The organism is Rhizobium sp. BK591 (genome assembly GCF_014195045.1).
Lineage (GTDB): Bacteria > Pseudomonadota > Alphaproteobacteria > Rhizobiales > Rhizobiaceae > Rhizobium > Rhizobium anhuiense.
In genome coordinates, this window is sequence record NZ_JACIAZ010000007.1 from 1 (window position 1) to 114,637 (window position 114,637).

Genomic DNA, 114,637 nt, shown 5'->3' on the forward strand with positions numbered 1-114,637 from the left:
CCTGAAGGCCGCAGGTTCAAATCCTGCCCCCGCAACCAAATCCCACACAGACCGCCATACACACTGATACAAAAAGCCCGCCTCGTGCGGGCTTTGGCGTTTCCAGACGTGCGAGTTAATGCCTCAGCAGGTGTCCGCAATAGGGACAGGCGATGATGAATAGCCGATCTGCCTACATGCCCGTTCGAGTGTCTGAACCACGCCTTCGCCCCGGTAGGTCAAGCGTGCATAGTCCTCGGATCAACCCATTTATCGGTTCTTAAGCAAAGAATGACAGCTTAGCTCTAATCGGTGGTGAGGGTGCATTCGTGGTAAATGGTTTGATGTCGCGGGTTCGCATTCAGACGAAGGTGCTCGTACTTTTGGCGCCATTCGTCATTAGTCTATGCGCAGTGGGACTGACGGGGTACTACGCGTCCAGCCTTCTCGAGGGACGCATGGAGATCTCCAACCATGTTTTGCAGTCCCTGAACGGGTTCAAACATGTTTCTTCCAGCATGACCGGCTTTCTGATGAAGCCGTCGCAGGAAGCTCGTGATACCGCGCTTGCCGACGCCCGAGAGCAACTGACAAACCTGCAGCAGACGATCGAGAGGCTAAGGCCGACGACCGATGTGGGGCTTCTTGACCGGGCGCTTGGTCAGTCGCAAATCATACCGCAAAAGATCGAAGCGATCTGGCAAATCGAAACGGGACAGCAGAAAATTCTCAGCGATGTGGACGCTGCTTCCGCGGCACTTCTTGACCTGCAAGGGCAGGTTGGCAAGCGCTCGTTCATGCTGATGGCCAGTGCGAAAAAGATGGAAAATGCCAACAAGAGCGGCCTGAGCAATTCCGTCTCCATCAGCGCCGCCGCCAGTATCGCGACAAAACTTCGCAATGACTATGCGAGCATGACGACGCCGGCTGACAAAGTTGGCCTGTTAGCCAAATATGCCCCCGATTTGCAAAAGGCAAAGGAACAGCTTTCGCCTGCTGTAGGGACCGACAAACAAGCCATCGCCGCCCAGTATGCCGCTGCTGTGGATGCTGTCGCCAACGCTTCGAAGGTGTCGCCTGACACTTTGGATGTTCCAGCAACGGATACCGCCGTCGCCGATCTTGCTGCAACTGGCGACAGTCTCAAGACGATTGGCGACGATCTGATGCGGACCTCCGTGTTGGCGCTTGCCGCGTCGGACAAAGATATCTCTCAGGCGACCAATGTCGGCAACGAACTGCGCGCCATCGTTAACAGCAATAACGAGATCCGCGTCGGCTTCGCCGAACTCGCCGGCAATCCAGACGATGCGCGAGTGAAGAAAGTCCAGCAGTCGATCTACATGTATCAGACCGAGCTCGGCCGTCTCGCCGGCGTGGTGAACGACGATCCGGTCTTTGCCGAAATTCCGAAGAAGGCTCAACCCGTCCTCGATCTGCTTGCGGCGAACGCGGCAGCGCTTTCCGAAGGTGCGGTGCGCAAACTGGCTGAGTTCGACAGCGCTGCGGGGCAGATCGACAACACCTGGAACCTGCTTGCTCAATTCGCCGAGACGCAGAGGCAAAATGCTGGGCAGGATCGTCAACAGGCCAATAGGATATCCGGAGGCGCGATTGTCATCGGCATCCTGATTGCTATGACCGCGGGTGCCGCACTGGTCGTCACCCTGAAGGGACCGATCACCCAGATTACCGCAGCGATGCGCAAGATCGCAGAGGGACGGCTCGATACCACAATCACCGGCGAGGCACGGGGCGACGAAATCGGGGAAATGGCTCGTGCGCTTTCCGTCTTCAAACAAAATGCGCTGTCGAATGTCGAAATGGAACAACAGGCCGAGATCGCACGCAGTGATGCGGAATCTGAGCGCGCCCGCAACGAACTCCAGCGACGTAGCGCCAAGGTCCAGGTTGACGCCGCAATCGAGGCGCTTGCAGAGGGGCTCACGCGGCTGTCGCGCGGGGAGTTGAATTTTTCGATCGATACGCCCTTTGCCGCCGAACTCGACCGGATCCGCACCGATTTCAACATGTCGGTGGCGGGTCTCAGAGAGACGCTCTGCGATATCCGCGAGACGTCTTCCCTCATCAACGACAATGGCCGACAGATGGCGGAAGCCGTTGATGACCTGGCCCGTCGAACGGAGAAGCAGGCGGCTGCACTTGAGGAAACCGCAGCGGCAGTGGAGGAGATTTCTTCCGCCGTCAATACCTCGTCAGGACGGGCAGCAGCAGCGCTTGCGCTTGTCCAGCGCGCCAAACAGGGTGCCGACGCCTCGGCTTCAGTGGTCCAAAACGCGGTTTCGGCCATGGGACGGATTGAGGACGCGTCGGGTAAGATCGTTCAGATTGTCAGCGCCATCGACTCCATCGCTTTCCAGACCAATCTCTTGGCCCTAAATGCGGGAGTCGAAGCGGCGAGAGCGGGTGAGGCCGGCAAGGGCTTTGCTGTCGTGGCACAGGAGGTGCGGGAACTGGCGCAGCGATCGGCTCGTGCAGCCAAGGAAATCGGCGAGCTCATCAACAATTCCGTCCGCGAGGTTGCGTCCGGCTCCGAATTCGTCGGCCGCACCGGCGATGCGCTGATGGAGATTTCCAGCGAGATCGTCCACATCGTCGGCCATATTGAACTCATTGCCTCGTCAAGCCGCGAACAGGCAACGACACTCCATTCGATCAACGCGTCGGTCAACGATATTGATCGTATGACGCAGCAAAATGCGGCGATGGTGGAAGAGACGAATGCTGCCACCCAACAGCTATCGTCCGAGGCGCTTGCACTTACCGACATGATTGCACGCTTTCGGCTTGAAGGCCGCGAGAGCCCGGCTTCAAGAGGGTACGAGGCTGCGGCATGACGGCAGCATGTATTCGCAAAGCACTTGCTTTGAGATGCATGGTTTCCGATCAGAAAGCTGATGAGCGATACGTTTCCCTTGATCAGTTTTCAGGCGCACGATAGTTGCTAAATTAGCAATATTCTAATATACGTGGAGCCGGCGTTTTAATATTTTCGCAGCCGCAAGCAACGTCCCTCAAATTGGCGGGCGTTTATTATCCTATTCAGCAGGGCGTTCGATTTCATGAAGTAGATTAGAGATTTATAGGGGGGAGGAATAATGGGAAAATGGGCATCTTCTCTACTGACGACTCCGCATGGAAGGCGTCGTCTTCGGTTTGCTATCTCGGGATTGCCACCACTCTGCGCAGTGGTGCTCTTCGCAGGCGTCGCGTCTGCGCAGGCGCCGACTGAGGAGCAGCGCAATGCGATCAGGGCGGAATGCCGTTCCGATTTCATGGCGCAATGTTCCGGCGTCACGCCGGGCGGGATGGAGGCACTCACCTGCCTGCAACAGCATAGCGCCACACTTTCAGCCGGCTGTAAGAAAGCTGTGTCGGCGGTTAGCAAACCGAAGTCGACATCGGCGGAGCCGTCTCCGGCCGCGCCGGCAACCACCGGAGCGGTCACCCCGGCGCCTGCGACCGGCGCGCCGGCGCATCAGCCGACGCAGGCGCAGCGCAACGCCGTCAAATCAGCCTGCCAACGCGATTTTATGGCGCAATGTTCCGGCGTGACGCCGGGCGGCGCAGAGGCGCTCAGCTGCTTGCAGCAGCACAACGCCGCTCTGTCGGCACCGTGCCAGCAGGCCGTTGCGGCGCTCGGAGGGGCAGCCGGATCAACCCCGGCCACCGGCGGCGGCGCTGCGGCGGTCGCGACCACGCCTGCTCCTCAGGCCATGATGCCGGCCTTCTCGCCACGCGAGGAACTGATGATCCTGCGTGAAACCTGTGGATTGGACTTCCGGGCCTTGTGCCGGATGGTGCCGCTCGGCGGAGGGCGGGGTATCGCTTGCCTCCGGGACAATCTGCAACGCGTGTCGCCGGCCTGCCACAGAGTGTTGACTTCGGGATTATAGCCTGGTCAGACCCCGATCTGTGAAAGCGGTAATCCGAACAGCATCGCGCTTCAGCGTCATTCGGTGAGCGCAACGCGGTAAAGACCGGCAGGTGGCCGGTCTGGCACATGCACAGTTTGCGTCTGCACACTTCATCTCCGGCCGGAATCGGTTCGGCACCTGCATATCCGATGAAATCAATGACGGCACATATGAAAGGCATTGTCATGTCATCGACTTTCTGTTTCCCGCGATTGAAGCGGATGCTTGTTTATACCTCGCTCGCCGCCGGCCTGGCGCTGCCAACGAGCGCTTGGGCGGATGATGCAAAAGCCCTACTCAAGGCGATGTCCGATTTTCTGGCGGCGCAGAAGACGATATCCTTTACTTATCAATCGTCGCTCGAAGCCGTGACGCCCGAGTTCGAGAAGCTCCAGTTCGTCAGCTCCGGGACAGCCAACCTGACACGTCCCGACAAGCTGCGTGTCACCAGAACCGGCGGTTTTGCCGATCTCGACGTCAGTTTCGACGGTTCGTCGCTGACGGTGCATGGCAAGAACCTCGACGCCTATGCCAAGATCGATGGCAAGGGTTCGCTCGACGAACTGATCAACAGGCTTATGACCGCGGGGGTCGAAGCGCCAGGCGCCGATCTCTTGTCCTCCAACGTCTATGATGTGCTGATGTCTGAGGTGACCGATGCCAAGCACATTTCCAGTGCTTTCGTGGATGGCGTCGAATGCGCATACCTGGCCTTCCGAACGCCTGAAATCGACTGGCAGATCTGGATACAGACCGGCTCGCAACCGATACCGCGCCGTTACGTCATCACCAGCAAGCACGTCGTCCAGGCGCCGCAATACACGCTTGAAATCAGCGATTTCAAAAGCGGCGCCGATGTCGCGGCCGTTTCCTACAGCATCGAAGTTCCGGCCAGTGCGAAGACGGTCGATCTCAGCGAGCTGCAATCGCTTGATGAGCTTCCGGCGCCTGCCGATATGGGAGAGGTGAAATGACCTATAACAAGCTGTTCTTCGCTCTCGGCCTCGCCGGCGTCGTGACATTCACCGACATTCGCATCGAGGTGCAGGGATTTCTGCCGTTGTCGATCGGCTTCGCCACGCCGGCGGGCGCCGTCATCGGCAGGCCGCTGACGCCGCTCTCTTATGCGGGCGTGGCCCGTCGGACGACGCGGCGGGTCGTCACACGCACGACGACGACCATCGCCGTGCTTCCGGCAGGCTGCCGCTATGGTCCCTATTACGGCGGCTACTATTATCGATGCGGCGCGTATTATTACGCCAAGAGCGGCAACGTTTATGTGCAGGTGATCGTCCAATAATGCTGCGGTCGTCTATCGGACGTTCGATGTCTCCGCCTCCGTCACGCTCGCGGCCGTGTTTGCGGTCGCTCCGCGCCGTTTCAAATATTCCTCGAGGCGCTGCAGCAGGACGTAGAAGGACGGTACGAAGAGCACGGCAAGACAGGTCGAGGCGATCATGCCGCTGAAGACCGATATGCCGATCGACTTACGGGCCGATGCGCCGGCGCCCGTCGCCAGCACCAGCGGCAGGACGCCGAGGATAAAGGCGAAGGACGTCATCAGAATTGGCCGGAAACGCAGCCGGGCGGCCTCGACGGCCGCATCCAGGATTTCCATGCCTTCCGCCCGCTTTTCCCGCGCATATTCGACGATGAGGATGGCGTTCTTCGATGCAAGTGCGATCAGCAGGATAAGGCCGATCTGCGTATAGAGGTTGTTGGCAACACCCGCAGCGGTAAGTGCTGCTACCGTGCCCAGCAGAGCGAGCGGCACGGCGAGTATGACCGCCAGTGGCAAGATCCAGCTTTCATACTGACCGGCGAGCACGAAATAGACGAGCAGCATGGCGAGCGCGAAGATGAAATAGATCTGCCCGCCCACGGCCTTCTCCTGATAGGAGAGCGCCGTCCACTCGAAGCCCGTGCCCGGCGGCAACGTCTGGTCGGCAATCTGTTCCATGACGTCGAGCGACTGGCCGGAACTGAAGCCGGCGGCAGGACCGCCGACGATGGTTGCTGTGGGGTAGAGATTGTAGAGGCTGATCAGGGAAGGACCTTGCGTCGTCGTGACATCGACGACCGTGCCGAGCGGCACCATCGTCCCGTCGCCGGCTTTGACCTTAAGATTGCGGATGTCTTCGGCGCTGACCCGGAAATCGGAGGCGGCTTGTGCATAGACCTGAAAGGTGCGGCCAAATTTGTTGAACTGGGTCACATAGCTCGATCCGACATAGCCGGAGAGAGCGGAAAAGACCTGGCCCACGGTAATTCCCAGCGTCTCCGCTTTGATGCGATCGACGGAAACAGCCAGCTGCGGCACGTTCGAGCGAAAAGGCGTGCTCAGCCTTTGCAGCGACGATTGGGCACTGCCGTTCCTGACGATCGTATCGGCAAGCGATTGCAGCAGCGGGTAGTCGGAAATGCCGTTCCTGATCTCGACCTGCATGGTAAAGCCGCTGGCATTGCCGACGCCCTGGATCGGAGGCGGCACGATCACCAGCGTCTTGGCCGTGAGCACGCTTTGCAGCGCGCCGTTCAGATGTTGGTAGATCGACAGCAAGTCCTGCCCCTTCTGCTTGCCGCGTTCATCCCAATCCTTCAGCACGACATAGGCGACGCCGGCATTCTGCAGGCTGGCATTGTTGTCGAGAACGGAGATGCCGCTGATGGTCAGCACCTGGTCGACGCCGGGTGTGGCTTCGGCGATCTTGCCGACCGCGTCCATGACAGCATCGGTGCGCTCCTTCGAGGCACCGTCCGGCAATTGCGCATTGATCAGCACGTAGCCTTGATCCTCGATGGGCAGGAATGCCGTCGGCAGGCGGGCAAGCCCCCAGGCTGCGACCGCGATCAGCACCAGTGCCGCGACCGCCATGATTCCGGCGTGACGCGTCATCGATCCGATCAGCCCGGCATAGCCGCGCTCGCCTTTGTCGTAGACCCTGTTGAAGCCGCGATAAAGGATGTTGCGTTTCTCGGGCGGGGCCGGCGGACGCAGCCAGAGGGCGCATTGCGTCGGTTTCAGCGTGACGGCATTGATCGCGCTGATCAGCGCGGTCGCGGCAATCACGAGGGCGAACTGCCTGTAGAGCTGTCCGGTCAGGCCGGGCAGGAAGGCGGCTGGAATGAAAACGGCCATCAGCACCAGCGTGATGCCGATGACCGGGCCGAGCAGTTCCTCCATCGCCTTCTCGGCGGCCTTTCGGCCGGACATGCCCGCCTCGATGTGCCGGGCGACACCTTCGACGATGACGATGGCATCGTCGACGACGATACCGATGGCGAGAACGATGGCAAAGAGCGTCGACAGGTTGACGGTGAAGCCCAATGCCGCCATGGCCGCGAAGGCGCCGATGATGGTGACCGGAACGGTGGTCGCCGGCACGAGCATCGCCCGCCAGTCCTGCAGGAAGACGAGAATGACGATGAGAACGAGAACGCCGGCCTCGATCAAGGTGACGTAAACCTCGTCGATGGAGGCCTCGACGAATTTCGTCGTGTCGAACGGTACATGATATTCGAGGCCCGGCGGAAAGCTCTTCGAGAGCTCTTCCATTTTCGCCCGCACGGCCTGTGCAACCGAGATCGCATTGGCTTCCGGCAGTTGGAATATGCCGATGCCGGCCGCCGGCCTGCCGTTCTGCATGAAGGACTGGCTGTAGGTCTGGGCGCCCAGTTCGACGCGGCCGATATCGCGGATCCGGGTCACACGGCCGCCCTGTCCGCTTTCCACTTTGACGACGATATCCTCGTAGTCGGCCGCCTCGTTCAGCCGGCCATTGACGTTCAGCGTATATTGGAAGACCTGTCCCTTCGGCACCGGCGGAATGCCGATCTGGCCGGCGGCGACCTCCTGGCTCTGCTGCTGCACGACGCTGACGACATCCTGTGGGGTCAGGCCGCGCGCCTGCAGCAGGTTCGGATCCATCCAGATGCGCATGGCATATTGACCGGCGCCGAACACGGTGACGTTGCCGACACCTGGCAGGCGGGCGAGTTCATTCTGCAAGTTGATGACGGCGTAGTTCGACAGGAACAGGCTGTCATAACGGCTGTCTGGTGAGGTCAGGCTGACGAAACCGAGGATCGCCGTCGACTTCTTCTGCGTCGTCACGCCCTGAAGCTGTACCGCTTCGGGAAGCGATGACATCGCTATGGCAACGCGGTTTTGTACCAGGACCTGAGCCTGGTCGGGATCCGTGCCGATGGCAAAGGTCACGGTCAGCGAGTAAGTGCCGTCGCTGGCGCTGGTTGACTGCATGTAGAGCATGTCCTGCACGCCGTTGACCTGCTGCTCGATCGGCAGCGCCACGGTGTCGACCAGGGTCTGGGCGCTGGCGCCGGGAAAGCGGGTCGTCACTTGCACCGTCGGCGGAACGACATTCGGATATTGCGCCACGGGCAGTTGGATGAGGGCCACCGCGCCGATGAGCACGAAGACCAACGCCAGGACGTTGGCGAGTACCGGTCGCTCGATGAAGAAGCGCGAGATCATGCTGCTGTCCTCAGACGTTCAGATGAACCATGATGGCGAATTCATTGCGTGGTGGTCTTGGCCTTGGCATCGCCGGCGGCAGTTGCCGGCGGGTTCATTTCCATCTTCTCGGGCGTGACCTTGCTGCCGGGAATGGCCTGCTGGATACCTTGGGTCACCACCCAGTCGGCTGCATCGAGGCCTGACTCGATGACGCGGAGCGAACCTTCACGCTGGCCGGTCTTGACCTGCTTCTGCTCGATGACATCGTCCTTGCCGAGAACGAGCAGATAGCTGCCCAGCTGGTTCGTGCCGATCGCATCGTCGCGCACCAGTAGGGCCTTGTCGTTATGGCCGACCGGCACACGGACCCGGACGAAGAGACCGGGCAACATGGCGCGGTCCTTGTTGTCGAACACGGCGCGCACCTGAAGCGTGCCTGTGGAGGCATCGAGCTGCGGCGATACGTAATCGAGATGGCCCTTGTGCGGATAACCTTCTTCCGTCTGCAGGCCGATTTCCGCCGGTATGGTTGGAAGGTCCGTCTGCTTGAAGGTGTGCCCCTGCTTTGCCAGGGTTTCCTTGATCGTCAGCACCTGGGTTTCGCTGACGTTGAAATAGGCATAGAGCGGATCCAGCTGCACGATGCTGGCGAGTTTGGTGGGACCGGATACGCCGACCAGCGCGCCGATATCGACGAGGTGGTCGGTGACGGTGCCGTCGAAGGGGGCAAGCACTTCCGTGTATCCCAAGTTGATCGTCGCGAGCTCGAGATTGGCCTGGGCATTGAGGATGGAGGCATTCGCCTCGTCGAGCGTCGCCTTGGCGCTGTCGACTGCGGTCTGCGTGGTGACCTGTTGCTTCGATAGATTGAGCTGTCGGTCGTATTCCTGCTGCGCGCCGACCTGAGACGCCTGTTGCGAGGCGAGCGATGCCTTTGCCTGATCCAGTTGCGCCTGATAGGTGTCGCGCTCGATGCCGAAGAGCTTGGTGCCCTTCGTTACCGTCATGCCGTCCTGATAGTCGATGGATTGGATGTAGCCTTGAACGCGCGCCTCGATATCGACGGAATTCAGCGGCGCCGTGTTGCCGGTGAGTTCGAAATAGAGGGTGACCGGTTGCTGGACCGGCTGGGCGACGCGAACCGGAGGTGGTGGAGGAGCAACATAGGTGTTGCCGCTTTCCTCGCAGCCAGCAAGAATTGCCATGCCGGCGAGCGCCACAGACAGGCACAGACCCTGATACAATCTCACACGCATTGCCGCCGCCCCGATGTTGAAGAGCCCCAGTCTTCATGCGTGCCTCGGCGGAGACGACCCCTCTCCGAAAAGTTCCGGGCATGCGATATTATGTCGCGGCATTGCTAAAAATTGCAATAGCTGCTGGTGCACAATTGAACTGTGTTGGAGTCATCTCTTGAGAGACGTCAAAACACTACGGTTTCCCGAGCCGTTCGATGGCGGATTGCAGAGGGGCATCCGAAACACGGATCAGCCCGACATAGGGATTGGCCATATCCGAAACCAGAAAGATCGCGCCGGCGACGGACAGGGCGCAGACAAGCAGAATGGACAGCACCGTCGGATTGGCCGGCGCCTGCAGCCCGAAGGTCGCAAAAAGCAGCCCGAGCCAACAGACGAGAACGGCAAGGAAGGCCCAGGGTAAACCCTCCTTACCGGATTCGACCAGCAGCCAATGGGTCTCGGCCAGCATGCCGCTCACCTCAAGAGCGCGCGCCTGCAGAGAGCGCTGCACGGCATCCTTCGGCAGCAGGGATCGAAGGTCGCCCTGAACCGCTTCGATATCCTGATATTCTCCCAGCGCCTTGGCGGATGGCTCGTCGGTCGTCTCCGTCGTCCAGCCGCGGCTCAGCCGTTTCTCGATGAGTTCACGCAGCAATTGACGCGCCTTGTCGGTTTCCGGCCCGTATTGCGCCATGACGCGGTCAAGCAGGAGCACCCGCGCCGCCGCCGTTCTCATCTCCACTTCGGCATTGTCATAGCTCGACTTGGCGGATGCGATAAGAAGGCCGAGCGCCAGGGCCGACAGCGTTCCGACCACCGCGGTCGCCAGCCTGATGACATCCTTGGATTCGGCATTGAGATGATGATCCGGCAAGTGGGCGCGCACCATCAACCCTATCGATGTCGCCGTCGACAGAAAGATAAATACAAGCCCGCCAAGCAACAGTGAGCTCAAGTCCGGCCTCCGTATCGTTCACGATCCTGCAGCCACTATGATCGCCAAAATATGCAAATCTCCCATTATCATAGCGGAAGACGGTCGAAGCTTGGAACTCTTTACTTTCCTGATCTTGCGGCCGGGCGTCATTGCTGGAAAATCAGCAGCACATAGGCCAGGAAAAGCACCAGATGGACGGCACCCTGCATGAGATGGGTGCGGCCGCTGGCAAAGGTGATGATGCTGACGGCAAGAGTGAGCAGGAGCATCACAAGATCTCCATGCTCGAGGCCGAGTGTTACGGGGTGTCCGTAAAGCTGACTGACAACAAGCATCGCCGGCACCGTCAGCCCGATCGTCGACAGCACCGAACCAAGGAAGATGTTGACGGAGCGCTGCAGATTGTTGGCGATGGACGCACGCACGGCGCTGATGGCCTCGGGCGTGGCGACGAGGACGGCCATGACAACACCGCCAAATGCGGTTGGAGCATGCAAGGTTTCGATAATGTAATCGATCGGCCGGGCAAGCTGTTCGACCAGAAAGACTACAGGACCCATGTAGGCGAAAAGCAGGATGGCATGAGGCCATACCGGCCCATGGCGAGGAGCACGTTCGCCGGGAGGTTCGTGACGGTTGCTGTCGTCGCTGAAATAGTCCCGATGGCGGCCGGCCTGAAGAAACAGAAACGTGGCGTAAAGGCCGACCGATATGATGCCCAGTATCAATTGCCGCGCCGCCGATGGATGTTGTCCGTCCGGGCCTGCAAGAAATGTCGGCATCACCAGGCTCAGGGTCGCCAGCGGTACGATGACTCCGAGATAGGCATTGGCGCCCTGCAGGTTATGCTGTTGTTCCGGTCGCCGCCATGCACCCAGCAGCAAGGACAGGCCGACCATGCCGTTCAGGATGATCATGACGACTGCAAACAGAGTATCGCGCGCAAGCGTGGGATTGTTTTCGCCGTGAAGCATGACGGCCGAAATCGCCATCACCTCGATCGAGGTGATGGCAAGCGTCAGAATGAGCGTGCCGTAAGGCTCCTTCAGCCGCTCCGCCAAGTGATCCGCGTGCCGCACTACCGACAGAGCGGAACCGAGGACGGCAGCGAACAGCCAGACAAAAACGACAGTGAACCAAAGCGGATCGGAAAGCTGTCCGAAGAGCTGCTCCTGGAAAACAAGAAACGCCAGGCTGGTCGCGACGCTGACGCCCAGGAACCATTCCTTGCGTAGCAGGCTGTTTGCGCCGACAGCGCGCAATGCCGGACCGTGCGTCATTGAAGCCACCCGTCTTCTGGCAAATGTCGCCGCAATGCGATCCCCAAGACCATTGTGTCCGTCCGCTGTCTCGCGCCCATCACGTGGGCAGGCGGAGACGAGGCTGCCTCAAGGCGAACCGAACCTCAAGCCAGATCGTGTGTCATTGACTAAAACTTGCAGGTCTCTCTCGTCTGATCATCCACTGACGGCGGCTCACGTCGCATCTTCCGTTATTCGCGGCCGGTCGCCGGGATTGCCGCGCCGGTGACGACGGCTGCGGCCGGCGAAATCAGGAAGGCGATGAGGCGGGCGATCGATTGCGGCGAGACCCAGCCGTCCGTCTTCGCATCGGGCATGGCCGCGCGGTTCTCAGGCGTGTCGATCGTCCCTGGCAGGATACAGTTGGCGGTGACGCGGTCGTCGCGGCATTCGGCAGCGATCGCTTCGGTCAGCCGGATAACGGCGGCTTTCGAGGCGGCGTACGCGGCCTGCCTGGCGCCGGCCTTCAGTCCGGGTGCGGCAGCAACATGAACGATGCGGCCGTAGCCTGATGCCTTCATGGTCGGGAGAACCGCGGCGCTGATCGTCAGGGCGGTGCGGGCGTTTGCAGTCATCATCGTCTCCCATTGGGCAGGAGCGTCCGGTCCGACCGGCCCCATCTGGAAGCCGCCGACGGTGTTGACCAATGCGCTAACGCCGCCGAAACGCTTGACGGCCCGCGCAACAGCGGCGGCGCAGGAGGCGTAGTCGGTGAGATCGGTTCCGGCGATCGACAGAAACTCGGTGGAGGCGGGAAGAGTGGCGGCCAAGGCTTCCAGCTCGTCGCTCGAACGGTTCATGCAGACGAGTTTTGCGCCGGCGCCGGCAAGCTCACGGACAACGGCGCTGCCGAGGTTGCCGCCGGCGCCCGTGACAATCACGGCTTTCTGGTCGTTCATGATAGTTGATCTCCTGACGGTGCCGCTGCTGGACGATGCGCGCATTGTTGATCCAGGCTGCGCGCCAGCGCAAGCCCGCCGCAAGGCTTATGTCGACACGTCTTGCGGAACTGCCGGCGAGTTGCCGCGGGCAGCTTCGTCTATCATCACCCGATGGTCGTGCCGGCCGGCTGTCAGTGATATTTCGCCCGTTCGCGGCCGAGGATGACAGGCGCGTCGAGGCTTGAGATGGGACGGGTGACATCGCCCGGGATGTCGCCGGTAAGCTGGAGATCGAGATAGCGGGCGCAGCAGACTCGCAGGAAGGACGTGAAGTTTCCGAGATCATGTCCGGCATCGATCGATTCATGGTGCAGCCGGGTGATCAACTGAACGACATTCATGCCGTCGCGCCGCGCGATTTCCTCCAGCTTCGACCAGAAGAAGTTTTCCAGCCTGACGCTGGTGACCATGCCGTCGATGCGCAGCGACCGGGTGGTGCTTTCCCACAGCCGCGCATCCGCCTTGATGAAGAGTTCACACATGTCGTCCTCCCGTGCCGCCCTTCTAGGCGGCGTTGGTTTCCAACAGGGCTGCGGCATCCAGCACAGCCATGAACTGGCGTAGCCATGAGGGATGCGCCGGCCAGGCCGGCGCCGTGACCAGATTGCCGTCCGAGACCGCATCGCTGATGGCGATGTCGGCATAGATGCCGCCGGCAAGTTCGACTTCCGGCCGGCAGGCGGGATAGGCTGAGCAGGTGCGGCCCTTCAGCACGCCGGCAGCGGCAAGCAGCTGCGCGCCATGGCAGATGGCGGCGACGGGTTTTCCGGCGTCGAAGAAATGGCGGACGGATTTGATGACGTCGGCATTGAGGCGCAGATATTCAGGTGCGCGGCCGCCGGGGATGACGAGCGCATCGTAATCTTCGGCCCGCACGCTGTCGAAAGTGGCGTTCAGCGCAAAATTGTGGCCGCGTTTTTCGGAATAGGTCTGGTCGCCCTCGAAATCGTGGATGGCGGTGGCGACGGTCTCACCGGCCTTTTTGCCGGGGCAGACGGCGTCGACCGTATAGCCGCAGGCAAGCAGCGTCTGGAACGGCACCATCGTTTCGTAATCTTCGGTGAAATCACCCGTAATCATCAGGATCTTCGAGGCTGGCATCGTTTCCTCCCTTTGAAACCAACAGGCGGAGAGTAGCAAAGCGCGAGAGGCAGAGGGTACTATGGGAATACTACAGGCGAAATTCCCTGGAACAGGATGATTTTAGGTCCGGTTGGCCCACAATCTGAATCCCGTTCTAAATTAGCTAGTTAGAGTATGATGTCGCCCGGAAGCCGCTTACACTTTTCGGCATCATTCTCTAGATCGCCTTGACCGTCACATCCGGGATGGCGCAGGCCTCGCCGCCGCCGAAGAGGCGGGAGCGGGTGAGGAAGCGCTTCTCGCGGCCGTTGTCGAGCGAGAACATGCCGCCGCGGCCGGGCACAACGTCGATGATCAGCTGCGTATGCTTCCAAGCCTCGAACTGGCTGGCGCTGATATAGACCGGCACGCCGCCGATCTCGCCAAGCTTGACGTCGCTGTCGCCGATCATGAAGTCATCGGCGGGATAACACATCGGCGAGGAACCGTCACAGCAGCCGCCGGACTGGTGGAAGAGGATATCGGGATGATCCCGCCTGATCTCGCCGATCAGAGCGAGTGCCGCGTCGGTTGCAAGAACACGCGGTTCGCCGTTGACGGTCGTTTCCATTGTTCTTCCTCCGAAGTTTCGGGAGGGGTTTGAGACCCTCCCGCCATGTTGCATCTCAGAAGAAGCCAAGGGCTTTCGGGCTGTAGCTCACCAGCATGTTCTTGGTCTGCTGGTAGTGGTCGAGCATCATCTTGTGGGTTTCACGCCCGATCCCCGATTGCTTGTAGCCGCCGAAGGCGGCATGGGCCGGGTAAGCGTGGTAGCAATTGGTCCAGACGCGGCCGGCCTGGATCTCGCGGCCGAAACGGTAGCAGCGATTGGCGTCTCGGCTCCAGACACCGGCGCCGAGGCCGTAGAGCGTGTCGTTGGCGATTTCGAGCGCCTCCTTCTCGTTCTTGAAGGTCGTGACCGAAACCACCGGTCCGAAGATCTCCTCTTGGAACACGCGCATCTTGTTGTGGCCCTTGAAGATCGTCGGCTTGACGTAATAGCCGTTCGCCAGTTCGCCGTCGAGATCGTTGCGCGAGCCGCCGGTCAGAACCTCCGCACCTTCCTGCTTGCCGATATCAAGATAGGCGAGGACCTTTTCCAGTTGCTCCGACGAAGCCTGGGCGCCGATCATCGTCGCGCTGTCGAGCGGGTTGCCCTGCTTGATCGCCTCGACGCGTTTGACGGCCTTTTCCATGAAGCGGTCGTAGATCGATTCCTGGACGAGGGCGCGGCTCGGGCAGGTGCAGACTTCTCCCTGGTTGAGGGCAAACATCGCAAAGCCTTCGAGCGCCTTGTCGAGGAAGTCGTCGTCATCAGCCATCACATCGGCGAAAAAGATGTTCGGCGATTTGCCGCCGAGCTCCAGCGTCACCGGAATGAGGTTCTGGCTGGCATATTGCATGATCAGCCGGCCAGTCGTCGTCTCGCCGGTGAAGGCGATCTTGGCGATGCGGGGGCTGGTCGCCAGCGGCTTGCCGGCTTCGAGGCCGAAGCCATTGACGATGTTGAGTACGCCGGGCGGCAGGAGATCGCCGACGAGTTCGGCCCAGAGCAGGATCGAGGCGGGCGTCTGCTCGGCGGGCTTCAGGACGACGCAGTTGCCGGCGGCAAGCGCCGGAGCAAGTTTCCATGTGGCCATCAGGATCGGGAAATTCCAGGGAATGATCTGGCCGACGACGCCGAGCGGTTCGTGGAAGTGATAGGCGATCGTATCATGGTCGATCTCGCCGATCGAACCTTCCTGGGCGCGGATGCAGGAAGCGAAATAGCGGAAGTGGTCGATCGCCAGCGGAATGTCGGCCGCCATGGTTTCGCGGATCGGCTTGCCATTGTCCCAGGTCTCGGCTTGGGCAAGCAGTTCCAGCTTGTCTTCCATGCGTTGGGCAATCTTCATGAGGATATTGGAGCGCTCGGCGGCGGAGGTGCGGGCCCATTTTTCCTTGGCCGCATGGGCAGCGTCGAGCGCAAGATTGATGTCTTTTTCATTTGAGCGGGGAATGTCGCAGAGCTTGCCGCCGGTGACGGGCGTGACGTTTTCGAAGTATTTGCCTTCGACCGGCTCGCGCCATTCGCCGCCGATATAATTGCCGTATTTCAGTTTGAACGGCGACTCGACGATTTTCTGATGAAGCATGTCATCCTCCCTTGATGATCCAGGTTCCCAAGCGAACCAGTGGGAGGAAAATGAATATGTTTTGGCGCAGGGACTAGGGTGGGTCTTCCATACCGCAGTGCACAGTGTCGCAGAGCTGCGACAGCATCGGGTCGCGAGTGCCGCAGCGGCGGAACCCTTGAGGCTGATCAGTGGAGATCGAGCTTCTTCATCTTCCTGTGCAGCGTAGCGCGGCTGATGCCGAGCGCGGTCGCCGCCCGTGAGACGTTGCCGCCGGCGCGCGACAGCGCCCGAAGCAGCGCTGCCTTCTCCGCCTCGATGATCTCATCCTGCTGCGAGACGCCAGCCTCATGCAGGGCATCGGCGGCCGGAATGCCGGCGGCGATGCGTCTGTCGTCCAGCTGCAACGCGATGCGGGCGGCGCGCGTCGCGCCGAGCACCAGATCGTGCCTGTCGACGGCGAGCAGAGCGGCGGCGGAATTGGCGCCGGCCGGGACCATGAGGAAACGGGCGCCTGTAAAGGCCGAACGGAAGAGGTTGAGCTCGATGCGCATCGCCGCATCGCGCACGGTTTGCGTCAGGATCGCCAGCGTCATCTCGTTGACGTCTTCGCGGCAGGTGGAGATATCAAGCGCCGCGGCTAGCCGGCCACGATGATCGCGGATCGGCGCCGTCGTGCAGCTGAGGCTGGTGTTCGAGCAGAAAAAATGCTGATCGCGGAATATGGCGACGGCACGCTCGTCTGCAAGTGCGGTGCCGATGCCGTTGGTGCCGATGCTCGCCTCTGTCCAGATCGAGCCGGTCCAGAGGCCGAGTTCGCGGAATTCCTTGTCGTCGCCGGCAGCTCCCCGGCGCTCCAGCGCGATGCCGTTCTTGTCGGTCAGAAGCAGGCAGCAGCCGGCTTTGCCGACGGTGGTAAAGAGACGATCGAGCTCTCCCGTCGCGCTGGCGATCAGCTGTTCGGATTGCTCGCGTGCATTGCGGAATTCCTGATCGGTAAGGCGCAGCGGTGCCCGTTCGTCCTCGGGCGCGAGCTGGTGCATGGTCATGCATCGACGCCATGAGGCGACGACCGGAGAACTGGCTGCGGCGGAATCGCGCTGGGCAGACGTGTAGACGTGCTCGGCGTGCGCTGAGTGTTCGTGCATCGGCTCCTCCCACCGAAGTTCAGCATAGTCTGATGGAAAAGCGGCCGGTTTGCAATTGCAAGTGTCGACGGCCATCCCCCCTTCGCCCCGGCAATCAGGGCACAATGCTGGAAAGCGTCAGCGATCTTTGCACGACATCATCCGTCATTTCATTGATCTAGATCCGGTTCGAGATCATCGGCATCGACCGCAACAGCCAGGCCTCGATGCCGCGCGCGGCCGCCCGGCCGGTCGCCAGGCAGGCGGTGAGAAGATAACCGCCTGTCGGTGCTTCCCAGTCGAGCATTTCGCCGGCGACGAAGGTGCCCGGCAGCGCCTTCAACATGTAGCCTTCGTCGATGCCGCTCCAACAGATGCCGCCGGCCGAGGAGATCGCTTCGGCGATCGGGCGGGTTTCGATCACCGGCACCGGCAGGGCCTTGATCAGGCCGGCCAGGCGTTCGGGATCTGTCCGGTCGCGCTCGGGCGCGAATTCGCGCAGCAGCGCGGCCTTGACGCCGTCGAGGCCGGCGCTCTTGCGCAGGCGGTTTGAAAAGCTGGATTTGGGGTCCTGCCGCGCAAGATCGTGGCGCAGCCTTTCGATGGTGCGGCCGGGTGCGAGATCGAGCGTCAGGACGGCGCTGCCATGGTTCAGCAGTTGGTCGCGGAGGCTGGCGGTATGGGCATAGATCAGGCTGCCCTCGATGCCGCTTCCGGTGATGACGAATTCGCCGGGAAGGGTGCCGACCTCGGAGGTTGCGGTGACCGATTTCACCGGCTCGCCGGCGAAACGCTCGCCGAAGTTTTCGCTCCAGTCGACGACGAAGCCGCAATTGGCGGGTTTGAAAGCCTCGATCTCAACGCCCCTTGCCGATAACAAGGGTAGCCAGCTTGCATCGGAGCCGAGGCGCGGCCAGCTTGCGCCACCGAGCGCCAGCAGGGCTGCGTCACAACGGATGATGCTGCGCCCTTCGGGCGTTTCGAAGACATAGCCGTCTTCAGCAAAACCGATCCAGCGATGGCGCGTGCGCAGCGTGACGCCCTGTGCTTCCAGCCGCCTGAGCCAGGCGCGCAGCAAAGGCGAGGCCTTCATCACCTTCGGGAAAACCCGGCCGGATGAGCCGACGAAGGTCTCGGCCCCGAGGCCTGCGGCCCAATCCCTGATATCATCTGGGGTAAAGGCATCAAGGGCGGCGCGTAGATGGACGGAGGCGGGGCCGAAACGCGTGGCGAAACGGGCATAATCCTCGGAATGGGTGATGTTGAGACCGGATTTGCCGGCCAGCAGGAACTTGCGGGCGAAGGTCGGCATGGCGTCGTAGACCGTCACCGCATGACCGGAACAGGAAAGCAGTTCGGCAGCCGCGAGACCCGCCGGGCCGCCGCCGATGATGGCAATCCGCTTCTGGTTCATAGAGGTCTTCGCCCGATTCTGTCTGCATTGAGTTTTGGCGCGGGCGCGGATCGCCTGCAAGGGCTGAGATCAGTGGTGCGGATGCGTGCACTGGCCGTGGTCGGCGAGAACCTCGATGACGCGGCATTGATCGACGCGGCCGTGGCCGCAGCCTTCCACCATGGTTTCCAGCTCGGCCTTCAGCGCCTTCAGGCTGCGGATGCGCTGCTCGACCTCGATGAGGCGGGCCTTGGCGATGGCGTCGGCCGAGGCGCAGGACTGGTGCGGATCATCTTGCAGGGTGAGCAGCGTGCGGATCGCCTCGATCTCAAAGCCGAGTTCGCGGGCGTGGCGGATGAAGGCGAGGCGGCTGACATCGGCCGGTTCGAAGGAGCGCTGGTTGCCCTCGCTGCGGCTCGGGGCGGCGAGCAGGCCAATGCTTTCATAGTAGCGCACTGTCGGCACCTTGACGCCGCTTTGGCGCGCGGCTTCGCCGATCGTGATCTTTTTCATGATTTTCCTCTTGCACCTCTAGTCGCTAGAGGATGTAGGAGAGATGCTTCTATTTGACAAGGAAGCGGATCATGGCTGAGAGCGAGACACGATACCGGGTCGGCGGCATGGATTGCGCCGCCTGCGCAAACAAGATCGATACCGCGGTCAGACGCGTAGCGGGTGTCGCCGATGTTTCCGTTTCGGTGATGGCGGGCACGATGACCGTCCGGCATGACGGCAGCAGCGATCTCAAGGCGATTGAAAGGAAAGTGACAGGGCTCGGCTATTCCGTCGCCCCGCTTGCCGGAAATGCTGCGCCTGTGCATGCCAGCCCGCAGCATCGTCACGACCATGGACATGATCACGACGACCACGCGAGCCATGACCATGACGGCCACGATCATGCGGGTCATGACCATCCGCACGATCACGGCGCGAAGGAAATCGAGGGGCTGCACGGACACGACCAAGCGCCGATGGCCGGTCCCTGGTGGCAGAGCCGGAAGGGCCGGCTGACCATCTTTTCGGGTGGCGCACTCGTTGCCGCCTATGCCGTCGGCCAACTCGTACCGGCGATTGGTTCTTATGCCTTCATCGTCGCCATGCTGATCGGGCTGGTGCCGATCGCGCGGCGCGCCGTCATGGCCGCCTTCTCGGGAACACCGTTTTCGATCGAGATGCTGATGACGATTGCTGCCGTTGGCGCCGTCATCATCAATGCCGGCGAGGAGGCGGCAACCGTCGTGTTCCTGTTCCTGGTCGGCGAGTTGCTGGAAGGGGTGGCGGCGGGCAAGGCACGCCAAAGCATCCAGTCGCTGGCGGCCCTGGTGCCGAAGAATGCGCTGCTCGAAGACAATGGCCAGACGCGGGAAGTGCCGGCGGAAAGCCTTGCTGTCGGCGCCATCATCATGGTGCGTCCGGGGGACCGGATTTCGGCGGACGGCATCATTGTTTCCGGCGAGAGTGCGATCGACGAGGCGCCGGTGACGGGGGAGAGCACGCCGGTGCGCAAGGGCGTCGATGCCGTCGTTTTTGCCGGCACGGTGAATGGCGATGCGGTGCTCAGGGTTCGCGTCACGGCGGCGGCCGCCGACAATACCATCGCCCGCGTCGTCAAATTGGTGGAGGAAGCGCAGGAATCGAAGGCGCCGACCGAACGCTTCATCGACCGCTTCTCGCGCTATTACACGCCCGGCGTGGTCGTGGTCGCAGCATTGGTTGCCATCGTTCCGCCGCTGCTGTTCGGCGGGTCGTGGGACGAATGGATCTACAAGGGCCTCGCCATCCTGCTGATCGGCTGCCCCTGTGCGCTTGTCATCTCGACGCCGGCGGCAATCGCCGCTGCGCTTTCGGCGGGGGCGCGGCGCGGGCTGCTGATGAAGGGCGGCGCGGTGCTGGAAACGCTCGGCAAGGTGACGATGGTCGCCTTCGACAAGACAGGCACGCTGACCGAGGGCAGGCCACAGGTGACCGACATCATTTCCTTCGGATTGAAGGAGGCGCAGGTGTTGTCGCGCGCGGCGGTGCTGGAGCAGGGATCCAGCCATCCCTTGGCCCTGGCTATCCTCAACCGCGCCAAAGCGGACGGCGTTCCCGTGCCGCCAGCCTTTGAGCTGGAAGCGCTGCCGGGCAAGGGTGTCAGCGGCAAGGTCGGCGGCGAGACGCTGGACCTGTTGTCGCCGCCGGCTGCCCGTGCGCTCGGGGCGCTCAGCGCGGAGCAGGATGCACGCATCACGGCGCTGAACGACGAGGGCAAGAGCGTATCGGTGCTGCTCGGCAACGGTATCGCGGCCGGCCTGATCGCCATGCGCGACGAGCCGCGCGAGGATGCCGAGGCCGGGCTCGCTACCCTCAAATCGGCAGGCGTCAAGGCGATGATGCTGACAGGCGACAACAAGCGGACGGCGGCAGCGGTGGCCGGCATGCTCGGCATCGACTGGCTCGGGGAGATGATGCCTGAGGACAAGCAGCGTGTTGTCGGCGAATTGAAGCGCCAGGGCTTCATCGTCGCCAAGGTCGGCGACGGCATCAACGATGCTCCGGCGCTGGCCGCTGCCGATATCGGCATCGCCATGGGCGGCGGCACCGATGTGGCGCTGGAGACCGCGGATGCCGCCGTGCTGCACGGACGCGTCGGCGACGTGGCGCGGATGATCGAACTTTCCAAACGCACGATGGGCAACATCCAGCAGAACATCAGCATCGCGCTGGGGCTGAAGGCGGTGTTCCTGGTGACGACGATCATGGGCATTACCGGGCTCTGGCCGGCGATCCTCGCCGATACCGGCGCCACTGTGCTGGTGACGATCAACGCGCTGCGGCTGCTTCGGATAAAGATATAAGCATTCCCCGACTTCATCCTCCGGCGCCCGTCACCGGCGGGATGTCCCATCGACGATTCGGGCCTGATCTCGAATCGAAATCTTTGGACCGGTCATAGGTCGGCTCCCCTCGTGGGGCTTCTCCACAGCCTGCTGTCTTTAAGCTTTGGTTATCCATGTTCTTCACAGGAATGTAGCGATTTCAAACCTGTCGTAACGCAACGCACAAACCATCCGTTGACGCGAATTTGGATTGGCGTACTATATCTAGTGTTCGAGGTTCCATCGATTCGTAAGGATCGATGGCTAAGACGGGAATTCGGTGCGCTTCGCCATCATGGCGCGGCAATGCCGGAGCTGCCCCCGCAACTGTAAGCGGTGAGCAACTGTCCGATTTCAGGTCACTGGAGCATGATGCTCCGGGAAGGCTGGGGCAGGGTGCATCGACCCGTGAGCCAGGAGACCTGCCTCGAACAAAACGTCCACGGGCGGGGTGTCCGGAAGGTCGCGTTTGCATGGCTGCGGGGATCTCCGCATCGCGTTTCGCAGGCCCGAACCTCCGCCCCTGAAACCTTCGCATTGAGCCACTTCGGGGTGAAGTCATGTCAGTATCTCAATTCAGGCTGCCACCCGCGCAATATAAAGGGCACGTCGCGCCCGGCGGCTGAACGAGCCGCATAGCTGCAAAATACAGAGCCTTTTCGACGGATATCGAGAGATTTCCGATCGATGTCCTGCGTCCCAATCGCGTCGTCACGAGGAATACTATGACCATTACCGTCTACAGCAAGCCTGCCTGCGTCCAGTGCACTGCCACCTACCGCGCCCTCGACCGTCTGGGTGTCGATTATGACATCGTCGATATCTCGCAGGATGCCGAAGCGCTCGATCGGGTCCGCAGCCTCGGCTACATGCAGGCGCCTGTCGTCATCGCCGGCGAGCAGCACTGGGCGGGCTTCCGCCCCGACATGATCAGCGCGCTCTCCTGAGTGAGGACAAGCGGTGGGGTTGATCGTCTATTATTCCAGCCGATCCGAAAATACCCATCGGTTCGTCGCCAAGCTCGGACTGCGCGCGGCGCGCATTCCGACCGGTGGCGTTGACGCGTTCCATATCCACGAACCCTTCGTGCTTGTTGTGCCGACTTATAGCGGCGACGGCGGCAAGGGTGCCGTTCCCAAGCAGGTGATTCGTTTCTTGAACGATGCGGAAAACCGAGGACACATCCGCGGCGTGATTGCCGCGGGCAACAGCAATTTCGGCGAGACATACGGGCTCGCCGGCGACGTGGTCTCGCGGAAATGCCTGGTGCCGTACCTCTACAGGTTCGAGCTCATGGGCACGGAAGACGACGTCGCCAACGTCAAACACGGGATGGAACGATTTTGGACACGGGAACAACTCTGACGCGGGATGCGGGCGCAAAACCGCATAACACTTTTGCTCATCCCGCAGGCCAACGCCCTTTGAAAGCGGCGGAAACGCTCGACTATCACGCGCTGAACGCCATGCTGAACCTCTATGACGAGGATGGGCGGATCCAGCTCGACAAGGATCGTTTGGCGGCCAAGCAGTATTTCCTGCAGCATGTGAACCAGAACACGGTGTTCTTTCACAATCTGAGGGAAAAGCTCGATTACCTCGTGACCGAGGGTTATTACGAGCAGGAGGTTCTCGACCAGTATTCCTTCAATTTCGTGCGAGACCTGTTCGACCAGGCCTATGCCAGGAAATTCCGTTTCCCGACCTTCCTCGGCGCCTTCAAATATTACACCAGCTATACGCTGAAGACCTTCGACGGAAAGCGCTATCTCGAGCGCTACGAGGACCGCATCTGCATGGTGGCGCTGGCGCTTGCGCGCGGCGACGAGGGCCTTGCCCGCGACATGGTGGACGAGATCATTTCCGGCCGTTTCCAGCCGGCGACGCCGACCTTCCTCAATGCCGGCAAGAAGCAGCGCGGAGAGCTGGTTTCCTGCTTCCTGCTGCGCGTCGAGGACAATATGGAATCGATCGGCCGGTCGATCAATTCGGCGCTGCAATTGTCGAAGCGCGGCGGCGGCGTGGCGCTGTCGCTGACCAATATCCGCGAGGCCGGCGCGCCGATCAAGCAGATCGAGAACCAGTCGTCTGGCATCATCCCGGTGATGAAGCTGCTCGAAGACAGTTTTTCCTATGCCAACCAGCTCGGGGCGCGGCAGGGCGCGGGTGCGGTCTATCTCAACGCCCATCACCCCGACATCATGCGCTTCCTCGATACCAAGCGTGAAAATGCCGACGAGAAGATCCGCATCAAGACGCTGTCGCTCGGCGTCGTCGTGCCCGACATCACCTTCGAGCTCGCCAAGAACAATGAAGACATGTACCTGTTCTCGCCCTATGACGTGGAACGCGTCTATGGCGCGCCTTTCACCGATATTTCGGTGACGGAAAAGTACCGCGAGATGGTGGCGGATGCCCGCATTTCAAAGAAGAAGATCAAGGCGCGCGAATTCTTCCAGGTGCTTGCCGAAATCCAGTTCGAGAGCGGCTACCCCTATATCATGTTCGAGGACACGGTGAATCGGGCGAACCCGATCGCCGGGCGCATCTCGATGAGCAATCTCTGCTCGGAGATCCTGCAGGTGAGCGAGGCCAGCGAATACAATGACGACCTCTCCTACAAATATCTTGGCAAGGATATTTCCTGCAATCTCGGCTCGCTGAACATCGCCGCGGCCATGGATTCGGCCGATTTCGGCAAGACGATCGAGACGTCGATCCGGGCGCTGACGGCCGTTTCCGACATGAGCCACATTTCCTCGGTTCCCTCGATCGAGAAGGGCAATGAGGAGAGCCATGCGATCGGCCTTGGCCAGATGAACCTGCACGGCTATCTCGCCCGCGAACGCATCTTCTATGGCTCGGAGGAAGGCGTCGATTTCACCAACATCTATTTCTATACGGTCACCTATCACGCGATCCGCGCTTCGAACCTCTTGGCGGTCGAACGCGGCACGAGCTTCAAGGGCTTCGAGAATTCGAAATATGCTTCCGGCGACTATTTCGACAAATATACTGACCAGCTCTGGGAGCCGGCGACGGAGAAGGTCAGGGCGCTGTTCGAGACGGCGGGCATCCATATTCCGACAAGGGAGGACTGGGCCGCGCTGAAGAAGGCGGTCATGGCCTCCGGCCTCTATAACCAGAACCTGCAGGCGGTGCCGCCGACAGGCTCGATCTCCTACATCAACCACTCGACCTCCTCGATCCACCCGATCGTCTCGAAGATCGAAATTCGCAAGGAAGGCAAGATCGGCCGCGTCTATTATCCGGCACCGTTCATGACCAACGACAATCTCGATTATTATCAGGATGCCTACGAGATCGGACCGGAGAAGATCATCGACACCTATGCGGCGGCGACCCAGCATGTCGACCAGGGGCTGTCGCTGACCTTGTTCTTTCGCGACACGGCGACGACGCGCGATATCAACAGGGCGCAGATCCATGCCTGGAAGAAGGGCATCAAGACGATCTACTACATCCGCCTTCGCCAAATGGCGCTGTCCGGCACTGAGGTGCAGGGCTGTGTGTCTTGTACGCTGTGAGTTGATTTCGGCCGCGAGCCTTTAAGCAAATGGCCCCCGCATCCGCCTGCCGGCACCTTCTCCCCTATGGGGAGAAGACATTTGCGGCAGGCGCGACATCCCCTCTCCCCTCGGGGAGAGGGCAGGGTGAGGGGGCTCCGAGCGCCATCAGATCTATTGAGGACATAATCACCATGAACATCGCCGTAAAGCCGATCAGCCGCGTGCGCGCCGTCAACTGGAACCGTATCGAGGACGATAAGGATCTCGAAGTCTGGAACCGGCTCACCGGCAATTTCTGGCTGCCGGAAAAGGTGCCGCTTTCGAACGACATTCCTTCCTGGGCGACGCTGACGTCGGTCGAGCAGCAACTGACCATCCGCGTCTTCACCGGGTTGACGCTGCTCGACACGATCCAGAATGGCGTCGGTTCCATAAGGCTGATGGAAGATGCGGCAACGCCGCATGAGGAGGCGGTGCTTTCCAACGTCTCCTTCATGGAGGCTGTGCATGCGCGCTCCTATTCCTCGATCTTCTCGACGCTGTGCTCGACGCCCGATGTCGACGATGCCTATCGCTGGTCGGAGGAGAATGAATTCCTGCAGCGGAAATCGGCGCTGATCATGGAGCAGTACGGCTCCGGCGATCCGCTGAAGAAGAAGGTCGCGAGCGTCTTCCTCGAAAGCTTCCTGTTCTATTCCGGCTTCTACCTGCCGATGTACTGGTCGAGCCGCGCCAAGCTGACCAATACGGCCGACATGATCCGCCTCATCATCCGCGACGAGGCGGTGCACGGCTATTATATCGGCTACAAGTTCCAGCGCGGGCTGGAGCGGCTCGGCGAGGAGAGAAGGCAGGAGATCAAGGATTTCGCCTTCGAGCTGCTGCTCGAACTCTACGATAACGAGGCCAGATATACCGAAGCGCTCTATGACGGCGTCGGGCTGACCGAGGACGTCAAGAAGTTCCTGCACTACAATGCCAACAAGGCGCTGATGAACCTCGGCTATGAGGCGCTTTTCCCGGCTGATGCCTGCAAGGTCAACCCGGCGATCCTGTCGGCACTTTCGCCGAATGCCGACGAGAACCACGACTTCTTCTCAGGCTCCGGCTCCTCCTATGTCATCGGCAAGGCTGTGGCGACCGAGGACGAGGACTGGGATTTCTGAGGTTTGATCGCCGTCTCCCCTTATCATTTGCTTCCCTATCGCCCACATTCAGCGGAAACTAAATTCAGTACTCGCCGATATGGCGCAGCAGGAGTTTTTGATGTCGTCTCTTTTGGACAAGGCCGGGACTACCGTCGAAGCGGATGATGGCGTCTGGCCGATCCGCAGGAGACGGATCCTCGACTGGCTGGTGAACGAGACGCGCGGCGAGCGGTTCATCGACAACATCCTGGTGGAGATGTGCGAGAAGCTATTGGCATCAGGGGTGCCGGTGGCGCGCGCGACATTGCATTTCAGGACGAACCATCCGCAATGGATTGGCGCCCGCATCCTCTGGAAGGAGGGTCTGACGGAGGCGAAGATCAACACTTTCGCCTATGGTGTCGAAAATACCCCGGAGTTCCTGAAAAGTCCCGTCAATGCGATCCATCAGGGTGCGGAGGAGGTGCGCAAACAGCTGGAAGACACAGCCGACGGCGACGAGGATTCATTCTATCAGGAACTGCGCGACGACGGTCTCACGGAGTATATCGCCTGGCCGGTCGAGCATACGTTCGGCAAACGGCACGTCGCGACATTTTCCACCAGCCGGCCGGGCGGTTTTACGAATGATCATATCGATTCCCTGCGCGACCTGCTGCCGGCCCTGACCCTCGTCAGCGAAATCCGGCTGAAGAACATCATGGCGCGCACGCTGCTGCAGACCTATGTGGGACCGCATGCGAGCGAGCAGATCCTGTCGGGTGTTACGACGCGTGGCAGCGGCGCGACCGTCGGCGCGGCGATCATGATCTGCGATCTGCGCGACTTTACGGCGATTTCGGATCTCTGGCCGCGCGACGACGTCATCCATCTGCTCAACGATTATTTCGACGCTATGTCCGACCCGATCGAGCGCTATGGCGGAGAGATCCTGAAGTTCATGGGCGACGGCTTGCTGGCGATCTTCCCGCTGAGCAAGGAAACGGCCTGTCATGATCTGCTGCAGGCGATCCGTGAGGGCCAGGAGTTGATGGCGCAATTGAACCAGCAGCATGCGAGCAATGGGCGCGAACCGCTGCGCTACGGCGTCGGCGTGCATGTCGGCGATGTCATGTACGGCAATATCGGCTCGCGCCGGCGGCTGGATTTCACCGTCATCGGGCCGGCGGTCAATGTCGCCTCGCGGCTGGAAAGCCTGACCAAGGAGGTCAAGCGTCCGGTGCTGCTATCGCGGGCCTTCGTCGAAATGGCGGGCTGCGCGGAGGAGATGGACAGTCTCGGCACCTTCCCGCTGCGCGGGCTCGGCGAACCGGTCGATGTCTTCGCCTTTCCAGAGGGCAGGTAGCTCAGACCCCTCGCTTGTTTCCCCAAAGCAGCACGTGCAGTTGAGGCAGCACGCGGGCTGCAAACCATTGGTCCGCCGTCACCTTGTCGACAAGCCAGTGCATCCGATCCATCACACCGTCGATATCAATGCGGGCGTCGTCATCGTCGGGCGGCGGCGGGGTGTGGTTGCCGGGTTGGAGGAACAGGGGAATTTGCGGATAGCGCTCACCTGCCCGTCGGGCGAATGCGTAGTCGGCATCGTCGAAGACGACGATCTTCAGGACGATCTCGGGGCCGCTGGCGGCTAGGTGAAGACAGTGGTCCACCTGGTCCCAATCCGTCGGCATGCCGCTGGATGGCGGTTTGGGGCTGATGACCAGGACGTCGAGATCGCGAAACCAGGCCTGGGCTATGCTTCCCTGCGTTTCCAGTGCAAAGCGGTATCCTTGGGAATGGCCAAGTTCGATCAGCGGCCTTAAGGGTTGTATCGCCGGATTGCCTCCGGAAAGGGAAACCGTCAGTGGCTTTGCCCCGGAGAGTTCGGTGACCTTATGCCAGATCGCCTCGGGGGACATCGGAATCCATTGATCGCGGAACGCGCTGTCGACCGCGTGCAGGCTGTCGCACCAGGAACATCGATAATCACAGCCGCCTGTTCTGACGAACACCGTCGGCAGCCCGATCAAGGCGCCTTCACCCTGGATGGTCGGGCCAAAGATCTCGCTGACGCGAATGGTTCCGCCACTCACGGTCTGTACTCCGCCCAGGTTTTCGGCGTCTCGCTGACGCGAACGGACGATGTCTCCGGGAAGCGCTGCTTGCACCAGTCGTAAAAGTGCCTTGCCAGGAACTCGGAGGTGACTTTCGAATGGCCGAAGACGTCGTTCAGGTGCCGATGATCGAAGGTTTCGTCTATATAGCGCTTGAGCGACGAGAGGTCGTGGTAGTCACGAACGAAGCCGTCATCATTCAGGCTTTCGGCGGAGAGCTCGATGACCACAATGTAGTTGTGGCCGTGGAGCCGAGCGCATTGATGGTCGGCGGGCAGATGATCCAGCTGATGGGAGGCGGAGAGGTGAAACTCCTTGGTGATGCGGTACATCAACGCGCCTCCGTCGCCGAATATTGGGACAGGGCCGCTTTCCAGAAGTCCCGGTCATCGTACTCCGTCGGATCGGGAACGCCGGCCAGATGGAAGGCCTCGCGGCGTTCGACGCAGGTTCCGCAGCGCCCGCAGTGGAGCCTGCCGCCCTTGTAGCAGGACCATGTTTCCGAAAACGGCGTGCCGTGTTTTTCGCCGTCAACCACGATCGCCGCTTTGGGAACATCGACATACGGTGCAAGCAATTTCACGCTGGCATAACCCTCCAGCGCTTCGTTCTGCATGCGCTGGAAGGCGTCGATGAAGCCCGGCCGACAGTCGGGGTAAATGAAGTGGTCGCCACCATGCACGGCGACGGCAACGGCATCTGCCTTTTGCGCTGCCGCCAGACCGAAGGCGATGGCCAGCATGATGGCGTTGCGGTTCGGGACGACCGTGGCTTTCATGGTCTCCTCGGCATAGTGGCCGTCGGGAACCTCGACATTGTCGGTCAGGGCCGATCCGCTGAGATGGCCGCCGATGCTGGCAATGTCGATAATATGATGGGGAACGGAAAGGCGTGCGGCACACTTCGCGGCGAATTCGAGTTCCTTGCGATGCCGTTGGCCGTAGTCGAAGGAGATTAGGCCGATAAGCTGTTTTTCCGCGGCTATCCTGTGGGCAAGCGAAACGGAGTCCAGTCCGCCGGAGCAGACGACGATGGTTTTCATATTTTGGATCCCTTGTTTTGACCGGGTGGGCTGCGACCGGATTACGCGGTGCTTCTAGGACAAATCACGCGTCATGCAAACAGTTTTAAGAGGTCGGCCGTCACAGCCGAGCGGTTAACCGACCGGAAAGTTGATCTGCGGCGGCAGCAGAAGCTGCAGATCTTCGGCGTCCGGATTGTTGATGCGCTGCAGCAGCATGCGGCCGAGATCCTCGCCGGCGGCCGTCAGGTCCTCGTGGATCGTGTCGACCTTCGGCTGCAACTGGCTGAGAAGGCGGGACGTCTCCTTGGCGACGATATCGTAATCGATGGCCAGTAAACGGCCGGCATCGCTCATGCCGCTGATGACGGCGAGCGCCGAAACTTCGCCGGGACAGATGAAACCGTCAGGAGCATCCGGGGCATCAGCGCGGCCGCGAATGAAGTCGCGCAGCACACCCGCCGGTGTATCGAGATCGATGGCCTCAGGGATCTCATAGGCGATGCCTGCTTCGCGCACCGCCGTCATGAAACCATGCAGAATATGCTGGCAGAAGGTCAGCCGTTTCGGCGGCAGGATCACCGCCACCTTTCTGCGGCCCTTGGCGATCAGCCGGCGCGTCGCCTCATAGGCAAAGGTGAAATTGTCATAGTCGACATAGGGGTGCGGCGTCGAAAATTCGGTGCGGCCGTGACAGATGAAGGGAAAGCCGGTTTCGAGCAGGAGGCGGACACGGGCATCGAGCGGTTCGGTGCGTGTGAAGATCAGCCCGTCGGCGAGGTGGTTGCGGATAATGTATTCGGCGGCTTCGACGTCGGTCGTCGACAGGAAGTTCGGGGCGACGACTAGATGGTAGGCGGTCTCTTTCAGCGCCTTGGCGATGCCGTACATGATCGAGGTGCTGAAGCCGACCACCTCCTCGTGCGAATCGAGCAGAATGGCGATGACGTTGGTGCGGCCGGTCTTCAGACGCTGCGCGGCCCGGTCGGGGAGATAGCCGATCTCGCGGGCGATACGGTGCACGCGTTGACGGGTCTCCAGCGAAATCTGCGGCGCGTCGGAAAGCGCCCGTGACACCGTCGTCACGGCAAGACCGGCGATCGTGGCGATCGTTCGCAAGGTCGGCTTGCCGCGCCTGTGTGCGATATCGAAATTTTCGCCGCGTTGCGGCCGGGACGGTTCGGTCACCCTGAGCTTTCCATGGTGGATTTGCCGACACAATAACACGATGAATCCGGCACGCAATCAACGAATGAAAACGTTTTAAATTTTTACGTTTTGTTAATCTTATAGAAAATATCTATTAATTTCAATGCAATGTCGAAATAACCATATTTTTCTCGACAGTCGAGAAAGGACTTGACGATCAAAGAGTTATAACGTTTTAAATTAGCAACCGCGCGGAGGAGCGCGGTCGTATGTCGACCGCCACAATGGGTGGAAAACATCGGGCGGCAGGGAGGGTCCCGCCGCCGATTTGCAAATGGGAGGAAATTCATGCGCAAGTTTTTGAGCTCGGCAGCGATTGCTGTCGTGATGATGGCCGGCCTGAGCGCAGCGCAGGCTGCCGACGTGAAGGAAGTGCAGATGCTGCACTGGTGGACGTCGGGCGGCGAGGCAGCGGCGCTGAACGTTCTGAAGCAGGATCTGTCGAAGGAAGGTTTTGCCTGGAAGGATGTTCCAGTGGCCGGCGGTGGCGGTGACGCGGCGATGACGGCGCTGAAGGCGATGGTGGCGGCCGGCACCTATCCGACAGCCTCGCAGATGCTGGGGTATACCGTGCTCGATTATGCCCAGGCCGGCGTCATGGGCGACCTGACGGAGACGGCGAAGAAGGAAGGCTGGGACAAGTCGGTGCCGGCGGCGCTGCAGAAGTTCTCGGTCTATGACGGCAAGTGGGTCGCAGCCCCGGTCAACGTCCACTCGGTCAACTGGCTGTGGATCAACAAGGCGGTGATGGACAAGATCGGCGGCACCCAGCCGAAGACCTTCGACGATCTGATCGCCCTGCTTGACAAGGCCAAGGCCGCCGGCGTCATCCCGCTCGCCCTTGGCGGCCAGAATTGGCAGGAAGCGACGATGTTCGATTCGATCGTGCTGTCGACCGGCGGTCCGGAGTTCTACAAGAAGGCCTTCAACGACCTCGATGAAGAGTCGCTGAAGTCCGAGACGATGAAGAAGTCCTTCGATAATCTGGCGACGATCGTCAAATATGTCGATCCGAACTTCTCCGGCCGCGACTGGAACCTCGCCACCGCCATGGTCATCAAGGGTGATGCGCTGGTGCAGGTGATGGGCGACTGGGCCAAGGGCGAATTCGTCGCCGCCAAGAAGACGCCGGATACCGACTTCCTGTGCTACCGCTTCCCCGGCACCGACGGCAGCGTGATCTACAACTCCGACATGTTCGGCATGTTCAACGTCCCCGACGACCGTAAGGCGGCGCAGGTGGCGCTGGCAACCGCAACGCTGTCGAAGAGCTTCCAGTCGGCCTTCAACGTCGTCAAGGGCTCGGTGCCGGCTCGCACCGACGTTCCCGATACCGACTTCGACGCCTGCGGCAAGAAGGGTATCGCCGACCTGAAGGCTGCCAATGAAGGCGGCACGCTGTTCGGCTCGCTGGCGCAAGGCTATGGCGCACCGCCGGCGATCGCCAATGCCTACAAGGACGTCGTCTCGAAGTTCGTCCACGGCCAGATCAAGACCTCCGACGAGGCCGTGACCCAGCTGGTCCAGGCGATCGACGACGCCCGCTGAGATCACTTGTGATGACAATGCTTCCCCGCGTGACCCGCGGGGAAGCTTCAGGCTCCGCGCCGATCACGCAGGATGATCATGCCCGGACGATATCGAGGAGCCATCATGCGGGGAGGAGATGACATTCCATGAGCACAGTTGCGACCACCGATCCGGTTCTGACGCCGCGGCAATCGACGGGCATCTCGTTGCGCGGCCGGCTGCAGGATGCGCTGCCGAAGATCGTGCTGGCGCCGAGCTTCGTCATCACCATCATCTTCGTCTACGGCTTCATCATCTGGACGGCCTATCTGTCCTTCACCAATTCCAAGACCTTTCCCTCCTATGCGCTGACCGGTGCACGCGCCTATCAGCGGCTGTGGCGCTGGACCTTCGAGAGCGATCCGCCGTCCTCCTGGTACACCTCGATCACCAACATGGCGATCTTCGGCTTCCTCTATGTCGGCATCTGCCTGGCGCTCGGTCTCTTCCTCGCCATCCTGCTCGACCAGAAGATCCGCGGCGAGGGGCTGCTCCGGCCGATCTTCCTCTATCCGATGGCGCTCTCCTTCATCGTCACCGGCGTTGCCTGGAAATGGTTCCTCGATCCCGGCCTCGGCCTGGAACAGACGCTGCACCACTTCGGCTGGACGAGCTTCCACTTCGACTGGATCAAGAACAAGGACTTCGTCATCTACACCGTCGTCATCGCCGGTGTGTGGCAGGCGTCGGGCTTCGTCATGGCGATGTTCCTGGCGGGCCTGCGCGGCATCGACGGCGAGATCATGAAGGCCGCCCAGATCGACGGCGCCTCGCCCTTCCAGCTCTACCGCCGCATCGTCATTCCGCTCTTGCGGCCGATCTTTCTGTCGGCCTTCATCGTGCTCGCCCATATGGCGATCAAGTCTTATGACCTGGTGGTGGCGCTGACCTCGGGCGGGCCGGGCGGCTCGGCCTGGCTGCCGTCCAACTTCATGTATGAATACACCTTCAAGCGCAACGAGATGGCCGTCGGCTCGGCCAGCGCCATCATCATGCTGATGACCATCTCGGCGATCATCGTGCCCTATCTCTATTCCGAACTGAAGGAGAAGGCGCGATGAGCAGCGTGACCTCTCCGGCAATCACACCCCCGCAGGCCAGCGACAACAGCAACGACAACAACAACAGCAACAGCCGCTGGATCGGCCGCACCGTCATCTACGGCCTGCTCGTGATCTTCGCCATCCTCTACCTGATGCCGCTCTTCGTCATGCTGACCACCTCGTTCAAGACCATGGACGAGATCCAGAACGGCAACATGCTGGCGCTGCCGCAATCCCCGACCTTCGATCCCTGGATCAAGGCCTGGGGCGAGACTTGTGTGGGTCTGACCTGCGCCGGCATCAAGGGCTACTTCTGGAACTCGATCAAGATGGTGGTGCCGGCCGTCGCCATCTCCACCATCATGGGGGCGCTGAACGGTTATGTCCTGACCAAATGGCGCTTTCCCGGCCACACGCTGGTGTTCGGGCTGATGCTGTTTGCCTGCTTCATTCCGTTCCAGTCGGTGCTGTTGCCGATGGCGACGATCCTCGGTTCGCTCGGCCGCTTCGGCATGACGCTGCAGAACGCCACCGGCTTCACCTTCGGCTTCGGCAATCCGACCGTCAATCTGGTCTTCGTCCATGTCGTCTATGGCCTGGGCTTCACGACGCTGTTCTTCCGCAATTTCTACGAGGCCTTTCCGACCGAGCTGGTGCGGGCCGCCCAGGTCGACGGCGCCAGCTTCTTCCAGATCTTCCGGCGCATCATGCTGCCGAACTCGCTGCCGATCATCGTCGTCACCGTCATCTACCAGTTCACCAATATCTGGAACGACTTCCTGTTTGCCTCGGCCTATGCCGGCACCGGCGATTCCATGCCGATGACGGTGGCGCTGAACAATGTCGTCAACACCTCGACCGGGGTGGTCGAATACAATGTCAACATGGCGGCGGCGATGATCGCCGCCGTGCCGACGCTCATCGTCTATATCCTCGCCGGCCGCTACTTCGTGCGCGGTCTGATGGCGGGCGCTGTCAAAGGGTAATCCATGGCCTTCCTCGAAATCTCCGGTCTTAAAAAGCGCTTCGGCGCCGTCGACATTCTCAAGGGCATCGACCTCGAACTCGACAAGGGCGGCTTTCTCGTGCTGGTCGGCCCGTCCGGCTGCGGCAAGTCGACCCTGCTCAACACCATTGCCGGGCTGGAGACGATCACCTCGGGCGATATCAGGATCGACGGGCGCGACATCAGCGGCCTGCATCCCTCCAAGCGCGACATCGCCATGGTGTTCCAGTCCTATGCGCTCTATCCGAACATGACGGTGGCGGGCAACATCGCCTTCGGCATGGAGATCCGCGGCGTGCCGAAGGACGAGCGTGCCAAGGCGATCAAGCAGGTCTCCGACATGCTGCAGATCGGCCATCTGCTCGACCGCAAGCCGAGCCAGCTGTCGGGCGGCCAGCGCCAGCGCGTCGCCATGGGGAGAGCCTTGGTCCGCAATCCGCAGGTCTTCCTGTTCGATGAACCGCTCTCCAATCTCGATGCCAAGCTGCGCGTCGACATGCGCACCGAGATCAAGCGGCTGCATCAGCGCATGGGCACCACCTTCGTCTATGTCACCCATGACCAGATCGAGGCGATGACGCTGGCGACCAAGATCGCCGTGCTGAAGGACGGCGTGCTGCAGCAGTTCGGCACGCCGGCCGAGATCTATAACAGCCCCTCCAACATCTTCGTCGCCGACTTCATGGGATCGCCGGCGATGAACCTCTTGACCGCCACCGTCGAAAACGGCGCCGGTGGGCTGGAAGTCTCGCTGGAGCGGCCGAATGCCGCCCCGCTCAAGCTCCCCGTCATGGCTGGCAACAATGGCCTGACCACCTATACCGGCAGACAGGTGATCTTCGGCATCCGCCCCGAGGCCTTGACCGATCCGGATGGCGCCGACCGCAAGGCGCGCATGCTGAGCGAGGGCGACTGCCTGATCGAAGTCGTCGAACCGGCCGGCTCCGACACCTTCGCCGTCACCAAGCTCGGCGGCAAATCCGTCGTCGCCCGGCTGCGCGCCGATGCCGGCATTGCACCTGGCCAGACAACCCGACTGGCCTTCAATCTCGATAAGGCTGTCTTCTTCGATCCGCAAACACAGGCCAGGATCGGGTGATGGCCGTCAGGCGGCCGTCACGCTTGTTGTCACCGGTGCGAAACGTGTAGAAACGACTTCGACGGTGATCTCGCCGGTGAAGCCCGTCGCCTCCAGCCAGAAGCCTGATGTGCCGCCCTGCAATGGCACAGTGGTCGGGCCGACGATCCTTGCCGGGCCGTGCACCTTCAGCGAAATGCTGTCATTCATGAAGGGCAGGCGCTGGCCGCTCTGGTCGAGGGCGCGGATGATGACGCGTGTGCTGTCGCGTTCGCGGGCTCTGAGCGTCGACCTGTCGGCAACGACCTCAAGCGTCGTCGGCAACGGATCGGCCGCCAGCGTCAGGCTGGCCACCGGTTGGCCGTCGATATAGCCGGTGAAGGTGCCGTCGATCCATTCGAGGCCCCAGGTGCCGAGCTCATCGGCGGTGAAGTGGCGATGGTCGAGCACGACGGGCGGATGCGGCAGATGCGGGTAGTTTTCGCGGTCCGGGCCGATGCGTTTGGAAAGCGCGCCATATTGCAGCTCCACCTCGTCGCAGTTGGTCAGGATGATCAGCGGCAGCACGCCACCGATATTGCGTTCGCCGCGCGCCCAGAAGGTCACCGGCTTCATGACGATCTCGTCTGATGGATCGCACTGGCTGATATAGGCATAGGCCGCGAATTTCGGCTCGCGGAACATGTCCATGACGCCGTGATAGCAGATGCGGTCGCCGGAGCCGAAATCCTTGTGCGTGTTGTAGTCGAACATGCACCAGCCGATGGCGCCGGATATATCGGCATCGCCGTAGGCGGCGTTCAGCACGTCCAGGTGCCGGCGTACATGCTCGGCCTGGCGCTGCTCCTGATCGTAAATCTTCGTCGGGTGCATGTGGCCGTTGAACTCGGTGATGAGGTACGGCACCTTGTGGGACAGTCCGGTATTTTCCTGCTGGCCGCGCAGCGTCGTGCGCGGGCGGTTGGCGCCCGGCAGTTCCTCGTTGCCGAGGATGAAGTCGTTCATCGTGTAGACGTCCTCGAGCAGTTCGCTCTCGGTGATATAACGCACGCCGCCGGTCTGGCGGGTGCTGTCGAGCTCGCGGGCGAGCCTGTTGGTCTCGGCGTAGAAATGGTGATTGTCCTGCGATTCATTGATGCGCACGCCCCAGATGATGATCGAGGGGTGGTTCCAGTCGCGCTCGATCATGCGGCGGACGTTCTCGATCGATTCCTGCTGCCAATCGGCATCGCCGATATGCTGCCAGCCGGGGATTTCCTCGAAAACCAGCAGGCCGATCGTGTCGCAGCGGTCGAGGAACCACTTCGACTGCGGATAATGCGAGGTGCGGACGATATTGCACTTCAGCACCGTCTTCATGATGTCGGCATCGCGCTCCTGGGCGGAGCGACCGGCGGCATAACCGACATAGGGGAAGGCCTGGTGACGGTTGAGGCCGCGCAGCTTCAGCGGCTTGCCGTTCAAGAGGAAACCTTCCGGCGTGAATTCGGCGGTGCGGAAGCCGAACCGGGTCGAGACACGGTCGGAGCCGTGCTCGGTCCTGAGTTCGACGGTGACGTCATAGAGTGTGGGATCGGTGATGTCCCAGAGGGTGATGCCGGTGAGGCCGCCGAAAGAGAGCGTGGTGCGGCTGCCGATCGTTTCGGTGGCGGCGGTGGCGACCACCGTGCCGTCTGCCTGCTTCAGCGTGGCGGTGACGGTCGCCGAGAAGCTGCGGCTCTCGGGATTGGCTATATCGACGCGGACGGTTGCCGATTTCTCCGGGCGAAGAACGTCCATGGTTTCGATCTTGAGATTGCGGATCGATACCGGGTCGGTGACCTTCAGCCAGACGTCGCGGTAGATGCCGGCATAGGTGAGATAATCGATGCGGCCGCCGAAAGGCGGAATGGCCGGGTTCTCGCTGCCGTCGATCTTGACGGTGACGAGGTTCTCTCCCCTGACGAGCCTGCCGGTGAGGCGGGCCTCGAAGGGCGTGTAGCCGTCCTTATGGGCGACGATTTCCTCGCCGTTCAGATAGACGACGCTGTCGGCCATGGCGGCGTCGAAGACGAGCGAGACCTCGCGCCCCTCGAACTCCGGCAGCCAGCGCAGCACCTTCTGATAGGTGAAGGCGCGCTGATAGCTGGTTTCGTCGAAATAGTTGAAGGGCAGTTCGACGGCGGTATGCGGCAGGCTGACTGATTTGGCGGCATCGAAAGATTCGAGCAAACGCTGACCGAAGCCCTCATGGAAACTCCAGCCTTCATTGAAGGAGACGACGGAACGCATTTCAGGCTCTCCAGCTTACGGCATCAGGGACATTGCGGCGCCCTTCGGCGCGTGAAAATCTGGTCATCGGTATTCCTCCTCGATGCAATGGATGTGTGCCGCTATGCGGTCGAGCCCCAGCGGGCGGTGCAGGTGAGTGTGATGCTGTGCGGGCCTTCGATCTCGGCGTCATGGCGTTCGATCAGTTCGACGACGGCATCGATGAAGGCGACGTGGTCGAGGCTCAGCGTGGTGAGGTCGTTGCAATCCCAGGCGGCCATGGCGATGCCGTCCTGGCCGACGATGGCGATATCGTCAGGCGTGTTCTTGCCGATCACCCGGCGGGCGGCATCGCGTGCGCCGATCGCCATGACGTCGTTGCCGCAGATGATGGCATCGACTTTGTTCCGGTGCAGCAGCAGCACGGCTTCCTTGAAGCCGGAATCATAGGAATAGTCGCCGAAGGCCTGCGCCTCGAAAGAGAGGCCGCGCTTGGCGAGCGCATCGGCGAACCATTTGCGCCTGAGCTTGTCGATCCAGCTTGAATTGGTGCCGGAGAGGTAGGCGAAACGCTTCTTGCCGTCGCGGACGATCTTGTCGATGATCTCGTCGGCGGCCCCAGAGCCGTCGATGCGGATGCTGGAGACGTTTTCGTTGTCGAGCGGCTCGAAGGAGACGATGATAGGCTTCGTCGTGTGAAAGATGTCGACGGCATCCTGCATCGACACCATGTCGGAGAAGACGACGACGTGATCGACCTGATAGGTGGAGGCAAGGCGCATCAGCTGCAGCCGGTCGGAATGATCGGCGCAGCAGAGGATGATCGGCAGCAATTGTCTTGCCTGCAGGCGGTGGACGAGAAGCTGCTGTTCCTCGGCCTCGCAGGGGTTGCCGATCGCATTGACGACCAGGGCGACGAGGCGCGAGCGCTGGTTGTTCAGCGAGCGGGCGATCGCATTCGGCTGGTAGCCATGTTCACGGGCGACGGCGAGGATGCGATCGCGGGTGGCGCTGCCGATGCGTGAATCCGGGGAGAAGGCGCGGGAAATGGTGGCGGAGGAGACGCCGGCGAGTTTCGCCAGTTCCTTCGAAGTGATCCGCCGTCTGTTCATTCCGCCCATCTTCAGCGCCTATCGGGCGACGATCCTGACGGAAGCGCCGTCGGCCGCTGCCGATTCCTTGATTGCATCCCATAGCCTAGCGAATCTGAGGCCCATTTCAACGGAGCCGGAGTTTTCCATCTTTCCCGCGCGAATGGCGAGGAAATTTTTCATCGGATTGCCGAGAATCTCGGCCTCCTCGCGCGGCTCGGCGCTCCGCCCGAGGCTGATCTCGCGCCAGCCGCCCCAGGCATCGATGCGCACGATCGCCTTCGAATAGAAGAAGGTGATGTAGGAAGCGCAGCCCGGAGGGCCTTCGCCGGCGGCTGTCAATGTCGTCAGCGCGCCGTTTTTCAGCCGGGCGGAGACGGCGGTGGCGATGTCGACCTGCCTGCCGTGGTTGTTCATGTAGGCCGAAACGCTGTCGAAATCGGAATTGGCGAGCAGGCAGACGGTGTTCATCATATGGGCGCCGGTATCGAACATGAAGCCGCCGCCTGAAATTTCAGGCTGCTGTTTCCAATGACCATGATAGTTCGACGACCAGCTTTCCCAGATCATGCCCGATATGGCGATCAGTTCGCCGAATTCGCCGGCGAGCGCCCGCCGGCGCGTGTCGAGCACCAGCGGCGAGAGGCCGCCCTGGAAGGCAGTGACGATGGTGACGCCGCTCTTCTTCTGCGCGGCGATCAGCCTCTCGGCCTCGGTGACGGTCGTCACCATCGGCTTTTCGAGGAAGAGGTCGAGGCCGGCCTCGGCAACGGCAGTTGCCTGCTCGGCATGGAAGGCATGCGGGGTGGAGATGTAGACGATGTCGAGTTCGTCCCGGCACTGGCCGAGCATCTCACGATAGTCCTCGAAGCTCTTCGGTTCGGGGGCGCCGGCGGCGAGGCAGACGTCGAGCAGGCGCTGGCGCGAAGCCGCCGTGGTGTCGGCGAGTGCAGCAAATTCGATCTCCGGCATCTTGACCCAGCTCGCGGCATATTCCGCCGCCTTCAGGCCGGCACCGATGACGCCGAGGCGCAATTTCCCAGTCATGAAATTTCCTCCCTGATTGCATTTGTGCACACGATTACACAAACGTTACAGTGATGGCAATATTTAATTAGATAAGTAATATCAGTATATTAAAACCCAATAACGAATCTTTTTAAAAACCGTCTTGTCAGCATTGGGAATGCGTGTACATTTTCGCGGTCGGTGCTGGAGGGCGCCGTGTCTCTAAAAAAGGGAGGACTTCCGTTGAAGAAGATGGTTCTTGGCGGCCTGTGCGCCGTTCTGCTGAGCGCGGTTTCGACGCTGGCGCAGGCTGAAACAATCCGAATTGCAAATCACGGTCAGGCCGGCATCGACGCGATGAAGTCGACGGTCGAGCGGATCGAAAAGAAATACGGCGTCACCGTCGAGGTCATCGAATATCCGGCGCCGGACAAGGATTACCTGACGAAACTCCTGACGGAGCTCGGCGCCGGCAACGCCCCCGACCTGTTCTCCATCCCGACGACGGCAGCCGTCGCCGACATGGTGGAAGCCGGCTACCTCGCGCCTGTGACCAAGGAGTTCAAGGCCTGGGATGGCTACGCCAACCTCTATGATGTCGCCAAGGACCTCGCCGTCAGCCCGGACGGAGAGACTTATGTGATGCCGTTCATGCTCGGCATCCAGGAAATCTATTATCGCAAGGACGTTCTCGAAAAGGCCGGCATCTCGACCGAACAGCCGAAGACCTGGCAGGAGCTTCTCGATCGTGCCGCCGAAATCAAGCAGAAGACCGGCGCCTATGGCCTGCTGTTCCCGGCCGGCGTTTCCTGGGGAAGCGGTGCCTTCGACGAAGGCTTCCAGCACCTGCTCGTCGGTTCGAAGACGCCGCAGCTCGTCGATGCCGACGGCAAGCTCGATCTGAATGGCGAAGGCATCAAGGATGTCTTCAACGTCTACAAGGAACTGATCGACAAGGATCTGATGCCGACGCAGCCGCTGCTCGGACCCGAGCCCTGGGTCGTGCCGAAGTACCAGATGTTCCCGGAAGGCAAGCTTGCCGCCACCACCTGCGGCTCCTGGTGCTATATTTTCGACTGGGGCCGCGAGAGCAAAAATCCGATTCCCGACGTGACGAAGGTGGTCGGCACCTGGACAGTCCCGGGCCAGAGCAGCGGTCAGTATGTGCTTGCCAATCTCGCCGCGCCGTGGGCGGTTAATTCCAAGTCGGCCAACACCGAATTGGCGATCAAGGCGCTGATGGAGATCGGCTCGATCGAGACGCAGGTTTCCTACGCCGCCCGCATCGGCAACATTCCCGCCAGCAAGGACGCGGCCGACAATGCCGAGTTCCAGAAGCTGACGGAACTGGTTCCGATCCATGCGGCGGCCGGGAACGGCGTGTTCCTGAAGCAGGCCTCCGGCTTCGGCACGGTCTCGGAAGGTGTGGCGCGGGCCACCGAAGCGCTGCTGCGCAAGGAGACCGACGCTGCCGGCGCCCAGAAGATCCTTGTCGACTACGTCAAGGAAACCCTCGGCGACGACATGGTCAAGTAAGCCTCCGCTTTCCTTCCCAGCGAACGGGGACGCGGCGGCATCGCCCGCGTCTTCTCTTTCATTCGATAAGCCGGCTTCATTCGACAAGGTTGTGAGCTTGCATGGCCCGAAACTCTCATGAAAAGCGCGCCGAGCGGCAGTGGCTGCTGATCCTGCTGCCCTCGCTGGTGCTGCTTCTGGCCTTCGTCATCTATCCGGCCCTCTATTCCGTCTATCTGAGCTTCACCAACGAGGCGCTGACCGGGGCGGCCGCACTTCGGCCCCGCTTCGTCGGTCTCAGGAACTACACGCGGCTCTTGAACGACGCGAAATTCTGGAACGCGCTGTTCGTCACCTTCGTCTTCGTCATCGGTTCAGCGGTGATCGGCCAGTTCGTGCTCGGCCTGATCTCGGCAATGGCGCTGCGCCGGCCGATCCGTTTCCGGCGGGTGTTCTCGTCGATCATCCTGCTGCCGAATGCCGCTCCCGAAGTCGTCGCCGGCTTCATGTGGATCTCGATGCTGGCCGGCGGCGATAATGCCACGCTCAGCCGCATCGTCAGCTTCTTCGGCGTCACGCCGGCCGACTGGCTGCAGGTCTTCCCGCTGTCGATGATCATCGTCGTCAACACCTGGCGCGGCATCGCCACGGCGATGATTCTCCTGACCGCGGGCCTCAGCACCATTCCGGCGGAGATCTACGAGGCGGCGCGCATGGACGGCGCCACACCGTCGCAGATGTTCCGCCGCATTACCCTGCCGCTGATGATGCCGACAATCCTGCTCTATATGCTGATCTCGGCCGTCTCCACCATCGCCGTCTTCGGCCTCGTCTATGCGCTGACGCGCGGCGGGCCGGGCGGGGCGACCGAGGTCGTCAGCATCTATATCTACAACCAGTCCTTTACGGCATTCCAGCTGGGATATGGTGCGGCGGTCGCCGTCGTCGCGCTCGTCATCTCGCTAATCCTCGGCATCGCCTATGTCCGGGCCATGAAGGTGGAGGTATGACATGACCGTCATTTCTCCGAGCGAGACCGCAAACAAGGGGCGCTCCGACCTCATCGCCTATGCGACGCTGTCGCTGATCTCGATCTTCTGCGCGGTTCCCTTCTTCTGGGTGCTGCTCGCCTCTCTCGACGGCAATGCGCAGCTTTTCCTGCACTGGCCGGAGCAGTGGACCTTCGCCAACTATATCAAGGTCTTCACAAAGGAGGACGGGGCGAAGTGGCTGTTCAACTCGCTCTTCGTGGTCGGCGGTGCGACGCTGCTGGTCATGGTGCTTGCCGGGCTCGGCGGTTATGCGCTGTCACGCACCAGGGCCTGGTGGAAGCTGCCCTTCCTCTATGCGATCCTGCTCATCCGGGTGCTGCCGCCGACGGCGCTGGTCGTGCCGCTCTACAAGTTCCTGCTGACGCTGAACAATGCGGAAGCGGCAGTGCTCAGGCCGATCTTCGGCAGCTATGCCCGCGACATCATGCGCTGGACCGGCTTCATCGACGGTTATCTCGGGCTGATCCTGGTGCTGGCGACCATGCAATTGCCGCTGGCGCTCTGGATCATGAAGACCTTCTTCGACGGGCTGCCGAGGGATTACGAAGAGGCGGCGCTGATGGATGGGGCGACTCTCATCCAGCGCATCCGCCGGGTGCTGATCCCGCTGGCGCTGCCGGGGCTGGCGGCTGCCGGGCTGTTCGCCTTCATGTCGGCCTGGGGTGACTTCCTTCTGCCGCTGATCTTCCTGTCGTCGCCGGAGCTGCAGACGCTGCCGCTCGGTCTCTTCCGCGCCTTCCTGCGCATCAACGAGATCGATTACGGCCTGCTGACGGCTTTGGCCTTCATCTACCTGCTGCCTGCCGTCGTTGCCTTCGGTTTTGCGCGGCGCTTCCTCGTCCAGACATTCTCGGGCGGCGTGAAGGGCTGAGATCAAGAAAGAGAAACAGATGATCAATCTCAGAAACGTTCGCAAATTTTACGGCGCGCTCGAGGTCATCAAAGGCGTCGACATCACCGTGGAAGACGGCGAATTCGCGGTCTTCGTCGGCCCCTCCGGCTGCGGCAAGTCGACGCTGCTGCGCATGATCGCCGGCCTCGAAGGTATCGACCAAGGCGACCTCATCCTCAACGGCAAGCGCATCAACGACGTGCCGCCGGACAAGCGCGGCATCGCCATGGTGTTCCAGTCCTATGCCCTCTATCCGCATATGAGCGTTGCCGAAAACATCGGCTTCTCCCTCAGTCTCAAAAAAGTGCCGGAGGCGGAAATCCGCCGGCAGGTGGAAGGTGTCGCCGAGATCCTGCAGCTCACCGACTATCTCGACCGCCGCCCGGCCGCCCTTTCCGGCGGCCAGCGCCAGCGCGTGGCGATCGGCCGGGCCATCATCAAGAAACCGGCGCTGATCCTGTTCGACGAGCCGCTGTCGAACCTCGATTCGGCGCTACGCGTGCAGATGCGCGCCGAGCTGCAGCGTCTGCACCGCGAGCTGAAGGCAACTGTCGTCTACGTCACCCACGACCAGGTGGAGGCGATGACGATGGCCGACCGCATCGTCGTGCTGAACAAGGGCCTGGTGGCACAGGCGGGGGCGCCGATGGCGCTCTACCATCAGCCGGAGAATGAATTTGTCGCGACCTTCATCGGCTCGCCGAAGATGAATGTCATCCCGGTCACCGCGACGCAGGCCTCAGCGGGCAGGCTGCATCTCGACAGCCCGATCGGGCTTTCGCTCGATCTTGCCGATGCGAACGGGGTCGTGCCGCAGGGCGAGGCCAAGCTCGGCATCCGGCCGGAGCATTTGAAGATCGCGCCGGAGGGGCGGGGAAATTTCACCGCCGAGGTGGTCATCGTCGAGCGCCTCGGCGTCGAGACCTACATGACCGTCGGCTCGCCGCAGCAACCGATCGTGGTGCGCGCCGAAGGCGATATCGCGGTGCGGCCGGGCGACCGCGTGCCGCTGATGGCCGATCCCGCTGCCTGCCATCTGTTCGATTCCGCCGGCCGAGTGATCCGTCCGGCAACTGCCTGACACCTGAACCATCGCCCAAACATCGAGGAATGCCATGACAATCAAGGTCACCATCTGGAACGAAGGACGCCACGAACAGCTCCACAGGGAGGTCCAGGAGATCTACCCCGACCGTATCGACGGCGCGATCGCCGCCGGTATTGCCCATCCGGATTTCGAAATCCGCCGCGGCACGTTGGATGATCCCGATGAAGGCCTGCCGGACAGCGTGCTCGATGATACCGACGTGCTGCTCTGGTGGGGGCATATGGCGCATGACGAGGTCAGCGACGGGCTGATCGACCGCGTGCAGCAGCGTGTGCTGAAGGGTATGGGCCTGCTGGTCCTGCATTCCGGCCATCATTCCAAGCTCTTCCGCCGGCTGATGGGCACCAACGCCAACCTTTCCTGGCGCGAGACGCCGGATGGCGACCTCGAACGCGTCTGGGTGGTCAATCCCTCGCATCCGATCGCCGAGGGACTGCCGCCCTATTTCGAGGTCAATGCCTCGGAAATGTACGGCGAGCCCTTCGATATTCCGCAGCCGGACGAGCTTGTGTTCATCTCCTGGTATTCCGGTGGCGAGGTGTTCCGCAGCGGCTGCACCTTCCAGCGCGGGCGCGGGCGCATTTTCTTCTTCAGCCCCGGCCACGAAACCTACCCGATCTATCACGACAAGATCGTGCATAAGGTGATCTCGAACGGCATCCGCTGGGCGCAGCAGAAACACACAGATGGCCGCATCCTGGAAAACTGGCATCGGGCCGAGCCGCTGCATGGGCGTCCCGACAGCTGAAGGCCTGACCTATGGATATTGTGCGCCGGTCGTCTTGATATAAATCGAATAGACCGAACGCGTCGCGGTGATGAAGAGCCGGTTTTTCTTGGGGCCGCCGAAGGTGAGGTTGGACACCGTCTGCGGCACCCTGATCTTGCCGAGCAGCGTTCCCTCGGGCGAAAAGCAGTGGACGCCGTCGGAGGCGCTCGTCCAGAGATTGCCTTGGACATCGAAGCGGAAGCCGTCGGGATTGCCGACGTCGAGGCTGCAGAAGTAACGGCTATTCGCAAGCCTCCTGCCGTCGATGACGTCGAAAACGCGGATATGGCGCGGCACGTCATGTTTTGCCGAGCCGGAATCGGCAATATAGAGCTTCGTCTCGTCGGGCGAGAAGGCAAGGCCGTTCGGCTGGATGAAATCTTCGACGACGGCGTCGATCGATCCGCTTGCCGGATCGATCCGGTAGACGTTGCGGGTCGGCTGCTCGGGCTCGGCCTTGTGGCCCTCGTAATCCGACAGGATGCCGTAAGTCGGATCGGTGAACCAGGCCCCGCCGTCGGAGTGCACGACGACGTCGTTCGGCGAATTCAGCCGCTTGCCCCTATAGCTGTCGGCGAGAACGGTGATGGTGCCGTCCGTCTCGGTGCGGGTGACGCGGCGGCCGCCATGTTCGCAGGAGACCAGCCGGCCCTGCCGGTCGCGGGTATTGCCGTTGACGTAGTTGGACGGTGAACGGAAGACGGAGACCGTCCCATCCGGTGTCCATCGCATCATCCGTTCATTCGGGATATCGCTCCAGAGAAGGCAGTTCAGGTCGGAAAACCAGACCGGGCCTTCCGTCCAGCGGCAGCCGGAATAAAGCTCCTCGAGGGCGGCGCTGCCGATGATCATTGCACCGAAGCGTTCGTCGCGGATCTCATAAATCGGATTGTCGCCCATGCCAGTTTCCTCCCTGAATGCTGCCGTTCTTTTCCTAGCGGCAAAAACCTGGAGGTGCCAGAGCCCAGCGACGGAATTGCCGGGCTCTGCCTTTCTCAGAGGGCTGCGACCGGATGCGGCGAGCCGTCGTAGGCGCCCCAGATCGACTGATCGAAGCAGATGACCGAGCCGGTCATCAGGCCGGATTCGGAAGACGACAGGTAAGCGCAGGCGCGCGCCACCTCGTGCGGATCGACGAGACGGCCGAAGGGCTGGCTTGCCGCCGCCTTCTCCAGCCAGTCGGCCGGTGCCTCGTGATATTCGCGCTGGATCCGGTCCTCGCCTTCGGAGGCCATCCAACCGATGTTCAGACCATTGACGCGGATGCGGTTGCGCAGCAGCGCGTAGGCGGTGTTCTTCGTCAGCGTTTCCAGCGCGCCCTTGGAGGCGCAATAGGCGGCGATGAAGGGCTGGCCGGCTTTGGCCGACATCGAGCCGATGTTGACGATGGTGCCTTCGATGTTTTCGCGGCGCATCACCTTTATCGCTTCCTGCATCAGGAAAAACGGCGCGCGCACATTGACGGCGAACATGGCGTCGAAGAGCTCCGGGCTGGTATCGAGAATGGTGCCGCGATCGGTAATGGCGGCGGCATTGACCAGCGCGTCGACACGGCCGAAGGCCTCATCGCAGGCGCGCACGACATTCTGCGCCTCCTCGACCTTGCCGAGGTCGGCCTTCACATAAACGACCCTGGCGCCGGTCACGTCCGAAATCTCCGCGGCCTTCGCATTACCTTTGGCTTCGTTGCGGCCGCAGATGACGATGCCCTTTGCGCCGCGCTCGGCGAAGAGGCGGGCGATGGTGGCGCCCAAGCCTTGCGTGCCGCCCGTAATGATGGCGATCTTGCCGTCGAGACGGCCGTGGTCTGTGCTCATGTGGTTCCTCCGTTGTGATGATGTGCGAATGGCCTCCCGCGGATGCGGGAGGCTTGTGTCAGTACGGATACAAGAGACTTACGCTTCCAATCAGCTCAGCTTCTTCTGCGCCTGCGCCGCAAGTGCTGCGGTAAAGGCCTCGTCGCTCCAGCCTTCCTTCAGCGCCTCGTGCATCAGTTGCGCCTGTGTCTTCGGCGCCAGTCCGCCGAGCGGCGGGTCGCGGTCGAGATTGGTCGGGAAGGAATAACCTTCGGCGCAGGCGGCGACGGCGTTGGCGATTTCATCAGGCGAGAGCTTTTCCTGCAAGCTCTTCAAGGCGGGAAACAGCCTGGCGCTCATCTTCTCGCGGTTGACGGTTTCCATCGCCCGGCCGAAGGCGGAGGAGACTTGCAGGAGGTTGGCGACACGCTTGATGTCGGCCGAGCGGTTGGTGCCGGCGGCATGGAAAAGGGCGGGATTGAAGAAGACGACGTCGCCTTTTTCGAGCGGCATCTGGACATGATGGGTTTCGAAATAATCGCGGAACTCCTGCCGTTTCAGCGCGAGATAACCGGGCACATAGGTTTGGCTGTGCGGCAGAAAGAGCGTCGGGCCGCTTTCGAGCGGCATGTCGCAATGGGCGACCGCGCCCTGCAGTGTCAGTACCGGCGAGAGCCGATGCACATGCGCCGGAAACTGCTCGATCACCGCAGACGACTGAAAGCCGAGATGGTAATCGCGATGCGCCGACTGCGCCGCGCCGCCCGGATTGACGCGATTGACCTGCGCCGTCATCTGGTAGCTCGGGCCGAGCCAGGCTTCGCTTGCCAGCACGATGATGGGATTGCCGTAATATTCGGCGAAATTTGCCGGATCGGCGAGGCAATGTTTTTCCAGCGAATTCCAGATGCGATCGTTGGCGCCAGGCTTGGCGAAGTGATCGCCGCCGCCGGTCGCGGTGCGGTGCTGCTCCTCGATGATCGCATCGAAGATCGTGCTGGCGCGGTCGATGATGCCGGTGTCTTCGTAAGCGCGCTTGAACACGACGACCCCAGGACCTTCGCCGAAGACCTCGCAGATTTCCGCCAACACGGCGCGCCGGCCTTCCGGCGTTGCGGCGGCTGCCATCACCTTGCGGCTGTCATAGATCAGCACGTTTTTTTCGACCGCAGACGCTGCGGGGTAATCGGCAAGCACCGTCGTTTTTTCCGCAAGGTCGCGAAAATCGTCGAGATCGCAGGCCTCTTCGGTCAGCCAGACGCGGTCGGCGCGCAGTTTCTGCGGATTGTCGGTTTTCATGGCGGGCTCCTCCCTCTTTCCGATGGAGGCACTATACGCCGCGATGCCAGGTGATATAGATCAGAAATCCATCAAAAAACCATCAAGGCCCGGCCATGGTCCATCGCTTTCTCGTCAAGGACATCGCCTTCCAGGCAGGCCTGAGCACCGCGACCGTCGACCGGGTGCTGAACGGCAGGCCGGGCGTGCGTCGGCAGACGGAGATGCGGGTGAAGGCGGCGATCGCTGAGCTGGAGAAGCAGCAGGCGGGGGCGATGGGCAGCGGGCGTGTGCTGGCGATCGATATCGTCATGGAGACGCCACAGCGTTTCAGCGATGCGGTGCGCAATGCCTTCGAAGCGGAGATGGCGGCCTTCCTGCCCGGCGTCTTCCGCTGCCGGTTCCATTTCGCCGAGGTGATGAAGCCGGCCGAACTGGTGCAGCTTCTCGATCGCATCCGGCTGCGTGGTACGCACGGCATTGTGCTCAAGGCGCCTGACGTTGCCGAGGTGGCTGCTTCAGTTGCGCGGGCGGATGCGGCGGGCATTCCCGTGGTGACGCTGGTGACCGACCTGCCGAATTCGGCCCGCATCGCTTATGCCGGCGCCGACAACCGGGCGGCGGGAGAGACCGCCGCCTATCTGATCGGCGAATTCCTCGGGGACAATGGCGGCAAGGTGCTGGTGACGTTGTCGAGCGGGCGGTTCCGCGGCGAGGAAGAGCGCGAAATCGGCTTTCGTCGCAGCATCCGTGCCCATTATCCCGACATCGGCATTACTGAAATCAGCGAGGGGCACGGCACCGATGCCGCCACGGGAACGCTTGCGGCGGCGGCGCTTGCCGCCGATCCCGCCATCAACGCCGTCTATTCGATCGGCGGTGGCAACCGGGCGGTGCTTTCGGCCTTCGATGCGGCCCAACGTCCCGTCCGCGTCTTCGTCGCCCATGATCTCGATGCCGATAATCGCGCCCTGCTTGCCGCGCGTCGGATCGGCTTCGTGCTGCATCACGATCTCAGAACCGATGCGCGCTCGGCCTTCAGGGCGATCATGAGCCGGGCACAAGCATCGGGGCGGGCGGTTTCGCCCTCGCTTTCAACGGTCGAAATCATCACGCCCTACAATATGCCCGCGGGCAATTGAGCCAATTGACTTTCCTTCCATGCCGAATTCGGGCTACAGCTCAGACCAAGCACGAGTGAAGGTGAGCGCCATGGATTACAGCGACGTCAGCACGATTGCAGCCTGGGTGACCGAGCAGGGACTGAAGGGCGTTTCCGAAGCCGAGCTCATGACCGGTTTCTGCGCGGCCTGTCGTAATGCCGGCCTGCCGCTCGACCGCGGTCTGGCGCTGATGGATACGTTGCATCCGGTGCATGAGGGCCGTGCTTTCCGCTGGGACAGCGTCGAGGAGATCCAGACAGAGTTCGAATATGGTCCGACGAGCTCGGGGGAAGCGGCGTCGAACTGGCAGCGTTCGGCTTTCTATCATCTTTGGTCTCGCAACGAGCGGGAGATCCGCCGGCGTCTCGGTTTCGGCGATCCGATCGATTTCAGCCTGCTCGATACGATCGCTGAAGCCGGCCACACGGATTTCGTGGCGATGATGCATCGTTTTTCCGAGGCTGGCACGATCGGCGAGATGGATTGCTTCTTCTCGCATTTCGCGACGAAACATCCTGAGGGCTTTTCCGATCACGACCTTGCCATCCTGCGCAAGCTGGTGCCGGTGTTGGGGCTGGCGATCAAATGCATCGCGCTTGGACGCATCGCCCGCACCATCGCAGAGGTCTATCTCGGCGAAGACGCCGCGCGCCAGGTGATGGAAGGCAAGATCAGCCGCGGCAAATCGGAGCGGATTTCCGCAGCACTCTGGTTTTCCGATCTGCTGAACTACACCAAGATCTCCGACAGCGTGCCGCCGGAGGAGATCATCCCGCTGCTCAACGACTACAGCGAGGCTGTGATCACGGCGATCCACGCATCCGGCGGCAACGTGCTGAAGCTGATCGGCGACGGCGTGCTGGCGATCTTCAAGGGCGAGGTTCCGGCGGAGGCTTGTTCCGCGGCCCTACGCGCCGAATCCCTTCTGCGGGAAAAGCTCGGCACGTTGAATGATGAACGCCGGGCGGCCGGCCGGGCCGCGACCGACGTCTATATCGGCCTGCATATCGGCGACGTCTTCTACGGCAATATCGGCAGCCAGGACCGGCTGGACTTTACCGTCATCGGCCCTGCCGTCAACGAGGTCAGCCGCATCGCCTCGATCTGCCGCTCGGTCGATCTCAACCTCTTGATGTCCTCCGATTTCGCCTCGGCGATCCCGGAGGAGGAGCGCGCGACACTCGCCTGCATCGGGCGTTACGCATTGCGCGGCGTACAGCGCGCCCAGCAGCTCTATACGCTGGAAAGCGCCCGGCTGAACGGCTGACCGCGGCAGAATCGGCAAGGACTATCGCAGCAGACCCTGACCGCCGTCGATCCAGATCGGCGTGCCGGTGATGTGTCGGGCGCGGTCGGAGGCGAGGAAGAGGATGGTTTCGGCGACGTCCTCGCTCTTGCCTGCCCTGCCGCCGGCGATCGGGATATCCCCCTGCGGCCAGATGACCGGCACCTCGGTCTCTTCGCGATGGCGGCTGTTCGTGTTGGCGCCGATATTGGTCTCGATCTCGCCGGGGCAGACGGCATTGACGCGAATGCCGTGCCGACCAAGTTCGAGGGCGAGCTGCTGGACCATGGCGACCTGGCCGGCCTTGGTTGCGGTGTAGGCGGTGGCGCCCGGCGTGGTGAAGGTACGGGTGCCGTTGATGGACGAAACGACGACGATCGAACCGCCGCGGCGCTTCAGATGCGGAACCGCCAGATGCAGGGTCAGATAGGTGCCGCGCAGATTGACGGCGATGGTCTTGTCCCATTCATCCGGCTGCAGATCATCGATCGGCGCCCAGACTCCGTTGATCCCGGCATTGGCGACAACGATGTCGAGGCCGTCGAAGGTGTTGGTCAGTTGCTTCACGGCGCCCCGCATTTGAGCTTCGTCGCTTGTATCTGCCGTCAACGCCATCGACTGGCCGCCGGCGGCCTCGATCTCGGCGCAGGTTTTCTCGACTTCTTCCGCTGTGCGGCTCAATGCTGCGACCCTTGCTCCCTCGGCGGCAAGCCGCAAGGCGGCGGCTTTGCCGATGCCCGAACCGGCGCCTGTCACCAATGCGATCTTTCCTTTCAGTTCCATGGGCTCTCCTTGCCGTTTTGCCGGTAAGCCAATGTTCGGCGCGGTTGTTTGGTTCCGCAAGGAGCGCCGGTCGTTCGGGCTATCTGAGGAGGCTGTGGTTCAACGCCCATTTCTCCGGCCCATGGACGGCGGCAAAGAGCAGGCCGGCGAGGAAGGTAAAGTGATCGATGAAGAAGCCGAACTCGGCCTGGTTCTGCTGCCAATGGGATGGGCCGTGGAAGGCGAAGGCGAGGAAGATCACATAGATGCCTGCGAGCAGGCTGGCCTCGGTGAAGAAGGCTCCCGATATGAGGGCAAGCGCCAGCGCGATCTCGAAGAAGGCGGCGACCCAGGCCAGGAATGTCGCCATCGGAAAGCCTGCGGCGGTGATATAGCCCGCCGTCGCGGCGATATCGGCGAATTTGAAGCCGGCGGCCATGAAGAACACAAAACTGAAGATGATGCGCGCGACGATGATTGCGATTGCTCTGGCCATCATGAAATCTCCTCTTTGAGTTTCCACTATGACGGAGGAGACACGCGATATCCTACACGGTGAACGAAAAAAGGCCGCTTTGAGCGGCCCAATCACTTTGAGTGGCGCATAATCCTTTCCGAAAATCGGTTCCGATTTTCGGGGTTATGCGCTCTCACCACTCGGCGAAGCTGCCGTCGGCGTGCCGCCAGATCGGGTTGCGCCAGCGATGGCCCTCCTTGGCGCGTTCGATGACATAAGCCTCGTCGACCTCGATGCCGAGGCCGGGACCCTGCGGGATCGAAACGAAACCATCGGCATAGTGGAACACCTCCTTGTTGGAGATGTAGTCGAGGATGTCGTTGCCCTTGTTGTAGTGGATGCCGAGGCTCTGTTCCTGGATGAAGGCGTTGTAGCTGACGGCATCGACCTGCAGGCAGGCGGCGAGCGCGATCGGGCCGAGCGGGCAATGCGGCGCCAGCGCCACGTCATAGGCTTCGGCCATCGCCGCGATCTTGCGGCATTCGGTAATGCCGCCGGCATGGGAGAGATCCGGCTGGATGATGTCGACATAGCCGTCGGACAGAACCTGCTTGAAGTCCCAGCGCGAAAAGAGCCGTTCGCCGAGCGCGATCGGCGTCGAGGTATGGTTGACGATATCGCGCAGCGCTTCCTTGTTTTCCGAAAGCACCGGCTCCTCGATAAACATCAGCTTGTAGGGATCGAGCTCCTTGGCGAGAACCTTCGCCATCGGTTTGTGCACACGGCCGTGGAAATCGACGCCGATGCCGATATGCGGGCCGATCGCTTCGCGGATGGCGGCGATGGTTTCGACTGCCTTCTCCACCTTCTCGTTGGTGTCGACGATCTGCATCTCCTCGCAGCCATTGAGTTTGATCGCCTTGAAACCGCGGGCAACCACCTCCCTGGCATTGTTGGCGACATCCGAGGGACGGTCGCCGCCGATCCAGGAATAGACCTTGATACGATCACGGAGCTGGCCGCCGAGGAGCGAATGGATCGGCTGGCCGAGCGCCTTGCCCTTGATGTCCCAGAGCGCCTGGTCGATGCCCGAGATCGCGCTCATATGAACGGCGCCGCCGCGATAGAAGCCGCCGCGATACATCACGGTCCAGTGGTCCTCGATCAGGAAGGGATCCTTGCCGATCAGATAGTCTTCCAGTTCGTGGACGGCCGCCTGAACAGTCAGCGCCCGGCCCTCGACGACCGGTTCGCCCCAGCCGACGATGCCCTCGTCGGTCTCGACCTTCAAAAACAGCCAGCGCGGCGGCACGATATAAGTGGTGAGTTTGGTGATCTTCATCGCTGTCTTTCAGTCTCTTCCCGGGTTTGCGATCGGCATGTCCGCAGGTGGTGATCCATCATTTCGTTCTGCCGATCGCCTTTTCGGCGGCGGCAAGGTCGCGCACCGCAAGATCGAGCATGCGGTTGGCGCATTCGCGGGCGCCCGCCTTGTCGCGCATGCGCAGGGCCTCGACCAACTGGCCGTGAACGATGACCGCATCCTCGCGATTCTCGACGGCGATGTTGGAGGCATGCAGCGCATATTTCAGCGCCGCATGGATGGCGCTCGACAGGCGGCGGAAGACCTGGTTGTGGCTGGCGGTGAGCAGCACCGTATGGAACATGACATCGGCCTCGGTGAAGCTTTCCGGGTCGCGGGCACTGTCGCGCATCTGCCGCCAGGCCTTGTCGAGATCGGCGATCTCCTGGGCGCTGGCCCGCTCGGCGGCATATTCCGCAGCTGCCGGCTCGATGGTGCGGCGGGCTTCGAGAATGCAGCCGAGCAGGTCGAAATCCTTGATGTAAGGGCCGATCCACTCGAGCACGTCGGCATCGAGTATATTCCAGTCGTCCCGGTCGCAGACGGTGGTTCCGACCCGCGGTTTGCCGCGGACGAGGCCCTTTGATTCCAGCACCTTCAGCGATTCGCGAATGACGGTGCGGCTGACGCCGTAGAGCTCGCACAGGTCGTTCTCGCGCGGCAGCGGCGTGCCTGAGGGATAGCGGTCCGCGCAGATATCCTGAGCGATCGCCGCCGTGACGTTGCGGCCTACGCGCGGTCGGCGCTTTTCGGCCGCGTCCTGTCGCTCGATTGTTTCCAACTCACCTCTCCGCTCTATCTCCGGCGCGAAGCAATCGAACCTCATTATCCGAATTCGATCCGCTTTGCGACGCTTCCTCCCGGCCTCTCGTCAATAATCCTATTATTCCAATCATCATACATTGGCAATTGACTGGTATGATGATTTATCATAATTCATAGGGCGCTGCCGGGGAGGCAGCTGCTCGGTTTTTAGAGTTCAGGGAGAGAGACATGCGCTTGTTCAAAGCAGCCATCCTGGCTGGCACTTTCGCCATTCTGGCGGCCGGCTCGGCATTTTCCGCAGACGTCAAGATTGGGTTCATCGTCAAGCAGCCCGAGGAGCCGTGGTTCCAGGACGAATGGAAATTCGCTGACCAGGCCGCCAAGGAAAAAGGCTTCACCGTCGTCAAGATCGGCGCCGAAGACGGCGAGAAGGTGCAGTCGGCGATCGACAATCTCGGCGCCCAGGGTGCGCAGGGCTTCATCATCTGCACGCCCGACGTCAAACTCGGCCCCGGCATCGTCGCCAAGGCTGAAGCCAACCAACTGAAGCTGATGACGGTCGACGACCGCCTCGTCAGCGCCGATGGCAAGCCGTTGGAAGACGTACCGCATATGGGCATTTCTGCCACCAAGATCGGCGAGACCGTCGGCCAGGCCATCGTCGACGAAATCAAGAAGCGCGGCTGGGATATGAAAAATGTCGGTGCGGTGCGGGTCTCCTACGACCAGCTACCGACTGCCGTCGACCGCGTCGAAGGGGCGATCTCGGTGCTGAAGTCCGCCGGCTTCCCGGCCGAGAACATCTATGACGCGCCGCAGGCAAAGACCGACACGGAAGCGGCGCTCAATGCGGCAACCACCGTTCTCAACAAACATGCCGATGTGAAATATTGGGTCGCCTTCGGCCTCAACGACGAAGCCGTTCTCGGCGCCGTCCGTGCCTCCGAGTCGGTCGGCATTCCGGCGGCCAACGTCATCGGTGTCGGCATCGGCGGCGCGGAATCGGCGATCAACGAATTCAAGAAGCCGGCTGCGACGGGCTTCTTCGGCACCGTCATCATCTCACCGAAGCGTCACGGCTATGAGACGGCGCTCAACATGTATGACTGGATCGCCAACGGCAAGGAGCCGGCAAAACTGACGCTGACCGCCGGTTCCCTGGCGCTGCGCGGCGATTACGACAAGGTTCGCAAGGATCTTGGCATCGAGTGATCGTCCTTTGAGGATGATATATGCCCGGCGGCCGCTCAGCGCCGCCGGGTCTTTCTCGACGGAGCGACGATGGCTTTCCTCGAATTCAACAATATTTCCAAGGGTTATCCCGGCGTGCAGGCGCTGGCGGATGTTTCCTTCCCTGTCGAGAAGGGCGCCGTCCACGGCCTGATGGGCGAAAACGGCGCCGGTAAATCGACGCTGATCCGGGTGCTGTCAGGCGACCAGGCCGCCGATAGCGGCACCATCCTCATCGACGGCGAGGAGCAGAAATACGGCTCCGTCCGCGACGCCTTCCATGCCGGCGTCATCGTCATCCATCAGGAACTACAGCTCGTTCCGGAGTTGACGGTCGCCGAAAATCTCTGGCTTGGGCGCTTTCCGGCCAAGGGCGGCGTCATCCATTCGAAGACGTTGATCGAGACGGTGCGCACGAAGCTGGAAGAGATCGGCATCGAAGTTGATCCCGCGGCCAAGGTTGCCTCACTTTCGATCGGCGCGCGGCAGATGGTCGAGATCGCCAAGGCCGTCATGCTCGATGCACGGGTAATCGCGCTCGACGAGCCGACCTCCTCGCTTTCCTCACGCGAAAGCGAGATCCTGTTTTCTCTCATCGAGACACTGAAGGCGAAGGGAACTGTCATCCTCTATGTCTCGCATCGTCTCGACGAAATTTTCAGGCTTTGCGACAGCCTGACGGTGCTGCGCGACGGCAAGCTTGCCGCCCACCATCCTCAAATCGGCGAAACGACGCGCGAACAGATCATCTCGGAAATGGTCGGACGCGAGATCAGCAATGTCTGGGGATGGCGCGAACGTCCGCTCGGCGCCGTTCGGCTAGAGGTCAAGGGCCTGTCGGGGCCGAGGCTGCGCCACCCGATCAGCTTTTCGGTCCGCCAGGGCGAGATTCTCGGCTTCTTCGGTCTGATCGGCGCCGGCCGCAGCGAGATGGCGCGGCTGCTTTACGGCGCCGATGCCCGGCATCAGGGCCAAGTGACGATCGACGGCGTCGCCGTTTCGCCGAACAATCCGAAAGCGGCGATCAATGCCGGCATGGTGCTGTGCCCCGAGGACCGCAAGTTCGACGGCATCGTCCAGGGCCGATCGATCGAAGAGAATATCGCGATCTCGTCGCGCCGGCATTTTTCGCCCTTCGGCATTCTGAGCCTGAGACAAGAGGCGGCGCTCGCCGACCAGTTCATCGCCAAGCTTCGGGTGCGAACGCCGTCGCGCAAGCAGGACATCATCAATCTCTCCGGCGGCAACCAGCAGAAAGTCATTCTCGGCCGCTGGCTGTCCGAGCAGGGCATCCAGGTTCTCGTCATCGACGAGCCGACGCGCGGCATCGACGTCGGGGCGAAATCGGAAATCTACGAAATCCTCTACGAGCTTGCCGCCGGCGGTATGGCGATCGTGGTGATTTCAAGCGAGTTGCCCGAAGTCATGGGCATCTCCGATCGCATCATGGTGATGTGCCAGGGCAGGGTGGCGGCCAATGTCGCCCGCCAAGATTTCGACGAGCGCAGCATCCTGACGGCGGCGCTCCCCGACAAGAATGCCGCAGGCACCATTTAAGACTGGGAACACGGACGATGCATTCGGTGAAAAAAATCCTTCTCGGCGAACAGGGGCTGGTGGTGATCTTCACTGCTGCCTTCGTGATCGTCTCGCTCTTCGTGCCGAACTTTCTGACCGAGCGAAACATGCTGGGGCTGCTTCAGTCGGTCGTCACGATCGGCATCGTCGCCTGTACGATGATGTTCTGCCTGGCGTCTCGCGATTTCGACCTTTCGGTCGGATCGATCGTCGCCTTCTCCGGCATGATCGCGGTGATGGTCTCGAATGCGACGGGCTCCATTCCCCTCGGGCTGCTCGCCGCCTTGTTGTGCGGGGCCCTCGTCGGCTTCGTCAACGGCATCGTCATCGCCCGCTTTCGCATCAATGCGCTGATCACCACGCTGGCGACCATGCAGATCGTGCGCGGGCTGGCGCTGATCGCCTCGGATGGTCGCGCCGTCGGCATCAACGATCCTGCCTTCTACCAGCTTGCCCTGTCGCGTTTCCTGACCGTGCCGACGCCGATCTGGATCATGCTGATCCTTTTCATCCTCTTCGGTTTCGTTCTCAACCGCACCGTCTTCGGCAAGAACACCCTGGCGATCGGCGGCAATCCCGAGGCCTCGCGGCTTGCGGGCGTCAACGTCGTCAACATGCGCATCTGGATCTTTGCGCTGCAGGGTCTCGTCTGCGGCGTTGCCGGCATCCTGCTTGCCTCGCGCATCACCTCCGGCCAGCCGAATGCAGCGACGGGACTCGAACTCTCGGTGATTTCGGCCTGCGTTCTCGGCGGTGTTTCGCTGGCCGGCGGCAGAGCGGCGATGAGCGGTGTGATCGTCGGCGTGCTGATCATGGGCATTGCCGAAAATGTCATGAACCTCTTGAATATCCAGGCATTCTATCAATATGTCGTACGTGGGCTGATCCTGCTGATCGCGGTGCTGCTCGACAATTTGAGGTCTTCAGCTGCGGGGCGACGCGGATGAACCAAGGAAGAGCCGGCGACGAAATCGAATTGCGGCACGGCGACCTCGTCGTCCGGGTCAGCCATCGGGGTGCCGCCGTCACCGCCGCAACATATCGGGGCGTGCCCTTTCTCGTTGCGGCCGGCGGGCCTGAAGAAACGATGGCAAATTTCGCGATGGTGCCGTTGGGCAACCGCGTGGAAGGCAATGTCATGTCCTTTGCCGATCGCGACTATACCTTCCAGCCGAATACTGCCGATCCGCTCTATCGGCATGGCGATGGCTGGCTCAGCCTCTGGCAGCTTGAAGACTCGAGCCCGGAGCACGCGCAGTTCTGCTTTTCCCGGGGCGCCGACAGTGTTTCACCTTATGCCTATCTCACCCGGCAGGAGATCCGTCTCGCCGGCAATGCGCTGGTGCTGACACTTTTCGTGGAAAACCGGGGCGAAACCGCTCTTCCCTTCGGGCTCGGTCAGCATCCCTTCTTCGCGCGGACGCCAAAGACGAGGCTGATGGTTGCGGCCGATCGTTACTGGAGCGAGCGACCCGACCATCTTCCCGATATGCCCGGCCCCGTGCCCGATGATTTCGATTTCAGGTCCGGCAGGCTGTTGCCGCAGAAATGGATGAACAATGCCTTCGAGGGTTGGAACGGACGGGCTGCTATCACCTGGCCGGAACTTGGAATTCAGGCGGCGCTCGAAGCCGATGGTGCGCTCGATCGCTTCATGCTCTATATGCCCGTCACCCGCGGCGACTTCTTCTGCCTCGAGCCGATGAGCCACTTGCCGAACGGCCACCACCTGCCCGATTTCGGTGGGCTCAGGCGGCTTGCGCCGGGGGAGGCTCTTGCCGGCACGGTGACGATCCTGATGTCGGAACTGCCGGTTCAATCGGAGGTGAGATAGATGGGCAGCCGCCTGCATGGCAAGAACATCCTGATCACGGGTGCCGCGCAGGGTATCGGTCTTGCGATGGCAAAGGCTTTCATGCGGGAGGATGCCGCCGTTTTTCTCGTCGATCGCGATGCGGCGCGGCTGGCGAAGGCAGCGAAAGCGCTTCAGAGCAGTGGCGGCCGGCTTGGTTATCTGCCGGCCGACATTACCGATGCCGGAACGATCACGACGTTGGTGGCCCAGGCGAAGGAAGAGATCGGAGAGCTGAACGCGCTCGTCAACAATGCCGGGGTGAATGTCTTTGCCGAACCACTCGAGACGACGGACGAGGAATGGAACCGCTGCTTCGACATCAATCTCAAGGGCGCCTGGAACTGCTGCAAGGCGGTGCTGCCCGGCCTGATCGAACAGGGCGGCGGCGTCATTCTCAACATTGCCTCGACGCACGCTTTCACCATCATCCCGCACACATTTCCCTATCCGCTGGCAAAACACGCCCTGCTCGGGATGACGAAATCCCTGGGTCTCGAATATGCGGCCCGCAATATCCGCGTCAACGCACTGGCGCCGGGCTATGTCTCGACACAGAAGGTGATCGATTACTGGAACAGCTTCCCCGATCCGGAAGCGGCAAAGGCCGAAACGATGAGGCTGCATCCCGGCGGGCGCATCGCGACACCGGAGGAGATCGCCATGGCGGCCGTGTTCATGATTTCGGACGAATGCCCGTTCATGAATGGCACTTGCCTGACGATCGACGGTGGTCTCAGCGTCTTGCAGCATCCCGGCTGAAAGGGCTTCGATTTTCGCTGATTTTTACAGGCCTGTCGTCTTCTCCGGATAGAGCATTATATTGCCCTTCGGGAAGGCTATTTGATCTCCCGCGGGCATGGAGCGGCGCCCTGCCGCTTGCTCGAAAGCACAATCGAAACAGGAGGACGGCATGCAGATCAATCGTACGGCTTCGGCCCATTGGACCGGTGGCCTCAAGGACGGCAAAGGCCTGATCTCGACGCAGAGCGGCGCCCTGAAGGACTATCCCTACGGCTTCGCAAGTCGCTTCGAAGGCATTGCTGGCACCAACCCGGAAGAACTGATCGGCGCAGCCCATGCCGGTTGCTTCACCATGGCGCTGTCGTTGATCCTCGGCGAAGCCGGCTTTACCGCCGAGCATATGGAAACCTCCGCCAAGGTAACGCTGGAAAGCGTCGAGGGCGGCTTTGCCATCACCGCCATCCATCTTTCGCTCTCTGGCCGTATTCCCGGTGCCGATGAGGCGACCTTCACCGAGCTTGCCAACAAGGCCAAGGCCGGTTGCCCTGTGTCCAAGGCGCTCGCCTCCGTTCCGATCACGCTCGACGTCAAGCTCGCCTGATTTCCGGCCGCCGATGAGGTGCCGCGCGCGTTTCGCGTCGCGGCACTTTTCAATTGCGCCCGACCGCCATCGTCCATCTGCTTCAGAAAATCCCTCACACGACCAAATGGCCGTCCTGCCGAGAGCTGTACTGCGCTCAGGGATGTTGACAAGTGACGCCTGATATTTTACGACTGACGAAATTCAAAATTCGTCAGTCGTAATTCGAGGCATCGAAAATCATGGACGAGATTGCGGAAAACACGCTCGACATCACTCGGCAGGAGAATGTCACCCGCATTCTTGATGCGGCCGAGCGGCTGTTTCGGCATTATGGCTACAGCAAGACGACGGTGGCCGACATTGCCCGCGATCTTGGCATGTCGCCCGCCAATATCTATCGTTTCTTCGCCTCCAAGGTGGAAATCCACCAGGCGCTCTGCGGGCGCATGCTCGCCACCGCTTATCAGATCGCCTACGACATCCGCCATCAGCCGATCAGCGCCAGCGAGCGGTTGCGCCGCTATGTCGAGACCCAGCATCAATTGACGCTGGATCTGATGCTCGATGAGATGAAGGTGCATGAGATGATCATCGTCGCGATCGAGCGCGACTGGCACGTCATCGAAAAACATATCGACCGCGTCCATGATCTCATTGCCGAAATCATTGCCGAAGGCATTGCCGCCGGCGAGTTCGTCGAGCAGGACCCGGTCGTTGCCTCGCGCTGCTTCGGCGCGGCGACGATCAATCTCTGCCATCCGCAAATGGTGGCCCAATGCCTTGCCAAAACCAACCGCGCAAGCGTCGACGAACTGATCGACTACGTGATCAGGGCGCTGAAGAAATAATGGACGGCAGCCGCCGTCGAGACCCCCGAAACGATCCAGGAGTGCGGAAGATGTTTTCGCTCAAGACCCTCAGCTACCGCATGCCGTCCGTCACCAGTCTCGCGCTCGTCGGCGCGATTGGCATCGGCGTTTCCGCGTGCTCGGAAGAGAAGGCTGAGGTCAAGCAAGTCGTCCGGCCGGTGAAGGTCGTCGAGATCGCCAAGGCCGGCGACACGCGCAAGCTCGATTATTCCGGCTCGGTCAAGGCGCGCACGGAGATGAACCTCGGTTTCCGCGTCGCCGGCAAGATCACAGAACGCCTCGTCGATATCGGCGACCGGGTGACGCCGGGCGATGTTCTTGCCCGCGTCGACGCCACGGATTACCAGCTGGCGGTCAGGACGGCCGAAGCCAATCTCGCCGCGGCCGAAAGGGGTGTCGAAACCACCGATCTCGTCAACAAACGCGCCGAGCAGCTTTTCGACAAGAGTGTCGCCCCGAAGTCTCAGGTTGAACAGGCCTCACTCAGCCATGACCAGGCGATCTCGCAGCGCGATGCCGCCCTTTCGGCGCTCGACCAGGCGAAAAACCAGGTGAGCTACACCGAGCTCAAGGCCGGTCAGAACGGCATCGTCACCGCGATCAATGCCGATACCGGCCAGGTCGTCGGCTCCGGCACCGCCGTCGTCACCGTTGCCGTCGACGGCGAGAAGGAAGTGCAGATCGCGGTTCCGGAAAACGACATTGCCGAATTCAAGCCGGGCAAGACAGTCAAGGCCAGTTTCTGGGCCGACGACAGGCTGGTGCTCGACGGCAAGGTGCGGGAGGTTTCCGGTAGCGCCGACCAGCAATCGCGCACCTTTGCGGTTCGCGTGAGCTTGCCGAACGATCCGCAGGTGCTGCTCGGCATGACGGCGACGATCGAGGCCGATGTCAGCAATGGCAACAGCTATGTCTCGATCCCGCTCAGCGCGCTCGCCGAGAAGGACGGCAAGAAGATGGTCTGGACCGTCGATCGCAATACGTCGACTGTGCATGGCCGCGACATCAAGGTCGCCGATTTCACCGGCGACGGCGTGCATGTGATCGAGGGCCTCGACAGCGGCGATCTCGTCGTTGCGGCCGGCACGCAGTTCATGAGCGAAAACCTGAAGGTGAAGGTGCCGGACCAGCAGTCGGCCCTGGCCGCCACGGACCAGACCGTCCGCTGATCGGGCCATAGGATAGGGAATAAGACCATGGACGCCACCACCACCGAGAAGCGGCCCTTCAACCTGTCGCGCTGGGCAATCGGACATCCGAGCATCGCCCGCTTCCTCTTCGGGCTGATCATCATCACCGGCGTGCTCGGGCTGATGCGCATGGGCCAGCGCGAGGATCCCGAATTCACCTTCCGCGTCATGGTCGTTCAGGCGATCTGGCCGGGCGCTTCCATACAGGAGATGGAAGATCAGGTCGTCAACAAGATCGAGCGCAAGCTGCAGGAAACTCCGCATATCGACTGGGTCAAGTCCTATACGCGGGCGGGCAGTGCGATCATCACCCTGCAGGTCAAGGGCGATACGAATTCGAAGGATGTGGCGGACGCTTTCTACCAGGTGCGCAAGAAGGTCGGCGACATCTCCAGCGAGCTGCCGCAGGGCCTGCTCGGCCCCTATTTCAACGACGAGTTCGGCGACACGTTCATCACACTGCATTCGATCAGCGGCGACGGCTATTCCTATCCGGAACTGAAGAAATTCGCGATCCAGGCGCGCGACATGCTGCTGACGACGCCGGGCGTCGAGAAGGCCGTGATCATCGGCGACCAGCCTGAGAAGATCTATATCGACGTCTCGTCCAAGGCGCTCGCCGAGCGCGGCCTGACGATCCTCGATCTGCAGAATGCCATCAAGGGCCAGAACAATGTCGATCCGGCCGGCTCCGTCGATACCGGCTTGCGCTCGGTGCGCATATCCGTCGAAGGCGACGTGAAGAAGGCGACCGATATTCGCGAGTTGCGCCTTCGCGCCGGCGGCCAGGTGACGCGGCTTGGCGATATCGCCACCGTCAGTTCCGGGCTCGAAGATCCCTATCAGCGCAAGTACCGTTTCAACGGCCACGAGAGCGTTCAGGTCGGCGTCGTCATGGCCAAGGGCTTCAACGTCACCGATGTCGGCAAGGATGTGGAGGCGACCTATCAGCGCTTCGAGGAGGCGCTGCCTTATGGCGTCTCGGTCGATCAGATCGCCAACCAGCCCGACGTGGTGACGGACGCGATCAGTGAATTCATGCATGCGCTCGGCGAAGCCCTCGTCATCGTGCTGGTTGTCTCGTTCCTGTCGATCGGCTGGCGTTCGGGCCTCGTCATTGCCATCGCCATTCCTCTGGTGCTCGCAGCCACCTTCGCGCTGATGTACGAACTCGGCATCGACCTGCAGCGCATCTCGCTCGGCGCGCTGATCATCGCGCTCGGCCTGCTCGTCGACGATGCGATGATCGTCGTCGAGATGATGGAGCGAAAGCTGGAGGAGGGGCTCGTCAAGATCGAAGCGGCGAGCTTCGCCTATTCCTCGACCGCCTTCCCGATGCTGACGGGTACGCTGATCACCACGGCCGGCTTCATCCCCGTCGGCTTTGCCGCATCGACGGCCGGCGAATATGTGCGGTCGCTGTTCTATGTGGTCGGTATCGCGCTGGTGACCTCGTGGTTCGTCGCGGTCTACTTCACGCCGTGGCTCGGCTATATGATCCTCAAGCAGCGCCATCACGCCGGCGAGCATCACGATGCCTTCGACACCGGCTTCTATCGCCGGCTGCGCGGCACGGTCGGCTGGGCGGTGCGCCACCGGGTCATCGTGCTGCTTCTGACGCTCGGCACCTTCGTCACCAGCCTCTGGGCCTTCCAGTTCATCCCGCAGAATTTCTTCCCGCAGTCCTCGCGGCCGGAAATCCTCGTCGATCTCTGGCTGCCCGAGGGCACCAGCATCAAGGAAGTCGAGGTGCAGGCAAAGGCGCTCGAAGCCAAGATGATGGACGACCCCGACAAGAAGTTCATCGCCACCTATATTGGCGAAGGCGCGCCGCGTTTCTTCCTGCCGCTCGACCAGCAGCTGCGCAATCCGAACTTCGCCCAGTTGCTCGTCATGGCCAATGACGAACCGGCGCGCGAGCGGCTGATCACCAAGCTGCGGACGATCCTGGCGGAAGACTTCCCCGACATTCGCGGCAAGGTCGACCGCCTCTTCCTCGGCCCACCGACTGGCTGGCCCGTCCAAATGCGCGTCATGGGGCCGGACCGCGGGGAAGTCAGGGCGATCGCCGATCAGGTGAAGGCGCGTTTCCAGGCCAATCCGATGCTCGGCGCCATCCATGACGATTGGCTGGAGCAGGTGCCGGCGATGAAGTTGGTGATCGACCAGGATCGCGCCCGGGCACTCGGCGTCACTTCGCAGCGCGTTCGCCAGATGTTGCAGACTGCCATGTCGGGTGCGGCGCTCGATGATTTCCGCGACGGCGAGGAGACGGTCTCGATCGTCGCCCGCGAGCCGGATGCCAGCCGTTCGCTGCTGTCGGCGGTCAACTCTGTCTATGTGCCGACGGACTTCGGCGGCTTCGTGCCGGTCTCGCAGGTCGCCAAGGTCGTGCCGGTCATGGAGCAGGGCATCGAATGGCGGCGCGACCGCCTGCCGACGATCACCGTGCGTGCGACGCTGCCCGACGATGTGCAGCCGAACGATGTGGTGATGAAGATGTATGCCGACATGAAGGACCTGCGCGACAGCCTGCCGGCCGGCTATAAAGTCGAGATCCAGGGCGGCGCCGAGGATGCGGCGGAAAGCCAGATGTCGATCGCCGCCAAGGCGCCGATCATGCTCGCCGTCATCATCGTGCTGCTGATGATACAGCTGCAGCATTTCGGCAAGGCGATGCTGGTGCTCGCCACCGGGCCGCTCGGCATTATCGGTGCGGCGGCGGCACTGCTGATCAGCGGCGCGCCCTTCGGCTTCGTGGCGATCCTCGGGGTCATCGCGCTGCTCGGCATCATCATGCGCAACTCGATCATCCTGGTTGACCAGATTGACCAGGATATCAAAGCCGGCATGCACCGGCAAGAGGCGATCGTCGGCGCGGCCGTGCGGCGTTTCCGGCCGATCATGCTGACGGCGCTGACCGCCGTGCTGGCGCTTATCCCGATCTCGCGCGGCGTCTTCTGGGGTCCGCTCGCCTACGCGATGATGGGCGGCATCCTGGTTGCCACAGTGCTCACCATTCTGGTTCTGCCCGCCGGTTACGCCCTTTTCTTCGGCCGGGAGCCGAAGGCGAAGGACGAGCCAGGCCAGCATGCCGACGCCATCCAGGAAGAGGCGGATGACAGACATCCGCCGGCGTTGGCCGCAGAGTGAGGACGGCGCGGCGAAAGCCGCGCCGTTTTCCTTGCAGGCCCGCAGATCCCGACCAAGATGCACCGCTGTTGAACCCGTAGAGCCTGGTTGGAAGGCTTTGAACGGTTTTCATGCTGCAGCCCGCCCTGAACCTGCGCGCCGATTCCATTGCCGCCTCGAAAAAGCTAAGCTGCGAAAGCACGCCGGGAGTCCAGTCGCGATCCCGGTCACTCATCGACGGGGCAGGGCACGACCATGGCCGATTACCATCTGGAAGCAACCTGGAGCCCGATCGAGGGCAGCTTTGGGCGCTTGACCTTCACGCTGTTCAATCTTTCGGCCGAGCCGCTCTCCGGCTTCTCGCTGGCCTACACCTCGGAAACGCGCGTTGCCGACAAACATGTCTGCGATGGCGGCAGCCTGAAACAGCAGCTCGCGCATTTCCACGAATTCCTACCGAGCGACGGCCTGAGCGTGGCGCCCGGGGGGCGCTGGCGGTTCACCGTCGAGGGCCTGACCAGAGAGCCGAAACATGCGACATCAGGTATCAAATCGGCCTATCTGACACTTGGCGACGGGCGCCATGTTCCCGTCGGTTTCGGCGATCTCATGCTCGAAGGCCGGGAAGGCGGCGTGGCGCCGCCGCTTCTGCCGCCGGGTCGGGCCGAGGAGCCCTATGCGCTGCTGCCCTGGCCGCTGGCTCTCGGGCTGAAGGCAGGAGAGCTGCCCGTCGTCCTTTATCCGGCCGAGCGGACGCGGCCCGATGCGGTCAAGGCGCTCGCCCTGGTTCTGGAACTCTACCAGCGGCTCTATCCGGCCGACAACGTCCCGTTCTCCCTCAGTGCCGTCAAAGGCGGACGGGCCATTCGTTTCGTCACCGAATCCTCGATCGCCGCCTTTGCCTATGAATTGCGTTTCACCGCGCATGAGATCGTTCTGTCGAGTGCCGATGCCGCTGGGCGGCAATACGGGCTGATCAGCCTGGCGCAGCTGCTGCATGGCGGCCGCGCCGATCGTGAGAGCTTCAAATTCCCCAATTTCGGCACGATCGCCGACCAGCCGCGTTATGACTGGCGCGGTTGTCATCTCGACGTGTCCAGGCAGTTTTATCCGGTGGCCGATATCATGCGGCTGATCGATATTCTCGCTTGGAACAAGCTCAACATCTTCCACTGGCATCTGACCGACGACGAAGCCTGGCGGCTGGAGATCAAGGCCTATCCCGCACTGACGGAGATCGGCGCGCGGCGCGGGCCTGATGAAGTGCTCATGCCGCAACTCGGCGACGGGGCGGAACCGCGCTCCGGCCATTACACCCAGGACGATGTCAGGCGGATCGTTGCGCATGCGGCCTCTCTGCACATCGACGTGGTGCCGGAAATCGATATTCCCGGCCACAGCAGCGCGACGCTGCTGTCGCTACCCGCGCTTGTCGACGGGCAGGAGGCGCCGGACAGCTACCGCTCGGTGCAGGGTTATCCCAACAATGCCCTCAATCCGGCTGTCGAATTCACCTATGAATTCCTCGGCAAGGTGTTCGACGAGATGGTGGCGCTGTTTCCCAGCGAATATCTTCATATCGGCGGCGACGAAGTGGCGCAGGGCTCCTGGCTTTCCTCGCCGCTCTGCAAGGCATTGATGGAGCGGGAGAAACTTGCCGGCACCGCCGAGCTGCAATCCTATTTCCTGAAACGTATCAAAGCCATGCTGTCGGAGCGCGGCAGGAAGCTCGCCGGCTGGAACGAGGTCTCGCATGGCGGCGGCGTCGAGCGCGACGGCACGCTGCTGATGGCCTGGGAAAAGCCTGCCGTCGGCATCGAGCTGGCACAGGAAGGCTACGACGTGGTGATGACGCCGGGCCAGGCCTATTATCTCGACATGGCGCAGGCCGAAGCCTGGGCCGAACCCGGCGCGGGCTGGGCGGGGTTCAACCCGCCGGAACACACCTATGCTTATGAGGCCGAGGGCGAGCTGCCGGAGGCGCTGCAGCAGAAGATGCGTGGCATCCAGGCCTGCATTTGGACCGAGAACTTCCTGTCCTGCGCCTATTTCAACCGGCTGGCTTTTCCGCGCCTTCCGGCCGTTGCCGAGGCTGCCTGGACGCCTTTGGCGCGCAAGGACTGGGATCGGTTCGCAGCGATCGTGCGGATGTGGCCGGTGCTTTAGGGAGTCCTCTGGATTTAGGCCGCCTCGGCCTTCAACCCCAGCAGGGCTGCGCCGATCAGGCCGGGCTCGATGCGGCATTCGCTGCGCACCACCAGCGGGCGCTCGAACTTGCGCAGGATGCGGGCGCGCACGGCGTGGTCGAGTTCAGCCAGCAGCGGCTCGACATTGGAAAGCCCGCCGCCGACCGGGACGATGGTCGCGCCGGTGATGTTGATCGTTAGCGCCAAGGGCGAGGCGACGAGATCGACATAGACGTCGATCGTGCGTGTCGCCTTCTCCTCGCCCTGGCGCCACTGGGCGATGATCTCCTCACTGGAAAGGTCGAGATTGTGCAGCGTCTGATGCAGCCGCTCCAGGCCGCGAGCGCCGCCGACGGTGTCGACGCAGCCCTTCTGGCCGCAGCCGCAGGCATAGGCGGGAATGGCGACGGGTGGATTGCCTGCTGCGGATGCGATGATCGGCCCGTGACCCCATTCGCCGGCAAAACCGCCGGCCTCATTGACGAGGCGTCCGTCGGCAACCAAGCCGCCGCCGACGCCGGTGCCGAGGATGGCGCCGAAGACGATGCGGTGGCCGCGGCCGGCGCCGAGGCCGGCTTCGGCCATGGCGAAACAGTCGGCGTCGTTGGCAATCAGCACCGGAAGGCCGAGCTCGGTTTCGAGGTCGGCCGCGAGCGTGCGGCCGTGAATGCAGGGAATGTTGGCGCAGATCAGGCGCTGGGTATCGGGATCGACGACGCCGGCGATGGAAAGCGCGATGCGGCTCGGCCGTTCGCCGGTTTCAGCGATAATGTCGCGCAGGGTCTCGACGAAAGCGGCGAAATCATCCTTCGGCGTCGGGCGGCGGCCGAGGGGAACGATGTCTGTCTCGGAGCGGGCGATGCCCCCTTTGATGGCGGTGCCGCCGATGTCGAATGAAATGATCATTGCACTCTGCCGTTTCTCTGGTCTCCGCGTCTGCTTGCATTGTTGGCGGGGAATTTCAAGCGCTCATTCGGCGGCGGTGTTGGCTGCTTCAGGGGCGTGCCGTGTGGCACCCCGCTGTTCTGTCGGATATCTCGCCCACGGGTGGGGCGATTGGATAGCCGGGATCGGCTCCGATCGCAGCTACAATTTCTAACCCGCAAGTCATTCAATTGGCATATTGCATCGCCAGAATCCGGCCCTACACTTTCATCAACCGCCGGATCCACGATCATCGATACGAGAGAAAACAGTACCATCCGAAGACCACGTCCCAAAGGCCGCCGCCTCTCATCCATTTTACGGCAGATGGCCGCCGACCAGAGCCGTGAGCGGATCTCGATCGGTGATCTATTCGACACGATGGGCGACAGGGCGATCAGCGCGTTGATGCTGATCTTCGCGCTGCCGAACGCCTTTCCCACGCCGCCCGGCACTTCGGCCGTGCTCGGCGCGCCATTGGTCTTCCTGGCCGCGCAATTGACCTTCGGGCTGAAACCCTGGCTGCCGAGGGTGATTGCCGACCGTTCGATGCGGCGGGAGGATTTCGAGAATATCGTCGGCCGCATTCACCGCTGGCTCGCCTGGGCCGAGCGCATGCTGAAGCCGAGGCTTGCGATCTTTGCCGAGCCGCCGGCGGAATATCTCGCCGGGGCCGCATGTCTGCTGCTGTCGATCGTGCTGCTGCTGCCGGTCCCGCTCGGCAACATCCTGCCGGCGATCACGATCTCGGTCTTCGCTTTCGGCATATTGGGCCGTGACGGTCTCTTCGCGCTCATCGGCTTCGTGATGACGGCCGTGTCGCTCGTCATCGCCGGCGGGGTGATCTACGGGCTGGTGAAGGCGGCGATCTATCTCGTCGTGCAATGGTTCGCCTGAGTGGGGTTTGGCTAAGTGCGGGTTGCCTAAGCGGGGTTGCATGAGCGGAGTTTGCATCGGTGATAGCGGTTATTTGGCGGGGCTCTTTGCAACAGGCTCGACATTTGCCGGAATTTTGTTTTGATCTGGCGCGATACAAATTCAAATCATGTTCGGCGGCGGCACGCCGGCTCACTTTGCGCGGTAGGCATTAAATGGCAAAAAGATCAGAGACCCCTGCACGGCTCGACGATGCGGCTCGGGCTGGCTGGCTCTATTACGTCGCCGGGCGCACGCAGGATGAAATCGCCGCTGCGATGGGCATCTCGCGCCAATCGGCGCAGCGGCTGGTGTCGCTGGCGGTCGCCGAGCGCCTGATCAAGGTGCGGCTCGATCATCCGATCGCCGCCTGCCTGGAACTCGGCAGTCAGTTGCGCCGGAAATTCGGGCTGAAACATGTTGAGGTGGTGCCGAGTGATCCCGCGTCGTCATCGACGACGGTCGGTATCGCCGAGGCGGCGGCCGCCGAGATCGAGCGGTGGCTGAAACGGCCGGAGCCAATCGTCCTCGCCATCGGCACCGGCCGCACGCTGAAAGCGGCCGTCGACCAACTGCCGGCGATCGAATGTCCGAATCACCGCATCGTTTCGCTGACCGGCAATATCGCCCCGGACGGGTCGGCGGCCTATTACAACGTCATCTTCAGCATGGCCGATGCGGTGAAGGCGCGGCACTATCCGATGCCGTTGCCGGTGCTCGTCACCTCGGCGGAGGAACGGGAGCTGCTGCACGGCCAGCAACTGGTGCGTTCGACGCTCGACATGAGTGCGCAAGCCGATGTTACCTTCGTCGGCATCGGCGAACTCGGCATCGACGGGCCGCTCTGCGTCGACGGTTTTCTCGAGAAGGACGAGATGATGGAGCTGATGCGCGGCGGCGCGGTCGGCGAGATCTGCGGCTGGATCTTCGATGTCGACGGCAGGTTGCTCGACAACCCGATCAACGAGCGCGTCGCGTCGGCGCCGATCCCGTCCCGCGACGCGTCGATCGTCATTGGACTGGCCAAGGGCAAGCGCAAATTCAAGGCGATCAGGGCTGCCATTGTCGGCCATCAAATCAATGCTCTGATCACCGATGAAGAAACTGCTGAGTTTTTGCTCAGGAATTGAGCAAAAAATATTCTAGTTAAATCAATGAGATGACTATCGCCTTCGGCATCGCAGCAACGATTGCCGATTGACATTCTTTGTTGATTGTTGAGTAATTGCCCATGAGCAAAGCGAATGCTCACACTCCATCTTCTGGGAGGAAGATATGACATTGAGAACTTTTCTGCTGGGCGCCTGCTCAGCACTGGCGTTTGCCGGCATGGCTTCGGCCGAGACGCTGACAATCGCGACCGTGAACAACGGCGACATGATCCGGATGCAGAAGCTGACGGATGATTTCAAGGCAAAGAATCCCGGCATCGACCTTGAATGGGTAACCCTCGAAGAAAACGTGCTGCGCCAGAAGGTCACGACCGACATCGCGACCAAGGGCGGCCAGTACGACGTCTTGACGATCGGCACCTACGAAGTTCCGATCTGGGCAAAGCAGGGCTGGCTGGTGCCGCTCGACAATCTCGGCGCCAACTACGACGTCGACGACCTGCTGCCGGCCATCCGCAGCGGCCTGACCCTGGACGGCAAGCTCTATGCGGCGCCGTTCTACGGCGAAAGCTCGATGGTCATGTACCGCAAGGACCTGTTCGACGCCGCCGGCCTGAAGATGCCCGACGCCCCGACCTGGGACTTCATTGCCGACGCCGCCCGCAAGATCACCAACAAGGACAAGGAAGTCTACGGCATCTGCCTTCGCGGCAAGGCCGGCTGGGGCGAGAACATGGCCTTCCTGACGGCCATGTCCAACTCCTTCGGCGCTCGTTGGTTCGATGAAAGCTGGAAGCCGCAGTTCGATCAGCCCGAGTGGAAGGACACGCTCGACTTCTATGTCAAGCTGATGAAGGATGCCGGCCCTCCGGGCGCCTCCTCCAACGGCTTCAACGAGAACCTGGCGCTGTTCCAGACCGGCAAGTGCGGCATGTGGATCGATGCGACCGTTGCTGCATCCTTCGTCAGCAACCCGAAGGAATCGACCGTCGCCGACAAGGTCGGCTTCGCGCTCGCTCCGGATAAGGGCCTCGGCAAGCGCGGCAACTGGCTGTGGGCCTGGAGCCTCGCCATCCCGGCAGGTTCGCAGAAGGCCGAAGCGGCCGAGAAGTTCGTCGCCTGGGCCACGAGCAAGGATTACACCAACCTCGTTGCCGAAAAGGAAGGCTGGCTGAATGCACCTCCTGGCACCCGCAGCTCGCTCTATGCGAATGCGGAGTATCAGAAGGCGGCCCCCTTCGCCAAGACGACGCTCGACTCGATCAACTCGGCCGACCCAAGCAAGCCGACTGTCAAGCCGGTCCCCTATGTCGGCGTCCAGTTCGTGGCGATCCCGGAATTCCAGGGCATCGGCACGGCGATCGGTCAGCAGTTCTCGGCAGCCCTTGCCGGCCAGATTTCGGTCGACCAGGCCCTGCAGAGCGCACAGCAGCTCGCCACCCGCGAAATGACCAAGGCCGGCTACATTAAATAAAAGCCTCCCGAGCAAGAGGCGGATCCTTGACAATCCGCCTCTCTGGGCCGCCGATTGCCCGAACTGCATCGGCGGCCTCTTTTTTCAGACAAAGCTGCCTTGCGGCCGCTCCCCGCTTCAGTCCAGATCGGTGATTGCCATGGCGACCTTACATACCCGCTCCGCTGCGCGCCTGATGATTGCGCCCTCCGTGCTGCTGCTCTTTGCGTGGATGATCGTCCCGCTGGCGATGACGATCTATTTCTCGCTGCTGAACTACAATCTGCTCAGCCCCGGCATGGAAAGCTTCGTCGGTTTTCTGAACTACGAATATTTCCTGTCCGACCCGGCCTTTATCGCGGCGCTGATCAACACGCTGCTGCTCGTCGCCGGCGTGCTGTTGATCACCGTCATTGGCGGCATCGCCTTTGCACTGCTGCTCGACCAGCCGATGTACGGCCAGGGCATCGTGCGGATCCTGGTGATCGCGCCGTTCTTCGTCATGCCGACGGTGGCAGCCCTGGTCTGGAAGAACATGTTCATGAACCCGGTCAACGGGTTGTTTGCCCATCTTGCCAAGGCGCTCGGCCTGCAGCCGATCGACTGGCTGGCCAATGTGCCGCTGTTTTCCGTCATTCTCATCGTCGCCTGGCAATGGCTGCCCTTTGCCACCCTCATCATGCTGACGGCGCTGCAGTCGCTCGACGAGGAGCAGAAGGAGGCGGCCGAGATGGACGGCGCCGGGCCGATCTCGAAATTCATCTACATCATCCTGCCGCACATGGCGCGCGCCATCACCGTGGTGATCCTGATCCAGACGATCTTCCTGCTTTCGGTCTTCGCCGAAATCCTCGTCACCACCAATGGCGGGCCGGGCACCGACAGCACCAACCTCACCTATCTCGTCTATGCCCAGGCGCTGCTGCAGTTCGATATCGGTGGCGCATCGGCCGGCGGCATCGTGGCGGTTATCCTCGCCAATATCGTTGCGATCTTCCTCGTGCGCCTCGTCGGCAAGAATCTGGAGGCTTGAGATGGCCAGAAAAGTCACAACGAAGCGCAAGCTCATCGTCACCGCAATCGCCTGGACGCTCGGCATCCTGATCTTCTTCCCGATTCTGTGGACCTTTCTCACCAGCTTCAAGTCGGAAGCCGACGCCATCGCCTCGCCGCCGCAGTTCCTGTTTTTCCATTGGACGACGGAAAACTATGCCGAGGTGCAGAGCCGGTCGAACTATCTCAGCCACTTCATGAACTCGGTGATCATCTCCTTCGGCTCGACGCTGATCGGCCTGATCATCGCCATTCCGGCCGCCTGGGCCATGGCGTTTTCGCCGACCAAGCGGACCAAGGACGTGCTGATGTGGATGCTGTCGACCAAGATGATGCCGCCGGTCGGCGCACTGATCCCGATCTATCTGATGTTCCGCAATTCAGGTCTGCTTGACACGCGCACCGGCCTGGTGATCGTGCTGACGCTGATCAACCTGCCGATCATTGTCTGGATGCTCTACACCTATTTCAAGGAAATCCCCGGCGAGATCCTCGAAGCGGCGCGCATGGACGGGGCATCGCTGATGAAGGAGATCGTCTACGTGCTGACGCCGATGGCGGTGCCCGGCATTGCCTCGACGCTGCTTTTGAACATCATCCTGGCCTGGAACGAGGCGTTCTGGACGCTCAACCTCACCGCTTCGAAGGCGGCGCCGCTGACGGCCTTCATCGCCTCCTATTCCAGCCCCGAGGGCTTGTTCTATGCCAAGCTGTCGGCGGCATCGACGATGGCGATCGCGCCGATCCTGATCCTTGGCTGGTTCAGCCAGAAACAACTCGTCCGCGGCCTGACCTTCGGCGCTGTGAAATAAGATAAAGGGAGAGAAACATGGGCAGCATTACCCTTCAGAAGGTTTCGAAGGTCTTCGGCGAAGCCAAGGTCATCCCGTCGATCGATCTCGACATCAAGGACGGCGAGTTCGTCGTCTTCGTCGGCCCGTCGGGCTGCGGCAAGTCCACCTTGCTTAGGCTGATTGCCGGGCTCGAGGACGTCTCCGGCGGCAAGATCGTCATCGACGGCAGGGACGCCACCGAAAAGGCGCCCTCGGAGCGCGGCCTGGCCATGGTGTTCCAATCCTATGCGCTCTATCCGCATATGAGCGTGCGCAACAACATCGCCTTCCCACTGAAGATGGCGGGTGTCGACAAGGCGGAGATCGACCGCAAGGTGACGGATGCCGCCCGGGTGCTGAACCTGACCGACTATCTCGAACGCAAACCGCGCCAGCTGTCCGGCGGCCAGCGCCAGCGCGTGGCGATCGGCCGCGCCATCGTGCGCCAGCCTTCGGCCTTCCTGTTCGACGAACCGCTGTCGAACCTCGATGCGGCACTGCGCGTCAACATGCGCCTCGAAATCAGCGAGTTGCACCAGCAGCTGAAGACGACGATGGTCTACGTCACCCACGACCAGGTCGAGGCGATGACCATGGCCGACAAGATCGTCGTGTTGAACAGGGGCAATATCGAGCAGGTCGGCTCGCCGCTCGAGCTCTATAGCCGCCCGCGCAACCTGTTCGTCGCCGGCTTCATTGGCTCGCCGAAGATGAATTTCATCAAGGGCCAGAATGCGGCCCAGCTCGGAGCCCATACGATCGGTATCCGTCCCGAGCATGTGCTGCTGTCGATGGAGAGCGGCGACTGGAAGGGCAGGGTCGTGGTCGCCGAACATCTCGGCTCCGACACTTTCCTGCATATCGATGCCGAGGGCATCGGCATGGTGACGGCGCGCGGCAGCGGCGATTTCGCGGCCAAGGCGGGCGATACGGTCTATCTGACGCCGGACCGTTCACGCATCCATAAATTCAACGAGGGCGGCCTTGCCATCTGAGCAGGCGGCCGGGGGGCAGGCATGCGAGCCGGACGATGACGCCCGGCCGTCTCGGCAAGACCTTCAAGAGGACTGAAACATGACGTGCAAATTATCGCTGGCAACGCTTTCGGATGTGGCCCGCACGGCGGCTATCCCTGGATATGACAGGGCATCGCTGAAAGCCGGCATCGTGCACTTCGGCGTCGGTAATTTCCACCGCGCCCACCAGGCGATCTATCTCGACGATCTCTTCAATGCAGGCACGGATCACGATTGGGCGATCGTCGGCGCCGGCGTGCTGCCGTCGGATGCCGCCATGCGCGAAAAACTTGCGGCGCAGGATTTCCTGACGACGGTGGTCGAGCAGGACAACAACAAGACGGCGGCGCGCGTTACTGCGCCGATGATCGACATCCTGCCGGTCGGCGATGCGAGCGCCATCATCGCCAGGCTCGCCGATCCCGAGATCCGGATCGTCTCGCTGACGATCACCGAGGGCGGCTATTTCATCGACGCATCGGGCAGGTTCAATCCGGCTCATCCGGCGATCGCTGCCGACGGACAGAATCCCGATGCGCCGAAGACGGTGTTCGGCCTGATCGTCGCCGGCCTGAAGGCGCGCAAGGCCAGGGGCATCGGACCGTTCACCGTCATGTCCTGCGACAACATTCCCCACAACGGCGTTGTCACCGCCAATGCCGTCGTCGGCACGGCCGCACTTTCAGACCCTGCCCTTGCCGACTGGATCAGGGCGAATGTCGCCTTCCCGAACGCCATGGTCGATCGCATCACGCCGGCGACCAGCCAGCGTGAGGTCGATTTCCTCCGCGACAATTTTGGGATCGAGGACAATTGGCCGGTTTATTGCGAGGAATTCAAGCAATGGGTGCTGGAGGATAAGTTCACTGCCGGCCGGCCGGCGCTGGAAAAGGTCGGGGTGACCTTCGTTCTCGATGTCACGCCCTACGAGCATATGAAGATCCGCATCCTCAACGGCGGGCATGCCGCGATCGCTTATCCGGCGGCGCTGATGGATATTCATTTCGTTCACGATTCCATGGAAGAGCCGCTGATCCGCGCCTTCCTCGCCAAGCTCGAAAAAGATGAGATCATCCCGATCGTCCCGCCGGTGCCGAACACGTCGCTGACGGATTATTTCGCCCTGATCGAGCACCGCCTGCTCAATCCGAAGATTGCCGACACCATTCCGCGACTGGCGCAGGACGGCTCGAACCGCCAGCCGAAATTCATCCTGCCGTCGACGCTCGACAATCTGCATCAGGGCAGGGACGTCGTCGGCCTGGCGCTGGTTTCAGCACTCTGGTGCCGTTATTTCGCCGGCAAGACCGACAGTGGCAAGGATATCGTCTTCAACGACGCCAGTGCCGATCGCCTGCATGCGGCGGCGCTGAAAGCCAAGGACGATCCGTCAGCCTTCCTCGCCTTCGACGATATTTTTGGCGAAGTGGCAAAATCCGAACTTTTCCGCAAGCGTTTCGCCCATGCACTCAAAACCCTGTGGGAAAAGGGCACGCGGGAGACGCTGCAACTCTATCTCGACGGCAAGCTCGCAGTGTAAGGGAATGGGATGGCGGCACGCTGTTGTCACCATCCATCCGGCCTTGCGAGCAAAGCGGGACGGTCATGCGTCCGAATTGAACTCAGGTTGGGTCTTCCATGGCTGATGCTGAAACACGGCTGGTCATCTTCGATTGCGATGGCGTGCTTGTCGACAGCGAGCCGATTTCGATCAACGTGCTCGTCGGCGCCATGAACGATCTCGGCGTCTCGATCACCGAGGACCAGGCCTATGAGCGGTTTCTCGGCCGTAGCCTGTCGACCCTCATCGATACGCTCGAAACCGAATTCAACGTCCATGCCGGCGAGGAATTCCTCGAGCGCATCCGCACCGATCTCTATGCCCGTTTCCGCACCGAGTTGAAGCCGATAGAGGGTGTCGCCGCGACGATCGACGGACTTGGCGTGCCCTGTTGCGTTGCCTCGTCCAGCCAGATGGAGCGAATCCGCCTGTCGCTGTCGGTGACCGGACTTCTGGGCAAGCTGCCCGACATCTTCAGCGCGACGATGGTCAAGCGCGGCAAACCGGCGCCCGATCTTTTCCTGCATGCGGCGCGTGAAATGCGGGTCGAGCCGGCACATTGCCTTGTCGTCGAGGACAGCCCGGCCGGTATTGCTGCCGCCAAGGCGGCGGGCATGACGGTCTTCGCCTTCACCGGTGGGTCCCACGCCAATTTCGCCGGATACCGCGCCGAACTCGATCGTCTTTCGCCTGAGGTGGTGTTTGACGCCATGCCGGATTTGATACACCTTGTCCGCAACCATAAGCTGGACGGGACCAAGATTTGATGCGTGATCATGTGGTTGCGGTGGATATCGGCACGGGCAGCGCGCGCGCCGGCGTCTTCGACGCACGCGGCCGCTTGCTCGCCAAATCCGAACATCCGATCGTGATGAACCGGCCGCGTGAAAACCATGCCGAGCACGATTCCGAAGATATCTGGTCGGCCGCCTGCACGGCAGTGCGCAGGGCGATGGAGCAATCCGGCATCGCCGCCGCCTCGGTTGGAGCGATCGGCTTCGACGCCACCTGTTCGCTGGTGGTCCGCGACGTCGAGGGCCGTCAGCTCAGCGTTTCCACCGGCGGCGAGCGGCGTTTCGATACGATCGTCTGGCTCGATCACCGGGCGCTGAAGGAAGCCGATTTCTGCACGGCGACGGAGCACAGGGTGCTCGAACATTCCGGGCATGTGATGTCGCCCGAGATGGAAATGCCGAAGCTGATGTGGTTGAAGAAGAAGCTGCCGGCCACATGGGAAAAGGCCGGCTACTTCTTCGATCTCGCCGATTTCATGACGTGGAAATCGACCGGTTCGCCTGCCCGTTCACGCTGCACGCTGACGGCGAAATGGAACTATCTCGCCCATCTCGAAAAGGGCTGGCAGCAGGATTTCCTGGAGCGGATCGGCCTCGAGGACCTTCATGAGCGCGGCCATCTGCCGGACGAGACCACGCCTGTCGGAGACAGTGTCGGGCAGTTGACACCGGAAGCGGCGGAAGCGCTGGGGCTGACGACGGATTGCCATGTCGCTGCCGGGATGATCGACGCTTATGCGGGTGCACTGGGCGCGCTCGGCGGCTATGCCGCCGATCCTGTAAAACGCGAGCACCAACTGGCGCTGATTGCCGGAACGTCGAGCTGCATCGTTACCTTCTCCCGGGAACGCAAGCCGAGCCATGGCATGTGGGGACCCTATTACGAGGCGGTCTTCCCGCAATCCTGGCTGGTGGAGGCCGGGCAATCGGCGACCGGCGCGCTGCTCGACCACATCGTGCGTATGCATGCGGCCGGCGGCGAGCCGACGGCGGCGCTGCATCAGAGGATCGTCGCGCGCATCGCCGAATTGAGGGCCGAGGAGGGCGATGCCTTCGGTGCGCGGATTTTCGTGCTGCCGGATTTCCATGGCAACCGCTCGCCGCTCGCCGATCCGCATGCCGTCGGCGTCGTCAGCGGGCTGACGCTCGATACGTCCTTCGACGGGCTCTGCGCGCTCTATTGGCGCTCTGCGGTGGGGATTGCCCTCGGGATCCGCCATATCCTGGAAATGATGAAGGAATACGGCTACATGCCCGATACTCTGCATATTGCCGGCGGGCATGTGAAGAACCCGGTGCTGATGGAGCTTTATAGCGATGCGACCGGCTGCAAGGTCGTGGTGCCGAAAATGAACGAGGCGGTGCTGCTCGGCACGGCGGTCGCCGCATCCGTCGCCTGCGGTTTGTACAAGGATCTGGCGGCGGCCGGCGAGGCGATGTATCCAGGCGGCGACGAACGGCTTCCCGACAAGGCGAAACAGGCGCTCTACGACCGCGACTACCGCCGTCTTCTCGCCATGCACCGCCACCGCGCCGAACTGGAAACGATGCTATAGGGCGCCGCTCGTCTTTTGAGACGCGCTAAGGACGTCAGTGGTTTGCGGCCTCGCCGAGCACGGTCGCGAATTCCATCATGCGGCGACGGCGAAGGGCCGCTTCTTCTCCGACTTCGAGGATAACGGATTCCGACAGGCAATCGAGCAGGGCGATCAGCGGCGGAAGGTTGTCGAGATCGGGCGCGCGCGCTGGCGGCAAGGGCAGCATGACGTTCGACTGGTCCGCCATCCAGTCCGCCTGTTGCGGCGAAATGAGCACGACCTTATAGCCGTAGCGCCGCGCCGTCCTGGCCAGCAGTCGCGCCTTGGCGAAGCGGCGACAGTCGATAATGACAAGCAGCGCGTCATCGACCGCCAGCCGGGCGAAGAGCTCGGCAAAACGGTTGTCGGCGGCGTCGAGCGTGCGCACGCCGTCGCGGGCCTGTGTCAGCCGCTGGCAGAAATGATTGGCGAGGCTCGCGAGCCGCGCATGCGTGGCGATTGATACTTCTCGGGCCGTGCTGATCAAGCCGACGGCTTCTGACCAATGCGGCTGCGCCGTCAGATGATAGATATGATGGAGCGCCTGGATCTGTTCGGCAACCAGCACGGCGAGCGGTTTGCCCTCCGCGGCGTCCTGATGCAGCTCGCTCATGGCGCTCTGCAATTGCGCCGGCGATGTGGTCACGGTCTCGCGAATCTCGACCTTGACGCTGTCCAACCCTTGATAGCCGAGCGCGCGCAGGAACCGGCCGACGGTCATCGGCGAGAGATCCAGCCTGTCAGCGACGGATGCAGCTGTCTCGAACGGCAGGTCATTCAGGTGTTCGGTGAAATATTTCGCGATACGGCGTTCGGCTGGTGTGCCGTTTTTTGCGTATTGCCTGAGTTTTTGCACAAAGTCTTCCACATCGGCCTCCCCGTCTTCCCTCAGAGGCGTTCCGTGGATGCGCTGTTGCGACCCCTTGTCTTTGCAACTATTTCGGAAGCTGCTTCTCAGGCCCGTGCGTATTTCATATACGTCACAATATTATATTAGTATTTAGTTTTCGACAAGTTTTCTATTACTGCATGTAATTTTATTCTCTTGTCGGCGACCCCCACCTTTCCTACATCTTGCGCGCAACCGGAGACGCCTGAGACATGATTCTTGACGCCGCTCGACTATCGCTCACCAATCTCTTCGCGGCGGAAACGCGCTCGGTCTTCTGGAAGGTGCTCGGCCTGACGATTCTCGTGCTCGTCGGCCTCTGGTTTGCGCTGCGCGGGGCCTTCGTGGCCTTTCTCTTTCCATGGCTCACGAGCTTCTTTCCCGATGTGCCGGATTGGGCGGGGTGGTTCGCTTTCGTCTTCGCGATCCTTGCCGGTATCGGCCTCGCCCTGATGCTGGCGCTGTTGCTTTCGCCGGTCACGGCGCTGATCGCCGGCCTGTTTCTCGACGATGTCGCCGACGTCATCGAAAAACGCGACTATCCCGGGGATGCGCCGGGCACCGCCATGCCGCTCGGTCCGGCGATGGCAAGCTCGATCAAGTTCCTCGGCGTGGTGATCCTCGGCAATACCGTCGCCTTGCTGCTGCTGTTCATCCCCGGGGTCAATCTGGTCGCGTTCTTTCTGGTGAACGGCTATCTGCTCGGACGGGAATTCTTCGAATTCGCCGCCATGCGATTCCGTTCGCCTGAGGAGGCACGGCTCTTCCGCGCCAAGCATGCTTCCACCGTCTTTCTCGGCGGGCTGGTGATCGCCCTTTTCCTGGCGATCCCCTTCGTCAATCTTCTGACGCCGCTCTTTGCCGCCGGCATGATGGTGCATCTGCACAAGCTGGTTTCCGCCAGGGATGTCGCGTTGCACCACCCCTGAGGCTCAGCCGGGCAGGGCGGCGGTGTCGTACATCGCCGCGAATTCGGCGCTCGGCGGGATCGGCTTGATGATGTCGATCAGGACGCCGTTCGGATCTGCGGTGATGAAATGCCGCTGGCCGAAATCCTCGTCACGGATCTCTCTCAGTATAGGCAGGCCGGCGCTCCGGCAGGCGGCATAGATCGCATCGACGTCGGCGACCTCGAAATTAAGGAGCAGGCCGGACACCCTGCCGCGGGCCATGGCCGGGATGGTTTCGTGGCTGCCGTCAAGGATGGCAAGCGCGATATGCTCTTTCTCTATCGATTGCAAGTGAACGTACCAGTCGCTTTCGAACAGCGCCTTGAAGCCGAAATGCCTGCAATAGAAGCTGGCAGTGCCGGCGACATCGCCAGTCATGATGACAGGATAATAGCTCGTCGATTTCATCTTTTTCCTCCATCTTTCCATTTACATGCATTCTGTATGTTTTTCCATTAGCATACATTCTGTTTGTATGTAAAGAAAACGCATGAGCCGCAGCAATCGCGAGAGAACGGAACAGACGAGGCAGGCGCTGATCGATGCCGGTCGGCGTCTTTTCGTCGAGAAGGGTTATGCCGAGACCGCGACGCCGGAGATCGTGGCGGCGGCGGGTGTGACGCGAGGCGCGCTCTATCATCATTTTGAAGACAAGAAGGCGCTTTTTCGCGCGGTGATCGAATGCGAGGCGCGCGCAGTGGCCGGGACGATCGAGGCGCATTCGGCGTCGCACGACGCGCCGCGTGCCGCGCTGATCGCCGGTGCCTCGGCCTATTTCGACGCGATGATGGCAGAAGGGCGCACACGGCTGCTGCTGATCGAGGCGCCTGCCGTTCTCGGCCTGCCGGCGACCGCGACGATCGACGCAGAAAATGCGGAAGCGACGCTGCGGGCAGGGCTTGCAGCCATGCTTCCGCAAGCCGGTGCTATGCTCGCACCGCTGACCTTGCTGCTATCGGCAGCCTTTGACCGCGCGGCGATCGCGATCGAGGCGGGTGGGGAAAGGCGGGAATACGAGCAGGCGATCGCTGTTCTACTCGACGGCCTCGCCGATCACCTGCGGCGGTAGCGTGACCAGCGCCGCCGGTATATCCGAACTCTTCTCCGGCGACTTACAGAGATCGGCGATGATACAGCGTTCGCATTCGGGGCGGCGCGCCTTGCAGGTGTAGCGGCCGTGCAGGATCAGCCAGTGATGGGCGTGATAGAGGTAATGTTTCGGGATCACCTTCATCAGCCGTGCCTCGACCTCATCGGGCGTCTTGCCGGGGGCGAGCCTGATGCGGTTGGCGATGCGGAAGATGTGCGTATCGACGGCCATCGTCGCCTGGCCGAAGGCCATGGAAAGCACGACATTGGCGGTCTTGCGGCCGACGCCCGGCAATCTGACCAACTCCTCGCGCGTCTCAGGCACCTTGCCGCCGAATTGCTCGACCAGCATCTGTGAGAGCGCGATGACGTTTTTCGCCTTGTTGCGATAGAGGCCGATCGTCCTGATATAGTCGCGCAGCCGTTCCTCGCCGAGATCGAGCATCTTTTCCGGCGTATCGGCAATCCTGAAGAGCGCGCGTGTCGCCTTGTTGACGCCGACATCGGTCGCCTGCGCCGAAAGTGCCACGGCGACGACGAGTGTGAAGGCGTTGGTGTGTTCGAGCTCGCCTCTCGGTTCCGGCCGCTGAACGGAGAAGCGGCGGAAGATCTCCTCGCGCTCGGCCAGTGAATAGACCGTGCGCACCGCTGCCGCCGGTTTGCGGCGGGCGATCACATTCGCACCCTGAGGCATCTTGGTAACGGATTTGAGTTTCGGATTTGCCATGGAAACTCTATACTCAGCAGCCATGATGGAAAGCAACGCCGACAGCTCCAACGAGCAGCCTGTTTTCGCCGCCGAGCTCTTTCCCCACCGGTCACTTGGCCGTCGGGGCTTCAAGGTGCTGCTTGCTTTGTCCGGCGCCGTCTGCTTCCTCTACGGCATGTTCTTCGTCGTGACAGGCGCCTGGCCGATCGGCTTCTTCTTCGGACTGGATTTCGTGCTTTTGTACGGCGCCTTCTGGCTGAATTACCGCTCCGGGAAAGCGCGCGAACAGGTGACGGTGTCGCGCATGGACGTGTCGGTGCGCAAGTTTGCACCATCGGGACGGATGGTGGAGCATCATTTCAATCCGTTCTGGGCGCGTTTCCTCGTTCGCCGGCACCAGGAGATCGGCATCCTCTCCATGCATATCTTCGGCGAGGGGCGGCGCACGGATATCGGATCCTTCCTCAATCCCGACGATCGGGAAAGCTTCGCCAAGGCCTTCAAGGGCGCACTCGCGACGGTCAAGCAGCGGATCTGAGACTATCCGGCGGATGCGCAAGAATCGGGTGGTTTGCTCACCCCCTATTGACTATCTCCTTGTGACAAGGAGAAAGACGATGAATATGATTGCCAACCTTCAGACAGACATCACGCCTGACGGCCCTGATTATGACATTGTCCGTCGGGTAATCGAACTCATCACCGAGGATTACCGCGATCAGCCTTCGCTGGAGGCGATCGCGGCGCGGCTCAACCAGTCGCCGACCCAGCTGCAGAAGACCTTCACCCGCTGGGCCGGCCTGTCGCCCAAGGGCTTCCTGCAGGCGGTGACGCTCGACCATGCCAAGCGGCTGCTGCGTAGCGAAGACATGCCGTTGCTCGAGACGTCGATCGAGGTCGGCCTCTCCGGGCCGAGCCGCCTGCACGACCTTTTCGTCACCCATGAGGCGATGTCGCCCGGCGAATGGAAGGCCAAGGGTGGCGGCCTCACCATCCGCTACGGCTTCCACATCTGCCCCTTCGGTGTCGCGCTGATCATGGCGACCGACCGCGGCCTTGCCGGCCTCGCCTTCAGCGATTCCGGCGACGAGAAGGCCTGCCTCGAGGATATGACCTGCCGCTGGCCGAACGCCTCTTATGTCGAAGACCTGCAGGCGACGGTTCCCTATGCGGCCCGCATCTTCGAACCCGGCAAATGGTCCTCGGAGCAGCCGCTGCGCGTCGTGCTGATCGGCACGGACTTCCAGGTGCGCGTCTGGCAGAGCCTGCTGAAGATCCCGTTCGGCAAGGCCGTGACCTATTCCGATATCGCCAACGATATCGGCCGGCCGACGGCGCAGCGCGCCGTCGGTGCGGCGGTGGGGGCTAACCCGATCTCCTTCGTGGTGCCATGCCATCGGGCGCTCGGCAAGAACGGCGCATTGACGGGCTACCATTGGGGCCTCACCCGCAAACGGGCGATGCTCGGCTGGGAATCGGCGCACGCCTGATGGCTTCCCGGGCGGAGCGGCGGGCCGTTCAACCCCCGACCCGTTCATCTTGCTCCGCTCGCTATCGCTCCTGCGCTTCTCCCCACTGGGGAGAAGGCGCGGACGGCGATGTCTCCGCCAGTTCCAGCAATGCCCGCGCAGCCCTTTCGTCGGTGATCAGCGTATTGCAGCCAATGCGCTTGATCGTGGCGCGGATCGCCACGGCCCGATGAGCGCCGCCGGAAGAGAGCACGATATGTTTGGCCTCCTTCAGCGTGTCGAGATCGACGGACATGACGCGCCGATTGATCGAGTGGTCGACCGAATTGCCGTCCTTGTCGAGGAAGTTGAACATGGTGTCGCAGACGCAGCCAGCATCGATCAGTTCCTGCAACTCGGCCTTGGAGATCCAGCCCTCCGACAGTGAGGTCGAATGCGGGCCGATATCGCCGCAGCTGACGATCGCCAGATCGAGGTTCTCGGCGAGACGATAGATCGTGTCCAGCCCGCATTTTTCGATCAGATTGCGCTTGGTCTCGATGGAATCGACGAGAAGCGGCGCCAGGAACATGTAGCATTCGGCGCCGAGCTGATTTGCCAGCCGCCATGTGTAGTCGATCGGGTTGGTCTGGTGCACGGCGACGATGCCGCCAAGCAGCGACACGACCTTGCAATTGGTGCGGCGCGGCGGCCGGAAGCTTGACAGCGAGGCGGTCATGGTGCGGCCCCAGCCGACGCCGATCGTATAGTCGTCGGGAATGGCTTCGGAGAGGAACTGGCCAAGCGCCAGGCCGACATTTTTCGCCAGCGAATTCACATCACAGCTGATCGGTGCGGGTACGACGATCGCCTCGTCGAGGCCGTAGGCGCGCTCCAGCTTCACCGAAAGTTCAACGCAATCGCCGATCGAATCGTTGATCCAGATCTGGACTTCGCTGCGTTTCATCGCCTCGTCGAGCAGGCGGATCACGGTGGTGCGGCTGATGCCGAGCTGTTCGGCCACGTCTTTCTGGGTGAGGCCCTCGTTATAATAGAGCCATGCCGCCCTCAGCCGCAGCGAGGATGCTTCGGAATAGGCCGTGTGCGTGCCGCGTTTGAGCTTGACCACATCTCCTCCGCAGGATGCCCGCCCTCAGTCCCCCATGGGATGAAGGGCCGTAACGACGCTTTTGTTGGGGGATAATGACGGGTGTGACACTTATGTCAATTGAAATGCACAAATGTCCTTGACTTTTCCTTGGGTGAGTGGCGATAGTCCGGGTGACACAAGTCGTTCTTGTCCGTCGAGGAGGACATAGTGCGGGCATGCCGAAAGTCACGACCGGCCTTCCAGCCGCAGGCGGCATCGCTTGCGTTCGAGCCGTCGTTCGTTGGCGGCTGGAACACGGCGACTGTCCTTCACGTTTATAAATCATCCGTGACGGATGCGCGCATTTTCGCCTGCAGCATGCAAACAACCTGCCGGTAGATCACCTTTGCCGGGCGGAACTCGCGCCGGTCGCAGCCCAAGTTCAACAAGGATTATTGACCATGACATCCAAGCTTGACCAACTTCGCGAGATTACCACCGTCGTCGCCGATACCGGCGACATCGAGGCCGTCGCCCGCCTGAAGCCGGTTGATTGCACGACGAACCCGAGCATCGTGCTGAAGGCACTCGGCACGCCCATGTTCGCCGACGCCATCAAGGAAGCCGTCGCCTGGGGCAAGAAGCAAGGCGGCAATCCCGAAGCCGTTTCATCCGCCGTCGCTGATCGCCTCGCCATCTCCGTCGGCGCTGCGCTTTCCAAGCTTGTTCCGGGACGCGTATCGACCGAAGTCGATGCCGACCTTTCTTTCGATACACAAGCTTCGATCGACAAGGCTCACAGCATCATCGCCGGGTACAAGGAACGCGGCATCGAGAAGGATCGCATCCTGATCAAGCTCGCCTCCACCTGGGAAGGCATACGCGCTGCCGAAGTGCTGCAGAAGGAAGGCATCGATTGCAATCTGACGCTTCTCTTCTCGAAGGCACAGGCCGTTGCCTGCGCCGACGCCAAGGTGTTCCTGATCTCGCCCTTCGTCGGCCGTATCCTCGACTGGTACAAGAAGTCGACGGGCAAGGATTACACGCCTGAGGAAGACCCGGGCGTCATTTCGGTTCGCGACATTTACAATTATTACAAGGCCAACGACATCAAGACGATCGTCATGGGTGCTTCGTTCCGCAGCGCTGGCGAAATCGAAGCGCTGGCCGGTTGCGACCGCCTGACGATCGCTCCGAACCTGCTCGACGAACTCTCCAAGGACGAAGGCAAGCTCGAGCGCAAGCTTTCGCCCGAGATCATCAAGCCGGCTGCGAAGATCACCGTCGACGAGAAGACCTTCCGCTGGCTGATGAACGAAGATGCGATGGCGACGGAAAAACTCGCCGAAGGCATTCGCGCCTTCGCCAAGGATCTGGGGACGTTGCGGACCATGGTGCAGAAGGAACTGCAGCTCGCCGCCGCCTGATCGGCACGGCATGCAATCGGAGGCGCGGCTGCCGGCTGGCAGGCGCGCCTTTTTCGTGCTGTTATCAAGGGCATATGCTGTCGGAGACCGATATGGCGGATGAGGAAAGGACGAATTCGCTTGCGGCATTTGTCTACAAGCATGCGAGCTTCATCATCGCCACTCTTGCTGGACTGGCGGTCTTCCTGGCTGTGACCTCGCGCGAGGTCAGCGCCGGCAATATCCTGTTCGGCTGGAATGTCAGCGCTGGCGTTTTTGTCGCGCTGAGCTGGCGCAAGATGCTGCGGGCGACGGTTGACAGCATCCGAAAACGCTCCGCGGATCTTGATTTCTCCGATACCGTGCTCTTGGCCCTTTCGATCGGTGCCGCACTTGCCAGCATCGCCGGCATCGGCATCGAGCTTCATTCGATCAAGGAGGCGGCACCTGACGTCGCGCTGGCACGGGCAAGTGCGGCGATTTTGACGATCCTGATCTCCTGGTTCTTCCTGCATACGCTCTTCACCATCCACTATGCCCATTATTTCTACGGCGGGGCGGACGAGGAGGGCGGGCTCAAATTTCCCGATGGGATCGAAGAGCCCGGCTACTGGGATTTCCTCTATTTCTCCTTCACCATCGGCGTTGCCGCACAGACCGCGGATGTCGCGGTCAGTTCGACCAGCATGCGCAAGCTGACGCTGTTGCATGCCGTGCTGTCGTTCCTCTTCAATACGACGATCCTGGCGCTGGCGATCAATGTCGGGGCAAGCCTGCTATAATGCATCTTGCCAGAGCGGCTGCGAGGATCTGAGGAGCCGAAGGCATGAGCGGGCCGCGCCGCCTGCTCTTCAAACCGGAGGCTATGATGGAAAGCGCCTCAAGCCGGTCCCGACCGGCCGATTTCGTTCTGCTCCTCGGCAGGTTTCTGCTGGCGCTGATCTTTCTGCATGAGGGCTGGTCCCTTGCGGCAGATCTCACTGCGACCATCGACACTTTCGCAAAACTGGGGCTGTCGACGCCGATGGCACTTGCTACCATCGCCCTTCAGATCGGCGCCGGCCTTTCCGTCGCGGCAGGTTTCCTCACCCGGCTTGGCGCACTGGCGCTGGCGCTCTTCTGCCTGGCGACCGCCTTGCTCTTCCATACGAATTTCGCAAGCCAGAACGAGTTGCTGCATTTCGAGAAGGACCTGGCGATTGCCGGCGGCATGTTCGTGCTTTCGGCTTCCGGCGCGGGATCGATATCGATCGACAGGCTGCTCAGAAAGAGGGCCTCGATGCATCCCTGGCTCAGGGCAGCGTTGTCGTAAATAGCGAGGTCCGCCGCGCTTGCCTGAACTTCGCGGGCGCTTCGCGGCGCAATAAAACCGAATAAAACCGAACAAACAGCAGCGCCGATGCGGGCTAAACTTCTGGCGACAGGTCAGGAGTATGCCAGTGATGTCATCAGTGCAAAGCAACCAGCAAAAGCCAATTCTCGTCTTTCTCGGCAAAGGCGCTGCCTGCGGTATCGTCTCGAAGCTGAATGAGAACGGATATGCCGCGACGGCTGTATCTTCCATACCGGAGCTCTTCGACGCTTTGCGCTCGGACCGATATTGTCTGGCGGTAACGATGCGGGCGGATATCGACCTGGTGCGAAACATCAAGCCGATACCAGTCATCAATCTGGAGGTGTTTTTCCATGCCATCCAGCCGACAGCAAAGTCGGTTCCTTCCTCGAAAGAATTCGACAGCGATGCCTTTCTGAGAAGGATCGCGGCGCTTACGGAGTCAAAGACAGCCAGGATTGCTGCGGTCCAAAGAACGCCAACTCTCAATGAGACGGTGATTGCAGCCGCGGCGAAGGCATCCCGGTGGCGTGCCGCCACATCTCTGCTTCTAAGTCGCCGCGCCTCGCCCCGCGCAGAGCGAGCCGACTAGCGGTGGCCGAATTCCCGTCGCAGAACCGGACTTCGCTGGGCCTGGATCCGGACCATCCGGCCCCGCCTTGCCGGCCGATCACGCGCCTTGCGGACGGATCTCATCGGCGTCGTTCCATCGGGTTTCGTCGGTTTGAAGGCGTCATTCCAAAACGCGAAGTCTTCACTTGGTGCGGGTGTCTTTTGATGTTCCAGTTATTGGGGGCGGCCTCGGCAAGCGGGTACATCATTACGGCACTGTTTCTGCTCGTGGCGATCGGTCGTCTCGCCAGAAACGCCCTTCATAAACTCACCGCCCGGCTCCCCAAGCGTTCCGCGTTGAAGCACTATGCGACGGCGAGCCTCTCGCTGTTATTCTTTTGTCTGCTGGTCATCCGCGTCTGTTTCGTCGCCACGGTTATCATCGACAGCACAATCCGAGATGACCATGTGAAAGTCAGTGGCGATCCCGAAAGGCAGTTTTGATACCGGGCGCCGTGTCGGCGACGTTGGCATCCCTGTTCGCAACATTTCGCAACATTATCGAACATAGCATTGCACGAGACCTGATAAGGCGGAGCCGTATCGGTGTGGCAGCTGATATCGTACGGAGAAAAATGCCTGGCGACACGACATTGGAGATTTTAACCACCGTGATCGATGGCGGATGAGGCCGCCTGATTGATAAAGGCGGAAACGTGATAATTTCGCGCCGACAGGACTCCTGGCAAGAGAGCAAATGACGATGGCATATGAAATGGCAGTTCCCAATCAGGCTCATATCCTCATCGTCGAAGACGATTCCGCGATCGCCGATATGCTGGTGGACCTCGTCCGGACCAGCGGCTTCGAAGCCTCGTCGGTGGAGAGCGGCGCGGCCATGGACCGAATGATGGCGCGACAGCAATTCGATCTCATCGTCCTCGATGCGATGTTGCCGGGGGAGGACGGCTTCAGCATCTGCAGGCGGCTTCGCGCTTCGCGCTCGGTGCCGATCCTGATGCTGACGGCGCTCCAGGAGGATATCGACCGCATTCTCGGCCTGGAGCTCGGTGCTGACGACTATGTCACGAAACCATTCAACTCACGCGAGCTGCTGGCCCGGATCAAGAGCATTCTCCGCAGATCGTCATATGCGCACCATCACGAGGAAACGCTTGGGCCCATGACGTTTTCGGGATGGCGCATCGATCCGAAAAGCCGTCAACTTCTCGACGCGGACGGCGCGCAGGTTTCCCTGACAACCGCGGAGTTCGATATCCTCCTGGCATTCTGCTGCAATCCCAATAAGGTTTTGACGCGCGAACAGCTTTTGTCGATGACACATGCAGGGTCGGCAGGGCCGGTGGAACGCAGCATCGACGCCCACATCAGCCGGGTCAGGCAAAAGATAGAGCCAAATCTGAAAGACCCGACGTTCATCAAGACGGTGCGCTTGGGGGGCTATCTTTTCGCATCCAAGGTAGAGCGGCTCTCGTGAGAAATTTCCGGCGCGCTTCGATCCAGAGCCAGATCCTCATATTGGCGACCTTCCTTGTCGTGCTGGTTTCCGTCGTGGCGACCGCGATGGAGCCCTATATCTACGGCCGTCATGATCGCGGCTTTCAAAACGGCCTGTTTGCCGGCAGGGCGGCGATGGTCGCCGAGCAATTTGCGCAGGCAAGGTCAGTCGAGGACGAAGCCGCGGTTCTCAAGAGAGCAGCGGCACTCGGCGTTGGGGTCGAAAAATTGTCCCTGGATCAGCCGCTTGCCGGCAAACAGCCGATGGTAGCTGCAAGCGAGATCGTGGCGCGCATCGACGCGCTGCTCGCCGACAATATTTTCGCGGCATTTCATCGTTTCGTCATGGGTCAATCGCATCCAGACGTGCTGACTGTCGGAATTGACGACAGGCGTGCTCTCATCTTTCAACTGCCGGTTTTTCCCAGCTATCTGTGGTTCGTTCCGGCAGCTGCAAGCGGATTTTTGAAAATCGTCATTCCGTTGGTGCTGCTCGCATATTTCAGCAGCCGGCTTATTACCGAACCTCTGAGGCGCTTTGCTGCCGCTGCCAAACGCGCGAGCATGGAAGGCAGCCTGGAAAAGCCTTTCGAACCGGATGGCGCAGCCGAGATCCGAAGCCTGGCGGAATCGCTCAACGTCATGAGCGATCGCATCCAGAGCATGGCGGAGGATCGAACAAGAGTGCTGAGCGGCGTGGGTCATGATCTCAGGACACCGCTGACGAGATTGCGGATGCGTGCCGAGCGTTCCTCAGAGCCGGAACTTCGCAGCCTGATGCTCGCCGATATCGCCACTTTGAATTTCATGATCGACGAGTGCCTGGCCTATTTCAAAGATCCATCGGTGAGGGCGGTCGATCGAAAGGTCGATATCTCAAGCCTGCTGCAGACGATTACGACCGATTTCTCCGACACCGGCGTCGATGTGCGGTTCACCGGTCCGCGGCGACTGGCGTTTGTCTGCAAACCTCAGGCGCTGACCCGCGCGATGACCAATCTGGTCGAAAACGCGTCCCGTTATGCAACGCAGGTCGAAATCGAGTTGCAAGGCCGTGACGATGGCGGGATCCGGATAGAGGTGAGGGACAATGGTCCCAGTCTGACGGACGAGCTCAAGGCGAAGGTTCTGGAGCCATTCTTCAAGGGGGACAAATCGCGGCAGATCGCCGCCGCAGGCGGTTCCGGGCTTGGGCTTGGTCTTCCGATCGCCCAAGGGATCGTCACCAAAGCGCATAACGGACAATTGACGTTGTTGGACGGAAAACCACGCGGCCTGGTCGTCGTGATCGATCTGCCCGCTCGTCAGGTGATCCAGCCCGAAGGCTCGCCGTCGATCCCTTCATCACACTGACTGCCGGCCGACCGACGGCGTGGTCATGCGTCGCGTCGCGCTGGTTGGTCGCAAAGAGGGTTTGCGAACATTTCCGCATATCATAACAAACACAGCAACATCCGAATTCCATAAAACCGGTGCCAGCAGATGCCGTTCGGCATTTCCAAAGCTGGAGCCAAGCCATTGATAAAAAATTTGAAAATCGGCGCCGCACTGATGCTCGCCTGCTTGGGCGTTGCCGCATGCACGACCCCTGACCCGACGGTGTATTCCGGACTTGCTTCGGCATCACAGCTTCGACCGAACATTGAGGATAAGACCGGCCGCGTGCCATATCGCTATCAGACGAATGCCAACTGGAGCCAGTACAACAGGATCATCGTAGATCCCGTTACGGTCTATAACGGCCCTGACAATCAGTTCGGCAAGGTTTCCGAAAAGGACAGGATTTTCCTCGCCAATTACATGCAGCAGCAATTCACGGAAAAATTGAAGACACGCTTTGCCGTCGTCAGCACGCCTGCTCCGGCAACGCTCAGATTGCATCTGACGCTGACGGGCGCGAAGGCAACAACTGCGGTGCTCGGAACGGTCACGCGCATCGACGTCGCCGGCGGATTGTACAACACCGTCCAGGCGGCGCGCGGCCGAGAAGGCTCGATGACCGGTTCGGTGAACTATGCCGTGGAGATCTATGATGCTGCGAGCAATCGTCTCCTGTCTTCCTATGTCACCAAGCAATATCCGAATGCGATGAATATCGGTGCAAGCTTCACGGCGATGGATGCCTCGATGGTTGGCGTCCGGAAAGGCGCCGACGCGCTCCTTGCGGAGTTGAAATAGCCGGTTGGGTCAATGAGCGTGGACATGTTCTACGTCCACGCTCATTGCCGCTGCGTTTCCGCTCACAAGATCGCCTGGCCGGCCATCAGCGCAAGGACGAGGAAAATCAGGAAGATCACCAGCGCGATGCCAAAAAGAACGCGGGCGATCGTCGCGGTTGCTGCCGATACGCCGGAAAAACCGAAGAAGCCGGCGATGATCGAAATCACGAAAAATATGAGAGCCCATTTCAGCATGGCGTCATCCTTTGCGTTTTGCCTGGGAAGACGCAGCAACCGGGAAAATGTTCCAGATCGTCGGTATGGAAGGCGCTGATCTTCGGCCTGCCCCTCCCGGTGCTGCTGATGGGTGTAACGTCGAATTTCGTATCCTTGCCTTCTCCCGATCAGCCGTGATTGATCATCACGTGGCGCACGGCGGTGTAGTCCTCCAGCGCGTAGACCGACATGTCCTTGCCGTAGCCCGACTGTTTGAGGCCGCCATGCGGCATCTCGTTGACCAGCATGAAATGGGTGTTGATCCAGGTGCAGCCATATTGCAGGCGGGCGGCGGTCTTCATGCCGCGGCCGATATCCCTCGTCCAGACGGAGGAGGCGAGGCCGTAATCGCTGTCGTTTGCCCAGGCAACGGCATCGTCGGCATCGGAGAAGCGGGTGACCGAGACGACCGGGCCGAAGACTTCGCGGCGGACGATCTCGTCGTCTTGCAAGGCGCCTGCTATGACGGTCGGGGCGAAGAAGAAGCCTTTGTCGCCGGAAACCTTGCCGCCAGTGGTGATCTCCATATGCTTGTGTTCGGAAGCGCGGGCGACGAAGCTTTCGACACGGTCGCGCTGGCGCCTGGAGATCAGCGGCCCGATCTCATTTTCGGTATCGTCGGCCTGGTTGAAGCGGATGCTTCCGACGGCTGAGGAGAGATCGGCGACGAAATTGTCGTAGATCCTGGCGTCGGCATAGATGCGGCAGGCCGCGGTACAGTCCTGACCGGCGTTGTAATAGCCGAAAGTGCGGATGCCGGCGACGACGGCATCGATATCGGCGTCGTCGAAGACGATGACCGGCGCCTTGCCGCCGAGTTCCAGATGGGTGCGCTTGACCGTCTTGGCGGCGGCCTGCAGCACCTTCTTGCCGGTGGCGACATCGCCTGTTATCGAGACCATGCCGATCTTGGCATGGTTGATCAGGGCGTTGCCGACGCTTTCGCCGCGCCCGAGGATGACGTTGACGACACCTTCGGGAAGGATTTCGGAGAGCAGTTTCGCCATTTTCAGCGACGTCAGCGGCGTCTGTTCCGATGGTTTGAAGACGACGGTGTTGCCGCCGGCGATCGCCGGCGCCAGCTTCCAGGCCATCATCATCAGCGGATAGTTCCATGGCGCGATGGAGCCGACGATGCCGATCGGATCGCGGCGGATCATCGAGGTGTGGCCAGGCAGATATTCGCCGGCGGCCGGGCCGTGCAGGTTGCGCACGGCGCCGGCGAAGAAGCGATAACAATCGACGATCGCCGGGATTTCGTCGTTCAGCACCGCATTGATCGGCTTGCCGCAGTTCAGCGCTTCCAGAGTCGCGAAGCCGACCGCATCCTTCTCGATGGCGTCGGCGATCTTCAGCAGGTAGCCGGAACGCTCGCCCGGCGTCGTCTGCGACCAGCGTGCGAAGGCCTTTTCAGCAGCGTCGACGGCGGCGTCGATCTGGGAAAGCGAGGCTTCGGGAAGGTCGATCACCGTCTCGCCCGTCTTCGGGTTCAGGATGTGCTCTTCCGTCTCCGTGCCTTTTTCGAAGCGGGAACCGATCAGCATTTGGGTATCCATGATGTTCTCCCTGTTATTTGCCGGCGCCGGCGATCTGGTCGCCGTCGCGGGTGAGGTAGTAGGCTGCCAGGATCGGCAGGAAGGTGACGAGCACCACGACCATGGCGACCACGTTGGTGACCGGGCGCTGGCGCGGGCGGATGAGTTCTTCGAGCATCCAGATCGGCAAGGTCGATTGCTGGCCGCCGGTGAAGGTGGTGACGATGACCTCGTCGAAAGACAGGGCGAAGGCAAGCATGCCGCCGGCAAGAAGAGCGGTGCCGATATTCGGCAGGATGACATGGCGGAAGGTCTGGAAGCCGTCGGCGCCGAGATCCATTGAGGCTTCGATCAGCGAGCCGGAGGTGCGGCGGAAGCGGGCGACGGCATTGTTGTAGACGACGACCACGCAGAAAGTGGCGTGGCCGAGCACGATGGTCCAGACCGAAAACGGGATGTCGAACAGGCTGAAGGCGGAGCGCAGCGCAATGCCGGTGATGATGCCGGGAAGGGCGATCGGCAGGATGACCAGCAGCGAAATCGCCTCGCGGCCGAAGAATTTCGTCTGGCTGACGGCGGCCGCACAGAGCGTGCCGAGCACCAGCGCGATCGCCGTGGCGATGACGGCGACCTGTACGGAGAGGCTGAGCGCCGACCAGACATCCGGCCGGTTCCAGGCAACGGGGAACCATTGCAGGGTCAGTCCCGGCGGTGGCCACTGATAGCTTTTTTCCTCGGTCGTGAAGGCATAGACGAAGATCAACAGGATCGGCAGATGCAGGAAGAGCAGTCCGACGGCTGCGGCGATCTTCAAAGCCAGCGGCGATGTCTTGAGGTCAGAGCGCATCGAAGGCCCCCATCTTCTTGGCGAGCGACAGGTAGAGCGCCATGATGACGATCGGCACGACGGAGAAGGCTGCCGCCAGCGGCACATTGCCGGCCGTTCCCTGCTGGGCATAGACCGCCTGGCCGATGAACAGCCTGGACGAGCCGATGATCTGCGGGATGATGTAATCGCCCAATGTCAGCGAGAAGGTGAAGATCGAGCCGGCGACGATGCCGGGCAGCGCCAACGGCAGCAGCACGGTGCGGAAGGTCTGGCGCGGCGTGGCACCGAGATCCGCCGAGGCCTCGATCAGGTTGCCGGGCACGCGCTCCAGGGCCGCCTGCGTCGGCAGGATCATATAGGGAAGCCAGATATAGACGAAGACGATGAAGGTGCCGAGGTAGCTCACCGACAGCGAATTGCCGCCGATGACGGGCAGATTCAGGACGGCGTCGAGCAGCCAGGAGAGATGGAGCCTCTCAAAGATCCAGGTGAGGATGCCTTCCTTGGCGAGGATCAGCTTCCAGGCGTAGATCTTGACGAGATAGCTCGACCAGAGCGGCAGCATGACGCCGAGATAGAAGAGCGCCTTCCATTTGCCTTGCGCATAACGCGCCGCGTAATAGGCGATCGGAAAGGCGATCAGGGCGGAAGCGACGGTGACCAGCGCCGCCATGACGACGGTGCGGATGATGATGTCGAAATTCGCAGGATTCAGCAGCTGGGCATAGGTCGAGAGGGTGAATTCGTAATTCACCAGGCCGGAGAAATCGTCGATCGAGAAGAAGCTCTGCAGAAGCAGGGCGATCAGCGAGCCGATATAGATGATCCCCAGCCAGAGCAGCGGCGGCGTCAGCATCAGCAAGAGCAGCAGCTTCGGGTGCCGCCAGAAGGCATCCGACAATTGGCCGAAGAAGCCGCCGCGCCCCGGAAGGATCGATGTCTTGCCGCCTGACATGGTGAGTGCCGTCATGCCGCATCGTCCATATAGTGGATATCGGCCGGCTGCCAGGCGAGGTGGATGCTCGCTCCGACATCCGGCACCGGCGTGCCTGCCGGCAGCATGACATGCAGCCGGCTGCCCTTGAGGTCGACGCTGAGACGCGTGGCTGCGCCGAGGAAACTTGCGTTTTCGACTTTCGCCTCGACGCCGTCGCCTGTCAGCCGGATCGCCTCGGGACGCAGGCTCGCCCAGCGTTTCTCACCGCCGAGCAAGGCCATGAGATCAGGCGCGATGACGTTCGAGGAGCCGACGAAATCGGCGACGAAGCGGGTCTTCGGGCAGCGATAGATATCCTGCGGCGTGCCTTGCTGGACAATATTGCCATCGTTGAAGACGGCGACGCGATCGGCCATCGACAGCGCCTCGCCCTGATCGTGGGTGACGAAAACGAAGGTGATGCCGAGCGCGCGCTGCAGGCTCTTCAATTCCTCCTGCATCTGCTCGCGCAGCTTCAGGTCCAGCGCGCCGAGCGGCTCGTCGAGCAGCAGCACTTTCGGCTTGTTGACCAGCGCGCGGGCGAGCGCCACGCGCTGCCGCTGGCCACCGGACAGCTGACCGGGGCGGCGGGCGCCGTAGCCCGGCAGCTTGACGAGTTCCAGAGCATCGCCCGCCGCCTTCATCCGCTCCGCCTTGCCGATACCCTTGACCATCAGCCCATAGGCAACATTGTCGAGGATATTGAGGTGCGGAAAAAGCGCGTAGTCCTGGAATACGGTGTTGACGTTGCGGCGATAGGGCGGAACGCCGTCGGCCGTCTCGCCGAAGATCTGGATATGGCCCGATGTCGGCTGTTCGAAGCCGGCGATCAATCTCAGGCAGGTCGTCTTGCCGGAGCCGGAAGGTCCGAGCATGGCGAAGAATTCGCCGGGCGCGATCTCGAGATCGACGCCGTCGACGGCGCGAACCTGGCCGAAATGGCGAGATACCTGCTGGAAGCGGACGGCTGACGTCATGGGAGCTCCGGGTCGTGTGTGTTCAGAGAGAGGCTCGGTCTTGGTCAATAAAGACCCGGCCCCAAACCCCTCCCCCACAAGGGGGAGGGGCTTAACCTGCCGTACCCTTTCGCAAATACCTTGGTGTTTCGGCAGGATTCGGCGGTGCCGTTCAGCACCCCTCTCCCTTATGGGAAGGGGACCTTATGCGCGCGGACCGGCCCGGTTCATCGCCCGCCGATCACGCCGATATAATCCGACACCCAGCGATGATAGGGCACGCATTCGCTCTGCGTCGCGCATTTGGCCACGGGCGTCTTCCAGAACTTGATCTTGTCGAAATGATCGAAGCCGTTGGTGGCGCAGCCGGTTTCGCCCATCAGTTCGTTGCCCTTGCAGGCGGCGGGAACCGAGGGCACGGCGCCGAACCAGGCGGCGGCATCGCCCTGGACCTTGGCCTTCAGCGAATGTTCCATCCACATATAGGCGCAGTTCGGATGTTCGCTGTCGGCATGCAGCATGGTGGTGTCGGCCCAGCCGGTGACGCCTTCTTCCGGAAAGGTGGAGGCGATCTTCTGCTTGTCGGCCTGCAGCAGGTTCACCTGGAAGGGCCAGGAGCCGGAAGCGACGACGCCTTCGTTCTTGAAGTCGTCGATCTGGATCATTGCGTCGTGCCAGTAGCGCGAGACGAGCTTGCGCTGGCCGCGCAATAGGTCGAGGGCGGCCTTGTACTGGTCCTCGGTCAATTCGTAGGGATCCTCGATGCCGAGATCCGGCTTGTGGGCCATCAGATACATGGCGGCGTCGGCGATGTAGATCGCGCCGTCATAGGCCTGGACGCGGCCCTTGTTCGACTTGCCGTCGGGCAGCGTCTGCTCCTCGAAGACGACGCCCCAGCTGGTCGGCGCCTTGTCCTTGAAGGCATCGGTATTGTACATCAGCACGTTCGGGCCCCAGAGATAGGGCACGCCGTAATGGACGCCGCCGACCGTATACCAGGGGCCATTCTGCAGACGCTCGTCGACGGTCTTGAAGCTCGGGATCAGATCGGTGTTGATCGGCTGGACGCGCTTGCCGGCGATGAGGCGCAGCGAGGCGTCGCCGGATGCCGTGACAAGATCGAAACCGCCTTCGTTCATCAGCGAGACCATTTCATCCGAGGTGGCGGCGGTCTTGACGGAAACCTTGCAGCCGGTCTCCTTTTCGAAATCGGTGACCCAGTCATAGTTCTTGTCGGTTTCGCCGCGTTCGATATAACCGGCCCAGGCGACGATGCTGACCGCACCTTCACCCTTGCCGAGCGCCTTCAGCGGTTCGGCGGCGATCACCTGCGTCGCGACGCTGAGGCAGGCAAGCGCTGCCGTGCAGGATTTCAAGAGATTCGTCATCATCGTCTCCCGGTCTGATGCCACTTCTGTGGCGGTTTGTTCCCGGATGAAAAGGTGACGCGAAAAGGTCGCTTTCGCAAATTCATTTATCAGAAGGGCGTTATCGGAAATTCCGATATCAGCGGATGCGACCGGAACGCAGGCTTTCGGCGATGCCGACGAAATCGCGCGCCGCCTGCGGCAGGCTGGAGCCCTTGCGCCAGACCATGCCGACCTGGACGACCGGCAGCGAACCGGAGACGTCGCGGCTCTCGATGCGGTCGCCTTCGAGCGACCATGGTCGGTAGACGAGATCGGGAAGCAGCGCCACGCCGGCGCCCGTTGCGACCAGGCTGCGTACTGCCTCCACCGAGCGGGTGCGGAAGGCGACATGCGGGCGGGCGCCGAGTGCCGAGAGCAGTTTGCCGGTATTCTCCTCGATTTCGTCGACCGTCAGCATGATCAACGGTTCGCGGGCGATGTCGGCGACCGAGATGATGTCGGCCGACACCAGCGGATGGCCCATCGGCAGCCACAGTCGATAGGGCGAGGTTTCGAGGATTTCCGCCTGCAGCGCCATGCGGTCGCGCAGGTTTGAGATCACCATGACGGCGACATCCAGTTCGCCGCCGACCAGGAGATGTTCGAGGTAACCGCCATTGTCCTCGATAGCGCTGACCTCGATGCCCGGGCAGGCGCGTCGGTATCGCGCCAGGAGATCGGAGAGGACGTAGCCGGCGACGAGCGAGGTGACGCCGATGTTCAGCGTGCCGGAAAGGGTGCTTTGCTGGCCGGAGAAGCTGGTTCGCGCATCGGAGACGGAAGCCAGGATCTTCGTCGCGTGACGCAGGAACTGGTGGCCGTTGTGAGTGATCGTCAGGCCGCGTGGATGGCGCTCGAACAGCTCGACGCCGAGGTCGGTTTCGAGCTCCTTCAGCGCTTCCGTTACCGAGGATTGCGAGATCGAAAGGTTCTGCGCGGCGCGCGTTACCGAACCCTGTTCGGCGACGGCGACGAAATATTGAACCTGACGAAGCGTGAAGGCCATGGGCGTTTAGAGCATGGCGGAACAGGCCGTGGCAAGCGGCCTAAAAAAGTGGACCTTTTTTGGTGTTTTTCCAAAATGGCGCAGGCTTTACGCGCCCACTTAAACTTTCTGAAACGTCATTTCCTTAGCGTTCTCAGCACTAGTCCTGCGTTGGAGTTTCAGATGGCGGAGCAGTTGGCGTGAAGGCCTTACTGCGCATCTTCCGGCCTTCCCGGAAATTGGCAATCATCATCGGTGGAGTCGCTCTTCTGGCGGGCGTTTCCGGCGGCGCGGCGGTCTATGTCGGCAAGGACAGGCTGATCGGTGCAACTGGCGGTGGCTACGGGCTCGAATGCAGCGACGTCAACCTCGTGACCATCCGCAAGCAGAACCACATCTGGATACGGAAATACATCAAGACCGAACCGACCGACGGGATGACACGCGTCAAGACAGCACTTCGTGTCGCCCAGGCCGTCTACGCCGCGCAAAAGCCGGATCTGGTGCAGGTGGTGGTGCTCGACGAGAACGGGCCGACGCTGCGTGCCGACATTCGCGGCCGGGCGATCGGCGCCGATGTCGTCTATATCCCGCATCCCGATCAGACCGTTCCCGGCCTCGACGACAAGTCCTATACGGCGCGCTATTATGACGGCAAGGCCAGCGAAAACGGGCTGTTCTTCGGCGAACGGATAGAGATGCCGTCCGAGGAGGTCGCCATGATCAGCGCTGCCTTCAAGGACCCCGAGGATTGTGTCGATCCGGTCGCGGTGGGCTCGACGAAGAATGGGGAAAAAGTCAAGGAAACGAAGGCCGCCGGCGGCGGCCATGGTGGCGCACCGGCGGGCGAAAGCGAAGCTGCGCCTGCCACAGAGGGCGGGAGTGCCGATGTGGTGGCGGAAGCCCCGGCCGAAGAGCCGCCCGAGCCCGCGCCTGCCAAGGCACACTGAACAAACGGCATGAAAACAGCGGAGCGCCGGCGACAGCACCGCGCGGCTTTCAGACGCGCAAAGGACGCTATAGCACTTTGAATCGCTGCATAATTTTATTCTTGAATCGATTCCGATTTAAGGAATTATGCAGTCGCACTCCGCTTCGTTTCTCTACGTCTTTTTCCGTCAGTCGGCCTTGTTGCGGCGGGCCGGGAAGAGGATGACGTCGCGGATCGACGGCGCGTTGGTGAGAAGCATGATGAGGCGGTCGACGCCGATGCCGAGGCCGCCGGCCGGCGGCATGCCCTGATCGATCGCGTCGAGGAATTCCTCGTCCAGCTGCTTTTCCTTTTCGCCGCGGGCATGCGCCTGTTCGAGCTGCTCGACCATGCGGCGGCGTTGCTCCTCGGGATCGTTGAGTTCCGAAAAGGCGTTGCCGAGTTCCCAGGCGTTGCAATAAGTCTCGAAGCGTTCGACCAGGCGCGGTTCGCCCGGCACTTCCTTGGCGAAAGGCGAGATGTCCTTCGGGAAATGCGTGACATGCGACGGCTGGATCAGTGTCGATTCAACCTTTTCCTCGAAGATGAAGGCGAGGCATTCGCCCCAGGTCCAATCCTTCTCGACCGCGAAGCCGGCAGCCTTGGCGGCGGCGCGTGCCTCTTCATCGGTCTTGATGGCGCGGAAATCGATGCCGGTGGCTTCCTTGACGGCGTCGGGCATCGGCACGCGCTTGAACGGTCCCTTGAAGGAGATCCGCTTGTCGCCGAAGTCGAATTCCGTCGTGCCGTGAATGGAGAGCGCCAGGGTCTCGAACAGCCGCTCGACGAGGTCCATGACGTCCTCGTAATCGGCATAGGCCCAGTAGCACTCCATCATGGTGAATTCGGGATTGTGCCGGGTGGAGACGCCTTCGTTGCGGAAGTTCCGGTTGATCTCGAAGACCTTGTCGGTGAGGCCCGAGACCAGCGTGCGCTTGAGGAACAGTTCCGGCGCGATGCGCAGGTACATGTCGAGCTTCAGAGTGTTGTGATGCGTCTTGAACGGCTCGGCGGTGGCGCCGCCATAGACCGAATGCAGCATCGGCGTCTCGACTTCCATGAAGCCGTCATTTTCCATGAAGCGGCGGATGCCGGAGACGATCTTCGAGCGCTGCTGGAAGCGGAGCTTCGAATCCTCGTTGGTCATGATGTCGAGATGGCGCTTGCGGTACCGCAGCTCGATGTCGGAGAGGCCGTGCCACTTCTCGGGCATCGGCAGCAGCGACTTCGTCAGCATTTCGATCTTCTGCGCATTGATCGTCAGCTCGCCACGCTTGGTGCGGCGGACGATGCCCGTGACGCCGATGATGTCGCCGATGTCGATCATCGGCAGCAGGGCGCGGGCCTCCTCGCCGGTGACGTCCTTGTGCGAGAAGATCTGGATCTTGCCGGAGGCGTCATGGATATCCATGAACATGCCGGAGTTGCGCGAGGAATAGACGCGGCCGGCGACGGTGACGACATCCTGCGTCTCTGTATCCGGCTCCAGGCTCTCGTATTTCGCGGTCAGCTCGGCATTGCCCATCGTCCGATGAAAATGCGCCGGATAGACCTCGCCGATCTGTTCGCGCAGCAGCTTCAGCTTCTGGGCGCGCACCTCAGTCGCGTCGGAGGAGAGGGTGTTTTCGGTCTTGTTGTCAGCCACTGTCGAAATCCTCTGACTGTTCTTACTTCGAGCCGACGAGGGCGGCGACCGCCTGTGCGGCGAGCTTCAGGCGCTGGCGTACGACGGAGCGGCCGAGGATCGCCATGGAATCGAAGAGCGGCAGGGACCGCGACGAGCCGGACACGGCGACGAAGAGCGGCGAGACCACGACCTTCAGTTTCTTGCCCATGCGGTCGGCGATCGCGCGCAGCTCCGCTTCGATCGTCTCGACATTCCATTCCAGGATCTTTTCGAGATCCGGCTGAACGGTGTTGAGGATCTCGAGGATCTCCTCCGGCGGCGACTTGATCTTGGCAAAGTCGGAAGGCTGCAGGCCGAGATCGGACTTCAGCAGGAAGCCGGCGAGATCGGGCAGCTCGCCGAGCTTGGAAATGCGTGTCTGCGACAGCCGCAGGCCTTGCTTCAGACGATCGTTTTCCATCGCCCAGGTCAGCACGCGCGCCTGGAATTCTTCTTCCGACAGCTTCTCGCGGATCCAGCGGCCGTTCAGCCAGTCGAGCTTCTGAATGTCGAAGATCGCACCGGCCTTGGAGAGGTTTTCCGGGTCGAATTTTTCGGAGAGCTCGTCTATCTCAAGCAACTCTTCGCCTTCGGCGATCTGGATGAAGAACAGGCCGAGGAAGTTCATCAGCGCTTCCGGGATGTAGCCGAGCGCCGAGTAATAGGAGATCGAGGTCGGGTTCTTGCGCTTCGACAGCTTCGACTTGTCGGCATTGCGCATCAGCGACAGATGCATGAAGACCGGCTGATCCCAGCCGAAGTAGCGATAGAGCAGGATGTGCTTCGGCACCGAAGCCAGCCATTCCTCGCCGCGCGCCACATGGGTGATCTTCATCAGATGGTCGTCGATGACGTTGGCCATATGATAGGTCGGCATGCCGTCGGCCTTGATGAGGACCTGCATGTCGACCGAATCCCACGGAATGGAGACATCGCCGTAGACGCCGTCCGTGAAGTCGCATGAGCCTTCGGCCGGAATCTTCATGCGGATGACGGTCGTTTCGCCGGCGGCCATGCGCGAGGTGACTTCCTCGGCCGTGAGGTTGAGGCAGAGACCATCGTACTTCGGCGGCTTGCCGGCGGCGCGCTGGGTTTCGCGCATCTGCTCCAGCCGAGCGGGCGTGCAGAAACAGCGGAAGGCATGGCCCTTGTCCAGCAATTCCTGCCCGTAAGGCTGGTACATTTCCTTGCGGTCGGATTGGCGATAGGGGCCGTAGGGGCCGCCGATATCCGGGCCTTCCTTCCATTCCAGCCCGCACCATTTCAGTGCGTCCAACACCTTCGTTTCGAATTCCGGGGTCGAGCGCGTCGCATCGGTATCCTCGATGCGCAGGATGAACTCGCCGCCGTGCTTCTTGGCGAAAAGATAGTTGAAGAGAGCGATGTAAGCGGTGCCGACATGCGGCTCGCCGGTCGGCGAGGGAGCGATGCGGACGCGGACGCCGGTGGCTGTCCCGGAAACTGTCATTGTGTGTGCCCGTCAATGAATGCCAAACGGCTTTCATGGGGAAAGCGACGTTCGGCCGGAAGGATGCAGATATCTTCATCGGCAAACCGGCCGGAAAAGGGCATGCGCCCGCACTCTCCGCCGATCGTCCGTTCGGCTGGCCTTAGGCCATATTCAACCGGGCGCGTCAAGAAAAACCACGTTTGCAAAGGCCTGATGGCGGCGGGTGAGGGCGCGGCGGTTCGGCCGCGCCCTCCAGCACAAGCCTCAATGGGCGGCGTCGCGTTTTCGCTTGCGGGCGTTGCGCGCGAACATATTCAGCACCTCGACCAGCGCCGAGAAGGCCATGGCGGCGTAGACGTAACCCTTCGGCACGTGGAAGCCCATGCCTTCGGCGATCAGCGTCGTGCCAATCATCAGCAGGAAGGCGAGCGCCAGCATGACGATCGTCGGGTTCCTCTCGATGAAGTTGGCCAGCGGGGTCGCCGCAACCAGCATGACGGTGACGGCGGCGACGACTGCGACCACCATGATCGGCAGATGCGGCGTCATGCCGACGGCGGTGATGATGCTGTCGACTGAGAAGACGAGATCGAGCAGCAGGATCTGGCCGATGGCCGATGCAAAGCCGGTTGTTGCCGACGTGGCGATGAAATCCTCCTGATGGTCTTCCGGGTCGACGGTATGATGGATTTCCTTGGTGGCCTTCCAGACGAGGAACAGGCCGCCGGCAATCAGGATCAAATCCTTCCAGGAGAAGCCGTGGCCGAAGGCTTCAAATAGCGGTTCGGTCAGTTGCACGATCCAGGCGATGGTGCCGAGCAGAGCCAGGCGCATGACGAGCGCAAGGCCGATGCCGATTTTGCGGGCCTTCTCCCGGTGCTCGGGCGGCAGCTTGTTGGTGAGAATGGAAATGAAGATCAGGTTGTCGATCCCGAGAACGACTTCCATCACCACCAGCGTGATGAGCGCCACCCAGGCGGCCGGATCCTGAATGAGCGTCATGATTTCCTGCATCAGCGTATATCCCTTTTGCGTCATATGGATAAATGACGCTCGCAATGTAATGACGCCGGCCTGCCAGACAAGCGCCGCAAGGGGGTATACGAAAGTGATGTGACATTTATTCCCTAGCGCAGGATGTCATAAGAAAACCGCCCGCACTCCGGCATCATGCTCTGATCGGCAACCAGATTTCGGTGACGCCCATGCCGGTATAGGGATCGAAGCGCTCGTCGTAGCGTTCGAACATGTCGGGTATCTCGCCGTGCTCCAGGCCGGATGTCGGCCACCATGCGCCAAAAATCCGGTTCATTGTCGCCGGAATGCCCGAGACATGGCCGCGATGGCTAAAGACGACGTAACGCTGGCCGGGAAGCTTGAGCGTTGCAAAATCCGCCGGCAGATCGCCAGCATCGGCGATTTCGGCTGCGGCCATATAGCGGAATTTCTCCGCTTCGCCGGTGATATGCGTGCAGATGCCGTAGGCGACGTTGCCCTTCTGGCCGGGGATATGACCGAAATGGGCATTGAACTTCTGCCAGAGGGAGGGGATGGCGGCATTGCCACCATAGGGATAGATCTCCTGCAGGCCGGCAAAGAGCATCGGCGGAAGGGTTTCGAAGCGGGGCGGTTCGAGGTCGTTGAGGTGGGCGGGGTCCATTCTGATCGGCTCCAGCAAGATAAGGTTACGGGCGTGTCCCTGTCTGCGCACCGCATCCGGCGTCATGCCGAATTGGTCGCGGAAGGCACGGGTGAAAGCCTCGTGCGAGCCGTAGCCCGCGCAAAGCGCAACCTCGAGAATGGTCGATGAACCGCCGACCAAGGCCGGCACGGCGCGGCTGAGGCGCCGCCCCCTGATATAGCTGCTGATCGAGTGGCCGGTGACGAGCCCGAAGACGCGCGACAGATGGTAGCGCGACAATCCGGCGGCTTCCGATATCTCTTCCAGCGATATATCGCTTTCGAAATGGCTCTCTATGAACCAGATCGCCCGTCCAACTGCGCTCATCCTCACTCCCCTGGTTGCGGCTTCTTCCTTAAAGAAAAGCCGGCAGCCGGGTTTGATCGCAGTTGCGGACTTTTGGCCGATGGAGGCGGGCAGTCAAGGGGGCGGTCAGTCGGTCTTGTGTCGGGGCGCACCGTAGGCGGCCATGAAGACCCGGATGGCGCCGCGGATGACGCGCTCGATTTCGTCGCGAGACGGCGGTTCTTCCATGCTTCCGAACAGCCGGAGCTTGAAGAAGCTGCCGCTGGCGAGATCGAGAAACTGGCCGGCGGCCAGATCGATGTCGTCGATCTCAAATCTGCCTTCGGCGATGTGACGCTCCAGGAAGTCGCGCATGATGGTGCGCAGGTTTTCCGGACCCTTGAAGAAGCGTTGACAGAGAACCGGCATGCGGTCGCGAACGCCGAGAACGGTGCGCATCGCGTTGATGACCTTTTCATCGGTCATATGGGTGACGAAGCTTATCCCGAATTCATACAGGCCGGCTTCGGGATCGTCATGTTCGGCAAGCGCCGTGCGCACGGCCGCCACGAAGGCGGCGCGCTCGGCCTCGATCATCGCCGAAAACAGTTCTTCCTTGTTGGTGAAATAGACGTAGAGCGTTCCCTTGGAGACACCGGCCTCGCGCGTCACGTCGTTCATGCTGGCGGCGTCGAAACCCATTTTCATGAAGACACGCTTGGCGCCGGCGAGAATCTGCTGGCGCTTGGCCGGATCTTCGCCTGCAGCAAATCGGCCTCCGGGCGCGGGAGGGCTGAAGACGGCGGCGTGGTCGGGGTTCAGCGTCATGTCTCCTTAACCGTGTTAACGGTTTCGTATTTTCTTTAAAAGAAATCGAACCGATTGGTTCTATACATCTTGATATGACGGTAAAACAGGTTTAAGTCAACTGAACCGAACCGTTCAGTTCGATTATTTACTCCAAGATCGGTAAAGTGGCCATGTCGAGCAACCAGAAGAGCAATGTCGCGCGGATTGTCAGCGAAAACGCCGAGACCGAAGAGGTCAAGGCCGAGGTCGCGGCTGTTGCGGAAGCTCCGACGGCTGAAGCCCGCGAAGTCCCTTCCACTCCCGCGCAGTCGGCGCCGGCTTCGGTCGCCGCACCTGCGGCTGCGAAGAAGCGCCGTAGCCCGGTGCTGCCGATCGTCGTGCTCGCCCTTCTCGCGGGCGGCGGCTGGTATGGTTATGAATGGTGGACGAACGGCCGCTTCATGGTGTCGACCGACGACGCCTATATCGAGGGCGATATTGCAACGATTTCGCCGAAGGTCACGGGCTACGTCGCGAAGGTGAATGTTGTCGCCAACCAGGAAGTCAAAGCGGGCGACGTGCTTGCCACGCTTGATAACGGCGACTATCAGAACGCCCTCGACCAAGCCCAGGCCCAGATCGCCACCGAACAGCTTTCGCTGCAGCGTATCGACGCGCAGATCGAAGGCGCCAATGCGAGCCTCGTGCAGGCGCGGGCGCAGAAGGTGGCACTCGAAGCGGCCGTTCGCGGTGCTGAGATCACCCAGAAGCGCCAGAGCGAGCTTCAGGCGAAGTCGGTCGGCACTGCCGCCGATCTCGACAACGCCAACATCGCTCTCGATCAGGCCAAGGCCAATCTTTCCGGCGGCGATGCCAACATCGTGGTTGCGCAGGCCAATGTCACCATTCTCCAGGCCCAGCGCAAAGAGGCCGAAGGCTCGGTCCGTTCGCTCGAGATCTCGCGCGACAAGGCTGCCCGCGACCTTTCCTTCACCGTGCTGAAGGCGCCTTATGACGGCATTGTCGGCAACCGCTCGGTCCAGGAAGGCGATCTCGTCTCGCCCGGCCAGCGCCTGATGGCGCTCGTTCCGGTGCGCCAGCTCTATATCGACGCCAATTTCAAGGAAACGCAGATCCAGCATCTGGTGGCGGGATCGAAGGTTAACGTGCATGTCGATGCCTATAGCGATCATCCGATCGTCGGCACCGTCGAATCGATCTCGCCGGCATCCGGCTCGGTCTTTTCGCTGCTGCCGCCGGAAAACGCCACGGGCAACTTCACCAAGGTGATCCAGCGCGTGCCGGTGCGCATCGCGCTGCCGCAGGATGCGCTCGATAGCGGCCGTCTGCGCGCGGGCCTGAGCGTCGTCGTCGATGTTGACACCCGTACGGCGCCGAGCAAGTAAGCCTTCAGGAAAGGCAGAGGTGATCTGATGGCCGGCAGCGCGACAGCAACGGCGGGGACGATGCCGGCGGCACCCGCCCATGCCGACGAGCGCATGGACCCGAAGAAGCTCATCGCCTTCTTTGCGATGGTGCTCGGCATGTTCATGTCGATCCTCGACATCCAGATCGTCTCGGCCTCGCTTGCGGAAATCCAGGCCGGCCTTTCGGCCGGCAGCGACGAGATCGGCTGGGTGCAGACGTCTTATCTGATCGCCGAAGTGATCATGATCCCGCTATCCGGCACGCTGGCGCGCATCATCTCGACGCGTTATCTCTTCGCGATCTCGGCTGCCGGCTTCACCATGGCGAGCGCGCTGGCGGCGACGGCGACGAATATCGACCAGATGATTGTCTACCGCGTCATTCAGGGCTTCATCGGCGGCGGCATGATCCCATCGGTCTTCGCGGCCGCCTTCACCATCTTCCCGCCGTCGAAGCGCAGCATCGTCTCGCCGATCATCGGCCTGATCGCGACTTTGGCGCCGACCATCGGCCCGACCGTCGGCGGCTACCTCAGCCACGCCTTCTCCTGGCACTGGCTGTTTCTCGTCAACATCGTGCCCGGCATCATCGTCACGATCGTCACCTGGAACTTCATCGATTTCGACAAACCGGAACTGTCGCTCTTCAAGAAGTTCGACTGGTGGGGTCTGATCTCGATGGGCGTCTTTCTCGGCGCGCTGGAATATGTGCTCGAAGAGGGCAATTCGAACGACTGGTTCAACGACAGCTCGATCACCATAGCGGCGGTCGCTTCCGGCGCTGCCGCGATCATCTTCTTCTATCGCGCCTTCACGGTGGAATTCCCCGTCGTCGACCTCAAGGCCTTTGCGAACCGGAATTTTTCCTTCGGCTCGGTCTTCTCCTTCGTCATGGGTATCGGCCTCTATGGCCTCACCTATATCTATCCGGTCTATCTCGGCCGCATCCGCGGCTATGATTCGCTGATGATCGGCGAGACGATGTTCGTCTCCGGGCTTGCGATGTTCTTCACCGCGCCGATCGCCGGCCGGCTGTCGACCAAGATGGACCTGCGCCTGATGATGGTGATCGGCTTCGTCAGCTTTGCCGCCGGCACCTTCATCATGATGCATCTGACGGCGGATTGGGATTTCTACGAACTCTTCATCCCGCAGATCCTGCGCGGCTTCGGGCTGATGATGTGCATGGTGCCGATCAACAACATCGCGCTCGGCACGATGCCGCCTTCGCGCATTCGCGGCGCGTCCGGCCTGTTCAACCTGACCAGAAACCTCGGCGGCGCCGTCGGCCTTGCCGTCATCAACACCGTGCTCACCAACCGGCAGGACGTGCACTACGAGCGGCTGCGGGAGAATATGGATTGGGGCAATCCGGCGGCGGTCGACCAGATGAACAACATGGCCGCCAATTTCAACACCTACGGCATGGATGGCGCCTCGGTCGCAGTCAAGCAGATGGTCGGCCTTGCCACCAAGCAGGCGATCATTCTCTCCTTCAGCGACGTATTCCTGATCCTGACCGCGCTTTTCCTGGCGATGATCCTCGGTGTCGCCATGATCAAGAAACCCGCGCCGCAAGGCGGGGGAGGCGGTGGCGGCCACTGACCTCCGGCCTGCCGCCCCTTGAAAAGGCCCTCTTCGGAGGGCCTTTTTGTTGCTGTTTTCCGGCCGTCGTGTCATCAGGCGAATGATCGCCGGTCGGATCGATCCGAATCGGGTAGGCCATGCCGGAAAACCACGCGGAAACCGGCCCGTTCGATTTTTTGATTTACGTACATCAAAATTGGCGCTAATGGTCTCGTCAGGAGGAATGATGAGACCAACCGTTCACGATATCGCCGCCGCCGCCGGTGTCAGTCTGGCGACTGTCGACCGGGTTCTCAACCAGCGGCCCGGTGTGCGCCACGTCACGCGGGAAAAGGTCGAGACCGCGATCCGCGAGCTCGGTTATGTCAGAGACGTCGCCGCCGCCAATCTTGCCAAAGGGCGCACCTATCCGCTGGTCTTCATCCTCCCGGCCAGCGACAACTCCTTCATGCACGGGCTCAATGCCGAGATCCGCCAGGCAGTCCTCCGATCGTCGGCCGAGCGCACCGATATCCGCACGATCGAGGTGCCGGCCTTCGATCCCGCAGCGCTTGTCTCGGTGCTCGAGGAGCTTTCCCGGGAAAAGCCCTGTGGCATCGCACTGGTTGCGACCGATGCGCCTGGCGTGCGCGCCGTCGTCGACAGGCTGGTGCGCGAGCGTTTTCCCATCGTCACCTTGGTTTCCGATCTCACCGGCTCGCTGCGCCATCACTATGCCGGCGTCGACAATATCGCCGCCGGGCGCACGGCGGCTCGCCTGCTCGGCCGATTCCTCGGACCGAAAAAAGGCGAGATTGCCGTGCTTGCCGGCTCCATGCTGGTGCGCGACCATCGCGAGCGGCTGGAGGGCTTCACCGCCGTCATGGCCGAGGAATTTCCCGATCTGGCGATTCTGCCAGTCCTCGAAGGCCGCGACGACCCCGAGATCGCCCATATGCTCGTTGCCGACGCGCTTTCCAGGAATGCCGGCATCATCGGCGTCTACAGCCTTGGCGCCGGCAATCGCGGCCTCATCCGGGCGTTGAAGGAGAAGGCCGTCGATCGCGTGCTGACGGTGATTGCCCACGAACTGACCGCCCACACGCGTGCAGCCCTGATCGACAATACGATCGATGCGATCCTCAACCAGGACGCCGGCCACGAGGTACGCAGCGCGATTCGCGTGCTGAAAGCCAAGGCGGACGGGCTGGCCGTCATCGAGGCGCAGGAGCGCATCCGCCTCGACATATTCCTGAAAGACAATCTGCCGTAACGGCAAAGGGAGAAATACCACATGTATCTGGGTCTCGATCTCGGAACCTCCGGCGTCAAGGCGATGCTGATCGATGGTGATCAGAAGATCGTCGGCTCGGCCAATGGTTCGCTCGACGTCTCGCGTCCGCATTCCGGCTGGTCGGAGCAGGAGCCAGCCCACTGGGTGCGGGCCACCGAGGAGGCTGTCACCGGCCTCAAGGCGAAACATCCGAAAGAGTTCGCCGCGGTCAGGGGCATCGGCCTTTCCGGCCAGATGCACGGGGCGACGCTCATCGATGCCAGCGATAAGGTCCTGCGGCCCTGCATCCTCTGGAACGATACGCGCAGCTATGTAGAGGCCGCGGCGCTCGATGCCGATCCGCGTTTTCGCGCGCTGACCGGCAACATCGTCTTCCCGGGCTTCACGGCGCCGAAGCTCGCCTGGGTCCAGAAGCATGAGCCCGATGTCTTCGCCAAAATCGCCAAGGTGCTGTTGCCGAAGGACTATCTGCGTCTTTGGCTGACCGGCGAATATATTTCGGAAATGTCGGATTCGGCCGGCACGTCCTGGCTCGACACCGGCAAGCGCGCCTGGTCGTCGCAACTGCTCGCCGCCACCAACCTTTCCGAGGCGCAGATGCCGGCGCTTGTCGAAGGCACCGCGCAGGCCGGCAAGCTGCGGTCTGAACTGGCGGCGCAATGGGGTATTTCCGGCGATGTCGTCGTTGCCGGCGGCGCGGGCGACAATGCAGCCTCGGCCTGCGGCATGGGCACGGTCAGCGATGGCGCCGCTTTCGTCTCGCTGGGCACGTCGGGCGTGCTTTTTGCCGCCAACGGTTCCTATTTGCCGAAACCGGAAAGCGCCGTGCATGCCTTCTGCCACGCGCTGCCGAACACCTGGCACCAGATGGGCGTCATACTGTCGGCGACCGATGCGCTCAACTGGCATTCCGGCGTGACCGGCAAGTCGGCCGCCGATCTTACCGGCGAACTCGGGGAGACGCTGAAGGCGCCCACCGGCGTCACCTTCCTGCCCTATCTCTCCGGCGAGCGCACGCCCCACAACGATGCCGTCATCCGCGGCGCCTTCATCGGCCTCGAACATGAAAGCAGCCGTGTCGTGCTCACCCAGGCGGTGCTCGAAGGCGTCGCCTTCGCCATTCGCGACAATCTCGAAGCCCTGCGTTCGGCCGGCACCGGCATATCCCGGGTCACGGCAATCGGCGGCGGGTCGCGCTCGCGTTACTGGCTGGCCTCGATTGCGACCGCGCTCGGCGTTCCCGTCGACCTGCCGGCCGACGGCGATTTCGGCGCCGCCTTCGGTGCAGCCCGCCTCGGCCTGATCGCGGCAACGCGGGCAGATCCCATTGCCGTCTGCACGCCGCCGGTAACGGCCGGAACGATCGAGCCGGTGTCGGCGCTGAGCGGCGCTTACGAGGATGCCTACAAGCGCTATCGGGCGCTCTATCCGGCGATCAAGTCGCTGGCGCATTGAGATCGAGGCGCCCCCTCACCCTACCCTCATTCGAGGGAGCCGCGACGTTGCCACAAGTTTCTTCTCCCCGCCGGGGAGAAGGTGCGGCAGGCGGATGAGGGGGCCTCTGGCATAGACTAACAATTCAGAACTTCGAAAAGATACGAACCCAAGGAGACCCAACATGAGCACCGGATTTTTCGGCGATATCCAGAAAGTGAAATACGAAGGCCCCGACAGCACCAATCCGCTGGCCTTCCGCTATTACCAGCCGGACGAGATCGTCATGGGCAAACGCATGGAAGACCATCTGCGCTTTGCGGTGGCCTATTGGCACACCTTCACATGGCCGGGCGGCGACCCCTTCGGCGGCCAGACCTTCCTGCGTCCCTGGTTCGAGGACACGATGAAGGCCGCCAAGCTCAAGGCCGACGTCGCCTTCGAATTCTTCTCGCTGCTCGGCTCGCCCTACTACTGCTTCCATGACGCCGACGTGCGTCCGGAGGGCAAGAATTTCGCCGAGAACACCAAAAACCTCAACGAGATCGTCGATTATTTCGCCGAGAAGCAGGCCGCAACCGGCACCAAGCTGCTCTGGGGCACGGCGAACCTCTTCTCTCACCGCCGTTACATGTCGGGTGCGGCGACCAATCCGGATCCAGATGTCTTTGCTTTCGCAGCCGCGACGGTCAAGACCTGCATCGATGCCACGCAGAAGCTCGGCGGCGAAAACTACGTGCTCTGGGGCGGCCGCGAAGGTTACGAGACGCTGCTCAACACCGATATCAAGCGCGAGCTCGACCAGCTCGGCCGCTTCCTCAACCTCGTCGTCGAATACAAGCACAAGATCGGCTACAAGGGCACGATCCTGATCGAGCCGAAGCCGCAGGAGCCGACCAAGCACCAGTACGACTATGACGTCGCGACCGTCTACGGCTTCCTCAAGAAGCACGGCCTTGAAAACGAGGTGAAGCTCAATATCGAGCAGGGCCACGCAATTCTTGCCGGCCACTCCTTCGAGCACGAGCTGGCGCTTGCCAATGCGCTCGGCATCTTCGGCTCGATCGACATGAACCGCAACGACTACCAGTCCGGCTGGGATACCGACCAGTTCCCGAACAATGTTCCCGAAATGGCGCTGGCCTATTATCACGTTCTGGCAGGCGGCGGCTTCAAGACCGGCGGCACCAACTTCGACTCGAAGCTTCGCCGTCAGTCGCTCGACCCGGCGGATCTACTGATCGGCCATATCGGCGGCATGGATTGCTGCGCCCGCGGTCTGAAGGCCGCTGCTAAGATGATCGAGGACAAGGCTCTGTCGCAGCCGCTCGCCGATCGTTATGCCGGCTGGGAATCCGCCGAGGCGCAGAAGCTCTTCCGCGGCGAGTATTCGCTGGATGAGATCAGCCATTATGTCGAAAGCCACGACGTCAACCCGCAGCCGAGATCCGGCAAGCAGGAGCTGCTGGAAAACGTCGTCAATCGTTACGTCTGATAAAGCGCGCCGGCGGTCATCGGCCGCCGGCGCAGCCCTCTCCGGCCGGAAGCCTATATGGATTTACCGTTTCAACCAGTTGCGCGACGGCGCCGAGACGGAGTTTCGAACCACCAGATCCGGCCTCAGCAGGATTTCCGTTTCGGTCGGCCGGCCATCGGACAGCAGTTCCAACAGCAGCGCCATTGCCTGTTTGCCGATTGCCGTTCTCGGCTGGCGGATCGTGGTCAGTGGCGGGGATATGAAGACGGCCTGCGGCACGTCGTCGAAACCGGTCACCGAGAAATCCCGCGGAATGTCGTAACCCCGCGCGCCGAGCCCGACCATGACGCCGATCGCCGTCTGGTCGTTGACGCACATGAAGGCTGTGGGAAGCGTGTCACGCATGAAAAGCTGTTCGACCGCATGCCGCCCGCTTTCGATCGTGCCGTCGCCTTCGAGCACGATCCTCAAGTCGGGCGGGATGCCGGCGGCGTCGAGACCGGCATCGTAACCCATGCGGCGCCTGGTATAGGCAAGCCGGGTGCGTGAATCGCCGATGAAGGCGATCTTGCGATGCCCTTCGGCCAGCAGCAGATCCACCGCTTTCCTGGCGCCTTCGGTATCGTCGACACCGACATAGGGAATGCCGCCGTTGAAGACAGGCTCGAAAACGCCGACGCTCGGCGGCAGCCGCGCGGTCATCGTCTGATGCCCGAAGGGCAGGATGCCGGTGAAGAGGATCAATCCGGCCGCCTGGTTGGAATTGAAGAATTTCAGATATTCGAGGCCGCGCTGGGCGTCGTTCTGCGTGTGGCCGATCAGGATGCCGTAGCCATGCGCGCGCGCCTCGTTCTCCAGCCCGACGAGAATGTTGGAGAAATTGGGATCGCCGATATCCGGCGCCACCACCAGGATCATGTTGGAGCGGCCAAGCCTCAGGCTGCGCGCCATCGCATTGGTCGTATAACCGGTGATGGCGATCGCCTGGTTGACCTTGAGCCGTGTGGAGTTGGCGACCTTCTCGGGCATATGGATCGCCCGGGACACCGTCGCGATGGAGACCTCGGCGATCCGGGCGACGTCTTCGATGGTTGCGGGCGTGGAATTCGACACTGGGCTCTGCCTTGGGGCTGTCTTCGCCGAGACACTACACAGACTTGTCGAGAGGTCAAAGGCAGGCTTCAACTGATCTGTGTAAATCAACGATGTAAACCTTTACACGATGTATGTAAAGGTTTACATAGGGTCCAGAGCGGATGGAGAGCCGCTTTGGGGAGGATCAGATGACCGTGGAAGCCGCCGACACCGCACCCGTGGTGCTGTCCGCCAGGCGCATATGCAAATCCTTCAGTGGGGTGCAGGTCCTCTTCAGCGTGAACTTCGATCTTCGCGCCGGCGAAATCCATGCCCTGATGGGTGAAAACGGGGCCGGCAAATCCACGCTTGTCAAGGTATTGTCCGGTTTCGAACAGCCGAGTTCCGGCGAGATCCTGCTCGACGGCAAGCCCGTCGTCCTGCCGCCCAATGGTGCTGCCGAGGCGCTCGGCATCGTCATCATTCACCAGGAATTCAACCTCGCCGACCACCTGACCGTAACGGAGAGCCTCTTCCTCGGGCGAGAAGTCACGCGCTTCGGTGTGCTCGACCGCAAATATATGCGGTCGGAGACCCGCAAGGTTCTCGACGTGCTCGGTTCGCATGTCGACGAGAACGCATTGATCAGCACGCTTTCCATCGCCGACAAGCAGATGGTCGAAATCGCCAAGGCGATCAGCCGCGATGCGCGGGTGGTGTTCATGGACGAGCCAACCGCGGTGCTGTCGCGGGAAGAGACCAGCATGCTCTTCAAGCAGGTTCGCAAGCTGCGCGACCAGGGCACGAGCTTCGTCTTCGTGTCCCACAAGCTCGACGAGGTGATGGAATTGACCGACCGCGTCACCGTGCTGCGCGACGGCCAATGGATCAAGACGTCGCCGACGTCCATTCTGGACGGGGAATCGATCGCCCAGCTGATGGTCGGCCGCGAACTTTCCAGCCTCTATCCCGCCAAGGTCGAGCCCGATATCGACGAGGAGGTCGTTCTCAGCGTCGATTCGGTGTCGACCGGTTATGTGAAGGATGCGAGTTTCGAGGTGCGCAAGGGCGAAATTATCGGTTTCTCCGGCATGATCGGCTCCGGCCGCACCGAACTGATGGAAGCGATCG

The 114,637-nt window shown here is 61.5% G+C and carries 103 protein-coding genes and 1 riboswitch (1 of these 104 cut by a window edge); of the genes, 59 read left to right on the forward strand and 44 right to left on the reverse strand.

Annotated elements, in window-relative coordinates; all coding sequences use genetic code 11:
• Positions 1-308 precede the first annotated feature (308 nt).
• From FHX10_RS27100 to FHX10_RS27115, 4 genes are all read left to right on the forward strand, one after another.
• Positions 309-2,837, forward strand: a complete 2,529-nt coding sequence (locus FHX10_RS27100) for a methyl-accepting chemotaxis protein (RefSeq protein ID WP_028755597.1) — start codon at positions 309-311, stop codon at positions 2,835-2,837.
• 261 nt (positions 2,838-3,098) lie between these two features.
• The gene (locus FHX10_RS27105; RefSeq protein WP_028755598.1) at positions 3,099-3,896 is read left to right on the forward strand and encodes a hypothetical protein; all 798 of its coding nucleotides are present in this window, start codon (positions 3,099-3,101) and stop codon (positions 3,894-3,896) included.
• A 206-nt stretch (positions 3,897-4,102) separates the two neighbouring features.
• A complete protein-coding gene (locus tag FHX10_RS27110; RefSeq protein ID WP_028755599.1) occupies positions 4,103-4,891 on the forward strand; it encodes a DUF2092 domain-containing protein in 789 nt (262 codons plus the stop codon).
• Positions 4,888-5,217: a hypothetical protein gene (locus tag FHX10_RS27115; protein ID WP_028755600.1), complete on the forward strand. Its 330-nt coding sequence runs from the start codon at positions 4,888-4,890 to the stop codon at positions 5,215-5,217. Before FHX10_RS27110 ends, FHX10_RS27115 begins: the two co-directional genes overlap by 4 nt.
• A gap of 12 nt (positions 5,218-5,229) precedes the next feature.
• Here the strand turns inward: FHX10_RS27115 and FHX10_RS27120 are convergent, their stop codons facing one another.
• The 12 genes from FHX10_RS27120 to FHX10_RS27175 form a co-directional block, all read right to left on the reverse strand.
• Positions 5,230-8,412: an efflux RND transporter permease subunit gene (locus FHX10_RS27120; protein WP_063473424.1), complete on the reverse strand. Its 3,183-nt coding sequence runs from the start codon at positions 8,410-8,412 to the stop codon at positions 5,230-5,232.
• Positions 8,413-8,453: 41 nt separating this feature from the next.
• Positions 8,454-9,650 (reverse strand): efflux RND transporter periplasmic adaptor subunit, encoded by a 1,197-nt coding sequence (locus tag FHX10_RS27125; RefSeq protein WP_028755602.1) that lies wholly within the window; start codon positions 9,648-9,650, stop codon positions 8,454-8,456.
• Positions 9,651-9,825: 175 nt separating this feature from the next.
• On the reverse strand, positions 9,826-10,590 hold the full coding sequence (locus FHX10_RS27130) for a DUF4239 domain-containing protein (RefSeq protein WP_176707313.1): 765 nt from the start codon (positions 10,588-10,590) through the stop codon (positions 9,826-9,828).
• A 128-nt stretch (positions 10,591-10,718) separates the two neighbouring features.
• Positions 10,719-11,852 (reverse strand): calcium:proton antiporter, encoded by a 1,134-nt coding sequence (locus FHX10_RS27135; RefSeq protein WP_047620005.1) that lies wholly within the window; start codon positions 11,850-11,852, stop codon positions 10,719-10,721.
• Between the two features lie 212 nt (positions 11,853-12,064).
• Positions 12,065-12,772, reverse strand: coding sequence for an SDR family NAD(P)-dependent oxidoreductase (locus FHX10_RS27140; protein ID WP_047620003.1), 708 nt, complete (start codon positions 12,770-12,772; stop codon positions 12,065-12,067).
• Positions 12,773-12,945: 173 nt separating this feature from the next.
• On the reverse strand, positions 12,946-13,296 hold the full coding sequence (locus FHX10_RS27145) for a ribbon-helix-helix domain-containing protein (RefSeq protein ID WP_028755606.1): 351 nt from the start codon (positions 13,294-13,296) through the stop codon (positions 12,946-12,948).
• A 22-nt stretch (positions 13,297-13,318) separates the two neighbouring features.
• Entirely contained in the window at positions 13,319-13,915 is a 597-nt protein-coding gene (locus tag FHX10_RS27150; protein WP_028759016.1) for a DJ-1/PfpI family protein, read from the reverse strand.
• A 199-nt stretch (positions 13,916-14,114) separates the two neighbouring features.
• Complete coding sequence (locus FHX10_RS27155) at positions 14,115-14,507, reverse strand: DUF779 domain-containing protein (RefSeq protein WP_028755608.1); 393 nt, start codon at positions 14,505-14,507, stop codon at positions 14,115-14,117.
• Between the two features lie 55 nt (positions 14,508-14,562).
• Complete coding sequence (gene adh / locus FHX10_RS27160) at positions 14,563-16,071, reverse strand: aldehyde dehydrogenase (protein ID WP_028755609.1); 1,509 nt, start codon at positions 16,069-16,071, stop codon at positions 14,563-14,565.
• Between the two features lie 167 nt (positions 16,072-16,238).
• Positions 16,239-17,198, reverse strand: a complete 960-nt coding sequence (locus FHX10_RS27165; RefSeq protein ID WP_028755610.1) for a helix-turn-helix domain-containing protein — start codon at positions 17,196-17,198, stop codon at positions 16,239-16,241.
• A gap of 157 nt (positions 17,199-17,355) precedes the next feature.
• Positions 17,356-18,591 (reverse strand): TIGR03862 family flavoprotein, encoded by a 1,236-nt coding sequence (locus FHX10_RS27170; RefSeq protein ID WP_028755611.1) that lies wholly within the window; start codon positions 18,589-18,591, stop codon positions 17,356-17,358.
• Positions 18,592-18,660: 69 nt separating this feature from the next.
• Positions 18,661-19,083: a MerR family transcriptional regulator gene (locus FHX10_RS27175; RefSeq protein WP_028755612.1), complete on the reverse strand. Its 423-nt coding sequence runs from the start codon at positions 19,081-19,083 to the stop codon at positions 18,661-18,663.
• 71 nt (positions 19,084-19,154) lie between these two features.
• On the opposite strand from FHX10_RS27175, the gene FHX10_RS27180 reads away from it, so the two are divergent.
• From FHX10_RS27180 to FHX10_RS27205, 6 genes are all read left to right on the forward strand, one after another.
• Complete coding sequence (locus FHX10_RS27180; RefSeq protein ID WP_028755613.1) at positions 19,155-21,407, forward strand: heavy metal translocating P-type ATPase; 2,253 nt, start codon at positions 19,155-19,157, stop codon at positions 21,405-21,407.
• Positions 21,408-21,646: 239 nt separating this feature from the next.
• A riboswitch (cobalamin riboswitch) is annotated at positions 21,647-21,873 on the forward strand.
• A gap of 280 nt (positions 21,874-22,153) precedes the next feature.
• Entirely contained in the window at positions 22,154-22,375 is a 222-nt protein-coding gene (nrdH, locus tag FHX10_RS27185) for a glutaredoxin-like protein NrdH (RefSeq protein ID WP_018243700.1), read from the forward strand.
• 13 nt (positions 22,376-22,388) lie between these two features.
• Positions 22,389-22,793, forward strand: coding sequence for a class Ib ribonucleoside-diphosphate reductase assembly flavoprotein NrdI (nrdI, locus tag FHX10_RS27190; protein ID WP_028755614.1), 405 nt, complete (start codon positions 22,389-22,391; stop codon positions 22,791-22,793).
• The gene (gene nrdE, locus FHX10_RS27195; protein ID WP_028755615.1) at positions 22,772-24,976 is read left to right on the forward strand and encodes a class 1b ribonucleoside-diphosphate reductase subunit alpha; all 2,205 of its coding nucleotides are present in this window, start codon (positions 22,772-22,774) and stop codon (positions 24,974-24,976) included. The genes nrdI and nrdE overlap by 22 nt, the downstream gene beginning before the upstream one ends.
• Before the next feature lie 173 nt (positions 24,977-25,149).
• Positions 25,150-26,124, forward strand: a complete 975-nt coding sequence (gene nrdF, locus FHX10_RS27200; RefSeq protein ID WP_028755616.1) for a class 1b ribonucleoside-diphosphate reductase subunit beta — start codon at positions 25,150-25,152, stop codon at positions 26,122-26,124.
• A 100-nt stretch (positions 26,125-26,224) separates the two neighbouring features.
• Positions 26,225-27,451 (forward strand): adenylate/guanylate cyclase domain-containing protein, encoded by a 1,227-nt coding sequence (locus FHX10_RS27205; protein ID WP_028755617.1) that lies wholly within the window; start codon positions 26,225-26,227, stop codon positions 27,449-27,451.
• A gap of 1 nt (position 27,452) precedes the next feature.
• On the opposite strand, the gene queE is transcribed toward FHX10_RS27205, so the two are convergent.
• The 4 genes from queE to FHX10_RS27225 form a co-directional block, all read right to left on the reverse strand.
• A complete protein-coding gene (queE, locus tag FHX10_RS27210; protein WP_028755618.1) occupies positions 27,453-28,181 on the reverse strand; it encodes a 7-carboxy-7-deazaguanine synthase QueE in 729 nt (242 codons plus the stop codon).
• Positions 28,178-28,534 (reverse strand): 6-carboxytetrahydropterin synthase QueD, encoded by a 357-nt coding sequence (queD, locus tag FHX10_RS27215; protein WP_028755619.1) that lies wholly within the window; start codon positions 28,532-28,534, stop codon positions 28,178-28,180. The genes queE and queD overlap by 4 nt, the downstream gene beginning before the upstream one ends.
• Positions 28,534-29,244, reverse strand: a complete 711-nt coding sequence (gene queC, locus FHX10_RS27220) for a 7-cyano-7-deazaguanine synthase QueC (protein ID WP_028755620.1) — start codon at positions 29,242-29,244, stop codon at positions 28,534-28,536. Before queC ends, queD begins: the two co-directional genes overlap by 1 nt.
• Before the next feature lie 114 nt (positions 29,245-29,358).
• Complete coding sequence (locus tag FHX10_RS27225; RefSeq protein ID WP_028755621.1) at positions 29,359-30,411, reverse strand: substrate-binding domain-containing protein; 1,053 nt, start codon at positions 30,409-30,411, stop codon at positions 29,359-29,361.
• A gap of 309 nt (positions 30,412-30,720) precedes the next feature.
• On the opposite strand from FHX10_RS27225, the gene FHX10_RS27230 reads away from it, so the two are divergent.
• From FHX10_RS27230 to FHX10_RS27245, 4 genes are all read left to right on the forward strand, one after another.
• Positions 30,721-31,980 (forward strand): ABC transporter substrate-binding protein, encoded by a 1,260-nt coding sequence (locus FHX10_RS27230; protein ID WP_028755622.1) that lies wholly within the window; start codon positions 30,721-30,723, stop codon positions 31,978-31,980.
• Positions 31,981-32,108: 128 nt separating this feature from the next.
• The gene (locus FHX10_RS27235) at positions 32,109-33,062 is read left to right on the forward strand and encodes a carbohydrate ABC transporter permease (RefSeq protein WP_028755623.1); all 954 of its coding nucleotides are present in this window, start codon (positions 32,109-32,111) and stop codon (positions 33,060-33,062) included.
• A complete protein-coding gene (locus FHX10_RS27240) occupies positions 33,059-34,030 on the forward strand; it encodes a carbohydrate ABC transporter permease (protein WP_028755624.1) in 972 nt (323 codons plus the stop codon). The genes FHX10_RS27235 and FHX10_RS27240 overlap by 4 nt, the downstream gene beginning before the upstream one ends.
• Positions 34,031-34,033: 3 nt before the next feature.
• Entirely contained in the window at positions 34,034-35,149 is a 1,116-nt protein-coding gene (locus FHX10_RS27245) for an ABC transporter ATP-binding protein (protein WP_028755625.1), read from the forward strand.
• A gap of 6 nt (positions 35,150-35,155) precedes the next feature.
• Here the strand turns inward: FHX10_RS27245 and FHX10_RS27250 are convergent, their stop codons facing one another.
• The 3 genes from FHX10_RS27250 to FHX10_RS27260 all read right to left on the reverse strand — a co-directional run bounded on the left by FHX10_RS27250 (position 35,156) and on the right by FHX10_RS27260 (position 39,516).
• Entirely contained in the window at positions 35,156-37,399 is a 2,244-nt protein-coding gene (locus FHX10_RS27250; RefSeq protein ID WP_183845179.1) for a glycoside hydrolase family 2 protein, read from the reverse strand.
• Between the two features lie 101 nt (positions 37,400-37,500).
• Positions 37,501-38,499: a LacI family DNA-binding transcriptional regulator gene (locus tag FHX10_RS27255; protein WP_028755627.1), complete on the reverse strand. Its 999-nt coding sequence runs from the start codon at positions 38,497-38,499 to the stop codon at positions 37,501-37,503.
• A 9-nt stretch (positions 38,500-38,508) separates the two neighbouring features.
• Positions 38,509-39,516: a Gfo/Idh/MocA family protein gene (locus FHX10_RS27260; RefSeq protein WP_028755628.1), complete on the reverse strand. Its 1,008-nt coding sequence runs from the start codon at positions 39,514-39,516 to the stop codon at positions 38,509-38,511.
• Positions 39,517-39,720: 204 nt separating this feature from the next.
• On the opposite strand from FHX10_RS27260, the gene FHX10_RS27265 reads away from it, so the two are divergent.
• The 5 genes from FHX10_RS27265 to FHX10_RS27285 all read left to right on the forward strand — a co-directional run bounded on the left by FHX10_RS27265 (position 39,721) and on the right by FHX10_RS27285 (position 44,792).
• Positions 39,721-41,013, forward strand: a complete 1,293-nt coding sequence (locus tag FHX10_RS27265; RefSeq protein WP_028757114.1) for an ABC transporter substrate-binding protein — start codon at positions 39,721-39,723, stop codon at positions 41,011-41,013.
• Positions 41,014-41,114: 101 nt separating this feature from the next.
• Entirely contained in the window at positions 41,115-42,002 is an 888-nt protein-coding gene (locus FHX10_RS27270; protein ID WP_063475257.1) for a carbohydrate ABC transporter permease, read from the forward strand.
• 1 nt (position 42,003) lies between these two features.
• A complete protein-coding gene (locus tag FHX10_RS27275) occupies positions 42,004-42,915 on the forward strand; it encodes a carbohydrate ABC transporter permease (RefSeq protein ID WP_063475258.1) in 912 nt (303 codons plus the stop codon).
• Positions 42,916-42,934: 19 nt separating this feature from the next.
• A complete protein-coding gene (locus FHX10_RS27280) occupies positions 42,935-44,017 on the forward strand; it encodes an ABC transporter ATP-binding protein (RefSeq protein WP_063475259.1) in 1,083 nt (360 codons plus the stop codon).
• Positions 44,018-44,051: 34 nt separating this feature from the next.
• On the forward strand, positions 44,052-44,792 hold the full coding sequence (locus FHX10_RS27285) for a ThuA domain-containing protein (RefSeq protein ID WP_063475260.1): 741 nt from the start codon (positions 44,052-44,054) through the stop codon (positions 44,790-44,792).
• A 9-nt stretch (positions 44,793-44,801) separates the two neighbouring features.
• Here FHX10_RS27285 and FHX10_RS27290 read toward each other — a convergent pair whose 3' ends face one another.
• From FHX10_RS27290 to FHX10_RS27300, 3 genes are all read right to left on the reverse strand, one after another.
• On the reverse strand, positions 44,802-45,713 hold the full coding sequence (locus FHX10_RS27290; RefSeq protein ID WP_063475261.1) for an SMP-30/gluconolactonase/LRE family protein: 912 nt from the start codon (positions 45,711-45,713) through the stop codon (positions 44,802-44,804).
• A 95-nt stretch (positions 45,714-45,808) separates the two neighbouring features.
• Positions 45,809-46,630: an SDR family oxidoreductase gene (locus FHX10_RS27295; RefSeq protein ID WP_063475262.1), complete on the reverse strand. Its 822-nt coding sequence runs from the start codon at positions 46,628-46,630 to the stop codon at positions 45,809-45,811.
• A gap of 90 nt (positions 46,631-46,720) precedes the next feature.
• Positions 46,721-47,908 carry a phytanoyl-CoA dioxygenase family protein gene (locus FHX10_RS27300; RefSeq protein ID WP_063475263.1) on the reverse strand — a complete coding sequence of 396 codons (1,188 nt, stop codon included), beginning with the start codon at positions 47,906-47,908 and terminating at the stop codon, positions 46,721-46,723.
• A gap of 95 nt (positions 47,909-48,003) precedes the next feature.
• On the opposite strand from FHX10_RS27300, the gene FHX10_RS27305 reads away from it, so the two are divergent.
• Together FHX10_RS27305 and FHX10_RS27310 are read left to right on the forward strand one after the other, a co-directional pair.
• A complete protein-coding gene (locus tag FHX10_RS27305) occupies positions 48,004-49,029 on the forward strand; it encodes a LacI family DNA-binding transcriptional regulator (protein ID WP_063475264.1) in 1,026 nt (341 codons plus the stop codon).
• Positions 49,030-49,099: 70 nt separating this feature from the next.
• Positions 49,100-50,317, forward strand: a complete 1,218-nt coding sequence (locus FHX10_RS27310; protein WP_063475265.1) for an adenylate/guanylate cyclase domain-containing protein — start codon at positions 49,100-49,102, stop codon at positions 50,315-50,317.
• Between the two features lie 21 nt (positions 50,318-50,338).
• On the opposite strand, the gene FHX10_RS27315 is transcribed toward FHX10_RS27310, so the two are convergent.
• The 4 genes from FHX10_RS27315 to FHX10_RS27330 all read right to left on the reverse strand — a co-directional run bounded on the left by FHX10_RS27315 (position 50,339) and on the right by FHX10_RS27330 (position 53,698).
• Positions 50,339-51,118: an SDR family oxidoreductase gene (locus FHX10_RS27315; protein ID WP_047616659.1), complete on the reverse strand. Its 780-nt coding sequence runs from the start codon at positions 51,116-51,118 to the stop codon at positions 50,339-50,341.
• A gap of 79 nt (positions 51,119-51,197) precedes the next feature.
• Positions 51,198-51,593 (reverse strand): DoxX family protein, encoded by a 396-nt coding sequence (locus tag FHX10_RS27320; RefSeq protein ID WP_063475378.1) that lies wholly within the window; start codon positions 51,591-51,593, stop codon positions 51,198-51,200.
• 154 nt (positions 51,594-51,747) lie between these two features.
• Positions 51,748-52,896, reverse strand: coding sequence for a galactonate dehydratase (gene dgoD, locus FHX10_RS27325; protein ID WP_047616194.1), 1,149 nt, complete (start codon positions 52,894-52,896; stop codon positions 51,748-51,750).
• Positions 52,897-52,954: 58 nt separating this feature from the next.
• Entirely contained in the window at positions 52,955-53,698 is a 744-nt protein-coding gene (locus tag FHX10_RS27330; RefSeq protein WP_047616196.1) for a FadR/GntR family transcriptional regulator, read from the reverse strand.
• A gap of 212 nt (positions 53,699-53,910) precedes the next feature.
• Here FHX10_RS27330 and FHX10_RS27335 point away from each other — a divergent pair, with 212 nt between their 5' ends.
• From FHX10_RS27335 to FHX10_RS27380, 10 genes are all read left to right on the forward strand, one after another.
• Positions 53,911-54,894, forward strand: a complete 984-nt coding sequence (locus FHX10_RS27335; protein WP_063475266.1) for an arabinose ABC transporter substrate-binding protein — start codon at positions 53,911-53,913, stop codon at positions 54,892-54,894.
• Positions 54,895-54,963: 69 nt separating this feature from the next.
• Positions 54,964-56,469, forward strand: coding sequence for an L-arabinose ABC transporter ATP-binding protein AraG (araG, locus tag FHX10_RS27340; protein ID WP_063475267.1), 1,506 nt, complete (start codon positions 54,964-54,966; stop codon positions 56,467-56,469).
• 17 nt (positions 56,470-56,486) lie between these two features.
• Positions 56,487-57,437: an L-arabinose ABC transporter permease AraH gene (araH, locus tag FHX10_RS27345; protein ID WP_047616201.1), complete on the forward strand. Its 951-nt coding sequence runs from the start codon at positions 56,487-56,489 to the stop codon at positions 57,435-57,437.
• Positions 57,434-58,324 carry an aldose 1-epimerase gene (locus tag FHX10_RS27350; RefSeq protein ID WP_063475268.1) on the forward strand — a complete coding sequence of 297 codons (891 nt, stop codon included), beginning with the start codon at positions 57,434-57,436 and terminating at the stop codon, positions 58,322-58,324. The genes araH and FHX10_RS27350 overlap by 4 nt, the downstream gene beginning before the upstream one ends.
• Positions 58,325-59,104 carry an SDR family oxidoreductase gene (locus FHX10_RS27355; protein ID WP_047616204.1) on the forward strand — a complete coding sequence of 260 codons (780 nt, stop codon included), beginning with the start codon at positions 58,325-58,327 and terminating at the stop codon, positions 59,102-59,104.
• A 151-nt stretch (positions 59,105-59,255) separates the two neighbouring features.
• Entirely contained in the window at positions 59,256-59,687 is a 432-nt protein-coding gene (locus tag FHX10_RS27360; protein ID WP_047616206.1) for an OsmC family protein, read from the forward strand.
• 221 nt (positions 59,688-59,908) lie between these two features.
• Positions 59,909-60,517 (forward strand): TetR family transcriptional regulator, encoded by a 609-nt coding sequence (locus FHX10_RS27365; RefSeq protein ID WP_047616208.1) that lies wholly within the window; start codon positions 59,909-59,911, stop codon positions 60,515-60,517.
• Positions 60,518-60,567: 50 nt separating this feature from the next.
• Entirely contained in the window at positions 60,568-61,707 is a 1,140-nt protein-coding gene (locus FHX10_RS27370) for an efflux RND transporter periplasmic adaptor subunit (RefSeq protein WP_063475269.1), read from the forward strand.
• A 27-nt stretch (positions 61,708-61,734) separates the two neighbouring features.
• Positions 61,735-64,881 carry an efflux RND transporter permease subunit gene (locus FHX10_RS27375; RefSeq protein ID WP_047616212.1) on the forward strand — a complete coding sequence of 1,049 codons (3,147 nt, stop codon included), beginning with the start codon at positions 61,735-61,737 and terminating at the stop codon, positions 64,879-64,881.
• A gap of 234 nt (positions 64,882-65,115) precedes the next feature.
• Positions 65,116-67,026, forward strand: coding sequence for a beta-N-acetylhexosaminidase (locus FHX10_RS27380; RefSeq protein WP_063475270.1), 1,911 nt, complete (start codon positions 65,116-65,118; stop codon positions 67,024-67,026).
• A gap of 14 nt (positions 67,027-67,040) precedes the next feature.
• On the opposite strand, the gene FHX10_RS27385 is transcribed toward FHX10_RS27380, so the two are convergent.
• Positions 67,041-67,952 (reverse strand): ROK family protein, encoded by a 912-nt coding sequence (locus FHX10_RS27385; RefSeq protein ID WP_063475271.1) that lies wholly within the window; start codon positions 67,950-67,952, stop codon positions 67,041-67,043.
• 345 nt (positions 67,953-68,297) lie between these two features.
• Between FHX10_RS27385 and FHX10_RS27390 the strand changes: the two genes are divergently transcribed.
• The 9 genes from FHX10_RS27390 (at position 68,298) to FHX10_RS27430 (ending at position 78,263) form a co-directional block, all read left to right on the forward strand.
• Entirely contained in the window at positions 68,298-68,867 is a 570-nt protein-coding gene (locus FHX10_RS27390; RefSeq protein ID WP_244604804.1) for an exopolysaccharide biosynthesis protein, read from the forward strand.
• A gap of 194 nt (positions 68,868-69,061) precedes the next feature.
• A complete protein-coding gene (locus tag FHX10_RS27395) occupies positions 69,062-70,015 on the forward strand; it encodes a sugar-binding transcriptional regulator (protein ID WP_047616217.1) in 954 nt (317 codons plus the stop codon).
• Positions 70,016-70,160: 145 nt separating this feature from the next.
• A complete protein-coding gene (locus FHX10_RS27400; protein WP_047616219.1) occupies positions 70,161-71,471 on the forward strand; it encodes an ABC transporter substrate-binding protein in 1,311 nt (436 codons plus the stop codon).
• Between the two features lie 139 nt (positions 71,472-71,610).
• The gene (locus tag FHX10_RS27405; RefSeq protein ID WP_047616221.1) at positions 71,611-72,483 is read left to right on the forward strand and encodes a carbohydrate ABC transporter permease; all 873 of its coding nucleotides are present in this window, start codon (positions 71,611-71,613) and stop codon (positions 72,481-72,483) included.
• A gap of 1 nt (position 72,484) precedes the next feature.
• A complete protein-coding gene (locus FHX10_RS27410; protein ID WP_018483649.1) occupies positions 72,485-73,315 on the forward strand; it encodes a carbohydrate ABC transporter permease in 831 nt (276 codons plus the stop codon).
• Between the two features lie 17 nt (positions 73,316-73,332).
• On the forward strand, positions 73,333-74,331 hold the full coding sequence (locus FHX10_RS27415; protein WP_047616223.1) for an ABC transporter ATP-binding protein: 999 nt from the start codon (positions 73,333-73,335) through the stop codon (positions 74,329-74,331).
• A 79-nt stretch (positions 74,332-74,410) separates the two neighbouring features.
• On the forward strand, positions 74,411-75,892 hold the full coding sequence (locus FHX10_RS27420) for a mannitol dehydrogenase family protein (protein WP_047616225.1): 1,482 nt from the start codon (positions 74,411-74,413) through the stop codon (positions 75,890-75,892).
• Between the two features lie 98 nt (positions 75,893-75,990).
• Complete coding sequence (locus FHX10_RS27425; RefSeq protein WP_063475272.1) at positions 75,991-76,680, forward strand: HAD family hydrolase; 690 nt, start codon at positions 75,991-75,993, stop codon at positions 76,678-76,680.
• Complete coding sequence (locus FHX10_RS27430; RefSeq protein ID WP_063475273.1) at positions 76,680-78,263, forward strand: FGGY-family carbohydrate kinase; 1,584 nt, start codon at positions 76,680-76,682, stop codon at positions 78,261-78,263. The genes FHX10_RS27425 and FHX10_RS27430 overlap by 1 nt, the downstream gene beginning before the upstream one ends.
• A gap of 34 nt (positions 78,264-78,297) precedes the next feature.
• Here the strand turns inward: FHX10_RS27430 and FHX10_RS27435 are convergent, their stop codons facing one another.
• On the reverse strand, positions 78,298-79,152 hold the full coding sequence (locus tag FHX10_RS27435) for a MurR/RpiR family transcriptional regulator (protein ID WP_047616230.1): 855 nt from the start codon (positions 79,150-79,152) through the stop codon (positions 78,298-78,300).
• 233 nt (positions 79,153-79,385) lie between these two features.
• On the opposite strand from FHX10_RS27435, the gene FHX10_RS27440 reads away from it, so the two are divergent.
• On the forward strand, positions 79,386-80,102 hold the full coding sequence (locus FHX10_RS27440; RefSeq protein WP_063475274.1) for a sulfate transporter family protein: 717 nt from the start codon (positions 79,386-79,388) through the stop codon (positions 80,100-80,102).
• A gap of 3 nt (positions 80,103-80,105) precedes the next feature.
• Here the strand turns inward: FHX10_RS27440 and FHX10_RS27445 are convergent, their stop codons facing one another.
• Entirely contained in the window at positions 80,106-80,531 is a 426-nt protein-coding gene (locus tag FHX10_RS27445; RefSeq protein WP_063475275.1) for a VOC family protein, read from the reverse strand.
• Between the two features lie 82 nt (positions 80,532-80,613).
• Here FHX10_RS27445 and FHX10_RS27450 point away from each other — a divergent pair, with 82 nt between their 5' ends.
• Positions 80,614-81,192: a TetR family transcriptional regulator gene (locus tag FHX10_RS27450; protein ID WP_047616671.1), complete on the forward strand. Its 579-nt coding sequence runs from the start codon at positions 80,614-80,616 to the stop codon at positions 81,190-81,192.
• On the opposite strand, the gene nth is transcribed toward FHX10_RS27450, so the two are convergent.
• Entirely contained in the window at positions 81,157-81,963 is an 807-nt protein-coding gene (gene nth / locus FHX10_RS27455; protein WP_174824461.1) for an endonuclease III, read from the reverse strand. The genes FHX10_RS27450 and nth overlap by 36 nt on opposite strands.
• Between nth and FHX10_RS27460 the strand changes: the two genes are divergently transcribed.
• A complete protein-coding gene (locus FHX10_RS27460; protein WP_047616676.1) occupies positions 81,962-82,459 on the forward strand; it encodes a DUF2244 domain-containing protein in 498 nt (165 codons plus the stop codon). The genes nth and FHX10_RS27460 overlap by 2 nt on opposite strands.
• 79 nt (positions 82,460-82,538) lie before the next feature.
• Entirely contained in the window at positions 82,539-83,411 is an 873-nt protein-coding gene (locus FHX10_RS27465) for a methylated-DNA--[protein]-cysteine S-methyltransferase (protein WP_063475276.1), read from the forward strand.
• 61 nt (positions 83,412-83,472) lie between these two features.
• On the opposite strand, the gene FHX10_RS27470 is transcribed toward FHX10_RS27465, so the two are convergent.
• On the reverse strand, positions 83,473-84,498 hold the full coding sequence (locus FHX10_RS27470) for a sugar-binding transcriptional regulator (RefSeq protein WP_063475277.1): 1,026 nt from the start codon (positions 84,496-84,498) through the stop codon (positions 83,473-83,475).
• Between the two features lie 422 nt (positions 84,499-84,920).
• On the opposite strand from FHX10_RS27470, the gene tal reads away from it, so the two are divergent.
• From tal to FHX10_RS27510, 8 genes are all read left to right on the forward strand, one after another.
• A complete protein-coding gene (gene tal, locus FHX10_RS27475) occupies positions 84,921-85,886 on the forward strand; it encodes a transaldolase (protein ID WP_047616243.1) in 966 nt (321 codons plus the stop codon).
• 92 nt (positions 85,887-85,978) lie between these two features.
• Positions 85,979-86,647: a DUF1345 domain-containing protein gene (locus tag FHX10_RS27480; RefSeq protein WP_047616601.1), complete on the forward strand. Its 669-nt coding sequence runs from the start codon at positions 85,979-85,981 to the stop codon at positions 86,645-86,647.
• Between the two features lie 83 nt (positions 86,648-86,730).
• Positions 86,731-87,177, forward strand: coding sequence for a DoxX family protein (locus FHX10_RS27485; protein WP_047616603.1), 447 nt, complete (start codon positions 86,731-86,733; stop codon positions 87,175-87,177).
• Positions 87,178-87,298: 121 nt separating this feature from the next.
• Positions 87,299-87,790 carry a hypothetical protein gene (locus FHX10_RS27490; protein WP_063475278.1) on the forward strand — a complete coding sequence of 164 codons (492 nt, stop codon included), beginning with the start codon at positions 87,299-87,301 and terminating at the stop codon, positions 87,788-87,790.
• A 2-nt stretch (positions 87,791-87,792) separates the two neighbouring features.
• The gene (locus FHX10_RS35290) at positions 87,793-88,254 is read left to right on the forward strand and encodes a hypothetical protein (RefSeq protein WP_244604805.1); all 462 of its coding nucleotides are present in this window, start codon (positions 87,793-87,795) and stop codon (positions 88,252-88,254) included.
• 253 nt (positions 88,255-88,507) lie between these two features.
• Entirely contained in the window at positions 88,508-89,248 is a 741-nt protein-coding gene (locus tag FHX10_RS27500; RefSeq protein ID WP_063475279.1) for a response regulator, read from the forward strand.
• Positions 89,245-90,621 carry an ATP-binding protein gene (locus FHX10_RS27505; protein ID WP_184390635.1) on the forward strand — a complete coding sequence of 459 codons (1,377 nt, stop codon included), beginning with the start codon at positions 89,245-89,247 and terminating at the stop codon, positions 90,619-90,621. The genes FHX10_RS27500 and FHX10_RS27505 overlap by 4 nt, the downstream gene beginning before the upstream one ends.
• Positions 90,622-90,786: 165 nt before the next feature.
• Positions 90,787-91,446 (forward strand): DUF3313 domain-containing protein, encoded by a 660-nt coding sequence (locus tag FHX10_RS27510; protein ID WP_088930353.1) that lies wholly within the window; start codon positions 90,787-90,789, stop codon positions 91,444-91,446.
• Positions 91,447-91,508: 62 nt separating this feature from the next.
• Here the strand turns inward: FHX10_RS27510 and FHX10_RS27515 are convergent, their stop codons facing one another.
• From FHX10_RS27515 to FHX10_RS27545, 7 genes are all read right to left on the reverse strand, one after another.
• A complete protein-coding gene (locus FHX10_RS27515; protein WP_003552965.1) occupies positions 91,509-91,682 on the reverse strand; it encodes a DUF1328 domain-containing protein in 174 nt (57 codons plus the stop codon).
• 149 nt (positions 91,683-91,831) lie between these two features.
• Positions 91,832-93,259: a gamma-aminobutyraldehyde dehydrogenase gene (locus FHX10_RS27520; RefSeq protein ID WP_063475282.1), complete on the reverse strand. Its 1,428-nt coding sequence runs from the start codon at positions 93,257-93,259 to the stop codon at positions 91,832-91,834.
• A gap of 13 nt (positions 93,260-93,272) precedes the next feature.
• A complete protein-coding gene (locus FHX10_RS27525; RefSeq protein WP_063475283.1) occupies positions 93,273-94,085 on the reverse strand; it encodes an ABC transporter permease in 813 nt (270 codons plus the stop codon).
• Complete coding sequence (locus tag FHX10_RS27530) at positions 94,075-95,037, reverse strand: ABC transporter permease (RefSeq protein WP_063475284.1); 963 nt, start codon at positions 95,035-95,037, stop codon at positions 94,075-94,077. The genes FHX10_RS27525 and FHX10_RS27530 overlap by 11 nt, the downstream gene beginning before the upstream one ends.
• Positions 95,034-96,020, reverse strand: a complete 987-nt coding sequence (locus FHX10_RS27535; protein WP_063475285.1) for an ABC transporter ATP-binding protein — start codon at positions 96,018-96,020, stop codon at positions 95,034-95,036. Before FHX10_RS27535 ends, FHX10_RS27530 begins: the two co-directional genes overlap by 4 nt.
• A 206-nt stretch (positions 96,021-96,226) precedes the next feature.
• Positions 96,227-97,387: an ABC transporter substrate-binding protein gene (locus tag FHX10_RS27540; protein ID WP_063475286.1), complete on the reverse strand. Its 1,161-nt coding sequence runs from the start codon at positions 97,385-97,387 to the stop codon at positions 96,227-96,229.
• A 118-nt stretch (positions 97,388-97,505) separates the two neighbouring features.
• Positions 97,506-98,414 carry a LysR family transcriptional regulator gene (locus FHX10_RS27545; RefSeq protein WP_047616258.1) on the reverse strand — a complete coding sequence of 303 codons (909 nt, stop codon included), beginning with the start codon at positions 98,412-98,414 and terminating at the stop codon, positions 97,506-97,508.
• A gap of 179 nt (positions 98,415-98,593) precedes the next feature.
• Between FHX10_RS27545 and FHX10_RS27550 the strand changes: the two genes are divergently transcribed.
• A complete protein-coding gene (locus tag FHX10_RS27550) occupies positions 98,594-99,343 on the forward strand; it encodes a hypothetical protein (RefSeq protein WP_063475287.1) in 750 nt (249 codons plus the stop codon).
• A 168-nt stretch (positions 99,344-99,511) separates the two neighbouring features.
• Here the strand turns inward: FHX10_RS27550 and lysS are convergent, their stop codons facing one another.
• The 5 genes from lysS to FHX10_RS27575 all read right to left on the reverse strand — a co-directional run bounded on the left by lysS (position 99,512) and on the right by FHX10_RS27575 (position 105,273).
• Positions 99,512-101,008, reverse strand: a complete 1,497-nt coding sequence (gene lysS, locus FHX10_RS27555) for a lysine--tRNA ligase (RefSeq protein WP_063475288.1) — start codon at positions 101,006-101,008, stop codon at positions 99,512-99,514.
• A 22-nt stretch (positions 101,009-101,030) separates the two neighbouring features.
• Complete coding sequence (gene gltX / locus FHX10_RS27560; RefSeq protein ID WP_063475289.1) at positions 101,031-102,497, reverse strand: glutamate--tRNA ligase; 1,467 nt, start codon at positions 102,495-102,497, stop codon at positions 101,031-101,033.
• Between the two features lie 246 nt (positions 102,498-102,743).
• On the reverse strand, positions 102,744-103,493 hold the full coding sequence (locus tag FHX10_RS27565) for a TerC family protein (protein WP_047616605.1): 750 nt from the start codon (positions 103,491-103,493) through the stop codon (positions 102,744-102,746).
• A gap of 154 nt (positions 103,494-103,647) precedes the next feature.
• Positions 103,648-104,487 (reverse strand): AraC family transcriptional regulator, encoded by an 840-nt coding sequence (locus FHX10_RS27570; RefSeq protein ID WP_063475290.1) that lies wholly within the window; start codon positions 104,485-104,487, stop codon positions 103,648-103,650.
• Between the two features lie 105 nt (positions 104,488-104,592).
• The gene (locus tag FHX10_RS27575) at positions 104,593-105,273 is read right to left on the reverse strand and encodes a TetR/AcrR family transcriptional regulator (protein WP_047616269.1); all 681 of its coding nucleotides are present in this window, start codon (positions 105,271-105,273) and stop codon (positions 104,593-104,595) included.
• A 152-nt stretch (positions 105,274-105,425) separates the two neighbouring features.
• Here FHX10_RS27575 and FHX10_RS27580 point away from each other — a divergent pair, with 152 nt between their 5' ends.
• From FHX10_RS27580 to xylA, 5 genes are all read left to right on the forward strand, one after another.
• Positions 105,426-106,640 carry an HlyD family secretion protein gene (locus FHX10_RS27580; protein ID WP_063475291.1) on the forward strand — a complete coding sequence of 405 codons (1,215 nt, stop codon included), beginning with the start codon at positions 105,426-105,428 and terminating at the stop codon, positions 106,638-106,640.
• A 27-nt stretch (positions 106,641-106,667) separates the two neighbouring features.
• On the forward strand, positions 106,668-108,266 hold the full coding sequence (locus FHX10_RS27585; protein WP_047616274.1) for a DHA2 family efflux MFS transporter permease subunit: 1,599 nt from the start codon (positions 106,668-106,670) through the stop codon (positions 108,264-108,266).
• A 208-nt stretch (positions 108,267-108,474) separates the two neighbouring features.
• Entirely contained in the window at positions 108,475-109,500 is a 1,026-nt protein-coding gene (locus tag FHX10_RS27590; RefSeq protein WP_047616276.1) for a LacI family DNA-binding transcriptional regulator, read from the forward strand.
• A 21-nt stretch (positions 109,501-109,521) separates the two neighbouring features.
• Complete coding sequence (gene xylB / locus FHX10_RS27595; RefSeq protein ID WP_047616278.1) at positions 109,522-110,976, forward strand: xylulokinase; 1,455 nt, start codon at positions 109,522-109,524, stop codon at positions 110,974-110,976.
• 163 nt (positions 110,977-111,139) lie between these two features.
• Positions 111,140-112,450, forward strand: a complete 1,311-nt coding sequence (xylA, locus tag FHX10_RS27600; protein WP_047616280.1) for a xylose isomerase — start codon at positions 111,140-111,142, stop codon at positions 112,448-112,450.
• 63 nt (positions 112,451-112,513) lie between these two features.
• Here the strand turns inward: xylA and FHX10_RS27605 are convergent, their stop codons facing one another.
• Positions 112,514-113,545 (reverse strand): LacI family DNA-binding transcriptional regulator, encoded by a 1,032-nt coding sequence (locus FHX10_RS27605; RefSeq protein ID WP_047616282.1) that lies wholly within the window; start codon positions 113,543-113,545, stop codon positions 112,514-112,516.
• A gap of 170 nt (positions 113,546-113,715) precedes the next feature.
• On the opposite strand from FHX10_RS27605, the gene FHX10_RS27610 reads away from it, so the two are divergent.
• Positions 113,716-114,637 carry the 5' portion of a sugar ABC transporter ATP-binding protein gene (locus FHX10_RS27610; RefSeq protein WP_063475292.1) on the forward strand. 605 nt of this gene lie beyond the right edge of the window, so only the first 922 of its 1,527 coding nucleotides appear in the window; the start codon lies at positions 113,716-113,718; its stop codon lies off the right edge, out of view.

What these genes read in the sequence shown, in the direction of transcription:
- FHX10_RS27105 (WP_028755598.1), top strand. Translation starts at nt 3,099, where the DNA reads ATGGGAAAATGGGCATCTTCTCTACTGACGACTCCGCATGGAAGGCGT.
- FHX10_RS27110 (WP_028755599.1), top strand. Translation starts at nt 4,103, where the DNA reads ATGTCATCGACTTTCTGTTTCCCGCGATTGAAGCGGATGCTTGTTTAT.
- FHX10_RS27115 (WP_028755600.1), top strand. Translation starts at nt 4,888, where the DNA reads ATGACCTATAACAAGCTGTTCTTCGCTCTCGGCCTCGCCGGCGTCGTG.
- FHX10_RS27120 (WP_063473424.1), bottom strand. Translation starts at nt 8,412, where the DNA reads ATGATCTCGCGCTTCTTCATCGAGCGACCGGTACTCGCCAACGTCCTG.
- FHX10_RS27125 (WP_028755602.1), bottom strand. Translation starts at nt 9,650, where the DNA reads ATGCGTGTGAGATTGTATCAGGGTCTGTGCCTGTCTGTGGCGCTCGCC.
- FHX10_RS27135 (WP_047620005.1), bottom strand. Translation starts at nt 11,852, where the DNA reads ATGACGCACGGTCCGGCATTGCGCGCTGTCGGCGCAAACAGCCTGCTA.
- FHX10_RS27140 (WP_047620003.1), bottom strand. Translation starts at nt 12,772, where the DNA reads ATGAACGACCAGAAAGCCGTGATTGTCACGGGCGCCGGCGGCAACCTC.
- FHX10_RS27145 (WP_028755606.1), bottom strand. Translation starts at nt 13,296, where the DNA reads ATGTGTGAACTCTTCATCAAGGCGGATGCGCGGCTGTGGGAAAGCACC.
- FHX10_RS27150 (WP_028759016.1), bottom strand. Translation starts at nt 13,915, where the DNA reads ATGCCAGCCTCGAAGATCCTGATGATTACGGGTGATTTCACCGAAGAT.
- FHX10_RS27155 (WP_028755608.1), bottom strand. Translation starts at nt 14,507, where the DNA reads ATGGAAACGACCGTCAACGGCGAACCGCGTGTTCTTGCAACCGACGCG.
- adh (WP_028755609.1), bottom strand. Translation starts at nt 16,071, where the DNA reads ATGCTTCATCAGAAAATCGTCGAGTCGCCGTTCAAACTGAAATACGGC.
- FHX10_RS27165 (WP_028755610.1), bottom strand. Translation starts at nt 17,198, where the DNA reads ATGCACGAACACTCAGCGCACGCCGAGCACGTCTACACGTCTGCCCAG.
- FHX10_RS27170 (WP_028755611.1), bottom strand. Translation starts at nt 18,591, where the DNA reads ATGAACCAGAAGCGGATTGCCATCATCGGCGGCGGCCCGGCGGGTCTC.
- FHX10_RS27175 (WP_028755612.1), bottom strand. Translation starts at nt 19,083, where the DNA reads ATGAAAAAGATCACGATCGGCGAAGCCGCGCGCCAAAGCGGCGTCAAG.
- FHX10_RS27180 (WP_028755613.1), top strand. Translation starts at nt 19,155, where the DNA reads ATGGCTGAGAGCGAGACACGATACCGGGTCGGCGGCATGGATTGCGCC.
- nrdH (WP_018243700.1), top strand. Translation starts at nt 22,154, where the DNA reads ATGACCATTACCGTCTACAGCAAGCCTGCCTGCGTCCAGTGCACTGCC.
- nrdF (WP_028755616.1), top strand. Translation starts at nt 25,150, where the DNA reads ATGAACATCGCCGTAAAGCCGATCAGCCGCGTGCGCGCCGTCAACTGG.
- FHX10_RS27205 (WP_028755617.1), top strand. Translation starts at nt 26,225, where the DNA reads ATGTCGTCTCTTTTGGACAAGGCCGGGACTACCGTCGAAGCGGATGAT.
- queD (WP_028755619.1), bottom strand. Translation starts at nt 28,534, where the DNA reads ATGTACCGCATCACCAAGGAGTTTCACCTCTCCGCCTCCCATCAGCTG.
- queC (WP_028755620.1), bottom strand. Translation starts at nt 29,244, where the DNA reads ATGAAAACCATCGTCGTCTGCTCCGGCGGACTGGACTCCGTTTCGCTT.
- FHX10_RS27230 (WP_028755622.1), top strand. Translation starts at nt 30,721, where the DNA reads ATGCGCAAGTTTTTGAGCTCGGCAGCGATTGCTGTCGTGATGATGGCC.
- FHX10_RS27235 (WP_028755623.1), top strand. Translation starts at nt 32,109, where the DNA reads ATGAGCACAGTTGCGACCACCGATCCGGTTCTGACGCCGCGGCAATCG.
- FHX10_RS27240 (WP_028755624.1), top strand. Translation starts at nt 33,059, where the DNA reads ATGAGCAGCGTGACCTCTCCGGCAATCACACCCCCGCAGGCCAGCGAC.
- FHX10_RS27245 (WP_028755625.1), top strand. Translation starts at nt 34,034, where the DNA reads ATGGCCTTCCTCGAAATCTCCGGTCTTAAAAAGCGCTTCGGCGCCGTC.
- FHX10_RS27250 (WP_183845179.1), bottom strand. Translation starts at nt 37,399, where the DNA reads ATGCGTTCCGTCGTCTCCTTCAATGAAGGCTGGAGTTTCCATGAGGGC.
- FHX10_RS27255 (WP_028755627.1), bottom strand. Translation starts at nt 38,499, where the DNA reads ATGGGCGGAATGAACAGACGGCGGATCACTTCGAAGGAACTGGCGAAA.
- FHX10_RS27260 (WP_028755628.1), bottom strand. Translation starts at nt 39,516, where the DNA reads ATGACTGGGAAATTGCGCCTCGGCGTCATCGGTGCCGGCCTGAAGGCG.
- FHX10_RS27270 (WP_063475257.1), top strand. Translation starts at nt 41,115, where the DNA reads ATGGCCCGAAACTCTCATGAAAAGCGCGCCGAGCGGCAGTGGCTGCTG.
- FHX10_RS27275 (WP_063475258.1), top strand. Translation starts at nt 42,004, where the DNA reads ATGACCGTCATTTCTCCGAGCGAGACCGCAAACAAGGGGCGCTCCGAC.
- FHX10_RS27280 (WP_063475259.1), top strand. Translation starts at nt 42,935, where the DNA reads ATGATCAATCTCAGAAACGTTCGCAAATTTTACGGCGCGCTCGAGGTC.
- FHX10_RS27285 (WP_063475260.1), top strand. Translation starts at nt 44,052, where the DNA reads ATGACAATCAAGGTCACCATCTGGAACGAAGGACGCCACGAACAGCTC.
- FHX10_RS27290 (WP_063475261.1), bottom strand. Translation starts at nt 45,713, where the DNA reads ATGGGCGACAATCCGATTTATGAGATCCGCGACGAACGCTTCGGTGCA.
- FHX10_RS27295 (WP_063475262.1), bottom strand. Translation starts at nt 46,630, where the DNA reads ATGAGCACAGACCACGGCCGTCTCGACGGCAAGATCGCCATCATTACG.
- FHX10_RS27300 (WP_063475263.1), bottom strand. Translation starts at nt 47,908, where the DNA reads ATGAAAACCGACAATCCGCAGAAACTGCGCGCCGACCGCGTCTGGCTG.
- FHX10_RS27305 (WP_063475264.1), top strand. Translation starts at nt 48,004, where the DNA reads ATGGTCCATCGCTTTCTCGTCAAGGACATCGCCTTCCAGGCAGGCCTG.
- FHX10_RS27310 (WP_063475265.1), top strand. Translation starts at nt 49,100, where the DNA reads ATGGATTACAGCGACGTCAGCACGATTGCAGCCTGGGTGACCGAGCAG.
- FHX10_RS27315 (WP_047616659.1), bottom strand. Translation starts at nt 51,118, where the DNA reads ATGGAACTGAAAGGAAAGATCGCATTGGTGACAGGCGCCGGTTCGGGC.
- FHX10_RS27320 (WP_063475378.1), bottom strand. Translation starts at nt 51,593, where the DNA reads ATGGCCAGAGCAATCGCAATCATCGTCGCGCGCATCATCTTCAGTTTT.
- dgoD (WP_047616194.1), bottom strand. Translation starts at nt 52,896, where the DNA reads ATGAAGATCACCAAACTCACCACTTATATCGTGCCGCCGCGCTGGCTG.
- FHX10_RS27335 (WP_063475266.1), top strand. Translation starts at nt 53,911, where the DNA reads ATGCGCTTGTTCAAAGCAGCCATCCTGGCTGGCACTTTCGCCATTCTG.
- araG (WP_063475267.1), top strand. Translation starts at nt 54,964, where the DNA reads ATGGCTTTCCTCGAATTCAACAATATTTCCAAGGGTTATCCCGGCGTG.
- araH (WP_047616201.1), top strand. Translation starts at nt 56,487, where the DNA reads ATGCATTCGGTGAAAAAAATCCTTCTCGGCGAACAGGGGCTGGTGGTG.
- FHX10_RS27350 (WP_063475268.1), top strand. Translation starts at nt 57,434, where the DNA reads ATGAACCAAGGAAGAGCCGGCGACGAAATCGAATTGCGGCACGGCGAC.
- FHX10_RS27355 (WP_047616204.1), top strand. Translation starts at nt 58,325, where the DNA reads ATGGGCAGCCGCCTGCATGGCAAGAACATCCTGATCACGGGTGCCGCG.
- FHX10_RS27360 (WP_047616206.1), top strand. Translation starts at nt 59,256, where the DNA reads ATGCAGATCAATCGTACGGCTTCGGCCCATTGGACCGGTGGCCTCAAG.
- FHX10_RS27365 (WP_047616208.1), top strand. Translation starts at nt 59,909, where the DNA reads ATGGACGAGATTGCGGAAAACACGCTCGACATCACTCGGCAGGAGAAT.
- FHX10_RS27370 (WP_063475269.1), top strand. Translation starts at nt 60,568, where the DNA reads ATGTTTTCGCTCAAGACCCTCAGCTACCGCATGCCGTCCGTCACCAGT.
- FHX10_RS27375 (WP_047616212.1), top strand. Translation starts at nt 61,735, where the DNA reads ATGGACGCCACCACCACCGAGAAGCGGCCCTTCAACCTGTCGCGCTGG.
- FHX10_RS27380 (WP_063475270.1), top strand. Translation starts at nt 65,116, where the DNA reads ATGGCCGATTACCATCTGGAAGCAACCTGGAGCCCGATCGAGGGCAGC.
- FHX10_RS27385 (WP_063475271.1), bottom strand. Translation starts at nt 67,952, where the DNA reads ATGATCATTTCATTCGACATCGGCGGCACCGCCATCAAAGGGGGCATC.
- FHX10_RS27390 (WP_244604804.1), top strand. Translation starts at nt 68,298, where the DNA reads ATGGCCGCCGACCAGAGCCGTGAGCGGATCTCGATCGGTGATCTATTC.
- FHX10_RS27395 (WP_047616217.1), top strand. Translation starts at nt 69,062, where the DNA reads ATGGCAAAAAGATCAGAGACCCCTGCACGGCTCGACGATGCGGCTCGG.
- FHX10_RS27400 (WP_047616219.1), top strand. Translation starts at nt 70,161, where the DNA reads ATGACATTGAGAACTTTTCTGCTGGGCGCCTGCTCAGCACTGGCGTTT.
- FHX10_RS27405 (WP_047616221.1), top strand. Translation starts at nt 71,611, where the DNA reads ATGGCGACCTTACATACCCGCTCCGCTGCGCGCCTGATGATTGCGCCC.
- FHX10_RS27410 (WP_018483649.1), top strand. Translation starts at nt 72,485, where the DNA reads ATGGCCAGAAAAGTCACAACGAAGCGCAAGCTCATCGTCACCGCAATC.
- FHX10_RS27415 (WP_047616223.1), top strand. Translation starts at nt 73,333, where the DNA reads ATGGGCAGCATTACCCTTCAGAAGGTTTCGAAGGTCTTCGGCGAAGCC.
- FHX10_RS27420 (WP_047616225.1), top strand. Translation starts at nt 74,411, where the DNA reads ATGACGTGCAAATTATCGCTGGCAACGCTTTCGGATGTGGCCCGCACG.
- FHX10_RS27425 (WP_063475272.1), top strand. Translation starts at nt 75,991, where the DNA reads ATGGCTGATGCTGAAACACGGCTGGTCATCTTCGATTGCGATGGCGTG.
- FHX10_RS27430 (WP_063475273.1), top strand. Translation starts at nt 76,680, where the DNA reads ATGCGTGATCATGTGGTTGCGGTGGATATCGGCACGGGCAGCGCGCGC.
- FHX10_RS27440 (WP_063475274.1), top strand. Translation starts at nt 79,386, where the DNA reads ATGATTCTTGACGCCGCTCGACTATCGCTCACCAATCTCTTCGCGGCG.
- FHX10_RS27445 (WP_063475275.1), bottom strand. Translation starts at nt 80,531, where the DNA reads ATGAAATCGACGAGCTATTATCCTGTCATCATGACTGGCGATGTCGCC.
- FHX10_RS27450 (WP_047616671.1), top strand. Translation starts at nt 80,614, where the DNA reads ATGAGCCGCAGCAATCGCGAGAGAACGGAACAGACGAGGCAGGCGCTG.
- FHX10_RS27460 (WP_047616676.1), top strand. Translation starts at nt 81,962, where the DNA reads ATGATGGAAAGCAACGCCGACAGCTCCAACGAGCAGCCTGTTTTCGCC.
- nth (WP_174824461.1), bottom strand. Translation starts at nt 81,963, where the DNA reads ATGGCTGCTGAGTATAGAGTTTCCATGGCAAATCCGAAACTCAAATCC.
- FHX10_RS27465 (WP_063475276.1), top strand. Translation starts at nt 82,539, where the DNA reads ATGAATATGATTGCCAACCTTCAGACAGACATCACGCCTGACGGCCCT.
- tal (WP_047616243.1), top strand. Translation starts at nt 84,921, where the DNA reads ATGACATCCAAGCTTGACCAACTTCGCGAGATTACCACCGTCGTCGCC.
- FHX10_RS27480 (WP_047616601.1), top strand. Translation starts at nt 85,979, where the DNA reads ATGGCGGATGAGGAAAGGACGAATTCGCTTGCGGCATTTGTCTACAAG.
- FHX10_RS27485 (WP_047616603.1), top strand. Translation starts at nt 86,731, where the DNA reads ATGATGGAAAGCGCCTCAAGCCGGTCCCGACCGGCCGATTTCGTTCTG.
- FHX10_RS27490 (WP_063475278.1), top strand. Translation starts at nt 87,299, where the DNA reads ATGCCAGTGATGTCATCAGTGCAAAGCAACCAGCAAAAGCCAATTCTC.
- FHX10_RS27500 (WP_063475279.1), top strand. Translation starts at nt 88,508, where the DNA reads ATGACGATGGCATATGAAATGGCAGTTCCCAATCAGGCTCATATCCTC.
- FHX10_RS27515 (WP_003552965.1), bottom strand. Translation starts at nt 91,682, where the DNA reads ATGCTGAAATGGGCTCTCATATTTTTCGTGATTTCGATCATCGCCGGC.
- FHX10_RS27520 (WP_063475282.1), bottom strand. Translation starts at nt 93,259, where the DNA reads ATGGATACCCAAATGCTGATCGGTTCCCGCTTCGAAAAAGGCACGGAG.
- FHX10_RS27525 (WP_063475283.1), bottom strand. Translation starts at nt 94,085, where the DNA reads ATGCGCTCTGACCTCAAGACATCGCCGCTGGCTTTGAAGATCGCCGCA.
- FHX10_RS27530 (WP_063475284.1), bottom strand. Translation starts at nt 95,037, where the DNA reads ATGACGGCACTCACCATGTCAGGCGGCAAGACATCGATCCTTCCGGGG.
- FHX10_RS27535 (WP_063475285.1), bottom strand. Translation starts at nt 96,020, where the DNA reads ATGACGTCAGCCGTCCGCTTCCAGCAGGTATCTCGCCATTTCGGCCAG.
- FHX10_RS27540 (WP_063475286.1), bottom strand. Translation starts at nt 97,387, where the DNA reads ATGACGAATCTCTTGAAATCCTGCACGGCAGCGCTTGCCTGCCTCAGC.
- FHX10_RS27545 (WP_047616258.1), bottom strand. Translation starts at nt 98,414, where the DNA reads ATGGCCTTCACGCTTCGTCAGGTTCAATATTTCGTCGCCGTCGCCGAA.
- gltX (WP_063475289.1), bottom strand. Translation starts at nt 102,497, where the DNA reads ATGACAGTTTCCGGGACAGCCACCGGCGTCCGCGTCCGCATCGCTCCC.
- FHX10_RS27565 (WP_047616605.1), bottom strand. Translation starts at nt 103,493, where the DNA reads ATGCAGGAAATCATGACGCTCATTCAGGATCCGGCCGCCTGGGTGGCG.
- FHX10_RS27570 (WP_063475290.1), bottom strand. Translation starts at nt 104,487, where the DNA reads ATGAGCGCAGTTGGACGGGCGATCTGGTTCATAGAGAGCCATTTCGAA.
- FHX10_RS27575 (WP_047616269.1), bottom strand. Translation starts at nt 105,273, where the DNA reads ATGACGCTGAACCCCGACCACGCCGCCGTCTTCAGCCCTCCCGCGCCC.
- FHX10_RS27580 (WP_063475291.1), top strand. Translation starts at nt 105,426, where the DNA reads ATGTCGAGCAACCAGAAGAGCAATGTCGCGCGGATTGTCAGCGAAAAC.
- FHX10_RS27585 (WP_047616274.1), top strand. Translation starts at nt 106,668, where the DNA reads ATGGCCGGCAGCGCGACAGCAACGGCGGGGACGATGCCGGCGGCACCC.
- FHX10_RS27590 (WP_047616276.1), top strand. Translation starts at nt 108,475, where the DNA reads ATGAGACCAACCGTTCACGATATCGCCGCCGCCGCCGGTGTCAGTCTG.
- xylB (WP_047616278.1), top strand. Translation starts at nt 109,522, where the DNA reads ATGTATCTGGGTCTCGATCTCGGAACCTCCGGCGTCAAGGCGATGCTG.
- xylA (WP_047616280.1), top strand. Translation starts at nt 111,140, where the DNA reads ATGAGCACCGGATTTTTCGGCGATATCCAGAAAGTGAAATACGAAGGC.